Here is a 111,846-nt window from a genome sequence, read left to right as displayed (position 1 = left end):
GCTGCGTGTCCCCGTGGTCCCCGCCTACGCCGCGCCCACCGCGGCCTGCGCCCGTACCGTGCCGGAGGCGCTCGCGGCCCTGGCCGCGCAGGGCAGGACCCGGGCCGCCGTGGCCGCCTACTTCACCGCCCCCGGCCGTTTCGCCGCCCAGAGCGCGGGCGCGGCGCCCTGGATCGCGGCGGCTCCGCTCGGCGCCCACCCGGCCCTCGCCCGCCTCGTACTGCACCGTTACGACCAGGCGTGCGGCGCCCCGCCGGTGGCCGAACAGCGCCGCCTGACCGCCGTCTGACGACGGGCCAGAGCCCCCTTTGTCACTGCTTGCGTCTACTGTCGACGCATGGAAGGCACAGCACCGAACGCGCGAGACGACGCCTACGAGGCGTGCGACGAGTCCGCCTACGAGGCGTACGACGAGGCCGCCGTCGAGCGGTGGGCCGCCGAGCCCGACAAGCGTCCCGGGCGCACGGCCTTCCAGCGCGACCGCGCGCGCGTGCTGCACTCCTCCGCGCTGCGCCGCCTCGCGGGCAAGACCCAGGTCGTCACCCCCGGCACGCGCAACCAGGCCTGGGACGCCAGCGCCCGTACGCGTCTGACGCACTCCCTGGAGTGCGCGCAGGTCGGCCGCGAGCTGGGCGCCGCCCTGGGCAGCGACCCCGACCTGGTGGAGACCGCCTGCCTCTCGCACGACCTCGGCCACCCGCCCTTCGGGCACAACGGCGAGCAGGCGCTGAACGAGGTGGCGGCCGACTGCGGCGGCTTCGAGGGCAACGCCCAGTCGCTGCGGCTCCTCACCCGCATCGAGCCGAAGCGCTTCGTCCGCTCCGGGACCACCGGCGACCTCGTCAGCGTCGGTCTGAACCTCACCCGGGCCTCCCTCGACGCCGCCACCAAGTACCCCTGGCCGCGCGGCGGCCACCCCAGTGACCCGGACTCCTCGAAGTTCGGGGTCTATGAGGACGACCGCCCGGTCTTCGACTGGGTCCGCAAGGAGGCCCCGGGGCAGCGCGTCTGCTTCGAGGCGCAGATCATGGACTGGTCGGACGACGTGGCGTACTCGGTCCACGACTTCGAGGACGGCCTGCACGCGGGGCACATCGACCCGAACGCGCTGCACGCCGAGCCCGAGCGGCAGGACGTCTACGCCGTGGCGATCGGGCGGTACGTACCCGAGGACACCGACCCCGAAGAGCTCGCCCACGCCCTCGACCGCCTCCTGGAGCAGGAGTGGTGGCCGCACGGGTACGACGGGACGGCCGTCGCCCAGGGCCGCCTGAAGGACGCCACCAGCCAGCTCATCGGCCGCTTCTGCCTGGCCGCGGAGGCCGCCACGCGCGCGGCGTACGGCCGGGGGGCCCTCACGAGGTACGCCGCCGAGCTCGTCGTCCCCCGCGAGGCGCGGCACGAGTGCGCGGTGCTCAAGGCCGTCGCCGACCGCTACGTGATGCAGCGCCCCGCGCAGGAGCGGCTCCGCGCGGACCAGCGCATCGTGGTCGCCGAGCTGGCCGACGCGCTGATGACGCGCGCGCCCGACGGGCTCGACCCGCAGTTCCGCGCGCTGTACGAGACGGCGTCCGACGACCGCGCGGCGCAGCGCGTGGTGGTCGACCAGATCGCGTCCCTGACCGACGCGGCGGCCCGCGCGCTGCATGTCCGGATGACGTCGAGACACCTGCGCGGCCACGCTCAGTGATCAAGGAGTGACCACGGGGTGTGACGGAATGTGGCCACCAGGCTTCGCGCCCCCTTCCCCCATCACCCTCTGTGCGGGACGCTCCTCTGGCATGTCAGACAGCGTTCCGGCGTTCAGATTAGTTTTCACCGGGTACACCCCGGTCCCCCGGCGAGGAGGCATCAAGTGGTCGACGCGCATCAGACGTTCGTCATTGTGGGAGGAGGTCTGGCCGGCGCCAAGGCGGCCGAGACTCTCCGTTCCGAGGGTTTCACCGGCCGGGTGATCCTCGTCGGCGACGAGCGTGACCACCCCTACGAGCGCCCGCCCCTGTCCAAGGGCTACCTCCTCGGCAAGGAGGAGCGCGACAGCGTCTTCGTCCACGAACCGGGGTGGTACGCGCAGGCCGACGTCGAGCTGCACCTGGGGCAGCCCGTGGTCGCCGTCGACCGCGAGGCGAGGAGCGTGCGCCTGGGCGACGGCACGGTCATCCACTACGACAAGCTGCTGCTCGCCACCGGAGCCGAGCCGCGGCGCCTCGACGTCCCCGGCACGGGCCTCGCGGGCGTGCACCACCTGCGCCGCCTCGCCCACGCCGACCGCCTCCGGCAGGTCCTCACGGCCCTCGGCCGCGACAACGGCCACCTGGTGATCGCGGGGGCCGGCTGGATCGGCCTGGAGATCGCGGCGGCCGCCAGGGAGTACGGCGCCGAGGTGACCGTCGTCGAGCGCGAGGCCACGCCGCTGCACGCCGTCCTCGGCCCCGAGGTGGGCCAGATGTTCGCGGACCTGCACGCCGAGCACGGCGTCCGCTTCCACTTCGGCGCGAGCCTCACCGAGATCGTCGGCCAGGACGGCATGGTCCTCGCGGCCCGTACGGACGACGGCGAGGAGCACCCCGCGCACGACGTCCTCGCCGCGATCGGCGCGGCCCCGCGCACGGCCCTCGCCGAGGCCGCTGGCCTCGCCCTGGCCGGGCGCGCGGAGGGTGGCGGCATCGCGGTCGACGGCTCGTTCCGCACCTCCGACCCCGACATCTTCGCGGCCGGTGACGTGGCGGCCGCCGAGCACCCCCTCTTCGGCACGAGGCTGCGCGTGGAGCACTGGGCGAACGCCCTGAACGGCGGTCCCGCCGCGGCCCGCGCGATGCTCGGCAGGGACGTCGCGTACGACCGGGTGCCCTACTTCTTCTCCGACCAGTACGACGTGGGCCTGGAGTACTCGGGGTGGGCGCCCCCGGGCTCGTACGACCAGGTGGTGGTGCGCGGTGACGCCGGCAAGCGGGAGTTCATCGCCTTCTGGCTGCGCGAGGGCCGGGTGCTCGCCGGGATGAACGTCAATGTGTGGGACGTCACGGAGACCATCCAGAAGCTGATCCACTCCGGCGCACGGCCCGACCTGAACGCCCTCGCGGACCCCGGCACCTCCCTGGCGTCGCTGACCGCGTGACGGTCCGGGCGGGAGTGTCACAGGCGGGCCGTAGTATTCCTACGTGGCAGGCAGGATCAATGACGAGGACGTGAAGGCGGTTCGGGACGCGGTCCCGATCGACGCCGTGGTCTCCGACTATCTCCAGCTGCGCAACGCCGGCGGCGGAAACCTCAAGGGCCTGTGCCCCTTCCACGACGAGAAGTCCCCGTCCTTCCAGGTCAGCCCGAGCAAGGGTCTCTTCCACTGCTTCGGCTGCCAGGAAGGCGGCGACACGATCGCCTTCGTGATGAAGATCGACCACCTCACGTTCTCGGAGACGGTCGAGCGCCTCGCCGCCAAGGCGGGCATCACCCTGCGGTACGAGGAGGGCGGGTACAACCCCAGCCACCAGCGCGGCGAGCGCATCCGCCTGGTGGAGGCCCACAAGGTGGCCGCCCAGTTCTACGTGGAACAGCTGGAGAGCCCCGAGGCCGAGATCGGCCGGAAGTTCCTCGCCGAGCGCGGCTTCGACCAGGCCGCGGCGGCGCACTTCGGCGTGGGGTACAGCCCCGCGGGCTGGGACCACCTCACCCGCTTCCTGCGCGGCAAGGGCTTCACCGACAAGGAGCTGACCCTCTCCGGCATCTCCCAGGAAGGGCGCCGCGGCCCCATCGACCGCTTCCGCGGCCGTCTGATGTGGCCGATCCGCGACATCGGCGGCGAGGTCGTCGGCTTCGGCGCCCGTAAGCTGCGCGACGACGACAACGGCCCGAAGTACCTCAACACGCCCGAGACGCCGATCTACAAGAAGGGCCAGGTCCTGTACGGCGTCGACCTGGCCAAGAAGGAGATCGCGAAGACGTCCCGCGCGGTCGTCGTCGAGGGGTACACGGACGTCATGGCCTGCCACCTCGCGGGCGTCACGACCGCCATCGCGACCTGCGGCACGGCCTTCGGCGGCGACCACATCAAGATCCTCCGCCGCCTCCTGATGGACAACGGAAGCGCCCGGGTGATCTTCACCTTCGACGGTGACGCGGCGGGCCAGAAGGCCGCCCTGCGCGCCTTCGAGGACGACCAGAAGTTCGCCGCCGAGACCTACATCGCCATCGCGCCCGACGGCATGGACCCCTGCGACCTGCGCCTGGCCAAGGGCGACGAGGCGGTCGCCGACCTCGTCGAGCCGCGCACGCCGCTCTTCGAGTTCGCCCTGCGCCAGATCGTCGGGCGGTACGACCTGGAGACCCCGGCGGGCCGCGCCGCCGCCCTGGACGAGGCGGGGCCCGTCGTGGCCCGCATCAAGAACAGCGGCGCGCAGCACGAGGTGGCCGTCCAGCTCGCCGGCATGCTCGGCATCCTCGACACCCAGTTCGTCGTCAAGCGCGTGTCCCAGCTCGCCCGTTGGGCCCGCGACCGCGGCGGCAGGGGCCCCGCCCAGCCCCAGGGCAGGCCCCAGCAGACGTACGCACAGGGCCCGCCCGCGCCCAGCGGCCCCGCGCTCACCCTGCGCAGCCCCGCCCACCGCACGGAGCGTGAGCTGCTCAAGCTGGCGCTCCAGCGCCCGGAGCTGGTCTCCCCGGCCTTCGACGCGTACGGAGTGGACGAGTTCACCGCCCCGCCCTACGCCGCGGTGCGCCAGTGCGTCGAGGAGGCGGGCGGCGCCGAGGCGGGCATCGCCGAGCCGCAGGACTACCTCGCGCGGGTGCTCGACGCGGCCCCCGACGACACGGTGCGCCGCATGGTCACCGAGCTCGCCGTCGAGGCCATCATGCGCAAGACCGTCGACGAGAACTACGCGGGCGTGCAGCTCGTCCAGGTGCGGCTGCGCGCCGTCGACCGCCGCATCCGGGACGTCCAGGGCAGCCTCGCCCGGCTCGGCGCGGGCGGCGACCCCCAGCAACTGATCGCCGTGCAGAACGAATTGTGGGTCCTCCAGCAGTACGCCCAGGCGCTGCGCGACCGCGGAGCCGACGCACTTTAGAGGTGTGACCCCGGCTCACGGGTTACCCGTCCGGTAACCACGCGGTCACGGACCGGACTCAGAAAGTCCCCGCACGCCCCTCGTGGCGGCCGTGTGTCGTGCCCCACACTGGGTTCCGGTGCCTGAGTCCTCGGAGCGCGGCCGGCCCGCACACAGCGGGCCCGACACCCCCGCGGTTCCACACATCGTGTCCGGGACGGACAGCGGCAAGGCCGCCGTCCCTCTTCCGTTGCCGCACGCCTCAGCTGCGATCACCCTGGAGGTCGCCCCCGTGCAGACCCAGACCCTCACCCAGACCGACACCGCCGCGCGCACTGCCGCGGACGCGGACGTCCTGGAGGCGGTGCCCGCGCAGAAACGGGCCGCCGGGCACCCCGAATCCGCCCCGCCGCGCGACACGACCGAGACTCCCGAAGCGGCGGAGGCCGCCGAGGCACCGGACCCGCGGGACGCCCCCGACACCCCCGACGCCCTCGAACCCGAGACCGTCGACGTGCCCGTCCCCCGTGGCCGCGCCGACACGGGCGGTCCCTCGTCAGACCTGTTCCGCCAGTACCTGCGCGAGATCGGACGCATCCCGCTGCTCACCGCGGCGGAGGAGGTCGAGCTCGCCCGCGGTGTGGAGGCCGGCCTCTTCGCCGAGGAGAAGCTGATCAACGCCCCCGACCTGGACTCGCAGCTCGCCCTGGACCTCGACAAGCTGGTCGTCATGGGCCGCATGGCCAAGCGCCGCCTCATCGAGGCGAACCTGCGCCTGGTCGTCTCCGTCGCCAAGCGCTACGTGGGTCGCGGCCTGACCATGCTCGACCTCGTCCAGGAGGGCAACCTCGGCCTGATCAGGGCCGTCGAGAAGTTCGACTACGCCCGGGGGTACAAGTTCTCCACGTACGCCACCTGGTGGATCCGTCAGGCCATGTCCCGCGCGCTCGCGGACCAGGCCCGCACGATCCGGGTGCCCGTACACGTGGTGGAGCTCATCAACCGCGTCGTGCGCGTCCAGCGGCGGATGCTCCAGGAGCGCGGGTACGAACCCACGCCCGAGGAAGTGGCCGCCCAGCTCGACCTGCTGCCCGAGCGCGTCAGCGAGGTGCTCCGCCTCGCGCAGGAACCGGTCTCGCTGCACGCCCCGGTGGGGGAGGAGGACGACGTCGCGCTCGGTGACCTCATCGAGGACGGCGACGCGACGTCCCCCGTGGAGTCGGCGGCGTTCCTCCTGCTCAGGGAGCACCTGGAGGCCGTCCTCTCCACCCTCGGCGAACGCGAACGCAAGGTCGTCCAGCTCCGCTACGGCCTCGCGGACGGCAGGCCCCGCACCCTGGAGGAGATCGGCCGCATCTTCGGCGTGACACGCGAACGCATCCGCCAGATCGAGTCGAAGACCCTCAACAAGCTGCGGGACCACGCCTTCGCGGACCAGCTGCGGGGCTACCTGGACTGACCTCAGTCCACCTCCGCCACCGCCTGGGCGAACTGCGCCGCGTACAGCCGGGCGTACGCCCCGTCGGCGGCCAGGAGCACGTCGTGCGTGCCCTGCTCCACGATGGCCCCGTTCTCCATGACCAGGATCGTGTCCGCGTCACGGATCGTCGAGAGCCGGTGCGCGATGACGAAGGACGTGCGTCCGTGCGCGAGCCGGGCCATGGCCTTCTGGATCAGCACCTCCGTCCGGGTGTCGACGGAGCTGGTCGCCTCGTCGAGCACCAGGATCACCGGATCGGACAAGAACGCCCTGGCGATGGTGATGAGCTGCTTCTCGCCCGCGCTCACCCCCGTGCCGTCGTCGTCGATGACGGTGTCGTACCCCTCGGGCAGCGTCCGCACGAAACGGTCGGCGTGGGCGGCGCGCGCCGCCTCCTCTATCTGCTCGCGCGTGACGTCCTTCGCCGCGCCGTACGCGATGTTCTCCGCGATGGTGCCGCCGAACAGCCAGGTGTCCTGGAGCACCATGCCGACCCCGGAGCGCAGTTCGTCGCGCGACATCCTCGCGATGTCGACGCCGTCCAGGGTGATGCGCCCCCCGGTGACCTCGTAGAACCGCATGAGCAGGTTGACCAGCGTGGTCTTGCCCGCGCCCGTCGGGCCGACGATGGCGACCGTGTGGCCGGGCTCCACGGCCAGCGACAGGTCCTCGATGAGCGGCTTGTCCTTGTCGTAGCGGAAGGACACGTGCTCCATCCCGACCCGGCCGCGCAGTCGGTCGGGGCGCTCGCCCGGTACCGGGTCGGCCTCCTGCTCCTCGGCGTCGAGGATCTCGAAGACCCGCTCGGCCGACGCGACACCGGACTGCACGAGGTTCGCCATCGAGGCGACCTGGGTGAGCGGCATCGAGAACTGCCGCGAGTACTGGATGAACGCCTGCACGTCGCCGATGGACAGCGAGCCGGACGCGACCCTGAGGCCGCCGACCACGGCGACCATCACGTAGTTCAGGTTGGAGACGAAGAACATCAGCGGCTGCATGACACCGCTGTTGAACTGCGCCTTGAACCCGGCCTCGTACAGCTCGTCGTTCTGCTCGGCGAACGCCTTCGCGGACTCCTCCTGCCGGCCGAACACCTTCACCAGGGCGTGCCCGGTGTACATCTCCTCGATGTGCGCGTTCAGCTTGCCGGTGGTCTTCCACTGCTGCACGAACTGCGGCTGCGACCGCTTGCCGACCTTCGTCGCCACGAAGAACGACAGCGGCACGGTGATCAGCGCCACCAGCGCGAGCAGCGGCGACACCCAGAACATCATCACGAGTACGCCGATGACGGTCAGCAGCGAGTTGACGAGCTGGCCCATCGTCTGCTGGAGCGTCTGGTTGATGTTGTCGAGGTCGTTCGTGGCGCGGCTCAGGACCTCGCCGCGCTGCCGCTTGTCGAAGTACGACAGCGGGAGCCGCGACAGCTTCGCCTGAACGTCGCCGCGCATCCGGAAGACGGTCCTGTTGATGGCGAGGTTGGAGAGCCTCGTGCCGACGGTCATCAGCAGGCCCGCCACGAGGAACGTGCCGAGCGCGAGCAGCAGGACCTCGCCGACCGCGCCGAAGTCGATGCCCTCGCCCGGCGTGAAGTCGACGCCGGTGAGCATGTCGGCCACGCCGCCGTCACCCTTGTCGCGCATGCCCTCGATGGCCTGTTCCTTCGTCAGGTCGTCGGGCATGTCACGGCCGACGATGCCCGCGAAGAGCAGGTCGGTCGCCTTGCCGAGGATCTTCGGGCCGACCACGGAGAGCGCGACGCTCAGCACCACGGCCACGAGCATCCCGTACATCGTGGTGCGCTCCGGCTTGAACTGCGTGAGCAGCCGCTTGCCGGAGTTCTTGAAGTCCATGGACCGGGAGTCCGGCCCCATCATCGGTCCACCTATGCCAGGGGGCATTACGCGGCCTCCGCTTCCGTCAGCTGGGAGAGCACGATCTCCCGGTAGGTCTCGTTGCTCTCCATCAGCTCGTGGTGGCGGCCCGTGCCCACGACGCGGCCCTCGTCGAGGACCACGATGCGGTCGGCGTCCCTGATGGTGGAGACGCGCTGGGCGACGATGACGACGGTCGCCTCGGCCGTCTCCGCGGCCAGGGCGCCGCGCAGCGCCGCGTCGGTGGCGTAGTCGAGGGCAGAGAACGAGTCGTCGAAGAGATAGATCTCCGGGCGCTGCACCAGCGTGCGCGCGATGGACAGGCGCTGGCGCTGGCCCCCGGAGACATTGGTGCCGCCCTGCGAGATCGGCGCGTCGAGCCCCTCCTCCAGGCCTTGCACGAACTCCTTGGCCTGCGCGACCTCCAGGGCGTGCCAGAGCTCGTCGTCCGTGGCGTCCGGGTTGCCGTAGCGGAGGTTGGTGGCGACCGTACCCGCGAAGAGGTACGGCTTCTGCGGGACGAGGCTGACCGTCTTCGCGAGCAGCGCGGGCTCGACGGTGCCCACGTCCACGCCGCCGACGAGGACCTGCCCGTCGGTGGCGTCGATGAGCCGCGGCACGAGGCTGAGCAGCGTCGACTTGCCGCTGCCGGTCGAGCCGATCACGGCGGTGGTCTCGCCGGGCCGCGCCACGAGGTCGACGGCCTTCAGCACGGGTTCCTCGGCGCCCGGGTAGCGGAAGCCCGCGGACCGGAGCTCCAGATGGCCGTGGCTGCGCAGTTCGCGCACCGGGGCGGCCGGGGGCACCACGCTGCTCTCGGTGTCCAGGACCTCCTCGATGCGCTCGGCACAGACCTCCGCGCGGGGCACCATCATGAACATGAAGGTGGCCATCATCACGGACATCACGATCTGCATGAGATAGGCGAGGAACGCGGTGAGCGCGCCGATCTGCATGCCGCCGTCGTCGATGCGGTGGGCGCCGAACCACACCACCGCGATGGAGGAGATGTTCACGACGGTCATGACGATCGGGAACATCAGGGCGAGCAGCTTGCCGGTGCCGAGCGAGACCTCGGTCAGGTCGGCGTTGGCCCCGCGGAAGCGGTCCTTCTCGTAGGCGTCGCGGACGAAGGCGCGGATGACGCGGTTGCCGGTGATCTGCTCGCGCAGCACGCGGTTCACCGTGTCGAGCCGCTCCTGCATGGTGCGGAACAGCGGACGAAGGCGCCGCACGATCAGGCTGACGCTGATGCCGAGCACGGGTACGACGGCGACGAGGACGCCGGAGAGCGGCACGTCCTGGCCGAGCGCCATCACGATGCCGCCGACGCACATGATGGGCGCGGAGACCATCAGCGTGAACGACATCAGGGCCAGCATCTGCACCTGCTGGACGTCGTTGGTGGTCCGGGTGATCAGCGTCGGGGCGCCGAACGTGCCCATCTCGCGCGCGGAGAACGACTGCACGCGGTCGAACACGGCGGCCCGCACGTCGCGCCCGAGGGCGGCGGCGGTCCGCGCGCCGTAGAAGACGGCGCCGATGTTGCAGATCATCTGCACGACGGTGACGGCGATCATGACGCCGCCGAAGCCGAGGATGTAACCCGTGTCCCCCTGGACGACACCGTTGTCGATGATGTCGGCGTTGAGGGTGGGGAGGTAGAGCGAGGCGCAGGTCTGCAGGAACTGCAGGAGCACCAGCAAGGCGATCGGTTTCTTGTACGGACGCAGGTATGTCCGCAGGAGTCTTATGAGCACGCTCGGTCTCTCGACGGGTCGGGTGGCGGCAAGTTGGCGAGGTCGCCCCTATCCTGCGCCACCCGACCTGTCGGCGTGCAACCGATTAACCCATGACCGGGTCAAAAATCAGCCCGGGTAAAGAAGTGGGCCGAATGAAGGATGTTCCCCCGCGACCCGTCAGGCGGAGAACGCTCCGGGGTGGGTCTGTTCCCGTACGGTCGCGTACTGCTGTCGCACGGCCTGTCCCACGGCGAGCTCCTCGCCCGGCTCGAAGATCTGCGCCGCGGCGCCCTGCCAGTGCGGGAGCTGCCCGGAGAGCGCCCACGCGGCCTGGCGCGCGGCACCGATCGCGGCGTACTCCGCGGGCTGCGGCACGACGACCTGCGTGCCGAAGAGCATCGGGGCCGCCGCCTGCACGGCCGGCAGCTCGGCGGCGGCACCGAGCAGGAAGACCCGCCGGACCTCCACGCCGCGCCCCCGCAGCACGTCGAGCGCGTCACCGAGCCCGCAGAGCATGCCCTCGAAGGCGGCCCGCGCCAGGTGCTCGGGCTTCATCGACTCGCGCCGCAGCCCGGTCAGCGTCCCCGCGGCGTGCGGCAACTGGGGCGTGCGCTCGCCCTCCAGATACGGCAGGAGGACGAGCCCGTGGGCGCCCGGCGTCGACTTCAGGGCGAGCGAGGACAGCTCGTCCAGATCCGACACGCCGAGCATCTCGGCGGTGCCGCGCAGCACCCGTACGGCGTTCATCGTGTGGACCACCGGCAGATGCAGCCCGGTGGCGTCCGCGAGGGCGGTGATCATCCCGCTCGCGTCGGCCAGCGCCTCGTGGTGCACCGCCATCACCGACCCCGAGGCCCCGAGCGACACCACGGCGTCCCCCTGCCGCACCCCGAGCCCGAAGGCGGCGGCCATGGTCTCACCGGTCCCCGCCGAGATCAGCAGCCCCTCGGGCGTCGTCCCCGCGGGCTCGGCGGGGCCGATCACCTCGGGCAGCATCGCCTGGTGCCCGAGGGCCAGCTCGACGAGGTCGGGGCGGTACGAGCCGGTCGCCGCCGACCAGTAGCCGGTGCCGGAGGCCCCGCCGCGGTCGGTCGTACGCCGGGACGGCCTGCCCAGGAGCTGCCACACCAGCCAGTCGGGGGCCTGCATGAGGGCGGCCACGTGGCGCGCAGCCTCCGGCTCCGTCCGCGCCAGCCAGCGCAGCTTCGTCACCGGCTGCGCGGCCTGCGGCACGCACCCGACGGCCTGCGCCCAGGCCTCGCGGCCGCCGAGCCCGTCGATCAGGTCGACGGCGGCCACCTGCGCCCGCCGGTCGTTGCCGACGAGCGCGGGGCGCACGGTGTTGCCGTGGCCGTCGAGCGGCACGAGCGCGTTCTGCTGCGCGCAGACGCCGATCGCCTGCACGCCTTCGAGCAGCCCGCCGCCCGCGGCCTCGCCGAGGGAGAGCAGCCAGGCCTGCGGATCGATGTCGACCGGCCGCCCCCCGCCCTCGGGGCTCTCCTGCGGATGCCGGGCGTAGCCCTGCTTGAGTACGGCGCCCGTGTCCGTGTCACAGACCACGATGCGCGTGGAATCCGGCGAACTGTCCAACCCTGCGACTATCCCCATGCCTGGAATTCTGCCGCACCGCCGAACGGGACCCGACCCCAGCGGTCCCGCCGGGCGCTACGGCGGTCCCGCCGGGCGTTCCGGCGGTCCCGCCCGGTGCTAGGTGTTGCTCGTGCCCCAGTCGTCCTCGGCGCCCTGGTTCTTCTCGCGCAGGGACCGCACCCGCTCGGCCATCGAGTCGGGCATCCGGTCCCCGACCCGGTCGGAGACGGTGCTGAAGGCCTTGCCCGCCACCTCGCGGCCCTGCTGGGTCGCCGACTCGACCGTGTTGCGCACGGCCGGGTTCTGCGAGATCTCGCGGGCCGACTTCTTCAGTTGCTCGTAGCGCTCACGTCCGGCCCGGGTTCCGAGCACGTACCCGAGGGCCAGTCCCACCACGAATGTGAGCCGGTATCGCATGGCAGCCACCCTTTCCTTGCGTCGGCGTCGCATGTCTGTCGCACGTCTGTCGCGCGTCTGTCGCTGGCCCGTCGCCCGTCCGTCTCTCGTCCGCTGACGGGCCGAGGGATACCGATTGGCGGAGCACCCCCCTGCTTGCGCTAATGTATGTGTCGCAGCGGACGTCCGCCGCCCGGAGAGTTCCCAGGCCGGTGCGTTCGATGCACACGAGACGATCCCCTGTAGCTCAATTGGCAGAGCAGCCGGCTGTTAACCGGCAGGTTACTGGTTCGAGTCCAGTCGGGGGAGCTCGGTCTCCTGTAGCTCAATTGGCAGAGCAGCCGGCTGTTAACCGGCAGGTTACTGGTTCGAGTCCAGTCGGGAGAGCTGTACGGAAAGACCTCTGAGATACCCCTCAGGGGTCTTTTTCGTGCCTGGTGGAACCATGCGGGCGGCCCGGCGGTCCTCATGGTCGAGCTATGCCGACCATCCGAAGCAGGAGATCGTATGAGCGGCTATGCTGCGGCAGACGGCGCGCACAAATGTGCGCGACGCGCCGTTAGGGGCGGTAGCTCAGCCGGTTAGAGCAGCGGACTCATAATCCGTCGGCCGTGGGTTCGAGTCCCACCCGCCCCACCACAGCAGAAACGTCGTGACCTGCGAGAACGTAGGTTTCACGCTAGCGCGGGCGCTGCGTTCGCCACACAAACGCCACACCGAAGCCCCGTACGATTTCTCCATGGCGGCGAAGCGCTTCCGTGACCTGGGCAACGGTCACGGACAGCAATGGCCGCCGGGGTGGGTCAAGTGGGAGGGGTTCGTCGGGACCGGCTTCCGGTGGGGTGAGGTGACGGCACTACAGCCCCGGGACTTCACCTTCGCGTCGAAGCGGCCGACGCTCCGCGTGCCCTCGCGCGGCAGGCCATCGCGTGAACGGCCGGCGCGTTCCCGCCTGACCACTGACCGCGAGGTCTTCGTCTGCACCACGTGTGGAACAGACGAAGCCGTGCGGCAAGGCGCAGGAAAGCCGCTCCCTCAAGCACTTCTATGCCAAGGTGTCCGTCTTGCCTGCGCAAGCCATACAGATCATGCGGAGACGAGCCACGGCCGCCCGGTATGCCTGATCATTGGCTCCCCGCGACCGCTGGAGCTCCAGCACCAGTTTCTCCAGCTCCACGAGCGCCGCGCTCGGCAGCACGAAGACTCCCGAGATGCTGACCCCTGTGTCGACCCGGTTGGCGAGCGTCTGTCGGAGCGTCTTCCAAGCCCGTTGCACCGCGAACTTCTGCTTCGTCTTGTCCTCGTCCGGCAAGACGCGAAGTTCCTCCAGCACGGTCATCAACTCCGCCGCCTGCTTGTCCAGGTCTGTCCGCAGCCGGCGAGCGCGTGCCAACATTCGATGCGTGGCAGCGACGCCCGTCCCGCCGAGGGTGACCGTGGCGCCGAAGAGGGCAACCTTGTAGAGCTCCTGACCCCGTGCGTACTGAATCAGCCACAGCAGGCCAATGAGCGCGCACCACATGGTGAACACCCTCATGGGGGCGGCACGGAGCAGGCGGAAGCGAAGGTGCTCGTAAGGGAAGCGGGAGGGTTCGAGTCGGGTCCCGGTGAGTGCGTGATAGATCCAGACGAGGAATAGCAGCATCGCCGCCTGGCCGCGATCTTCCGCCCCGAGCAAGAGGGAACAAGTGGTGAAGAGTACGACGAGGCCGATGTAGCCCAGCACAGGCGCAAGGACGATCCGGCTTTGGGGCTTCCGTGGAAGCTCCTGGAAGTAGGGGAACAGCAGCCAGCCGGCGAGCAGTGCCGCGGGGCCACACAGCAAGGTTGAGATCATCCCGCCCGTCGGGCGGTCGAGCATCACCATCACGACGACCAGGATCGGCAGCGGAAACCCCACCAGAGTCCCGGCTGCGGCTTGCCAGGTGGACGAGTGGCCGCGTACCCACTGCTCAACGGGCAACGTCCACTGACGAAGCCACTTGGGCTCGGTCGAAGCAGCCGTATCCGTCACCTGGTACCCCCGTACCCTGCATGTTCTGTACCTCGATCGGTCCAGGCACCCTACGGGGTGAATCCCGGCAGGGGAGACCCCCAGCGCCGTTCACAGGTCCTCTGCCGACCGGCCCCACGAGGCCGAGGTGACTGTGTCGGCCGACGCGGAATTGTCAGTGGTTCCGACGGGGTAACCGCGGTGGCGCGGGCGAGGTGGTTGACCATGGGCCGGCCGAAGCCTCCGGTGCCGCCGTTGACCCTGCGGCGTCACCGTTCGAGGTTGGTTTCCTCACCGCCGAACGAACGAAAATCTATACTGACTGGGGTAGACATTGGGGTGCGATGTGCTTATGGTTTCTCTCGTAGCCAAGGAAGTCAGCAGGGCCCGGCAGAGATGAACTGCCGGGCAGCAGTACCAGCAGTTGCAGTTGGCAGGACGGTGCGGTGGCGGAGTTTCGAAGCCAGGGTTGTTGCAGGACGGCGACGGGACTGGCGACCGGACCGGGTGGCCCGCAGTGATCAGGGGCCGCCGTGAGCAGTACCGCAGTATCCGTAAGTGCAGGACGCGTTACCCAGCAGCGAAGTAGTCAGTGAGCAGCACCTCGGCGAAGGCGTCGGCTGCGGACGCGCGCACCGGGAAGTTCGGCAGTGGGGTTCTAAGCCAGAGCAGACGCAGGACAGGCGACGGGGCTGGCTGCCGAAGAGTGGCGCTTACTCAGGTCACCGAGCAGTTCGCATCACCAGCAGTAGGTAAGTGATCTCAGAGGGAAGAACGGAGGATCCAGACACCATCAGGATCGCCCGGGCGGAAGTCTTGAGCCCGGGTACCGCAGGACATCGATAGTGAGGTGGTCTCCGGTCAAGCAACCGCGATCCCTGCAAACCCGACGCCTTTCAGGTCGGGTCAGCGGAAACAGAAGGCCGACGCAGCATCAGGGTCGGCAGATGGTGTAGCAGTTCCTTCGGGGCCCGGGTGCCATATCGCACCCGGGCCCCTCCACGCGTTCCACAGAGAGGTGCAAATGACAGCAGACGACTCGTTCGACCGTCTCGATGACGACGACTACCCCGCCTACACGATGGGCCGGGCCGCCGAGATGCTCGGCACCACCCAGGGCTTCCTCCGCGCCATCGGCGAAGCCCGCCTCATCACCCCCTTGCGCTCCGCAGGCGGCCACCGCCGCTACTCCCGCTACCAACTGCGCATCGCCGCCCGCGCCCGGGAACTCGTCGACAACGGGACTCCCATTGAGGCCGCCTGCCGCATCATCATCCTCGAGGACCAGCTTGAGGAAGCACAGCGCATCAACGCTCAACACCGCCGCGCCGCCGAATCGGCGAACCCGCCGACCGCGGCCTGAGACGGCCAGGGCCTCTCCCAGAGCTTCGCTGCCATCGGGCAGCATGCTGCCCGGAACGCCGAGTGTTCCGGGCAGCCTCGTCTTCTGCGAATCTTGGACCGAGAGCGGTCGGCCGCGAAGAGGTCCTGGATGAGCTGGACCCGCTCGTCTCTGGCCACTGGCCGATTTCAGTTGCTCGGTGTCTCGCCTGCCTTGTCCACTATTCCGGTGCCGAGCAGCGCCACGTCGTCCGAGCCCAGGTAGGTGAGGGACTTCTTGTCGAAGACCCATGTACCGCGGTCGTCGCCGTTCTCGAAGCTCAGGCCGATCCCCGGACGGCCGGCGAAGTCCTTGGCCTTCTGAACCACCGTGATGCCCGGGATCTTCGCCGCAGCGCGGTAGAGCGCGGCGTCCAGCTCGGGGAGGAGCGTCGCGTCGTCGAGCATGTCACCGATCATTTCCAGCGCCGCGCCCCGGTTGATCGAGCCCTTGTCTTTCGTGTCGTCGTAGACCTGTTTGAGCAGGGCGTCCGGGTCGGTGGGCAGCGCCTCCAGCTCGCGGTAGGTAGTGATGTTCGGGTCGGCGGACAGCCTCATGTCCTCCGCGACGCCTCTGGGGGTCCGATGCCCGGGGAGGTTCGGGCCCGACAGCACGGTGATCCGGGCCAGTCCGGGGCGCTTGCCATTGACGGCGGTCCAGTTCGAGCGTCGGTGGACCTGGGTGCCGCTGTCCTCTACGTCCGTGATCTCCAGCGAGCCTTGGGTGTTGATGTAGATGTACTGGTCGTCGCGGACGGTTACGGACTTCTTCGCGGCGGCGACCGTGGCGATGCGGTTCAGGAGCTCGACCGCTTCCTGATCGGTCGTGGGAGTTCTCGGTTCAACGGTGCCGGCGACGACTGCCGCGGTGACTGCGGCGGCTGTGGCAAGGGGCACACCGATCATGGCAAACCGACGACGGCGGGCAGACTCTCGCGACCTGGGCGTCATCGCGGTCTCCCGGGTGCTCTGGGCCTTCTTGGTGAGCTCTCGCATCAGGTGGTCCTTCAACACGTCATGACGGTCGATCGTCAGGACCGGTTCACCCGGGGCCGGCAGCAGCCTGGCCAGTTCTTCGCGCTTCTCGGGGTTCATCGGTGCTCCTCCTGCGTCAGCCGGACCGCTTCAGAGCGGCCACCCGTTACCTGTCCGGGGCGAGGGATGGGGTGAGGGATGGGGCGAGGGAGGGGGCCACGGGAGAGTCTCGGCTTTTCTGGGCCGGGTGGGGTATCCACTGGTCCGATATCCACTGGCCCGGGGTCACCTGGCGCTCCCGGGCTCGACGGCGGCCGCTTGCCGGACGTACGCCGGGCCAGTTCCGCTTCCGACAGGTGCCGCAGGCGTTTCCTGGTCCGGGAGAGCCGGGACCGCACCGTGCTGGCCGGTACGCCCAGGGCCTCGCCGGCGGCCGCGTAACTCAGGCCCGACCAGACGCACAGGGCGAACACCTCGCGCTCGGAGCTGCGGAGCCGGCCGAGCGCCGTGCGGGCGGCAGCGAGCCGTTCGGAGTCCTCCATGCGGCCGACAAGTTCGTCCGCGAAGTCCAGTACGGTGTCGTGACCCTCCGGGCGGTTCGGGAGTCGGGCAAGCGCGGCGCTGTGCCGGCGGGCGGCTCGGCGGGTGTTGCGCATGACATTGGTGGCGATGCCGTAGAGCCAGGGCCGCAGGCCGTCCCCGCCCTCGCCCTCGGCGTCTCCTCCGGGGGCTGCGGCATCGGGCCTCAGCTTCTCCCGCAGCCGCCACGCCTCCAGGAAGGTCAAGGACACTATGTCCTCGGCCGCGCCCCGGTCTCCTGTCAGCCGTGCGGCATGGCTGTACACGGCCCGAGCATGCGCATCGAACAACTCACCGAAGGCGTCCGGGTCACCGGCCCTTATCTGATCACGTAGGGAAGGTTCCACAACCAGTCCTGTCCGCCCGGCATCCACCGTCTCTGTGACGGCCCTCACACCTGTGCGTGTTCGTTGGTGGCTGGGGGCCGTCAGCAGCCCTGATCCCTGGGTGCAACCGCCTGTGGCGGGGTGAACAGGGGCTGGAGGGTTCGGGTGGCTGTTTCGCGCAGCCAGGTGTGGGCGGGGTCATTGTCGTGGCGCTGGTGCCAGAGCAGGTGGAGGGGTACGGCGGGCAGTTCGAGCGGCAGTGGCAGTGTCGTCAGGCCGAGTTGGTGGCGGGAGGAGTGGGTGACCGCGTCCGGCAGGGTGACCACGAGGTCGGTGTCGCAGGCGAGTTGCAGTGCGGTGGCCGTGGTGGGGGCGGAGGCGACGACGCGGCGCTCGTGGCCGAGTGCGGCCAGTGCGTCGTCGATCCGGTCACGCAGGCGTCCACGGCGGGAGACGGTGAGGTGGTCGGCCGCCGCGTATCTCGCGGTGCTCACAGGCTGTTCGGTGAGCGGGTGGCCCGGCCGGACGGCGAGGACGAGCCGGTCGCGGCCGATGAGGCGGTGGCGTATGTCGGGCAGGGGCGACGGCCCGCTACTGGAGGCGATGTCGACCTCGCCGCGGCGCAGCTCGGGGGTGTCGTCACCGGGCTCGGCGGTGAGGCGTAGTTGCACCCCCGGGGCTTGACGGTGCACGGCGGCGATCAGGGCCGTCCCGCAGGTGGTGGTGAGGGCGTCGTGCCAGCGAACGGTGAACACCCGCTCCAGATTCGCCAGGTCGAGTTCCGTCTGGGCGGACAGCAGATGGTGCGCTTGCTGTACCAGGGCGTGAACCTCGGTGCGCATGGCCAGCGCGCGGGTCGTGGGGGTCATATGGCGCCCCGTGCGGACCAAGATCGGATCGCCGGTGACCTTGCGGATACGGCCCAGAGACCGGCTCATCGCGGGTGCGGTGACGTGGAGGCGGGCCGCGGCCCCGGTCACGCTGCCTTCCTCCAGCAGTGCGTCCAGGGCGGTGAGCAGATTCAAATCCAGTTGCATGGCAGTAACTGTACGAGTGTTCACCATGCACTTGTTGTTAATGGTGAGGGCTTCTACCTTCGAGGTGCGGGGCCGACGCGAGAACTCATCACTCCCCGCTTCCACCGAATCCAGGGAGTACGCGATGAGCACAGCCATGCCTTCCAGCCCTGACACCACGCTTCTGCCCGCGGTGACCGCCGTGGTGAAGGCCGCGGGAGTCATCCTGCGCAGGCGCTGCACGACCCATGCCCGGGGTATGAGCCTGGAGGAGGTCGTCGGCGAGATCCACGCCAATGACGACGCGGTCCTCGCCGTGATGCGGGAGCCGCTGCTGAAGGCCCTGCCGGGGTCGCGGTGGGTGGAGGACGAGTTGGCGGGAGGAGCGCTCCCGCCGGGCGAGTGGTGGGTCTGTGACCCGGCCGAGGGAAACATCAACCACGTCCACGGCATGCCCGACTGGGCCGTCACCGCCACCCTGGTGCGCGACAACCAGCCGGTGCTCACGGTCGTGCACCTCCCGCTGGCAGGTGACACCTACACCGCCACTGCCGGCGGCGGCGCCCACCTCAACGGCCGTTCTCTGACCGCGTCGGCCAAGGATGACCTGGGTGCCGCGCTGATCGGCACCGGACAGGCCCGGCCCGGCGAGAGCACCGACACCTTCCGCCGGATCGGTACGTCGGTCACCGCCATGCTCACCGCCGGCCTCGTTGTGCGTGTCTCCGTCCCGGCCACACTTCAGCTCATCCATGTGGCCGCCGGACGCATGGACGCCTTCTGGCAGTTCTCCGACGTCCGCTCCGGCCTGGCCGCCGGCGCCCTGCTGGTCACCGAGGCCGGAGGCACCGTCACCGACCTGGACGGCAAGCCCTGGACGGCGGGCAGCCGCGACTTCCTGGCCGCGGCCCCCCGCATCCACACCGCAGCGCTCGACGTCCTGTCCTCGATCTGACCACCCACCCCACCACCGCCCCAACTCCCCAGTTCACAAGGAGCACCTCAACATGGCCAGCATCGGCATCCTGGGCACCGGCCGCGTCGGCACCACCCTCGCCCGCGCTCTCGTCACCGCGGGACACCACGTCACCCTCGGCCACCGCCGGCTCGGCGAAGAGACAAGCCCCGCGTCAGCGGAAGGACTTGCCATCCGCTGTGCCGACCACGCCACCACCGCCCGCACTGCGGACATCGTGATCAACGCCACCCCCGGCGACAGCACCCTGGTGCGGCTCACCGCCTTGCAGGACGAACTCACCGACAAGATCCTCATCGACGTATCCAACGCCACTCACGACGCCGCCGACGGGCTCCCCGGCGACCTGTGTTACCCCGGCGGCAGCCTCGCCGAAGGACTCCAGGCCGCCCTGCCCGACACTCACGTCGTCAAGACCCTCAACACCATGCTGTTCACGGTCATGACCGCCCCCGGATCCCTGACCCAGCCGCCCACCGCCTACCTCTCCGGCAACAGCGAGCAGGCAAAGAAGACCGTCACGGGCCTTCTCGACGACCTGGGCTGGAAGCCCGACTGGATCGAGGACCTGGGCGACGTCACCACCGCCCGCTCCACCGAAGCCGTGATCCTCCTCGTCCCCCACGTCCTGCGCCGCAACGGCTTCGCCCCCTTCGCCGTCTCCCTCGCACGCTGACCCGAGCCGCGGGCAGTGGTGCCTCCGGCATGACAGCGCCGGGCCTACGGAATGTCCTCAGCCCTGCCCCCGGCCATACCGCAACCTCGCCGCCACCAGCACCACCAGCACCACCACACAGGGGACAAGGAACCGCACATGACCACCACAGTGCCAACAGACGTCGCCGAGCTCACCGAGATCAAGGCCTACGTCGACTTCGCGAACAGCGCTCCCGCATCCGTGCGGAAGGCCCTGGGCCTCGGCATCCTGAACGCAGCCCCGCCACACGCCATGGCCATCCGCGAGGACCCGAGCCACTTCTTCAACCGGGCCGGCGGCTTCGACACCGAGCGACCGATCACCGCCGAGGACCTGGCTCGGATAGGCGACTTCTACCGGGCCCAGGGGGTGACACAGGGCTCGATCATGATCGCCCCGCATCTGCTGCCGCCGGACTGGGCCGCCACCACCGCGAAGCTGGGTCTCACTGAGGGCAGCCGATTCGTCAAGCTGGGCCGCGACCTCGACGTCACGCCTGCCCTCGACGGTCTTCCCCCGCTGACCCCCGGCCGGCGCGTCGGAGTCGTCGAGGCCCAGCAGGCCCACGAGTGGGCCACCGTCATGCAGACCACCTTCGGGTTCACCGCACCCGACATGATCGAGATGGCCGCGTCCTTCGTGGGCAGGGCCAACTGGCGGCAGTACGCGGTCTGGGCCGGGGAGCGGATCGTCGCGGTCGGGAGCGTCTTCTTCAACGGCGAGTGCGCCCACATGTTCGCCGGGGCCACGGCCCCGGACGCGCGTGGCCGCGGGGCCCAGTCAGCCCTGCTCGCCGCCCGTCTCCGCGCGGCCGAGGCCGAGGGCTGCCGATGGATCGTCGCGGAGACCGGCGCTGAGGGCCCCGGCGAACACAACCCGTCCCTGCACAACATGCTGCGCGCCGGTTTCGAGCCGATGTACGACCGCACTCACTGGCAGTGGCACGCGTAGGAGCGAAAACCCCTCCGGAGGTAGCGAACGTAGTGGGGGATGCGTTCGCCCGGATGCCCCGCATCGCGGGCATTCCCCCACCCAGGGGTGGGCTCGTGTCCTGGCTCCGGAAGCCCACATTTCCGCTCAGGCAGCTTCCCCATACATCGCGCACTCGCAGACAAGGACAACCATGAGTACCCTCACCGCTCCTCGGCCTGCCCCACCGGCGCGAGTGAACCGAGTCCGCTGGCGTATCCCGGCTCGGCTGCGCAAGAGCATTCTGGTGACGCATGTCGTGTCGGCGGGAGCCTGGATCGGCATCAACGTCATCTCCGTAGTCCTGGTAGCGATCGGCTGGTTCCGCGCGGGCGACGACCGCACCGCTGTGGACCGCGCACTCGCCGACTTCTTCGTCGTCCCTCTCCTCCTGGCGGCTCTCGTGGCCGGGACGGTCTGCCTGGTCACCGGCATCCTGCTGGGGCCGGCCACCAAATGGGCACTCGTACGCTACTGGTGGGTCGCTGTGAAGCTGATCCTCAACGTCGTCGCCTGCGCGATGATGCTGGCATTCCTGGGCCCCATCACCGAACTCGCCTCGGGCGAGCAACCGTTGCAGGACATCTGGTTCGTCTCGTTCCTCGCCGCCACCGCCCTCGCTCTCCTGAGCTTCGCCACAGCGCTCTCGGTCTTCAAGCCATGGGGCCGGGTCCGAAAGTGAGCCCTTCCGACCGCGGCCAGGACGCGGGCGGGACCGGTGCGACGGGACGTGTCTATGCCGGTGCTCCCTCCGCCCGGGGATCGAAGAGGTCCGGCGCGGGGCCGGCCGCCCCCGTGTGGTGGGTGAAGCGGTGGCGGTATGACGTCGGTGTGGTCGCGTAGTGCGCGGTGAAGTTCTGCCGGAAGGTCACGGCGCTGGCGAATCCGCATGCCGCCGAGATGCGGGTGATGCTCCAGGTGGTCGTCTCCAGCAGTCTGCGGGCCTCGTCGAGCCTGCGGGTGAGGACCCACCTGGCCGGGCTCATGCCGGTCGTCTCGTAGAACCGGCGGGAGAAGTTACGGGTGCTCATGTGCGCGTGGGCGGCGAGTTCGGTGACGGACAGGCACTGGTCGAGGTTGGCCAGGGCCCAGGTGATCGTGTCACCGATGGGCCCCGCGGCGTCGTCGGGCACGGGCCGGTCGATGTACTGGGCCTGGTCGCCCTCCCGGTGGGGGGCGATGACGAGATGACGCGCGACGGTGGCGGCCGCCGCGGATCCCAGCCGGTTGCGGACGAGGTGGAGGCAGGCGTCGAGCCCGGAGGCCGTGCCGGCCGAGGTGAGCACGTCACCGTGGTCCAAGTACAGGGCATCCGCGTGCACGTCCACGGCGGGGTAGCGTTCGGCCAGTTGTTCCGCCAGGGCCCAGTGGGTGGCCGCGGTGCGGCCGTCGAGCACGCCGCTGCCCGCCACGGGGAACGCGCCGAGGCAGAGCCCGGTGATCCCCGCCCCGCGAGCGTGCGCGTCCCGGATCAGGGCGACGCACTCGCCGTCCGGTTCCGGGAGGTCGGTCGGCCAGGAAGGGAAGACGAGCAGGTCGGCCGATTCCGCCGCGGCGGGCCCGGCGAGGTCACCGATCAGGATCCCCTCCGAGGTGCGGACCGGGCGCGCGTCCGCGCTCCACACCGTGGTGGTCCAGCCCTGCGCCAGACCCTGCCGGGCCACCTCGCCGAACACGAGCAGGGGCGTGGCGAGATGGAAGGCGGTGATCCCGTCGAAGGCGTGAATGGCGATGCGCATGCCTGTCCTGATCTCATCGATTATCTGCTTTCCTGCCACTCACTGTAGTGCGCGCGGCCCGGTGAGGATGGGGTCCGCGGCGCCCTCCGCGCCGCATCCGCCCAGGAACAGGAGAGAACGTTGACCGCCCCACGCCGCGCCCTTGTCCTCATCGACGTGCAGCAGGAGTACTTCGACGGACCGCTGAGCATCCAGTACCCGCCCCGCGACGCGTCGCTGGCGAACATCCTGCGTGCCCTGGACATCGCCACGCGGGCGGACATGCCTGTGGTCGCCGTCCGGCACGAGGCCCCCGAAGGGTTCCCGGTCTTCGCGGCCGGCTCGCCCGGCTGGGAGCTCCACCCCGAGGTGGAGCGCCGCCTCGGCTCCACGGTCAAGCGAGTGACCAAGAACTTCTCCGACATCTTCACCTCCACCGGCCTCGCCGACTGGTTCCGGGAGAACGGGATCGACACGCTGACTCTGGTCGGCTACATGACGAACAACTGCGTCCTGTCCACCTCCGCCGCCGCCGAGCCCCTCGGTTTCACGGTCGAGGTCCTCTCCGACGCGACCGGCGCCGTCCACCTCTCCAACGAGGCCGGGACCGCCTCCGCGCAGCAGGTCCACGGAACCCTGATGACGCTGCTGCACTCGAACTGGGCGGCGGTCACCACCACCGACGCCTGGGCATCGGCCGTCACCGCCGCAGACCGACCCGCCAAGAGCGACCTCGTCACCTCGGCCTTGCAGGGCGGCGCCGCTCACTGACGGGTACACCGCCCTCCACGGTGTGAGAGCACCTCACGGGACGACGCCGTGGCGCTCTCACACCGGCGGGCCTCGCGGAGAACGGCGTCACCCCCGCCGCCCTGTCGGGTGGCACCGACCGGCACCGACCGGCACCCGGTCAGTTTCCCGCCCCGGTGTTCGTCTCCACAGACTCAGGCATGTCCTGTTCTGTGGCCGGGCGGGCGCTGAGGATGGTGAGAGCGAGAAGCCCGGCGGCGAGGAGGACGCCTACGGCGACGGTCAGGGCCGCGCCGTATCCGGCGACCAGCGCCTCGCCGGTGCCCAGCGCGGCCTTCTCCGGCTGCGCGGTGACGGTGGCGGCGACCCCGGCGAGTACGGCCAGGCCGAGAGCGACACCGATCTGCTGCGCGGAGTTGAGCAGGGCCGAGGCGATCCCGGCCTTGTCCGCGTCGACGCGGTAGACCGCTGCCTGGGTCAGGGCGAGGACGCCGAGACCGAAACCGAGCGCGAGGACGAACATCGCCGGCGCCAGGTGCGGCCAGTAGCCCGTGTCGACGGTGATCGCGGAGAACCAGAACGCGGCCAGGGCGCTCAGCAGCGCGCCGAGAGCGGCGACGGAGCGGGGGGCGATCTTCAGCAGGAGCTTCGGGGCGGCTCCGGCGCCGAGCACCAGTCCGGCGGCGAACGGCAGCCATGCCGCTCCCGTGCGAAGGGGGCTGAACTCCTGCACCTGCTGGAGGTAGAGGGTGACGACGTAGAACGTGCCCATCGGGCCGATGGCCAGCAGCAGCATGGTCAGGTAGGCGCCGGAGCGGTTGCGGTCCCTGAACAGGCTCAGCGGCACCAGGGGGTGGGCACTACGGGCCTGGGTGAGGACGAACGCGACGAGCAGTACGGCGGCCGCCGCCAGGAGGACCAGCGCGACCGGGTCGGTGAAGCCGTCCTCGCCGAACCTCGTGATCGCGTAGACGAGCGCGACCATTCCACCGGTGCCCAGCACCGCACCCACCGTGCCGACCCGGCCGGGGTGACGGGCGGCAGCGACCAGGCTGCGGCTGCCGAGGAGAACGAGCAGGCCGAACGGGACGTTGATGAAGAACACCCACCGCCAGTCGAGGAGGTCGGTCAGGACACCGCCGAGGAGCAGTCCGACGACGATCCCCAGCGCGGACATCGCCCCGTAGAGGGACAGCGCGAGGTCGCGCAGCTTGCGGTCGGGGAAGGTGGTCGTGATCAGGGCCAGCGCGTTCGGGGCGGTCAGCGCCGCTCCGACGCCCTGCACGGCACGGGCGACGATGAGCATGGTGACGTTCTGCCCCAGCCCGCCCGCCAGCGACGCGATCACGAAGACCGCGATACCGAGCTGCAGGGTGCGGCGGCGCCCCCACAGGTCGCCGATCCGGCCACCGAGCAGGAGCAGCGCGCCGAACGCGAGGATGTAGGCGTTGACCACCCAGGGCAGGTGCTCCGCCGTCACACCGAAGTCCCGCTGGATGCTCGGCAGCGCGATGTTCACGATCGAATCGTCGAGCACCAGCATCAGCTGGGCGGTCGCGATGACCAGCAGCGGGATCATCCCGGCCCGCTGCCTCGTCGCCTTTGTCACGTCGTCTCCTTCGCTCGGTGCCCGCAGGATCTCCAGCCGTCGGCACTGCTTCACGGGGCCTGACCGCCGTTGCGGTCGTCCACCGCGGACGGATACCCCCCCGCCGGTATATAACCATATACGGGTGGGGGGTATTTCCTCGGGGTGAGGCGGCGGAGAGATAATGAGGGCAGGAACGGCTACCGAGCGGACGGGACCGGCCGAGAACGGCACCGGCGGGGCGAACGGCTCCCGTCGCGGAGCCCGGGTACCTGTCGCGTGCGCCCTCGCTCGCGCGCGTCGACCGCGCCGTCCGCTCATTCCGCGGGCGTGGCCCGCGCCAGTGCCTCGATCCCCTCGGCGGTGAGGAGTTCCGTGATGGCCGCGCGGACCTGGGAGCTCGCGTCCGGGCCGTACCGTCGCGGATGTCCGCGTACCGCTCGCGGAAGTAGCCGTGCGCCGGGTGTTCGGGGGCGAATGCCTCGACCTTCTGGGTCGTGGCGAGTCTCGCCGGCGGCCGCCTCTCCGACGTGCTGCGACGGCGCAAGCCCTTCGTCCTGGCCGCTGCCGTCATCTACTCGATGGGGCTTGTGCTCGTCGCGTTCTCCGGGGAGATGACCCCGTTCCTGGTGGCCATGGCCGTCTCCGGGATCGGCATCGGCGTCTACTTCGCGATCGGCCTGGCCCTCGTGGCCGATGTCCTGCCCGACCCGCGCAACGCCGCGAAGGACCTGGGCGTCTTCAACATCGCGAGCGCCTTGCCGCAGTCGATCGCGTGCGGGGAGTGCGTTGAGGGGTGGGGTTGCCCGGTCGTGGGGCCCGCATGTGGTGGACGGCGTGCGGACCCCGGGGGGATTCAGGCGGGACGGGCCGCCGCGAGCACCGCGTCCGTGATCGACTCGGCGTACTCGTCGGTGAGCCGGTCGAAGTCGAAGAGCAGCGCGTACCACATGGGCCCATAGATCAGGTCGATGAGGACGTCGTCGTCGGGGCAGGTGACCTCGCCACGCTCGCGGGCGCGCGCGATGACCCGGCGGAAGAGGTCCCGGCGGGGGTTGATGACTGACTCGACGGCCAGCCGCGCGAAGTCCGGTCCCTGTGCGGCCTCCGCGGCGACGGCCTGGCTGAAGGCCTTGTCGCTGTAGCGATGCAGTTCGAACGCCGCCCGCACCATCGGCAGCAGATCGCTCCTGAGGCTGCCGGTGTCCGGCACCGGGAACACCTCACGTCCGACCGAGTCCAGGGCGTCGAGCAGCAGCTCGCCCTTCGAGGCGTAGCGGCGGTAGACGGCCTGCTTGGACACGCCGCTTCGGGCCGCGACGCCTTCCATGCTCATGCCCCGGTAGCCACGTTCCGTGACGATCTCCAGGGCCGCTTTGCGGATCGCCTCGTCGCGAGCCGGATCCCGTGGTCTTCCTTGCACGCCGATCAGCCTACGTGAGTTCCGTGACGGTGCGTGGGGGAATCCGGAGCGGTGCCGGACACGCCTGGGGTGCTCCACACACGGTGGTGTGGAGCACCTCGGGGCGGCCCGGCCGGGCGGGGTTCACGTCACTGTGCGCAACAGGACGCCGCCCCGTCCTCGAAGGCGCTCAGCCTGCAAAAACAGGAGGCCGCGACGGGGACGTCGGCCGAGGCGACGGCGATGTCGCGGGCCAGGGCGATCTGCCCGGCCTCCGCGTGCCGTCCCAGGAGGGTGAGGCACTCGTGGAGTCCGTGCAGGCTCCAGACGTTGTTGGGGTGGGTGCGGCGACGGGCGAGAGCGCGGTCCAGGTAGAGGTCCGCGCGGTAGATCGCAGCGGCCTCTTCGATCCGGCCCTGTTCCATGGAGAGCGCGCCGTAGGCATGGCGCACCGGCTGGAGCCAGGCGGGCGGATCGGTGTAGGGCAGCGCGTCCTCCGCCTCGATGGCACGCTCCAAGGCTGCGAAGGCTGCCTCGAAGTTGCCCTTGCGGTACTCGAGTTCGCCCTCCAGCATCCCGGCGGCGACCTTGAGGACGTCGACCTCCTTGGCGGGCACGGCGTTCCACCGGGTCCCGGGCACCGTGGTACGAGCTGCTGCGAACTGTTCTCGGGCCACCTCGGCCTCGGCGATGCGGCCGAGCGCGGAGAAGGCGATGCCGCGTGCGTAGTGGATCATCGCGGTGGTCGAGCAGAACAGCTCCTGGTCCGGCGGGAGTTCGAGATCGAGGATCTCCTGCCAGCGGCCGAAGCGGATCAGGACGTGCGGCAGGGTGGTGCGGTAGCTCTCCATCAGGTCGGCCATGGGCGGGCTGTCGATCCGCAGGAGTTCCGGCGTGACGAGTGCGTCGATGCGGCGGGCGGCGTCCAGCGCCTCGCGGGACCTTCCGGACATCATGGCGCCGTAGGCCAGGACGCACAGGTTGTGCGCGCGGTAGAGCGAGTACCAGTGCCGGCCGTCCTCGCGCGCGAAGAAGCGGTCGTCGGCCGCGACCGCGACGGCGTTGGACTCCACCACGCGGCGCCAGTCGCCGCAGGCGGCGTCGATGTGCGTGGACATGTGGGCCATGTGCCCACCGTCGGGGGCCAGGTTCCGCAGCCGGTCGGCCGCGGGGAGAGCGGTCTCCGGGAACGGGGACATCTCCATCAGGTGGATGTAGAGATGGTTGAGAGCCGGATGCCGGTCTCCGCCCGGCCGGGCGAAGGCGAGCTCGACGACCTCGCGGGCCTCCAGAGTGCCGTAGCCGACCGGCTCCCCCGTGTCCAGGTCCCACAGGGCGCGGGGGCTCACGCACAGCAGCGCGTCGGCGAACAGCGCCGCGGCGTCCAGGTCCTCCGGGTGAGCCCGGTGGACCTCGCGCATGGCGTCGGCGTACGCGCGGTCGAGGGCGGCGAACCCGTCCGGCCCCTCGGGGAGGCCGTGGCGCGGGAAGCGTGCCGCCATGGCCTCGATCAGGGCCCGCTCGAAGGGAGTGCACGAGGCGGAGGCGGCGCGCGCCCGCTCCAGGGCGTCGTTGGCCCGGTCGACGGAGGTCTTGAGGTCGGCGGCGTCGAAGAAGCGCCAGGCCTTGTTGTAGTTGGGGCCCTTGGCGAAGGCGATCCCCCAGTGGGCCATCGCACACTCGGGGTCCTCGACGACAGCCTTCTCGAAGCAGCTCACGGCCTCCTCGAAGTTGAAGCAGTACGCCCACAGCAGGCCACGGTCGAACCACACCTGCGCCTGCGGGGAGGACGTGGTGACGGTGCGGCGGTGGTCGCCGAGGTCGTAGTACGTGTCGGTCACGGTGTCGGTCACGGTGCTGACTCCGATCTCGGATGGTGGGCACGGCGGCGTACGGAGCGCCCCGGGGAGCAGAGGCCGGGTCGTTCCCGCGCGGTGCCGTGCGTATCCTCTATTCAATACGCACCGTACCGTATTGAAAAAAGGTCCTCATGCCTTCTCCCCGTTCACCGATGCCGGCCCTTCTCGCCCTGACCGTCGCCTACTTCGCCATGGTGGCCGCCGCGGTCGCCATCGTCGGGATCGGTCCGCTGATCACCGACGGTCTCGGCGTCGGTTCCGGTGCGGCCGGGGCGCTGAGCACCGTGTACACGGTGGTGTTCGCCCTGGGTGCCCCCGTCGCGGCGGTGATCCTGCGGCGTGTGGACCGCAAGAAAGTCCTGCTCGTCGGTCTGGTCCTCATGGTGCTGGGCGGCCTCGCCGGCGCCGTGGCACCGCGCCTTCCGCTGATGATCGCCGCCCGTGCGGTGCAGGGCGTCGGCGCGGCCGTCTTCGCCCCCACGGCGTCGGTCGTCGCGGCGATGATCGTCCCGCCGGAACGCCGTGCCCGCATGCTGTCACTGGTCGGGAGCGGCGCCATCGCGGCGATGGTGCTCGGCGCACCGCTGGCCTCCGCGGCGGGAGCCCTGATCGGCTGGCGCTGGACCCTCGCCGCCCTCGCCGTACTGATCCTCGCCGGTCTGCCCGTGCTGACGGCGCTGCTTCCGCCCCTGCCGCCGAAGACGGTCCTGCGGATGCGCGGCTTCGGATCGGTGGTGCGCTTTCCGGGGGCCCGGCCCCTCCTGTGGACGACCTTCCTGGCCCTCATCGGCCAGTACGTCGTGTACGGCAGCGTGGCCCTCTACCTGCCCCGGCGCTTCGGCGCCTCGGACACGATGTCGCTGGTCATCCTGCTGTCCTTCGGTGCCGTGGCACTGTGCGGCAATACGCTCGGCGCCGCCGCGTACCACCGGTTCGGCGGTGACCGAACCCTGGCGGGAGGCATCGCGGGCGTGGCGCTCACCTTCGTGTGTGCCGCACTCCTGCCCGCACATCCCGCGTCCGGCATCGCGACCTTCGCCCTGTGGGGGCTGTTCAACCCGGTCTTCATCTCACCCCAGCAGGTGCGCATCATCGACCTGTTCGCCGAGCGGAGCGACCTGCTCATCCCGCTCAACACCACGTGCGTCTACCTCGGCATGAGCCTGGGAGGCCTGCTCGGAGCGAGCCTGCTCCCGGCAGTGGGCCCACGGGCCCTGTCCGCCGTGGCCCTCGTGCCGCTCGCCGCGGCCGCCGTGGCGCACGGCGTCTCGATGCGGCGCCGCAGCCCTTCCCTGCTGCGGCCGTCCGGCGTGGCCGCCGCGGGCCGTTTCGGTGGAGAGCACGACAACGACGAGGAAGGGTGACTCAATGCATTCGCACCACGAGGAAGTGAAGTTCATGGCCGACATCAAGGAGGCCGCGCCGGAGATGGTCTCGGCGTTCTTCGGCTTCGACAAGGCCGTGTTCAGCAAGGACACCGGCAACCTGGACCTGGCCACCCGTGAACTGATCGCGGTCGGCGTCGCGGTGACGACGCAGTGCCCCTTCTGCATCGAGGACCACGCCAAACGTGCCGTGAAGGCCGGCGCATCCAAGGCCGATGTGGCCGAAGCGGTCATGGTCGCAGCCGCCCTGCGCGCCGGCGGCGGCGTCACGCACGGCTGGAAGGCGATGAAGAGCATCGCCGAGGACGAGTGAACCCACCAGCGCCGCGCGGGTAGTCCGCGTCCGAGTGATCCCAGTGGTCCGAATGCCCCGGTCATCGCGTGGCCGAAGGCGGTCGCGAGGACGTACATGAGCCTGCCGCGTGTAGTCGGCCAGATTCAAGTAGGTGTCCACGAGCGTCGCGCCGCCGCGCCGGGCCGTCGTCCGCAGTGCGATGCTCGCCTTGGCGGCAGGTTGACTGACGCATCTCAGTCCGGTGTCGTGCAAACTCAGGCGCCCGCGCGCCGAACTCACCGGCGGCGCAGCAGGGCCGCGGCGAGGTCATGGGGTCGGGCGGCGAACGGGCTGTGGCTGCCGGGGAGGGTTTGCACGGTGAACGGGTTGCCGGGCACGGCCCGGTCGGCTTCCGCGATCATCAGATCCTGCACGGCTGCCGGAAGCGCCCGGTCGTCCGCGCAGCGCAGGAAGGTCCGCGGGACGCGCCCCCACCGTTCCGCGGTCACGGTGACCGGCGTGGTGGGGATGGCCAGCGGCAGATCGGGGCTCAGCGCCGAGCGCCAGCGGCCGAAGCGGTCCGCGGGGATGTCGTGGTAGTAGGTCTGCCGCAACTCCTCGACGTAGGCGGGATCCTGGGAGAGCGGGTTGATGCGCACGGCGCCCAGGTCCCCGGAGTCGCCGAGATGGAGGCTCCCGCCCCGTGCCGAGGCGTTGGCGGGCGAGCCGAGGTAGTCGAAGAACCGGGGCCGCCCGGCGGGCACGAAGGCCGAGAGGTAGACGATCTCGTCGAGGAGTTCGGGTGCCTGCTCGGTGGCCAGCGACGCGGGGCCGCCGCCCACGCTGTGTGCGACGAGGACGACACGGTGGTGGCGGCGGGCCCGGCGCAGCGTGTCCAGCACGGACTCGGCGCTGTCGTCCATGGTCACGGTGGCGAGCGCGGACTTCTCGGTGGCCAGGCCGGGCTGGCCCGCCTTGAGGTATCCGCTGGGCAGCGGTGCGTCGAAGCCGTGCCCCGGCAGGTCGACGGCCATGCTCGCGGCGCCGTGCCCGGCGAGTGCGCGCTGCGTCGCCGCCCACTGCCCGGAGCTGTGCCAGGCCCCGTGCACGAGGACGAAGACGGTGTCCGCGGATGAGGTCGCGGCCGCGACCGCGGCCGCGGAGGAAGGATCGGTCATGACCGTATTCCACGGGCCTCGGCCCCGGTCATCCAGTGAGAGATCTGACAAGCTGGGTGACGATACTTACGGGATATGGCCGGGAGGCTGCTCATGGAGGCGCGGCACCTTCGGTACGCACTGGCCCTCGCCGAGCACGGACACTTCGGCCGGGCGGCCGGCGCCCTGGGTATCGCGCAGCCTCCGCTGTCCAAGCAGATCGCCGACCTCGAACGGGAGGTGGGCGCCCGGCTGTTCGACCGCACCCGCCAGGGGGTGTTCCCGACGGCTGCGGGCGCGGCCTTCCTCTCCCGGGCGCGCAGGGCGCTCGACGAGATCACGGCGGCCTCGGTCGACGCGGGCAGGGCGGCACGGGGCGAGACGGGCCGGCTGCGTCTGGGGTTCATCGCCTCGGCGCTGCTCGAACCCCTGCCGGGCGTCCTCGGCCGGTTCGGCCGCGAACGGCCCGACGTACGGCTGGAACTGCACGAGATGGCGACCAGCCGCGGCACGGCCGCGCTCGTCGCAGGCGACCTGGACGTGGCGATCGGCCTCGGCCGGCCACGAGGCGTCGGGGCCGAGCGGCTGGTGTCGGTGCCGATCGGCCGCGACCACCTGGTCGCGGTCGTCAGCAGCACGCATCCGTACGCGGGGCAGGCCACGGTGGACGTGGACCGGCTGCGGCGACAGCCGCTGATCGTGGCACCGGGCGAGGACGAGCCCGCCGTCGTCGCGGGGCTGCGGGACCTGCTGGGCAAGGACTCCCCGGCGCTCTCCGGCGCGACCGTCGCGAGGGACATCCACACCATCATCGGCCTCGCCGCCTGCGGTGTGGGCGTCGGCCTGGGGCCCTCCCGCATGCTGGCGGCCCCGCGCCGGGGCACGTGGTTCTGCGAGGTGACGCCGCGCACGCCTCTGCCCGACCTGGTCCTTTCCTTCGATGCCCGCGACCGTTCCCCTGTGCTGGACGCCTTCCTCGACGTCATCCGCGCGAACTGCCCCGATGTCGGCGCCGCGCTCGACCACGTCTCCGCGTAGGGCTCCTCGCCAAGGGGCCGGACGATTCTCCAGACGGATCTCCCGTACGGATCTCCAGGGAAGTCGTATCTGCCATGGAGAATCGCATCAGGTATTTCAGGTGCCAGGCAAATGGGCTTATCTTGTCGCACATGCAGTCCTACACGATTGGGCAGGCCGCGCGTCTGCTCGGGGTCAGTCCCGATACCGCCCGCCGCTGGGCGGACGCCGGACGGGTCGCCACGCATCGCGACGAGGGCGGGCGGCGGCTCATCGACGGGCGGGACCTGGCCGCCTTCTCCGTCGAGGTCGCGCAGAGCGGCGGCACGGGCGAGGACGACGTCTCGTACACCTCCGCCCGTAACGCCTTTCCCGGCATCGTCACCGCCGTGAAGCTCGGTGACGTGGCCGCCCAGGTGGAGATCCAGGCGGGTCCGCACCGCCTGGTCTCGCTGCTGACCCGCGAGGCGGTGGAGGAACTCGGCCTGGAGGTCGGGGTGCAGGCCACCGCCCGGGTCAAGTCCACCAGCGTCCACATCGACCGCGCCTGAGCACCACTCGAAACAGGAGCCCCGCCCCGTGATGTTCCCGAAGTACCCCGGTCCCGCCCGTCGCCGTGCCGCCGCCGCGGTCGTCATCGCCGCGCTGCTCGTGCCGCTCGCCGCCTGCGGCAGTGACGACGGCGGGAGCGCCACGGCCGGCGGCGACAAGGGCGTGAAGCTCACCGTCCTCGCCGCCTCCTCCCTCACCGACGTCTTCGCCACCGCCGAGAAGGCGTACGAGAAGGAGCACCCCGGCACCGACATCACCGTCTCCGCGGCCGGTTCCCAGGAGCTCGCCGCGCAGGTCGAGCAGGGCGCGCCCGCCGACGTTCTCGTCACCGCCGACACCAGGACGATGGACGGGCTGAAGTCGGACACCGGCGAGCCGACGGTCATCGCCAGGAACCGGCTCGTCATCGCCACCCGCGGCGGCAACCCGGACAAGGTCAAGGAGCTCAAGGACCTCGCCGACAGCGGGCTCAAGGTCGTTCTCGCCGATGACACCGTGCCGGTCGGGCGGTACGCCAAGCAGGTCCTCGACCGGCAGAACATCGACGTGAACCCCGTCTCGAAGGAGGCGAACGTCCGCTCCGTGCTCAGCAAGGTCGAGCTCGGCGAGGCCGACGCGGGCATCGTCTACAGGACGGACGCCGCCACCGCGCCCGACAAGGTCGACGCCGTCGAGATCCCGGACGCCCAGAACGCCGTGGCCTCCTACCCCGCCGCCACCCTCAAGGGCTCGGAGAACGCGGAGGCCGCCGCCGCGTTCGTGAAGTGGCTCAGCGGCCCCGAGGCGCAGAAGATCCTGCGGGACGGCGGTTTCCAGCAGCCGTAACCGGGCCATCAGCTTCCGGGCGCCCGATGCCTCCCCGCGACGGGCGCCCGGTCGACACCGCGTCACCTCCCGAACCAGGACCGCCGATGAGTCGCCTGAGCACCCGCACCCGCCCTCCGGGACGCACTCGCCTGCCGGGACGCACTCGTCCGCCGGGCCGCACCCACACCCCGGGCCGCACCCGGGCCCCGCTCGCCCTCGCGCTCCCCGCGCTGCTCGCCATCGCGTTCCTGCTGATGCCGCTCGTCGGCATCCTCGCCCGTACCGAGTGGGGCGACCTCGGCACGCATCTGTCCCGGCCCGGCGTCATCCAGGCCCTGAAGCTCTCCCTGCTCGTCTCCTTCTGGGCGCTCGGGCTCTCCCTGCTGCTCGGGGTGCCGCTGGCCTGGCTGCTCGCCCGCGTCGACTTCCCCGGCAAGGCGGTCGTGCGCTCCCTCGTACTCCTCCCGATGGTGCTGCCGCCGACCGTCGGCGGCGTCGCGCTCCTCCTCGGCTTCGGGCGGCGCGGACTGCTCGGCCCCTGGCTGGAGAACACCTTCGGGATCGTGCTGCCCTTCCACACCTCGGGAGCGGTGATCGCGGCGACGTTCGTGGCGATGCCGTTCCTGGTCATCAGCCTGGAGGGGGCGCTCGGCGGCCTCCGGCCCGGCTTCGAGGAGACGGCGGCGTCGCTCGGGGCCTCGCCGGTACGGGTGTTCTGCACCGTCACGATGCCGATGGTCGCCCCCGGGCTCGTCGCGGGGGCCGCGCTGACCTGGGCGCGGGCCCTCGGCGAGTTCGGCGCGACGATCACCTTCGCGGGCAACCTCCCCGGCACCACGCAGACGCTGCCGCTCCAGGTGTATCTGCTGCTCCAGGACTCTCCGGAGGCCGCGACCTCCCTCTCGCTGCTCCTGCTCGCCATCGCGATGACCGTGCTGATCGGGCTGCGGGGGCGGTGGTCGGCGGGGGCGGCGGTACGGGTGCGGCCGCCGCGCGCCGACGAGGTCCACGCTCCGGCCGACGAAGCCGCGCTGTCCGCGGACCGGGAGCCCGTACCCGTACCCGAGTCCGAGCAAGGGCCCGAGCCAGTGCCCGTACCCGAGCCCGAGCCCGCCGAGAAGTGGTCCCTGCACGCCGACGTCACCGGCCACAACGAGCTGACCCTCGACGCGGAACCCGGCACCACCATCGCCGTCGTCGGGCCCAACGGCGCCGGCAAGACCACGCTCCTGCGCGCCCTGCTCGGCCTCACGCCACGCGCGCACGCACGGCTGCGGCTCGGCGAACGCGATGTCAGCGCGCTGCCACCGCACCGCCGCCGCGTCGCCTGGGTACCGCAGGAAGGCGCGCTCTTCCCGCACCTGAACGCCCTGGGCAACACCGCGTACGGGCTGCGCGCCCAGGGTGTCCGGCGCGGCGAGGCCCGCCGTGACGCACGGCGGTGGCTCGACCGGCTCGGCGTCGGCGACCTCGCGCACCGCAGGCCCGCCCAGCTCTCCGGCGGCCAGGCCCAGCGCGTCGCGCTGGCCCGCGCGCTGGCGGCCCGGCCCCGGCTGCTGCTCCTCGACGAGCCGCTCGCCGCCCTCGACCAGACCACCCGCGCCCATGTGCGCCACACCCTGCGGCGCCACCTCGACGGCTTCGGCGGGGTCTGCCTCATCGTCACGCACGACCCCGTGGAGGCCGTGTCGCTGGCCGACCGGGTCCTCGTACTCGACGAAGGGCGTACGTTGCAGGACGCACCGCCGGCCGAGGTCACCCGGCATCCCCGCTCGCCCTGGGTGGCGCGGATGCTCGGCCGCAACGCCTGGCCGGGCACCGCCGACGAGGACGGCACGCTCGCCCTCGCGGGACGGGGACGCCTGGTCGTCGCCGATCCGCCGGCCGCGGGGACGCGGGCGCTCGCCGTCATCGCCCCCGAGGCGGTCTCCGTCCACCGCGAGCGGCCCGAGGGCAGCCCGCGCAACGTCTGGCACGGGACCGTACGGGAGATCACCACCGCCGGGAGCCGCCTGCGCGTCCTGGTCGCTTCGGGCGAGGCCCCCGACCTGGTCGCCGAGATCACCCCGCAGGCGGCGGTGGAACTGGGGCTCGTGGACGGGGCCGAGGTGTGGACGAGCGTGAAGGCGACGGAGGTGTCGGTGGTGACGCTCTGACGGGTGTTTCCTGACGGGGCGTCCGACGTGTGGGGTGCCACGCCGTCAGGTCAGGTTCAGCCCGCCGTCGAGCATGATGACCTCGCCCGTGAGGTAGGTGCTGGCCAGTACCGAGGCCACCAGGTCCGCCACGTCCGAGGGCTGGGCCGGGCGGTGCATGGGGGCCCGCTCCCGCCACAGCTCGTGGGCCTGTGCCCAGTCCTTCGTCATCGGTGTGTCCACGAGGCCCGGCGCCACCGCGTTGACCCGCACCTCGGGGCCGAGGGCGGCGGCGAGCAGCCGGGTCACGTGGTTCAGCGCGGCCTTGCTCGCCGCATACGGCACCGACGATCCCTTGGGGCGCACCCCGGCGTGGCTGGTGACGTTCACGATGCCGCCGCCCGCGGGGGACCGGCGCAGCGCGGGCAGGGCCGCCGTGCACAGCACCCAGGGCGCGATCAGGTTGACCTCCAGGAGCCGGCGCCAGTCGGCGGGCGTCGCCGCGGCCAGGTCGTCGTGGGGGATGGGCCAGCTGATGCCCGCGTTGTTCACCAGGACGTCGAGGCGCCCGTACCGTTCGAGCGCCGCCTCGACCAGGCCGCGGGCCTCGTCCTCCACCGCCAGGTCCGCCCGTACGTACGTGCCGCCGAGCTCCGCCGCGAGCGCCTCGCCCGCGTCCGTGCTGCGCCGCGAGTGCACCACGACCCGGGTGCCGTCCGCCGCCAGTCTGCGCGCGACGGCCTCGCCGATGCCGGACGTGGAGCCGGTGACCAGGGCGACAGGACGATCTGACGGTTCGTTGCTCATGCCGCCGGATCCTGCCACGGCGCTCCGGGGCCTCCTCACGGCACCCCTCAAAGAGGCCGCGGTCACCCCTCGGAGCGGTGCCCGCCGGTCAGAGCGGTGCCTGCCAGGTCACCGTGGTGCCCGCCGCCACGCCGTCCGCGTCCCCGTCGTCGTACACCGTCAGGCGTACGCACTCCCGCCCGTCGGGCAGCGTCGCCCGCGCGTCGACCGTCACGTCGACCCGCGTGACGCCGGTCCGGCGTGACGTGGCGGCCAGGGCGCGGCGCAGCGCGGCGAGGAGGTGGCCGGCCGCGGGCCGGGTGACCCGGGCGTCGACGGCCCCGCCGAAGTGCACCGACGGCTGGACGCCGAGGACCGCGGCGGCGCCCGCCGTCTCGCGCAGGACCTTGCCGCGGAAGGTGGTGGGCGCATCGGCGGGCGGCTGCTGGAGGGCGAAGATGGCCGTGCGGACCTCCTGGATGGTCGACTCCAGCTCGTCCACGGCGCGGTCGAGCGTGGACTCCACCGGGGTCGACGCGGCCCGGCGGCGGGTCGACTCCAGCATCATGCCGGTGGCGAAGAGCCGCTGGACGACGAGGTCGTGCAGGTCGCGAGCGATGCGGTCGCGGTCCTCGAAGACGGCGAGGCGCTGCCGGCCCTGCTGGGCGTCGGCGAGGACGAGGGCGAGGGCGGCCTGCGAGGCGAACTGGGTGGCGAGCAGCCGCTCGGCGGCGGTGTAGGCGGGCGCGCCGCGTCTGCGGGGGAGCGCGAGCGTGCCGATGAGCCGCCCGCCCGCCTGGAGCGGCAGCATCATGCTGGGTCCGAAGCGGACGCGTACGTGGGTCGTCATCCGGGGGTCGGTCGCGGAGTCGTCGATGAACACCGGTTCGCCGCCGAGCAGTTGGGTCAGGACCGCGCTGCCGGGTTCGATGGTGGTGCCGATGAGATCGTCGTGGCCGGCGTCGTGGTGCGGGGGGCGGCCCTGCGCGGGGCCGGTGGCCGGGGGTCCCGGGGGGCGTTCGCGGGCCGAGGCGCCCCAGCCGTGGGGTGCGCCGTCCGTGGAGGCCGCGACGATGCGCATGCCGCCCGCCTCCGTGGGCTGGAGGATCACGCCCGCCGCCGCGTCCGCGAGGATCCTCGCCCGGTCCGCGACCGTCATCAGCGCGTCGGCCGCCGCCTCGCCCGTGAGCAGCGCCGTGGTGACCGCCGCCGCGCCCTCGATCCAGCGTTCGCGCCGCCGGGCGGCCTCGAACAGCCGGGCATTGCCGATCGCGATGCCCGCCTGGCTCGCCAGGATCCTGAGGAGCTGCCGGTCCTCCTCGGTGAAAGGACCGTCCGCCTTGCCGGACAGCACGAGGTCGCCGAACGGCTCGTCGTGCACGTGGACCGGTACGCGGATGACGTCGCCCCCGGCCTCGTCCCGCACCGGCGGCACGCCACCGCCGGGCCCGCCCGCGACGAACAGCCCGGCCGGGTTCTCGTGCGCCGCCGGGCCGGTGGCGCCGAGGGTGGCGCCGACAGGGCCGAGGGTGGCGCCGACGGGGCCGAGGGTGGCGTGTGCCGCGCCGGTCAGCCGGGCCGCGCTGTCCACGACGTGCTGGAGCGTGGTGCGCAGTTCGAGGTCCGTGCCGACGCCGAGGACCGCGTCGAGCAGCGGCATCGAGGACAGTGGTGTGTCGGCTCCTTCGGGCATCCGCGTCACGTACTCCATCGAGAGGTGCGCCCGGTGCGGTCGGTGCGCCCAGTGCGCCCGCTGCGCGCGGGTCAGCCGGACAGCGGGTCCAGGACCAGCGGCTGGATCTTGCCCTCCAGCATCGCACCCAGACCCAGCACGGCGCAGGTGTCCGGCCGCTCCGCGATGCGTACGGGCATGCCCGTCGCTTCCCGCAGCATCGTGTCAAGGCCCGGCAGCAGCGCGCTGCCGCCGACCATCGTCATCCCGCGGTCCACCAGGTCGGCGACCAGCTCCGGCGGGCAGTCCCGCAGCACCTGGCCGATGCCGTCGAGCACGGCGATGAGCGGGGTGTGCAGGGCCTCGCGGACGGCGGCGGTGTCGACGTGGACCGAGCGGGCCAGGCCGGTCACGACGTCCCTGCCGTGGATCTCCGTGGACTCCGGGCCGTCCTGGGTGATGCCGTTGCCGCGCAGGGCGAGGTGGAGGGGGCGTACGGACTGCTGGGGCAGCATGAGCTGGTACTGCTGGCGCAGGTGCTGCACGATCGCGTTGTCGAGGGCCTCGCCGCCGACCGGCACGCGCTCGGCGGTAACGATCGCGCCGAGGGAGAGGACCGCGACCTGCGTCGAGGCGGCACCGCAGACGAGGATCATCGTCGCCTCGGGCTGCTCCACGGGCAGCCCGCAGCCGACCGCCGCCGCGATGAGGGTGTCCACCAGTTCGACCCGGCGGGCGCCGAGCCCGACCATCGTCTCGACCGCCGCGCGCCGGGACAGCGGGTCCGCGTCGTGCGGGGTGCAGACGGCGGCGCGCAGCCGGGGCTTGCGGCGCAGGGCGCGGCGGAGCTTCTCGCCGATCAGGTGGCGCAGCATCCGCTGGGCCATGTCGATGTCGACGACGGTGCCGCCGGACACGGGGCGGACCACGCGGATGTAATCGGGCGTGCGGCCCGTCATCTCCTCGGCGAAGCGGCCGACCGCGATGAGCGCGCCCGTCCGCGTGTTGACCGCGGCGGCGCTCGGCTCGTCGACGACGAGACCGGCACCCTTCACGTACACCCGGGTCCTCGCGGCCCCCATGTCGACGGCGACGTGGCAGCGGCGCAACTGCTCCAGACTGACGGTCATGGCAGATCCTCCCGAGAGCGCGGACCGTACGGGCCGCAGAACACGGGCCCTGTCTCGCATCGTGCGGTGCCCGTGGGAGGGGCGCGCGTCAAGATGAGCCGGGCGGGGTGCCGCCGGGCGGGTGAATCGCGCCCCCGGGGCCGCCCGGAGCCGCGGGTACGGGACAGGGCGGAAGGGCAGCCGTGCGAGACCGCGGCGAACCGCGGGCCGGGCTTTGCCGTCCTGCCGCCGTTGGCGGGTAGTCGCCCTGGCGGCTTTCCGCCACGTACCGTCAACTCCCCTGTCACGCAGGCTCCCTGACACTCTTCGCAGCACTCGGGCACCACCCCCGCCCGGGCAGACGAAGAGAGGCAGCCCCATGACCAGAGCCCCCGCACGGCGAAGAGCCGGGCGCGCGGCCGTCCTCGGTCTCGCGTTCGCCCTGCTTCCCGCCGGGCAGAGCGTCGCCGAAGGTCCCGCGGCCGACGCCCCGCCACAGCGCACGGCACGCGCCGCCCACACCGTCACCCTCGTCACCGGCGACCGGGTCACCGTCACCCCGCTGCCCGGCGGCAAACAGACCGTCACCGTCGAGCGGCCCGCCGGTGCGAGCGGAGCCGTGCGGAGCCGGATATCCGGCGGCCACGTCACCGTCGTACCGGACGAGGCGCGGCCGTACCTCCGCTCAGGAGCGCTGGACGAGCGGCTGTTCGACGTCACCGGGCTGATCCGGCAGGGGTACGCGGGGAAGGGCGGCGCCGCGGGGCCGCCGCTTCCGCTCATCGTGACCTATGGGAAGAAGGCGCGCGGGGCCCACGAGCTGCCGCGCGGCGCCGAGAAGGTGCGGGCCCTGCCGAGCGTCTCCGGGGTCGCCGTCACGGCCGAGCGGCCCGCCGCCCTGTGGCGGTCCGTGACCGACAAGGCGTCCGGCGTCGACAAGGTCTGGCTCGACGGACGCGTCGAGGCCGACATGGCGCAGAGCAACGAACAGATCGGCACCCCCGAGGCCTGGGAGGCGGGCCTCACGGGGAAGGGCGTGAAGGTCGCCGTCCTCGACACCGGGTACGACGCCGACCACCCCGACCTCAAGGGGCGCGTCGGTCTGAGCAAGAGCTTCATCGCGGGCGAAGGCGTCGCCGACCGCAACGGGCACGGCACCCACGTGGCCTCCACCGTCGGCGGCAGCGGCGCCGCGTCGGAGGGGGAGAAGGAGAAGGGCGTCGCGCCCGGCGCGGACCTCGCCGTCGGCAAGGTGCTCAGCGACGAGGGCTTCGGCAGTGAGTCGCAGATCGTCGCGGGGATGGAGTGGGCCGCGAAGGACGTCGGCGCCAAGATCGTGTCGATGAGCCTCGGCTCCGACGAGCCCAGCGACGGCACCGACCCCATGGCCGCCGCCGTGAACTCCCTCTCGAAGGAGACCGGCGCCCTCTTCGTCATCGCCGCGGGCAACACCGGGGCCCCCTCGTCCATCGGCTCGCCCGGCGCCGCCGACTCCGCGCTGACCATCGGCGCCGTCGACTCCGCCGACGAGGCCGCGTACTTCACGAGCCAGGGGCCGCGGGCCGGTGACCACGCCCTCAAGCCCGACCTCTCCGCGCCCGGCGTCGACATCCTCGCGGCCCGTTCCGGACTCACCGGCGGCGAGGGCTCCTACACCGAGATGAGCGGTACGTCGATGGCGACCCCGCACGTCGCGGGCGCCGCCGCCCTGCTGGCCGAGCGGCACCCCGACTGGACGGGCGGCCGGCTCAAGGACGCCCTGATGTCGGGCTCCGAGCGGCTCGACGCCTCCGTGTACGCGCTGGGGGCCGGACGCCTGAGCGTGCCCGGCGCCGTCGAGGCGGAGGTCACCGCGACCGGCAGCGTCGACTTCGGGTTCCACGAGTGGCCGTACGACGGCGACGAACCGGTCGGCCGGACCCTCACGTACACCAACTCCACCGGCAGGGACGTGGAGTTGGAGCTGGCCGCGCGCGGCGCCGCCGACGGTGTCGTCACGCTCGCCGACTCCACCCTCACGGTCCCCGCGCACGGCACCGCGTCGACCACCGCGACGGGGGACGGGTCGAAGGCGCCGGTCGGCGACACGAGCGGCGCGGTCGTCGCGAGCGCGGGCGGCAAGGAGGTCGCGCGTACCGCGTTCGGCCTGGTCAAGGAGGAGGAGCGGTACACGCTCACCGTCCATGTGAAGGACCGGGACGGTGCGGCGACCGCCGCCGACCTGGCGGTGCAGCAGCTCACCGAAGGCACGGACCCCGTGCCGGCGGCCGTCGGCGACTCCGGCACCCTGAAGCTGCGCCTGAAGCCGGGCACGTACGCCGTGACGTCCTTCCTCGACGTGCGCGGCGGCGCGGGCAAGGACTCGCTCGGCCTCGGCTTCCTCGCCGACCCGCAGATCAGCCTCGACCGGGACCGCGAGATCACCCTGGACGGGCGGAAGCTGCGCGAGATCAGGGCCGACGTCGGGCGGCGCACCGAGACCAGGCAGTTGCTGATGGAGTACGCCAGGAAGGCCGGCGGCGCCGACCTGATGGGCGCCGTCCAGGTGCCCGTGAAGTACGACAGTGTCTTCGCCGCGCCGACCGAGAAGGTCACCGAGGGCAGCTTCGAGTACCGCACCGTCTGGCGGCTCGGGAAGCCCGCCGTGGACGTGAAGGGCCTGCGCGAGGCCGTGGCGCAGCCCGGCGGGACCATCGCCGAGGGGCGGCACGCGTGGCGTCTCGTGGACGCGGGCGACGGGACCCCGGCCGCGTACGAGGGCAAGGACGTGCGCGGCAAGGCCGTCGTCGTCCGGCGCGGCGACGCGGTGTCCCCGGAGCGGTTGGGGCAGGCCGCGCAGGACGCGGGCGCGAAGGCGCTGTTCGTGACGGACGACCGGCCGGGGCGGCTCAACGCCTGGTTCGGCACGGACGACAACGCCGACCGGCCGCTTCAGATCGCCTCGGTCGACGCCGCCGACGGGGCGCGGCTCGTGGCTGCCGCCGAGGCGGGCCGGAGCGTCACGAGCACGGGCACCGTGCACACTCCCTACGTCTACGACCTCTCCGAGGGACATGAGGGAGCCGTCCCGAAGGATCTCGTGTACGAGCCGAAGAAGCGGGACATCGGGGTCCTCGACACCCGCTATCACGCGGTGAAGCCCGCCGAGGGCGGTGGGTTCCGGTACTCCGTCACCGACACCTTCCCCGTCGGCATCGGCTTCCAGGAGCGGATCTCCTACCCGGTCGAACGCACGGAGTACGTCTCCACCGGGGCGGGCCAGCTCTGGCACGAGTCGGTGTCCACCGGGCCCGGGGCGCTGGAGCAGCGGAGCGGCCTCGTCACCTACCGGGGCGGCGAGCGCGTCGGGCTCGACTGGTTCAAGCCGGTGCTGCACCCCTGGCTCGGCACCGGGCTCGGCTGGGGGCAGACCCGCAGGGGCAACGACCTGGAGTTCAACGTGCCCGGCTGGGGCGACTCCGGGCCCGACCACACCGGGTTCGGCGACGTGTGGAACGAGCCCTCCATGACGCAGACCAGCGAGGTGTTCGTGGACGGGGCCAGCGTCGACCGGCGGACGAGTTCGGGGGTGTACGTGCGGGACGCGGACCCCGGTGAGCGCACGTACAAGGTCGTGACGGACACGACGCTCGATCCCGCGCGGTGGGAGCTCGCGACCAAGGGGCACTCCGAGTGGACCTTCCGGTCCAAGGAGACCCCGGACGACCGGAAGACCTACCTGCCGCTGCTGAACCTCGGGTTCGACGTGGACACGGACCTCGCGGGCGAGGTGCGGGGCGGCCGGAGTGTTCCGGTCGGGATCTTCGCCGAGTACGTGAAGGGGGCGGCGGGGACCGGCACCATCGGCGGGGCCGAGCTGGCTGTCTCCTACGACGAGGGCAGGACCTGGCGGGACGTGGCACTGGACCGGGACGGCGGGAAGGCGTCCTGGGAGGCGAGGCTGAAGATCCCCGCCGATGCCGGGTCCGTCTCGCTGAGGGCTTCCGCCAGGGACGACCGGGGCGGGAGCGTGCGGCAGGAGATCGTACGGGCGGTGGGCGTGCGGTAACGGGACGGTCCGGGCAGACACGGGAGGGTCCCGGGCAGGTGCCGGACGGGCTGGAGTCCTCGGTCCGTCCGGCCCTTGTCGGGTCATCCCAATATCTGCTTATGATTCAGCGGTGTTCGATTCGCGGCACATCAAGACGTTCCACGAAGTGGTCAGGGCCGGGTCGTACTCGGCGGCCGCTCGCTCCCTCGGCTACACGCAGCCCGCGATCACCCAGCAGATGAAGGCCCTGGAGCGTTCCGTCGGCACGCCGCTGTTCACCCGGGTCGGCCGCCGCATGCGGCTGACGGAGGCGGGCGAGGCGCTCTCCAGGCATGCCGGGATCATCCTGGACGACATCTCCGCGGCCCAACAGCAGATGAACGCGATCACGCGGCTGCGCTCGGGACGGGTGCGGGTCTGCGCCTTCCCCAGCGCCAACGCGACCCTCATCCCGGAGGCCCTGGCCCGCCTCGCCTCCGGCCACCCCGGGGTGCGCGTCGAGCTCCTTGAGGACGAGCCGCCGGAGTCGCTGCGGCGCGTGGTGCGCGGCGAGTGCGACATCACCCTCGCCTTCACCTATCCCGGGCTGCACGAGGAAGTGCCGGACGAGCTGGTGGAGATCCCGCTCATGGAGGACCAGCTCACGGTGCTGCTGCCCACGGGGCACCCCATGGCGCGCCGGCGTTCGGTCAAGCTCGCCGAGCTGGCGGAGGAGCGGTGGATAGCCGGCTGCCCGCGCTGCCGCGCCAACTTCCTGCACGAGTGCGCCGAACTGGGCTTCGCGCCCGACATCGCCTTCACCACCGACGACAACCTCGTGGTGCAGAGCCTGGTCGCCGAGGGGCTCGGCGTCGCGATGATGCCCGGGCTCGTCCTGAACTTCCTCTGCCACCGCAAGGTGACCGGACGCGCCCTCGATCCCGCCTCGCGGCGCCAGGTCTCGGCGTACGTCCTCAAGGACCACCTCCGCATCCCCGCCACGGCCCTGGTCCTCGACGAACTGAGGACGGTGGCCGCCAACCGCGTCGGCTGCTGAAGCCCGCGGCCCGCTGCCCACCTGTCCCCTTCCGCGCCGGCGCGTCAGCCATAAGCGGAAGTTGCAGGGATGCCAAAGAACTGTCGTTGGACGTGATGGATCGGGTGGCGCGACGCTGCCCGTATGACCACTCCGACCGCGTACCGGGCCGCCCGGACCACAGAGCGCCTCGACACCCTCGTCGCCGACGTGCGCGAGGCGGTCGGGCGCGGCCTCCCTCCCGACCTGACCGCGTACCTGGTCGGTGAGCGGCTCGCCCCGCACCTCGGGGCGGCCGACCTGCTCACCGGCGAGCAGTGCGAGGGCGACCCCGAGCGCTACCGCCAGCACGTCCTGCACGCCGAGCACGACGGCAGCTTCTCCGTCGTGGCCCTGGTCTGGCTGCCGGGACAGCGGACCTCCGTCCACGACCACGTGTCGTGGTGCGTCACGGGCGTGCACGAGGGCGAGGAGCAGGAGCGGCGCTACCGCCTCGTGCCCGCCGCCGGGAACGGCAGCGGGGCCCGGCTCGTCGCCACCGAGGACGTCGTCAACCCGTTGGGTTCCGTCTGCGGCTTCGCACCGCCCGGCGACATCCACCGGGTGTGGAACGGCGGCGGCACGCGCGCGATATCGATCCACATCTACGGTGCCGACATCGCCCGCCTGGGCAGCAGCGTCCGCCGGGTGTACGAACTGCCGGCCGACCGGTAATGGCGCTGCTCGGCGAACGCGCCGCCAAGGCCCGTGCCGTGGCTCCCGCGGCCCCCGGCCGCCCGCACGGCAAGCTGCCGGGACTCGGGCTCGCCGCCCTCGGCGTGGCCGTCGCCTGGGGCGTGCACCGGCTCGTGCCCGGGGTCCCGATGCTCACCGTCGCCGTGGTCCTCGGCATCGTGGCCGCCCATCTGCCGGGCGCCGCGCACTCCTACGTACGCGGGCCCGGCAAGGCGGGGCTCACGTTCGCAGGGAAGCGGCTCATGCGGGTCGGCGTCGTGCTGCTCGGCCTGAAGCTGAGCCTCGACGACGTGCTGGGGCTCGGCTGGGCCTCGGTCGCGATGGTGCTGTGCGTGGTCGCCGTCACCTTCTGTGGCACCTGGTGGCTGGGGCGCCGCATGGGCCTGCGCGGCGACCAGCCGCTGCTGATCGCCACCGGCTACTCGATCTGCGGCGCCTCGGCGATCGGTGCCGTCAGCGAGGTCTCCGAGAGCGACGAGCGGGACACCGCCACCTCGGTGGCCCTGGTGACGCTCTGCGGGACGCTCGCCATAGCCGTACTGCCGCTGCTCCAGCAGCCCCTCGGCCTCAGCGACGCGGAGTTCGGGCGCTGGGTCGGGGCGAGCGTGCACGACGTGGGGCAGGTCGTGGCGACCGCGCAGACCGCGGGCGCGGGGGCGCTCGGTGACGCGGTCCTGGTCAAGCTGATGCGGGTGGCGCTGCTCGCGCCGCTCGTCGCGGCCCTCGCCCTGTCGGTGCGGGCACGGGCGCGCTCGGCGGCGAAGCCGGACGGGGAGGGCAAGGCGGCCAAGCGCCCGCCCCTCGTGCCGCTGTTCGTCGCCGGATTCCTCGCCATGGTCCTGCTGCGCACCACGGGGCTGCTGCCGGGCGGCGCGCTCGACGCCGCGCAGACCGCGCAGGAGCTGGTCCTCGCCGCCGCGCTCTTCGGCCTGGGCAGCGCGGTCGACCTGCCCTCCCTGAGCCGCACGGGCGGCCGGGTCGCCGCGCTGGGCCTCGTGTCGTGGGGCGTGATCGCGGGGGTCTCGTACGCGGGTGTGCTGCTGACGTGAGGCGCGGGGGCGCGTGACGTGAGGCGCGGGGGCGCGCGGGGCGCTTGTTAGCCTGCGGGGCGAACTCCCGTACGCACGAATGAGCGTACGGGTGTACCTGTCAGAGCTAGAGGAGTCCCCCGTGGCAAGCCCCCGCATCGCGCTCGTGACCCGACGCCCGCAGCCGGACCACGACCACGACCTGCCGGTCCTCGCGCGGGCCCTCGCCGAGGCGGACGCCGACGCCGATGTCCGCGTCGTCGCGTGGGACGACCCGGACGTCGACTGGGCCGGCTTCGACCTCGCGGTGATCAGGTCGACGTGGGACTACAGCTGGCGCACCGAGGAGTACGTGGCGTGGGCCGAGCGGTGCTCGAAGCTCACGCGGCTCGCCAACCCCGCCGAGGTCGTGCGGTGGAACACCGACAAGCGGTACCTGGGCGACCTGGCGGCGGCGGGCGTCCCCACCGTGCCGACGGCCTACTTCGCTCCGGGGGAGGACGCGGTACTGCCCTCCGGCGACGGCGAGTTCGTCGTCAAGCCGGCCTCCGGGGCCGGGGCGCGCTACGTCGGCCGTTACCGCGCCGATGAGCGCGAGGCCGCCCTCGCCCACATCGCCCGCATGCACGACGAGGGCTTCACCGCCATGGTGCAGCCCTTCGTACGGCGGATCGACGTCACCGGGGAGCGCGCCCTCGTCTTCATCGGCGGGGAGTTCCTGCACGCGATACGCAAGGGCGCGGTCCTCGCGCCCGGCACGGCCTACGACGCCGACAAGATGCCCCACCCCGACCTGCGCCCCTGGGAGCCGTCGGCCGCCGAGCTGGACGTCGCCGCGCGGGCGCTCGCGGCCGTGCCCGGCCTGCCCGAGCTGCTCTACGCGCGCGTGGACATCGTCGACGGGGACGGCCCCGAGGACGGCCCGCGGGTCATGGAGCTGGAGCTCGTCGAGCCCAACATCTTCCTCGGCCTGCACCCCGGTTCACTGCACCGCGTCGTGGAGGGCATCCTCAAGGCCGCGGTGTGAGTTCCGGGCCCCCGTCGGGGAACTCCACCCGCTGGAGCAGCCCCCACGTGAACTCCGCCACGCAGCGCCGCCGCGCCCCGTCCGTGCCCTGCGTCTCCGGCGCGGTGAAGGCCAGGCGCCACCGCGTCGGCGCCGTCCCCTCCATGGGCCGGGCGGGGGCGAAGGCGCGGGCCGCCTCGTCGACCGTGCAGGACCACGGCGTGAGGTCGGCGAGCGTACGGAGTGCGGGGCCCGCGGCCCCCGGCGCACGAACCAGCCACTCGTTCCACACCGCCCCGTTCGGCGCGAGCAGCACCTCGAAGCGCAGGTCCGGCCAGAGCGGCACCGGCCAGAGCAGGGCCTCGCACTCCAGGTCGCCGATCCGGCGCCGGGCGGTCGACTCGGGGGCGCCGAGGACCGAGCGGTAGCGGGAGCGGGCACCGCGCGCGCCGCCGCGCCCCCGGGACATCGCCTGCCAGCGGCGGTTGGCCTCGCGCATCTCCGCGAGGGAGACGCCGAGAGCGTGCCGTGCGCGCTCCACGAGGTCCGGGTTGTGGTCGGCCATGCGGCGCAGCAGGACGAGCTGGAAGTCCAGCGGCGTGAACGGGGCGGGCGGCGGCGTGGACCTAGCGGGCATGTGCCCCATCGTCGCGCACCGCGCGGGATCCCGGGCGGCGGCCTTCGGGGAGGAAGAGGACCGAGTTGACGTAGCGGGGGCGGCGCGGGGTGAGCACCCGGCGCAGCAGGCCCTGCGTCACCACGTACGACGTGTCCGACTGGTGGGCCTCCAGGTCGAAGGCGGCGAGCGGCAGCCAGGTGTCGTGCGGCAGGACCCAGCCCCGGTAGCCGTGCTCGCGGGTGAGCAGCTCCACGATCGGCCCGATCGGCTGGATGCGGGCCTCCAGCTCGATGAAGAGCGCCGGGCGGTCCCTGGCGATCAGCTCGCGCGCGCCCCGCAGCACCGGCAGCTCGTTGCCGTCCACGTCGATCTTGACGAAGTGCACGTCCCGCAGCCCGAGCCCGTCGAGCGTCAGGCACGGCACGTCGAGGGCGCGGGCGTGGATGTCCCGGCGGATCAGGGAGGACACGCCCCGCTCGCCCCGGTCACCGGCCGGCAGCCAGAGCCGTGCCGTGCCGGGTCGGTCCGTGGCCGCGCCCTGCACGACACGGACGTTGCGCGGGGTGCTCGCGGCGAGCAGCCGGGCAAGGCGCGGCACCGGCTCCACCGTCACCACCTGCCGCGCCCGCGAGGCCAGGCGGCCCGACCAGGGCCCGTACCAGCCGCCGACGTCCACGGCCGTGACGCAGTCCGGCGGGCAGAGGTCGCCGAGCCGGGCCAGTTCGGGCTCGAAGCGGGGGTAGACGAGCCGGGCCAGGCAGGCGATGAGCCGGTCGGGCACGAAGGGAGCCAGACGGGCGGCCAGCGTCATGAGAGGGACGTCCGCTTGAGGAGCTGCTCGTGCTCGTCCTCCGTGACCTGTTCGCCGGAGGAGGGCAGGAGCTGCGGTATGCCGTCGATGACCGGGTACCTGCGGCGCAGGCGCGGGTTGTAGAGCGCCTCCTGCGGCACGAGCGGCTCCTCCCGGGCGAGCAGGTGCAGCGGGCCCTTGTCCAGCGGACAGGCGAGGATCTTCAGCAGTGGGTCGTCGGGGTTCATCCGCTCGTCAGCTCCTTGGGGGGTGAGGGGTGGGAGGGGGTGCCGTCGTGCTTCGGCATGGCCAGCAGGACGGCCACCGCGAGCACCGTGCCCGCGATCCGCAGGCCGAGCCGCACCGGCTCGTCCGGCAGCGCCTCGCCGAACGCGAGCGTCCCGAGCACCGCCGTGAACAGCGCCGTCACCGTCGTGCAGACCGGGACGATCAGCGAGGCCCGGCAGCGCTGAAGCGCGGCCTGCGACATGATCAGGCCGAACGCCCCGGTGAACATGAGCAGATACGGGTACGGCGAGCGCAGCAGGTCGACGACGGCGCCGCCGAGCCCCTGCGTGGTCAGATGGCTGGAGACGCCCTTGATGGCCAGCGAGCTCACGCCGTATAGGAGTCCCACCGCGACGCCGTACTCCACGCCCGTCGTCGGCATGCGGTGGCGGTGCTTCGCCCGGCGCTCCGCCGAGCTGTAGAGCCACAGGCCCGCGGCGAGCGACGGCAGGCAGACGGTGAGGACCAGGGGCGTGGGTGCCCCGTCGCCGACCGTGTCGCTGTCCTCGCTCAGTGACAGGACGACCATGAGCAGCGCCAGGAGGATCGCCCCGACCGCGTACCGCTCGCGCCCCGACGTCTCCTCGCCGAGCAGGGCGGAGGACAGGAGCAGCAGCAGGACCAGGCCCGAGACGAAGATGCCCTGCGCGGCGGCGATCGGCAGCGTCCGGTACACGGCGAGCTGGGCGCCGAACCCCGCCGCGAGCGCCAGCGAGCCGCCGATCCACAGCGGGCTGCCGAGCACCTGCCTGAGCAGTCGGGCAGGGTTGCGGACGCTGACGGACGGCATGGCCGTCAGCGCCCGTTTCTCCAGGACGAACCCGGTGCTGTAGAGCACGTTCGCGAGCAGCGCCGCGGCCACACCCCACCACATGGGACTCAAGTCCTTCGGGCGTGCAGCAGCAGGATCGACGAGGCGCTCGGCACCGCGCAGGCCAGCCGGTCCAGGGCGCGCAGCGGGCGCGGCACGCCGTGGAAGGGCGCGCCGGAGAGACGGACCACCTCGAAGCCGCTCGCCGCGACGAACTCCCGCAGGGCGCGGGCGGTGTAGAGCCGCAGGTGACCCACGACCTCGGTGCCGGGGCGGCCGTGGATGCCGCGCAGGCTCACCTCGGAGAAGACCGGCTGTACGCCCGCGAGGAGCAGCCCGCGGTTGTACCAGGCGGCGAGGTTGGGGGTGGACAGCATCAGGTGCCCGCCCGGCCTGAGGACCCTGCGCAGTTCGTCGAGCGCGCTGTCGGGGTCCACCAGGTGCTCGATGACCTCGCTGAACAGGACGGCGTCGGCGGACCCGGACGCGAACGGCAGGCCGCCGCCCGTCAGTTCGCCCCGTACGACGTCGGGCAGGTGGGCGTGGGCGCGCTTCAGGGCGTCCTGGGACCAGTCGACGCCGATCACCCGGTGACCCGCGAGCAGCGGCGCGGCGGTCGCCGCGGCCGTGCCGTCGCCGCAGCCGACGTCGAGGACCGTGGCGGCGCCGGCCGTGGCGGGGCCGAGCGCGGCGGCGAGGATGCGGGCCTGGCGGAGGCTGCGGGCGTCGCCGGAGGCCACGGGGACGGCCGGGTCCTCGTAGAAGTCGCGCAGCCCGGCCGGGGGTTTGGTCGTCGCGGTGGTCACCAGTGCCTCCCGTTCCCGTCGGCCTCCGTGTGCTCCGTCGCATGGAGGTAGTGCTCGAACAGGTCCCGCAGATGCGCGCCGTCGCCGTGGCTGAGCAGCGTCTTCGACCAGCGCAGGGCGAGGTGCAGCCGGCCCGCGGTCGACGCGGTGGTCACCGTGAGCCCGCGCGGCAGCCGGGCGGGCGCGGAGAACCACACGGCGTGCGCCCGGCCCGCGTCACCGAAGTCCAGGGCGTACGGGACGCGGCCGATGTTGCTCAGGAGCGTCGTCGACGTCCAGGGCGCGGCGGCCCTGCGCAGCCCGCGCGTGAGGGCCGCCCGGAACGTGACCGGCAGCACGGGCGCGGTCAGCAGCGCGGCCCCGTGGCCCAGTTGCGGGCGCGCCATGGCCTTGAGCGCGCGGGTGCGCTCGGAGGTGCGGCACAGCAGATCGCGGATGGCCTCCGGGGTCCAGTCCCGCTTGGCCAGTTCGCCCGCGCCGAAGGGCACCTCGACCAGGCGGGTGCCGTTGCCGATCGGCATGCTCGCGTCGCGCGGCCGGTCGTCCACCGGCATGGTGATGCGCAGGGGCTTCGGCCGGGCCCCGTGCTCGCGGTTCCAGTGCGCGATCATCAGCGCGGTCGCCACCATGAGCTGGTCGTTCACGGTGAACGCGGAGCCCTTGGGCCTGCGCGGCACGGGCAGCTCGGCGATGAGCATGCCGTTGCCCGGCGACGGCTCGGGCGTGCCCTTGCTGACCCGGGCCGGTGGCGCCAGGGCCGATGGGGTGTCCGGCGGCGGCGCGGCGGCCGGGCCCGCGCTCTCCGGCCGCCGGACCGGGGGCGCGGCGGGGGAGTTGTCCCTGCCGCCGTAGATCTCGGCGGCCGTGGCGAGGACGCGGAGGCAGGCGGGGCCGTCGAGGGCGGTGTGGTTGATGGTGAGCAGGAGGACCGAGCCGCTGTCCGCGTCCGCTGCTCCGGCGGCGCCCCCCGCCGAGTCCCGCGAGGGCAGCACCTCCAGGCGGATCGGCGGCGAGGCCGTCAACGGCGGAGCTTCGGCGAGGGCCCGCTCACGGGCGTCCCGCAGGGCGTTCCGTCCGCCCGGCGGGAACGCCACCACCTCCATGTCCGCCTCCGCCGTCAGCTCCCACTCGTAGCGGCGGCGGTACCAGGGGCCGCGCGCCTCCCGCATCAGGATGCGGGGGTGGCGGCGCAGGGCCTCGTGGAACGCGGCCCTCAGCCGGGCCGGATCCGGGGTGCCCGGCAGGTGCACCTCGATGTGCACGGTCTCCGGCTCCTCCTCCTGGAGGCAGTGCCGGGAGACCTCGTCGACGACGGGGAACGGCACGCGTCGGGGCGGCCGTCCGGGCGGTCGTCCGGGCCCGTCGGCGCGCCGGGCCGGGTGTTCGAGGGCGGTCATCGCTGGGTGCCTCCCCCCGGGGTGTGCGGGCCTTCGGCCGGTGGTCCCGCGGCGGGGCCGCGGGCCGAGACCGTGGGGCCCGCCGCCGGGCCCGCCGGAGCCTGTGGATCGCCCGGACCGGACTTGCGGTGCGGCAGCGGGGGCGCCGTAGGCCGGCCGGGCGGCTGGGGCGCGGGACCCGCGTCGGGCCCGAACACCAGCGTGTCGTCGACGTCCGGCTGACGCGCCGCCCGCTCCCGTACGGAGACCAGGGCCGCGAACAGAGCGATCAGCGCGAGCAGTTGGGCCGTGTGGCCGAACGCGCCCTCGTCCGACGCGGCACCCGCCCCGCCCGCGCCCGTCGCCGCCACGATGCCCGCTCCCGCCATCGCGACGAACGCGATCGGCACGAGCAGCGCGTGCCGCCACCACGAGAGGAGCGCCAGCGCGGGCACGAGCAGGGCGAACGGGCCCGCGATGACCGCGGCCACCAGGGTGAGCGCCACCGTGCCGAGGATCAGGCCGGGGGCGGGCGGCGCGGGCGCCGCGGCGTCCAAGTCCCTCTCGCGGCGCCAGAGGACGGCGAGCCCGATCAGGAGGAGGACGCCGACACCGGCCAGGATGAGACCGATCTCGTAGACCGTCGACGGCTCGTAGGTGAGCTTCACCGTGCCGCCCTCGCCCTCGGGCACGAGCCAGCCCTGCTGCCAGCCGTCGAGCCGCAGCGAGGTGAGCTCCTTGCCGTTCAGGGTCGCCTTCCAGCCGTCGTTCACGTTCTCGTACGTGGTGAGGTACGAGGCCGCTCCCGCGCCGACCGCCAGCTCACGGCGGTCGCCGAGCCAGTCCTTGACCTTCAGCTCACGCTCGGCCTCGTCGACGCTGCCCGGCGTGCCCCGGGTGAGGGACGCGTCCATGACGGCGAGGGGACCGGCGTCGCCGGTCTCGACGCTGTGCGCACCGGCTTCCAGCTCGACCGTGGTGTCCTTCTCGCCGAGCCGGCAGAGGCTGATCTCGATCGGGCGGCGGTCGGTGAGGTCCCGGACCGTGCCCTTCGCGCTCGACTCGTACAGCTCGCCGTCGATCGACATGACCGGGCCCTGGCCGCAGGGGAGCGAGAAGCGCTCCGTCGGGTCGGGCTGCTTCGTGCGGTACTTGTCGAGCGCCGGGACGTAGACCTCGGTGAGCCCCACGGGGAGCTGGAGGTCGGTGTCGGCCACCGGGTTGTGGACGGTCAGGGGCGCCGTCTCCGTGATGGTGATGTCCATCTGGTCGGTGGTGATCGGGGTGAAGCGGGCGTTGCCGTTCTCATCGACGCCCGCGGTCGCCGCGCCGTCCGGCGAGCTGATCTCGATCTTCTGCGGCCGGGTGGACAGGCCGCCCGCCGCGGGCAGCACGATCTCGCCCACCGGCTGCTTGTCCGGCCACTTGAGGCGGATGACGGGCCGGTTCCCGTCGCCCGCCACCCAGGCCGTGGTCAGGTCGCCGTCGGTGAGGTTGCGCGGCGAGAGACCGCTGCCGAGCTTCGCGGTGGAGTCGGCGGTCGCGATGATCTGCTGTTCCTGCTCGGGCGCCACCTTGTAGAGCAGCTCGTCGAGCTCACGGCCGGGCACGGCCACCGCGCTCGCCTTCACCTCGTACGTGCCGTCGGCCGTCGTCGTGAACCGGCGGTGCAGGCCCGACTCGGTGTCCACCTGCGAGAAGGCGCCGGGGTCGGAGGTGCGGTGCAGGGAGTACGTGGTCGCCTTCGCGTCGGTGGTCTTCTCCGCGTCCGTGGGGAGCTGGAGGAGACGGGTGACCCGGACCCCCGGGATCGTGATCTCCGAGAAGCCCGCGCCCGTCAGGCCGGGGCGCGCCACCTGGGTGTCCAGGATCGTGATCTTGATGAAGTCCGAGTCGCCCGCCGGGGCCTTGACGCGCTGCGGCTCGCCGTTGGTCCTGAGCGGGCTGGTGACGCTGCCGTGCTCCGTCTCCACCCGGACGCGGGTGGGCGCGGCCCGCACGCCGTCCTGCGGCAGCGGGGTGACACGGAAGGAGGACGGTACGTCGATCTTCGCGTTGAACTCGGCCCTGATCCACTCGCCGTCCGCCGTGCCGGCGTTGCCCTCCGCCCAAGCGGTGGCCGGGTTCCCGTCGAAGGCGTTCACCGGGTCGTACTGCGGCAGGTGGAAGAGCCAGTTGCCGTAGCTGGACGCCGTGACCGACCTGGCGCCGCGCAGCTCCGCCGTCGTCTGGTGCTCGACGCCGTCACTGGGCAGGATCTGGTGCGGCTTCTCGCCGGGGTTCTGGTGGGCGTCCTCCGCGTTCTTCTCGTCGCGGCCGTAGGTGTACGAGGTGTTGGAGTTGACCAGGCCGAAGCGGGTGTCGGCGCGGCGCAGGCCGTCACCGACCGCTTGCAGGCCCGGCGTCCCGACGCCCGGGTGGTTGTCGCCGGTCAGCACGGCGGGACGGTCCCGCATCCCGGGGTCGGCGGAGAGCGGAAGCAGCGACTCGGGGCCGCCACTGACCACCGCGGTGTTGGAGACCGGCTTCAGGCCCGCCTGGCCGGGCCGCTCGGCGCCGGTGTCGGGGGCGTAGACCTCCACGGCGCGCTGGCGCGGGTAGAGGCCCTCCACCTGGATGGGTGTGTCGTTGGCGATGATGCCGCCGGTGGTCTGCGGGCCGAAGCCCGTGACGCGGCGGAAGCCGGACTCCTCCAGGGTGCGCTTGACCGTCGCGGTCGGCACGTTGCCGACCTGGTCGGGGTCGAGGTCGTTGCGTACGACGACGTAGTACAGGCCTGCCCGCGTCACGTAGTCGCGCAGCCCCGGCACCTCGGCGCCGGTCCGCAGCGCCTGCTCGACGGCGTCCATCGCGCGCCGGTTGCCCGGCGTGCCGAACGGCACGTAGTCGCGCTGGGCCCAGCGCGAGTCGGCGAGTACGTCGAGGGGCTGGTCGATGGGTGAGCCCCAGGTGTAGATGCCGTGCGCGGTCGCGGGGACGACCAGGGCGCGCGAGTCGGGCGAGTACTTCTCCAGCCAGTCGGCCGTCGCCTGCCAGTAGGTGGGCAGCTTCTGGAACGAACCGGGCTGGAGGATCGAGCCGTTGACGTAGGGCAGGGCGAGGCCGGGCAGGACGAGGACGGCCGCGATCAGCGGCGCGTACCGTCTGCCCCGCACCCGCCGGGCACCGCGCGCCTGCGCGGCAACGCCCACCAGGTGCGTCAGGCCGAGGGCCAGGGCGAGGGCGAGGCCCGTCTGGAACTTGTAGATGTTGCGGAAGGGGACGAGCCCGCCGTCGAGCCAGGACTGGACGGTGCCGTGGAAGGGGGCTCCGAACGCGCCGCCGTACCCGGCGAGGGTGACCAGGACGACCGAGAGGACCGTCAGGACCAGCCAGCGCCGCTCCGGCAGATCGCGCCGCGCGAGGCCCGCGAGGCCGACGGCGGCGGCCAGCGCCGAGCAGACGATGGCCACGACGGCGGTCGCCACCGTCCATCCGGCGGGCAGCCAGGCCTCGCCGAAGTGCAGGTAGGCCACCCAGTTGCCGGCGCCGCGCAGGGTCTCGGTCGCCGACATGGTGCCGGTGGTGGTGGCCGAGTCCTCCACGTAGGGCAGGAAGTTCTCGCCGTGGATGCCGAGCATGAGCAGCGGTACGACCCACCAGGCGGTGGCCAGGACGACGCCGGGCACCCACCAGGTGATCAGCTTTCGCTTGCGCGGCCCGTTCGGCCGGGAGAGCAGATAGAGGCCCACGGGCAGCAGCGACGCGAGCGTCGCCGCCGCGTTCACCCCGCCCATGAACGGGATGATCAGCACCGAACGGCACGCGGCCAGACGTGCGCTGATCCGCGGGTTCGTCAGCGGGAGCAGCACCCACGGCAGGAAGGCGCCGGGCAGCGCCGCCGCCGACGTGGAGCCGAGGACCACGGTGAACGTCGGCCACAGGGCGTACACCACCGCGCCGAGCAGCCGGCTCGGGCGGCTGCCGATGCCCAGGCGCTCGGCGAGCCGCAGCGCGCCCCAGAACGCGACCGCGAGGATCAGCGAGAACCAGAGCCGCTCCGCCACCCAGACCGGGAGCTGCACCAGCTTGGCCAGCCCGTAGAACGGCAGCATCGGGAACGCGTAGCCGACGTACTGGTCCTGGATGCCGCCGAAGCCGGCCCGGTCGTGCCAGAGCTGGCCCAGGTCGGAGAGGAACTGCCAGGGGTCGACGGTGACACCGAGCTTGGTGTCGAACGTCATGCGCCCGGGTTTCACCGCGAGCAGGAGTACGAACGCCACGGCCCAGAACCCGAGCAGCCAGTGCCGCGAGCGCGGCCCCCGCGAGGGTTCAGGGGCATCGGTCGTGGGCCGTACAGCCGCCGGGGGTGGGGCCTGGACCGTGGTCATGGACACCGCCTGAGGATGAGAAGGAGATTCCAGGTCGCGACCTCGCGCACACCCGGCACCTTGGTGATCGCCCCGGCCAGGAACGGCCAGTAGCGCGAGCGCGCCGTCACCACGTCCACGTCGTCGCGGGCCCGCACCTGACGCAGGGTCGCGCCGACGTGGTGTGCGAAGAGGTTCTCGCCGAGCTTGTGTTTCGCGGCTCTTCCCGTACGCCGTTCATAGCGGGCGCGGGCCCGGTCGGCGCCCAGGTAGTGCCAGGGCGCCCACTCGTGACCGCCCCAGGGGGAGAGCCAGTTGGTGAAGGAGACATAGATGAGACCGCCGGGCCGGGTGACCCTGACCATCTCGCTGAGGAACGTCTGCGGGTCGTCGACGTGCTCAAGCACATTGGAGGAGAACGTCACGTCGGCGACGCCGTCCGCGAGCGGCAGCAGATAGCCGTCGGCGAGGACCGAGCCCTCGGGCGGCCTGCTGCCCGCTGCCGTCATCTCCGTGAGGTCCGGCTCGAAGAGATGGCTCTGCGCGCCGCGCCGCCGGAACTCCTCGGTGAAGTAGCCGCCCCCGCCGCCGATGTCGACGACGACGCGGTCCTTCACGGGGCCGTACGCCTCGACCTGGTCGGCGGCGTCCCTGGCGAGGAGGGTGTAGCAGCGCTCGGGCTCCTGCTGCTCGCGCAGGAAGGCCCTGAAGAGCGTGGCGGAACGGCGCAGAGAGGGGTCTTTCACTCAGGGCCTCTGGGGTGACTCGGGTCCAGATGCGCGGCGACGGCCTCGGCCGCCACCGCCTGGAACTGGCGGACCGTGTTGCCCCAGCGGAACTGCGTGGCCCGCTCGCCCGCGGCCTTGCCGAGGGCTCTGCGGCGCTCCGCGCTGAGTGCGAGGGTGCACCAGGCGGCGGCGAAGGAGCTCTCGCCGCGGGCGAGGAGGCCGGTCACCCCGTCCTCTATGGAGTCGCGGACCCCGGGGACGTCGAAGCCGACCGAGGGGGTCGAACGGGTCGCGGCCTCGGTGATGACCAGGCCCCAGCCCTCCACGGCGGAGGGGTGGAGCAGCATCCAGGCCTCGCACAGCAGGCGGTGCTTCTCCGCCTCGGAGACGTGCCCCCTGAAGTCGACGCCGGGTCCGGCCATCCGCTCCAGGCGCGCGCGTTCGGGACCGTCGCCCACGATCACGAGCCGGCCGCCCGTGACGGGTCTGACGCGCTCCCACAGGCGGAGCAGCAGACCGATCCGCTTGTACTCGACGAGGCGTCCCATCGCCAGGAACAGCGGTTCGTCGGAGCGGGCGTGCAGCGGCCCCGGCTCCTCGACGCCGTTGTGCACGATGCGTATGCGGTCGCGCTCCACGCCGATGGCGTGCAGCGCGGTGGCCGTCGACGGGGAGACGGCCACCAGGAGATTGCCGCGCTGGGCGCCGGAGAGCGCCCAGTGCTCCAGTCTCCGGCCGAGCCGGGCCGCGGGGGCGAGCGCCCCCTGGAAGCGCATCCCCCAGAGGTCGGTGTGGACGTGGTTGACCAGGCACAGGGTCGGTCCCCTGTGCCACAGCGGTGCCAGGTACGGCATGCCGTTGCAGACCTCGACGAGCAGGTCGCAGTCGCCCACCTGCCGGGTGAACGCCGAGCGCGCCCGCAGGTAGTGACCGAGGTCGCCGCCCGCGGACACCACGCGGTAGTCGCGGTGGGCGGCGGGGCCGCCGCAGAGCAGCGTGACCTGGTGGCCCAGGCCGCTGAGCCCGTCGGCCAGCCGGTCGACGAGCAGTTCGGAGCCGCCCGCGGCCCGGTTGCCGAGGTCGCGGTGGGCGAGGAAGACGATCCGGCGCGGCTGTGGGGTAGGCGTCGGAAGGCGCTCCGCGCGGCGTGGGGCGGCCGCGCGGAGCGAGGACGGTACGTGCTGGGGCATGCGTGCTCCAACTCGTCTCAGGGTGGGGAACTGTGGGGGGTCCGGTCGGCGGAACGGTCCTGCTGGGTACTGCGGGGGTTCTACGGGGGTGCTGCGGGGTGGAGCGGCGGCCGGGCCGCGGGCGGTGGGGTCGTCCCGCGGACGTGCCGTGCCCGGCCTGTGCTCGGGTGGTGCGAGGGCTGTGCTCGGGTGGTGCGGGGACTGTGTTCGGGTGGTGCGGACTGTGTTCGGGTGAGGTGGTCAGTTTTCGCCGCCCGGTACCGCGCGGCTACTCACCGAAGTGACAATTTCGGGGCCATTCAGGGCTGACGTCTCATCACATCGTGGTGGACTGCAGGGGGCTTCGGGACGTAGCAGGATTCGGACTCCCCGGCTCCGCCGATCCGTCACCGCCGCCGGAGCCGTTCGCGCCGTCGTCCCTGCGCCCCCGGACGACCAGGACGATCCCGGCCACCGCGAGCACCGCGCCGAGCGCCCCGGCGGCCACCGGCAGCGTCCCGCCGACCAGCTTCAGCCGGTCGCTGTCGTCCTTGGCGAGCTTGACCTGCGCCTTCTGCGTGGCCGTGTCGAACGCGACGCGGTCGCTGTCGAGCAGGACCGTCGCGTCCTTGTCCGAGCCCGGCGCCCGCAGCGTCTTGCGCGGCCCGATGGCGGCGTAGATGATCCGGCCGGTCCGCTGGTCGGCGACGAGCTCGATGCCGTGGTTGGCGTAGTACTCGTCGGCGATCACCTGGCCCTTCTTCGGCTGCCCGACCAGCACGCCGGGCACCTGACGCGTGCCGGTCTTGGTGGCCTTCACCGTGGCCGTGAACCGGTAGCCCTCGTAGCCCTGGATCTTCTTCGTGCCCCGGTAGGTGAGCGGAACCGTCGCCCCCAGCGTGTTGTCCCACCAGCGGTAGGACCGCTTCTCCACGTCGAAGGGGAACTTCAGGTAGGCCTCGCCCTCGAAGTGCGGCTTCTCGCCGCAGCAGTGCACCGGCAGGTTCGTCTTCCGGTCGGTCACCCAGCGCTCCTGCGTCCACTGGAGCGAGTCGTGCGGGTCGGCGGCCGGCAGCGAACTGTCCGGGTCGACGGAGGTCACCACGTCCCAGATGGCGCGCCCGTGCTTCTCGCTGTCCGCGACGTCGCCGCGCACCTGCCGGGTGATGGTGAGGCCCTTGTCGCGGACCGTTTTGACCTTCTTGGTATCGAAATAGCTTCCGGTGCCCTTGAAGACGGTGGTCGTATCGATGTCGGTGGGGGTGCGCTTCGCGCGTGGCTCCACGTACCAGGCGAGCAACGGTGCCAGGACCAGAAGAAACGCGCCGATACCGAGAAGGATCAGTGAAAAGGGCGAGGTGGGGCGGCGCATGGGGCACTCCTGGGCTATGGGCGGGAGAAGTGTTACCGAGCCGTACGTATGGGCCGGGAACGTAAGCGCACCCTTGACTAGGTGTCAATGCGTACCAAACACTGAGCACCTGCCGGGCGGGGCCGGCAGGGACTGTGTGACCGGGACTTCACGGCCGAAGATGCACGGCCGTGGCCGTCCCGGGTGACCTGGGTGGGGACGACCTCCGACAGAGAGGCTGGCCCTCGTAATGCACCGACTGCTCGCCGCTTCGCTCACCGCCGCCGCCGGGGCGCTGCTCGCCGTGGGCGCCGCCCTCGGCATCGTCGCGCTCCTCGACGCCACCCCGGACCAGCCCAATACGCCGCTGGTGCACTACGAAACCCCTGAGCGGGGTCAGTGAGCCACCGTGGCCCCCACCGACACCCACCCCACTGACGTGGCCTCCAGACCCGCGCCCGCCCCCGGCGGCCAGGGCTCGTCGGGGTCGCGCTCCGCCTGGCGCGACGTGCCGCCCCGCCAGGTGCGGAGGTTCGCCGCCCTCGCCCTGGAGGAGGTGCCCGCGCTCGCCCAGGACATCCTGCGCGAGATCCGCGCCGAGTACCCCGGCCTCCCCGTCGTCCTCGACGACTCGGGCGAGCCGATGGCGCTGGTGGGCATCCGCCGCGCCCTGGAGGGCTTCGTCCAGCAACTGGCGTCGCAGGAGGGCAGACCGCGCTATCACCTGGAGGTCTTCCAGGAATTCGGCCGCGGCGAGGGCCTGCACGGCCGCAGCCTCGACTCGCTCCAGGCGATCTACCGCCTCGGCGTGCGGCTCGCCTGGCGCCGCCTGGCCGAGATCGGCCAGCAGATAGACATCCCGCCCCCCGCCATGTATGAACTCGCCGAGTCCGGCTTCGAGTACCTCGACGGCCTCGTCGACCAGTCCGTACGCGGCTACGCCGAGGCCGCGGCCCGCGAGGCGGGCGAACGGCTCCGGCTCCAGCGCAAGCTCATGGAGCTGCTGCTCTCGGAGCGGCGCCCAGAGGCCGGCGGCTCCGCGCCCTACGGCGACCGCGGCTCGGGACGCTCCTCCGGGCGGGGCGCCGCCACGCTCGGCAACGGCCTCGGCGAACGGGCCGCCCGCATCGGCTGGCAGCTTCCCGAACGCGTCGCGGTGGGTGTGCTGCTCCGCCCGGCCAGGGAGGCCGTCGCCCCGGCGGTCGGCGAGGGTGTCCTGCTCGACATGGAGGCCGAACAGCCCCGCATGGTCGTGCCCGACCCCGAGGCCGCGGGCCGCCCCGAGCTGCTGCGCCGCGCCATGACCGGCTGGGCGGGAGCCATCGGCCCGCCCGTGCCGCTCGCCGACGCCGCGAAGTCGCTGCGCTGGGCCGAGGCCGCCGTACGGCTCATGGAGCGGGGGCTGCTGCCCGCCGGGGAGGTCCTGCACTGCACGGAGCACACCGAAGCGCTGGTGCTGCTCCAGCCCGAGGAGCTCATCGAGGACCTGGCCCGCCGCTGCCTCGCGCCCCTGAACCACTGCGGGCCCGCCCACGGCCGCCGCCTCGCCGAGACCCTCCTCGCCTGGCTGGAGACGCGCGGCGGCGCCCCGGAGGTCGCGGCGAGGCTCGGCGTCCACCCCCAGACGGTCCGCTACCGCCTGCGCCAGATAAGGGAACTCTGGGGCGACGAGGTGGACGACCCGGACCGCCGCTTCGAACTCGAACTGGTGCTGCGGGCACGCAGGCTGAGGGGGCAGCTGGGGCGGGCCTAGGCCTCCTGGCCCCCTGGCCCCCGGCTGCTGGCGCCGCCCGTCAGCAGCACTGCCAGGTGAACATGGCCCGGTCGAAGCGGAGGTCGGCCAGGTCATCCCGGCGTATGAGCCAGTAGAGGCAGCCGCCGTCGCCCCACATCATGTCCGCCGTGTCGTCCGAGTCGAACTGGGCAAGGAGCACCCACTCCCGCATCTCCTCGACGAGCCGGGGGTCGTGCCAGTCCGTCCCCGGGCCGAGGGCGGCGCGGGCGACCTCCAGCTCGACGGGGCCCTGCACCGACTGCGGCGTGCCGCCGAGCTGGTGGGCCGTCTCGTCGTCGTAGCTCCACAGGGCGTCGACGAACTTCTCGTCGCACACCGGGTGTTCGTAGTCCTGGAAGGCCTCCGCGTCCGGCGCGAGGACCTCCTGGATCTGCGGATGCGTGGGCTCCGCCACCGTCAGCTCCACGCGCGCGGCGAGCGGCACGTGGGAGTAGGCCTCCAGCTCGGGCGGTGTGTCCAGGCGGGTGGTCGACGCTCCCGCAGGTACGTATATGACCCGGGCGCCCGCCCATGTCTCCGGATCGTCCACCTCCACGAAGGCTTCGTCGTCCTCGTCCAGTTGGCCGTCGTAGTAGAAGAAGGCGAGCGTGCCGGAGGCGGGGAACGGCACGTCGAGGGCGCCCGCGGGCAGTGCCGCGCAGTCCACCGAGGCGATGAACGACAGCGGGCCATGCCCTTCCCACTCCGGCCACTCCACGGCGTCCGGAAGCCGGGGCTCACCGCCCAACTGCCCCACCACGTCCTCGTCCCCGCCCGCCGCGGCGAGCCGGATGCCGGGCCGCAGCAGCCCGAGCCACCGCTCGGCCACGTCGGAGGGGAGGTGCTCGTGCGCGAGGGCGTACAGCTCGCCGGAGGAGTTCTGCGTCATGCCCTGAATCATGCCTCCTGCCACTGACAACGCCGTCGGCGATCACCCGGCGACCACCCGGCGGTCACCCGCCGGCCACCCGACGACTCCGCTACGCCGGAGTCGTCTCTTCCGCACACAACTTTCACAGTGGCGGCTACCGCTGCCACCCGGCGGCACCTAGCCTCCAATCCTCATGGACTACTGCCACCCGTGCCGCAGGCACCTCAACGGAGCCCTCGCCTGCCCGGGGTGCGGAGCGCCTCGCGACGGGGGCCGGACCGGAGGCCGTGCCCGCGGTCGCGCCGCACACCGGCGCAGGCGCCGCAAGCTCCTCCTCGTCACCGCGGGCCTCGCGCTCGCGGTCGGTGGCCTGAGCCTCGCCGAACTGGGCACGGAGGGCCCGTCGGAGCAGCCCACGTCCGCGCCCGCCCCGGACGACGACGCGAGGGAGAGCGCGTCGGCGACGGACGCGGTGGCCACGGGGACGGCCTCGGCGCCCGAGAGCGAACAGGCGAAGGACGCGGAGAAGAAGGACCGCGAGCCCGCCGAGGACGCCCCGGGCGACAACGGACCCGGCGACAACGAGCCCGGCGATAACGAGCCCGGGGGCGACGAGGCGGGAATCGACCCGCAGCCGGAGCGCCCCTCGACGACCGCGCCCCCGGCGGCGGACACCCCGGACACGCCACGGCCGACGGCGGCCCCGCCCGCCACGGAGGCCCCGAGGCCCACCCCGACCCCGGAGCCGCCCCCGACGAGGGAGTGCGACCGCTTCCTGTGGTGGTGCACCTGACCCGAGCGCTGCCGCACCACGCACGGCGCACAATTCCTGGCGGTCGAAGCGAGATTGGCTCAGTATCGGGCCCGCTACGCACGTGTCGCGGACGGCGCGCTCACCCCCGAGTCCTCGCGGGACCTCATCACCCGCATCATCCACGAACTGTGAAAGGTGCCACCGTGCCCAACGCCTTCAACTGGCAGAAGTCGACTTATTCCGGCGGAGGCGACGGCGACAACTGCGTCGAACTCGCCGTCACGGCAACAGCGATACACCTCCGCGAAAGCGACGCCCCCACCACTGCCCTCACCACAGGCGTACCGCAACTCCACGCCCTCCTGACCGCCCTCAAGAACGGTCACGCCACACCCACCCACCGGGCCCGCTGAGGGCTGCTGTCCCGGAGGGGGCGTTGTTCCAGCGGGTGGTGCCGGCCGCGAGTCAGCGTCCTGAAGGAGGCGTGAGGGCCTGTTCCAGCAGGGTCTTCGCGGCCGCGCGCGCGTGTCGGCCGTAGTCCGCCTGGTTCAGCACCATGGCACGGCTGGCTGCTCCGTCCGCGAGGGTCACCAGTTGCTCGGCGAGTGCGGTGGGTTCACCGCAGCCCAGTTCCGCCACCAGGTCGGTGACCAACTGCACCATGCGGAGCTTCTGTTCGCGGGCGTAGGCGTGGATCGGATTCTTCGGATCGGGGAACTCTGCCGCTGCGTCGATGAAGGGGCACCCTCGCACCGCGGACGTGTCCGGGGTGGGCTGATCGAACAGGCGGAGAATCCGCTCGCGAGGGCTGAGGTCCTCACGGATCAGCACACCCTCCATGGTGTTCCCCGACGAGACCAGCGCCTGAAGGTAGGCAATCGCCAGTTCTTCCCTGGAACGGAAGTGGGCGTAGAGCGTCCGCTTGGACACCGGTGCCGCCTCTGCGACCTGCTCCATGCCGGTCCCGGCGATCCCTTGATCCGCGAACAGTCGGGCGGCGGCTGCCAGGATGCGTTCCCTCGCGCCTCGCCCTCCTCGCCGTGTCGTGTCACCCATCGTGCCCATGCAGAAAGCATACGGCCGCGTTTACTTTGCTCGGGCGCGAGGGCTACTATCCCCCCTCAAGTAAACGGTCACGTTTACCTCGATGAGGAGGAGTCCCATGAGCTGGTCCGACCACACCGAGCTGAGCGGCCACGCGGAGAAGCTGATCCGTGCCCGACGTGCGACGCGGGCTTTCCGGCCCGAGCCCGTGCCCGAAGAGACGATGCGCGCGATGTTCTCGCTGGCTGGTGCGGCGCCGTCCAATTCCAACGCGCAGCCGTGGCGGGTGGAGGTCGTCAGTGGCGCGTCGCGCGACCGTCTGGCGGCGTCCCTTCGGGAGGCCCATGCCGCACGGCGCGTGTCGGTCGACTTCCCGTACAACGATGACCTTTACTCGCCGGTGCAGCAGGAGCGGCGGGTCGCCTTCGGCGGCCGGCTCTACGGGACACTGGGCATCGGCTTTGACGACCATGCGGCGCGCGCGGCATATGACGCCGAGAGCCTGGGGTTCTACGGCGCACCGCATGTCGCGTTCCTCTTCGTCGCCGAACAGGACAGCGCGCGGCTGGCTGCCGACGTCGGCGCCTACATGCAGACGCTGCTTCTGGCGATGACCGCGTATGGCGTGGCCAGCTGCCCGCAGGGACTGCTGAGCTTCTACGCCGACGAGGTACGCGCCGAACTCGGCGTCACCACAGGGAAACTGCTCGTCGGGATCTCGTTCGGATACGCCGACGACGCCGCACCGGTAAACCACATCACCACTGAGCGTGCCGCGCTGAGGGAGACCACGACATTCCACGGCTGACAGTGCTGACAGTGCTGACAGTGAGGAGCGACGGCTACAGGGTCACCTCCCGCCATGCGGTGACGGCGGCCTCGTCACGGTCGGCGGCGGGCCGGGCCGGAACCGGCGGCGGACGAGCGCGATCAGTGAAGGTCCTCCGCGGAAGCACCACAGGGCGATGACCGGATCACAGATGGCACATGCCAGAGACGCGTCGTGGTGGAACGGCAGGATCGGATTGCCCTTGAGGTGGTGGGCCATGTCCCAGGCCGTGTGGAGCAGCCAGCCGACGCCGATGAAGGCCCAGGAGTCCAGGCCGCGGTAGGCGACGTAGGCCATGAGAGCGACGAAGGGCAGCTCCCACGGGCCGAATCCGCCCCCGCTCAGATAGGCGGCGCCGGCTCCGCCCACCATGATCGCGTTGAAGTGGCGTCGGTGCGGTTCCTTGATCAGGGACATCAGCAGGCAGTAGATGATGCCGACGATCACTGGTGACACGAGGTTCATGAGGGGGATGACTTCTTCCTCTTGGGGCGGGCCGGATCGCCGCGGTCGAGCTGTCGCGGCGCGAGCACCGACGTCTCGGCCGGAGCGCGGTCCCGGGTGGTGGGCAGGATCAGGAGCGTCGGGCAGGATCAGGGGCGTCAGGCAGGGTCAGGGGCGTCGGTACGCCGGAGGGCCGTCGCGGGCAGCATCCGGGCGCTCAGAGAGCGGTGGGCGTTGGACCCTGCGCGCTCCAGGTCCAGGGCGCCGACGGCTCGCAGCGTCAGTCCTCCGATGCCGCTGACGACCTCACGAAGGCCCTCCGCGGTGACCGGCTCGACGGTCACCGCGCCGTCCGTCGCGGAGCCGCCGGCGTACAGGACCTCATAGGGGGCGATGGCGTCGAGCGGGTCGAAGCCATCGAACAGGACGACAGGACGACCTGGATGCGCATGGGTGGTGTTCCTTCGGCGTCGCTTTCCAGCGGGACGTTCCGAAGTCAACCGGCTTCCCGGGTGCTCGCCCAGTGGCACTAGTGACAGGTTGCAACGGGATAGTGCCAACACCTAGGTTCTGGCCATGCGTACGGTTGCCGTGCTCGCGTTGGACCAGGTGATCCCGTTCGACCTGTCCACCCCGATCGAGGTCTTCTCCCGGACCCGCCTGCCCGACGGACGGCCCGGCTACCAGGTCCGGGTATGCGCCGAGCGCGACGAGGTCGACGCCGGGGCCTTCACCTTGCGTGCCCCTTGGGGCCTGGAGGGTCTTCAGGGCGCGGACACGATCATCGTGCCAGGCGTCGCCGATCTCGCTGCCCCACTCCCTCCCGCCGTGCACGACGCGCTGCGGTCGGCCGCCGCTGACGGCACCCGGATCGCCTCCCTCTGCGTGGGCGCCTTCCCCCTGGCCGCCACCGGACTCCTCGACGGACTGCGCGTCACGACCCACTGGCGCGCGACCGGTCTGCTGGCCGCCGCCCACCCGAGCCTCGACGTCGACCCGGACGTCCTCTACGTCGACAACGGCCAGTTGCTCACCTCGGCCGGCGCCGCGGCGGGCATGGACCTGTGTCTGCACATGATCCGCCGTGACTACGGCTCGGCCGTCGCCGCCGACGCCGCCCGCCTGTCAGTGATGCCTCTCGAACGAGAGGGCGGACAGGCCCAATTCATCGTCTACGATCACGCACCCACACCGCAGGGCTCCGAGCTCGAGACGCTGCTCACCTGGCTACAGGAGAACCTGGCCCGCGACCTCGCCCTTGCCGACATCGCCGAGCGGGCCGGAACCAGCACCCGAACCCTGATCCGGCGCTTCCGCGACCAGACCGGCACCACGCCGCTCCAGTGGCTCCACCGGGCCCGCATCCGCCAGGCGCAGCACTTGCTGGAAACCACGGAGCACTCCGTGGAGCGCATCGGCCACCAGGTCGGCTTCGGCTCACCCACCACCTTCCGTGACCGCTTCAAACGCACCACCGGCGTCAGCCCGCAGACCTACCGGTGCACGTTCAGTTGAACAGCCGCACCAGGCCTCAGCCCTCCGCGCCCAGCATCCTCCGCAGCAGCCCCCGCAGGGTCTCCCGCTCCTCGTGGGAGAGGCGGCCCAGTGGCTCGCGGGCGAAGTTCAGGGAGTCGCGCAGGCCGCGCGCCACCACCCTGCCCTCGGCCGTGGGCGCCGCCAGCTTCACGCGGCGGTCGGCCGGGTCGGGGCGCCGCTCCACCAGGCCGCGCGCCTCAAGGCGGTCGACGATGCCCGTGATGTTCGACGGCTCGCACTTCAGCTTCTGGGCGATGCGGCGCATCGGCATGGGCTCCAGGGAGAGCAGCCCGAGGACCCGCGCCTGCGCCCCGGTCAGCGAGTGTCCGGCCGCGGCCTCCTCGTACTCCTCGTGGTAGCGCCCCACGACCGTGCCGATCAGCTCGACGACCTCAAGTGTCAGCGGGTCGGTGCGGGGGGACGGGGTACCCGGGCCGGTACCTGAGCTGCTCGACATGCTCATCAGGTTACCCGGTTACTTGACATCATGAAATATCCAGGAGCATGGTTGTTTCACCACCTGAAGTATCTGGTTCACCGCCATGAACCGCCGTGAACCCCGTCGCAGATCGAAGTCGTAGGAGGACACCCCCCTCATGTCCGTCACCCCTGACCAGCAGCTTCCGTCCGTCAGCCGCGAGTGGCACCTCGTGCGGCGCCCCGAGGGCTGGCCGGTCCCCGAGGACTTCGCGCTGCGCGAGGTCCCCGTCGAGGCGCCCGCCGAGGGCCGCGTCCTGGTCCGCAACCGCTACTTCTCCGTGGACCCGTACATGCGGGGCCGGATGAACGACGTGAAGTCCTACGTCCCGCCGTTCCAGCTCGACCGCCCCATGGAGGGCGGCGCGGTCGGCGAGGTCGTGGCCTCGAACGCCGAGGGCTTCGCGGTGGGCGACCATGTCCTGCACTTCGCCGGCTGGCGCGAGTACGCCTCCGTGCCCGCGCAGCACGCCACCAAGGTCGACCCCGAGGCCGCGCCGCTCTCCGCCTACCTCGGCGTCCTCGGCATGACGGGCCTGACCGCGTACGCGGGGCTGCTCGAAGTGGCCTCCTTCAAGGAGGGCGACGCCGTCTTCGTCTCCGGCGCGGCCGGTGCCGTCGGCGGCCAGGTCGGCCAGATCGCCAAGCTCAAGGGCGCCTCGCGCGTCATCGGCTCGGCGGGCTCCGACGAGAAGGTCAAGCTGCTCATGGAGGAGTACGGCTTCGACGCCGCCTTCAACTACAAGGACCCCAAGCCGGTCGCCGAGCAGCTCAAGGAGGCCGCCCCCGACGGCATCGACGTCTACTTCGACAACGTCGGCGGCGAGCACCTGGAGGCCGCCATCAGCCGCCTGAACGTGCACGGCCGCGTCACCATCTGCGGCATGATCGCGGGCTACAACGACACCGAGCCGACCCCGGCCCCCCGCAACCTCGCCCTGGTCATCGGCAAGCGCCTGCGCCTCACGGGCATGCTCGTGCAGGACCACAACGCGCTCCAGCCGGAGTTCGTCCGCGAGGTCGGCGGCTGGATCCGCTCCGGAGAGCTCAAGTACCGCGAGACGGTCGTCGAGGGCGTCGAGAACGGCGTGGAGGCCTTCCTCGGCATGCTCCGCGGCGAGAACACCGGAAAGATGATCGTCTCCCTCGCCTGAGACGGGGCCGGACTCGCCGGGACTCTTCCGGCATCCGATAACCTAATTCCGCAATCCGTGGTTGTGGGCGCGCGCCACGTCATATCTCAGGAGGAACCAGCAGCTATGTCCATCCAGAAGATCGACGTCAAGTACACCGCCGTGGCCACCGCGGAGAACGGCCGCGACGGCCGTGTGGCCAGCGACGACGGCAAGCTCGACGTCGTCGTGAACCCGCCGAAGGAGATGGGCGGCAGCGGCGCGGGCACCAACCCCGAGCAGCTCTTCGCGGCCGGCTACAGCGCCTGCTTCCAGGGCGCCCTCGGCGTGGTCGCCCGCAAGGAGAACGCCGACATCTCCGGCTCCACCGTGACCGCCAAGGTCGGCATCGGCCAGAACGAGTCCGGCGGCTTCGGCCTGGAGGTCGAGATCTCCGCCTCCATCCCGAACGTGGACGCGGCCACCGCGCAGTCCCTGATCGAGAAGGCCCACCAGGTGTGCCCCTACTCGAACGCCACGCGCGGCAACATCAAGGTCGAGCTCGCGGTCGCCTGATCGCAGGTCGGTCGTACGTAGGTGAGGTCCGCGGACCGTACGCCGTACGTACGTGAGGGCCGCGTCCCGTAGCCGGGGCGCGGCCCTCACGCGCGCGTGGGTCAGCCCGTGGCCAGCGCCGCCTCGTGGACCGCGCGGACCAGCCGCTCGTTCTCCGCGGCCGGGCCGCCGGGGAAGGCGAACCGGCGGCGCGTGTAGCCGTAGGCGAGTCCGCTGCGCGGATCGGCGAACGCCTGCGAGCCGCCCACGCCGCTGTGCCCGATGGTCCCCGCGCCCAGGAACGGATACACGGCCACCGCCTGCGCCTGGAAGCCGACCGCGAACGCCCTGAAGGCGTTGAGCGACAGGTCGTGCCCCACCGACTGCACCTGCCCGAACTCGGCGACCGTGTCCGCCTTCAGCAGCGCCTCCCGGCCGTCGACGCCGGTGACCGCCGCCGCGTACATCCCGGCGAGGCCCCGCGCGGACGCCACCCCGCCGACCGACGCGGGCCCCTTGGCGCGCACGGGACGGGAGTTGGGCAGCGCCTCCAGTTCGGTGGGCTCGGCGCCGTGGCGGTTGAAGGCGATGGAGCCGAGGCTCTGCGGCCGGGGCGGCAGCGAGGCGAGCCGCGCCGCCTCCTCGGGCGTGGGCGCCATCGGCAGCACGGAACGGAACCGCCCCTCGTGCTCCTCGGGCAGCCCCAGGAAGAAGCCGAGCCCGTACGGGGCGCGCACCCGCTCCTCGTACACCTCCTGGAGGGTTTGTCCGGTGGCCCGGAAGACCACCTCGCCGGAGAGTGCCCCCACGGTCAGGGCGTGGTAGCCGAAGGCGGCCCCGGGGCGCCAGAAGGGGCGCTGCGCGACCATGCGTGCGGCGATGGCCCGGTCGTCGGCGACCTCCGCGGGCGAGAAGCCGGAGTCGGCTCCCACGATGCCCGCCCGGTGCGCGAGCAGCTCCCGCAGGGTCACCGCGCCCTTGCCCCCGGCGGCGAACTCCGGCCAGTAGTGGGCGACGGCCCGGTCGAGGTCCAGCACCCCGTCCTGCACGAGCAGGGCCACGACGAGGTGGGCGGCGCCCTTGGTGGAGGAGTAGACGCCGTACAGGCTCTCGCCCGTGACCTCCGGGCCCGCCCACAGGTCGACGACCTTGCGTCCCCGTACGAACGCGGCGAGCTGCCCCTCGTACTCGGGCAGCTCGCCCGCCAGTACGGAGGCGAACTCCTCGCGCACCGCCTCGTACCCCTCGGCGACCGTTCCCCGCACGCGGATCTCACGGGTCATGACGACGCCTTGCCGACGCTCAGCAGCGCCCGCCCGACCTGCGGGAACATTCCCTTCGGGTGATCGCGGAAGAGCGGTTCGGTACCGAAGAGCACCACGTCCGCGCGCCCCGCCGACCCGCTGACGACCGAGGCGCGGCCCGCGGCGTCCGTGGGTCCGCCGGTGCCGTCCTCCATGGGCCTCCAGTGCCCGGAGACCAACGGGTTGCCGGTGCCGTACTTCTGCTCCGCGCGCACGCCGGGGCCGAGGTCGGTGAACCACGTCGGCGAGTAGACGAAGCTGTGACCGGGGGCACCGCCGGTGATCGTGCCGCCCGCGTTGGCCACGCGCACCACGCCGTTGGCGTCGCCGTTGCCCTCCACCGGTTCGGCGGCGAGCAGACCGGCGTCGGAGTTCAGCGCGGCGCCGGTCGCGCCACGGCCGACCAGGCCGCCGCCCTTGGCGAGGAACGCGTCGAGCGCGGACTTCGCCGCCGCGTTGAGCTTGGAGCGGTCGAGCCCGGCCGACACCATGAGCGCGTCCGCCCGCTTCCAGTCGAAGCCGGCGTTGAGCACGGCCGTGGAGACGGGCACCACGTCGAAGCCCATCTCCCGCAGCGCGAACAGTTCACCCGGCGTGACGGCCGCCGCCACCCGCGTGCGGTGCAGCGCGGCACGTCCCTCGGCCTTGGTGGCGTCGAACGCGACGCCGTACTTCTTCGCCGCGGTCATCGCCGCCCCGCGCGCGGACGACGGCAGGATCGCACCGCCCTTGCCGTCGTCCCGCGCGGGAACGCCCTTCGCGAGGAGCGAGTTGAGCGCCGCGACCTCGCGCGGGTCGTCGAGCCGCAGCCGCAGGGCGCCGCGCGGCGCCACCTGGCCGACCTCGGACGCGGAGCGCACCACGCGCGCGTGGACACCCTTCAGAGAGCCGCCCTCAAGACCGCCGTCCTTGACCGTGTCGACGCTCGCGCCCCAGAGCCGTCCGAGGCTCCATCCGGAGATGTCGTACATCGTCGACACCTTGTCGCTGATGTCACGCCCGTCGGCCAGCATCACGTTGGCCAGGCCACGCTTGGGCTGGTGCATGTCGACGACGTACGAGCCCTTCGCGTACGTCCGCCCGCCGAGCCGGAAGCCGTGGCTCGCGCGCTCCACCCGTACGTCGTTGGCCACCAGGTGGTCGACGAGCCGCGCCGCGGCCGTCGCCGAGCGCTGGCCGCGCCCCGCGGGGATCACGTACGCGTGCGGGAACTCGGTGGTGTACACGTCCTCCGGGCCGATCCCGGGCACCCCGGGCACCGTCTCCTCGGAGACCGGGACCTGCTCGGCGCCCGTCGCGCCGCGCCGGAAGACCTCGATCTGGTCGGCGATCACCGAAGTACGGTGCTTCTGGGTGTAGTCGAGGGTCGCGCGCATGGCCGCGCCCGCGATGTCCACGTTGATGGCGGCCCTGCGGCGCAGCTCGGCGACCGGCTGCGCGTCGTACTCCGCGTTGTTCACCTGCATCGGGAACTCGATGGTGTGCGTCGCGACCGCGCCGTGGAACGGCATGTACTGCGGGGTGAAGATCGGCGGCCAGTCGTCCCAGCCCTCCTCCTGGTCGCGGAAGGGAATGACCGCGGGCAGTACGCCGTCCTTCTCCTCGGTGTAGCCGAGGCCGTTGACGGCGGCCTCCATGCCGAGGGCGTTGGCGTAGGAGTTCTTCAGGAAGAGGTCGTACTCGTAGTTCTCGCCGTGCGGGGGAGTGGTCGGCTCGATCAGGGTGCCGTTCACATAGCCGTGCAGGTCGATCATGACCGCGGGCTGCTTGTCGACGGCGATCCGCCGGATCGCGCGGGCCTCGGGCTGCGAGGCGGTGATGAAGTCACGGTTGAGGTCGAAGCCGTTGGCATTGGAGCGGGTCCCCGCGATGCGGCCGTCGGGGTTGGTGGTGACGCTGAAGTAGAGCCGGTTGTGCGCGAGCAGGTCCCGGGTCTTGCCGTCCTTGGCCTTCGCCAGCTTCTCGATGAGCTTCAGGGCGGCGTCGGTGCCCTCCCACTCGTTGCCGTGGATGTTGTTGTTGATGAACACCGGCGTCTTGTACGAGGCCTTGATCGCCTTGTCCTTCGCGGCGGCCGACGGCGCGTTCTCGATGCGCTCGCGCATCCGCTCCTGCCGGGCCGTCTCGCGCGCCGACTCGGGGGCCGTCACGGTCACCAGGTAGAGCTCGTGCCCGCCGGCGGAACGGCCCGCGACCTCCACGCTCACGCGGTCGCCGACGCGCTGGAGGGCGTTCAGCTCGGGGGCTATGCCGTGGTACGGCGTGAGCCCCAGTTTTATCGACTTGTCGGCCGGATTCTCCGGAGGTGCGGTGAGCTTCCGCTCCCGCGGATATCCACGGCCCTCGCCGCTGCCGGACTCCGGGGCGCCCGTGTCACCGAGGGCCCGTTCGGCGGCCCGCGCCGGGGCCTTGGCCGCGCGGTCGGCGCCCAGCGGCGAGCCTTCGCGGACGACGGGGCGCGGCGTCGGGTCCGCGGTCGCGGTACCGGGGGCGAACGTGGTGAACAGCAGTGCGCCGGCCGTGGCGGCTGTGGTGACCAGAACAGGTCTTGTCGGCCGGGATATACCCATGCGTACCTCCGGTAGATCGATAACGTGGTCTTACCGGTTCAACTCGCAAGCAACAAGAGGGCCTCCCCTCACGGATGGCCTCTCCTGTGACAGTCCGGGCGGCGTCCGCTGTGACAGTCCTGGCACACGGCGCCGATCGAACCCCCGTTCAGCGGCGGCTAGGGTGTGCCGCATGCGCGATCTTGGTGTGGGTTTCGGTTACCTGATGAAGGGCCAGCGCTGGGTCGCCCAGCACGGCAAGCAGTACGGAATGGGGCTGTTGCCCGGCCTCATCACGCTCCTCCTCTATGCCGCGGCGCTCGTCTCGCTCGCGCTCTGGGGCGCCGACCTCGTGGGCTGGGCCACACCGTTCGCCGACGACTGGTCATCGCCCTGGCTCGGCCTCTTCCGCGGCTTCCTGACGGCCCTGCTCTTCGCCCTCGCGCTGCTGCTCTCCGTCCTCACCTTCACCGCCGTGACGCTCCTGATCGGGCAGCCCTTCTACGAGTCGCTGTCCGAGGCGGTCGACATCACCGAGTCGGGCCACGCCCCCGAGTCGGGTCTTCCGCTCTGGCGGGAGCTGTGGATCTCCGCGCGGGACAGCCTCCGTGTCGTCGTCCGCGCGGTGCTCTGGGGCGTCCTGCTCTTCGCCCTCGGCTTCATCCCGGTGATCGGCCAGACCGTGATCCCGGTGATCGGCTTCTGCGTGACCGGCTTCTTCCTCGTCGAGGAGCTCACCGCGGTCGCCCTCCAGCGCCGCGGCGTCGAACTCCGCGAGCGCCTGGCGCTGCTGCGCTCCCGCAAGCAACTGGCCTGGGGCTTCGGGACGCCGCTCGCCGTCGCCTTCCTGGTGCCGTTCGTCGCCGTCTTCCTGATGCCGGGCGCGGTCGCGGGCGCGACGCTGATGGCGCGGGACCTGCTGGGCGAGAACAACGGCGACAACGGCGGTCAGGGCGACGGAGAGGGCGCCCCCGGGCAGGGCGGCGGCTTCGGTTCCGGCCGCCCTGCCTGAGGCCTGACCGTCAGGACGCCGAGACGGCCGTCCGCAGGATGCTCCGCATCTGGGCGATGATGTCGAGCCGGTTCCGTACGAACTCGGGGTCGGTCACCGCGCCGGTCGCCGGGTCCGTGTTCCCCGCGCCGAACTGCAGCACGGGCGTGTGGACATGCCCGCCGGGCAGCCGGCCGCGCAGCCCGAGCCGGTCCCGCAGCAGCGTGGCCCGGTAGGCGATCTCGTTGGACAGATAGTCACCGCCGCCACCCGCGCGCGCGGCCGACCCCGCGGTCGGCCCGTCCGGCCGCACCACGGGCTGGGTACCGCCCGCCGGGATTTCGGTCACCGACGTGTTGTCGTACACCGGGAAGCGGCCGGTCTCCGCGTCGGCGATCGCCTTGTACGGGAGGGTCGTCGTCGTCCACTGGGGCTGCGAGGCGGGGTCGGTCACCGGAACCTGCTCGGTGCGCGAGGCGTTGTCATTGTCGGGGAAGCCGCCGCGCCAGGCCCCGTTGGTCCGCTCCACGTCGATGCGGCCCACGCGGCCCTGGCTGACGGTGGTGAAGAGATCGACGCGGGGCAGCACCGGCCGCAGTGCCCGCTCCACCGCGCCGTCGGTGAAGTCCTGCCAGCGGACGGGGAAGGTGACGGCCTCGATCCTGGCCGGTCCTTCGGCGGTCCGGATCGTCGTGCCGTCGAGGGCCAGCGCGGTCGCGCCCGACGGGTTGCTGATGCGGACGTCCCGGTCGAGGGTGAAGGGGTCGAAGCCGGTCACGAAGACACGCTTGACCTCCTTGCCGCCCTTGCCGTGGCGGCGCTCCGCGAACCGCACGTCGTCCTGCCCGCGTGACGTCGTCTCCAGGGAGTCCATGAGGCGCGCGCGCCGCTCGTCGCTCAGGGAGAACCGGTTCGGCTCCCACTGCCGCAGCTCCCGCGTCATCCCGAGCCGCGCCCAGTAGAGCGGCCGGTCGTCGTCCCTGCTCAGATCGCCTCCGGCCGGCCCGCGCCCCTGCGCGCGGTCGACGGCCCCGCGCCACAACGACCTGCCCTCCCGTACGACGAGCCGCCGCGCCTGCTCGTAGGAGCGCGCCTTGCCGAGCGCGCGCGCCAACTCCGGCGCCCGGGAGTCGAAGCCGCTGCGCCGCAGGATCTCCTGGGGCGCGGCCCGGTCGAGCCGTGCCTCCTCGACGGTGACCGCGCGGCCACCGGCATCCCCCGGGGCGGCGGAGGCGGGCGCCGAGACACCGAGCCCGGCCATCAGCACGGCGAGGCCGAGCGCGCCACCGATCCGGGAGCGGGAGCCGGTGAGCAGTGGGGGACGAGAGAGCACGCGAGGACGAGGGGACACGCGGATCCTTCCGTAAACGGTTCACCGTGACCGGTGAGGTGGCGGAAGTATCGCGGGACGCCTGGGCCGAGCGCTACGGGTCCAAGGTCCCGACCTCCCCGCCGATCTCCGTGCCCGCGTGAGCACGGTCCTGGTCGCGGGGCTGCCGGCCGCGGCGACCGCCGACGGCGCCTACGCCCTCGTCGCCCCGATCGGCTCCGTCAACCGTTGGGCGGGGCGCGTCAGTTGGGTGAGGACGTGGGGCGCTATGTGGGCCATCCTTGGGTTTGTCGCGTGGTAGTACGCGAGTTCGTCCAGGGCGATCGACAGGGCCCAGCCCGGCCCGCGCGCCCACATGGCGTCGTCGGCGGCGGGGCCCAGTGCCCAGGACGTTGCCCGGCTGTAGATCTCCGTGCGTCCAGACGGCGCCCCGCCGCTACGCCGGGGCCCGCAGGGCGGCGTCCCAGACGGCGGTCGCGGCCCGCTCGTCCACGGGGCCGCGCAGCCCGGCGATCACCTCGCGCGTACGGGCGTCGCGCCGCGCCAACGGCTCGCTCCGGTAGGCGGCCGGCGCCCCCGCCGGGCCGACCTCCCGCAGGGCGGTCAGGAACTCCGCGACGTCCTGGGCGAACAGCGCGGGAGCGGCGAGCGGAGCACCCGGTTCCGGCGTTGCGCCCTCCAGCCATCGGAAGACGCTCCACGGGCAGCGCGGCCCACGCGGGGAACTGGGCGGCCACGAGCCGGGTCCACATCGGCCCGTGGTGTGACGCCGACGAACTGATGGCCGAGACCGAGGTCACCGTACCGAGGTCACCGTACGGAGAAGGCGTACACCGTCCGCGACGCGTAGGTCTCGCCGGGCCGCAGGATTGTGGACGGGAACCCCGCCCGATTCGGGGAGTCGGGAAAGTGCTGGGTCTCCAGGGCGACGCCGTCCCCCGCGGCGAACGGCAGCTCCGCGTCGAAGTGGTCGGCGGTGTAGAGCTGAAGCCCCGGCTCGGTCGTCGAGATGGTGAGGTCCCGCCCGGTGGTGGGGTCATGGAGCCCCGCCACTTCGACCGGCCCGGCGGTGACGCCCTTGTCCAGGACGTAGTTGTGGTCGAAGCCGGGCCCCGCGGCCCGTGCCGTACGGAAGTCGAACCGCGTCCCCGCCACGTCCTCGTACGCCCCGGTCGGAATCAGCTCCCCGTCGACCGGGGTGATCCGGGAGGCGGCGATCCGCACCTCGTGCCCGTGCGCGCTGCCCGAGCCCGCCCCGGCGAGGTTCCAGTACGTGTGGTTGGTGAGGTTCACCACGGTCGGGGCATCGGTCGTCGCCTCGTAGGCGATGCTCAGCGCGCCCGCCGCGTCCAGCGCGTACGTCGCCGAGACCGCGAGCCGCCCGGGGTAGCCCTCCTCGCCGTCCGGGCTCACCCGCGCGAGCCGCACCGCGTGGTCGCCGTCCGGTTCCGCGTCCCAGACGCGCTTGTCGAAGCCGCGCTCACCGCCGTGCAGGGCGTTGGAGCCGTTGTTCCGCGCCAGCCGGTGGGTGTGCCCGTCGAGGGTGAAGGCGCCGCCCGCGATGCGGTTCGCGTACCGCCCCACCAGTGCGCCGAAGTAGGGGCTGGGGTGCTTCACGTACCCGTCGAGCCCATCGAACCCCAGCGCCACCTGCGCCACCCGCCCGGACCGGTCGGGAACTTCCGCCGTCTGAAGGATGCCGCCGTACGTCAGGACGCGCACCCGTACTCCGCCCCTTTCCAGGGTCCAGCGGTGGACAGGGGTGCCGTCGGGGAGTGTCCCGAAGAGTTCGCTGCGCATGATCGCGACCCTACGCCGCACCCTCTCGCTAGCCCACGGGCTCGCGCGAGGTGATCTGCCGGTGGGCGAGCGCGGCGAGGCGGGACTGGCCGTCCTTGCTGGGGTGGAACCAGTCCCAGTGGCTCAACTGGTCGCCGTCGAAGCGGTAGGAGTGGACGGCCCCGCCGTCGTACCGGCAGCGCCGGTCCTTCTCGCACACCTCTTCGAGTACGTCGTTGTACGCCACCACGCGGTCCCGCACCGAGTTCCGCCGCTGGGACGCCGCGGCGTCCAGGTCGTCGGGGTCGGCCAGCATCGAGGAGCAGATGCCCAGCTTCCACACCTGCTTGCCCAGCGGGTTGGTGCGCCCCTGGGACCAGAGCCGCTTGAGGTTCGGCACGGACGCCACGTACACCTGCGCCTTCGGCAGCGAGGCGCGCAGGGTGCGCATCGCGGCCGTGAAGTCGGCGCGGAAGTCACCGACCGGCGTCATCGACGCGGCCGACGGACGGCAGGCGTCGTTGGCGCCGATCATCACCGTCACCAGCTCGGGCCGCTCGGCGACGGCCTCCTCGACCTGGCCGGACAGATCCGCCATTCGGGCGCCGGTCTTGGCGAGGTTCCAGCTGTGCGAGGCGGCCCGCTCCTTCCCGAGGAGCCGCGTGGCGAGGCTGCGCACCTCCGCGTCCGTACCGGTCGCCCAGGACGCCTCGGGGCAGTCGGAGAGCACCGAGCAGGCGTCGAAGCCGCGGGTGATGGAGTCGCCGACGGCCGCGAGCGAGCGGGGCGTGGTGTCCCAGGAGGGCGTCGGTTTCGGGGACGGTTTGTCGAGTGCGGACGGGCCGCCGGGGGCACCGGAGTTGCCGCCCTGCGCGTCGCACGCGGTCAGCGTCGCGGTGCCGAGAAGAGCCGCCGTCGCGAGAGCGACGGCGGCACGTGAGCGGTGCCTGCGGTTCCGCATCCCTGGTCCCCTTCGTCGATCTGGGTGACGCCGTGCGCGTGCCCAGGGTTGCGCCCCGCCGGGTGAAAGGTCGGAGTTTCCCGGGCCACGGACCGACGGTACGTCACACTCCTTGCGCCGCCGCACGGTAGCCTCGGCCCCGTAGCCGCCTGGCCACTGCTCTCACGGCGGCGACAGGCGGGTGATCCACCCGGTGACGCCCCGCCGCTCTGGTTCCGCTAAATTACATCACGTCACATCTGTCCCCTTTTTTTCAGGTTTCTCTAGTATTTGGAGAAAACTGCTCGGCACGGGCGCGAGGCCGCCGGGACAGGCGAACCTCGACCCACACTGGAGGTCCCGGTGACGACACGTGGAGTTCTGTACGTGCACTCCGCTCCGCGCGCGCTGTGCCCACACGTCGAGTGGGCCGTCGCGGGCGTGCTCGGCGCGCGTGTGAGCCTCGACTGGATCAGGCAGCCCGCGGCGCCGGGCACCTGGAGATCCGAATTCTCCTGGCAGGGCTCGGTGGGCACCGCCTCCAAGCTCGCCTCCGCCCTGCGCGGCTGGCAGATGCTGCGCTTCGAGGTCACGGCGGAGCCCTGTCCGAGCGCCGAGGGCGAGCGGTACAGCGCCACGCCCGAGCTCGGCATCTTCCACGCCGTCACCGGGCTGCACGGCGACATCCTCATCCCCGAGGACCGGCTGCGCGCCGCCCTGGCCCGCTCCCAGCGCGGCGAGAGCGACCTGGCCGCCGAGCTCGCCAAGCTCCTCGGCAAGCCCTGGGACGACGAGCTCGAACCGTTCCGCTACGCGGGCGAGGGCGCGCCCGTGCGGTGGCTGCACCAGGTCGTGTGAGACCGCATACGTACGAAGAAGGCCGGCGTACGTACGAGCAAGGCCCGCCCGGAAGTCTCCGGGCGGGCCTTGCTCGTCAGTGGGTCGTCAGGGTCGTCAGGGTTGTCAGGCCCGTCAGTGGGCTCACACGCTCCTGAACGCCAGGACCACGTTGTGACCGCCGAAGCCGAACGAGTCGTTCAGCGCCGCGATCCTGCCCTCGGGCAGCGCGCGGGCCTTGTCGCGGATGACGTCCGCGTCGACCTCGGGGTCGAGGTTCTGGATGTTGATCGTCGGCGGGGCGATGCGGTTCTTCAGCGCGAGGACCGTGGCCACGGTCTCCACGCCGCCCGCGCCGCCGAGCAGATGACCGGTCATCGACTTGGTGCTGGCGATCGCCATGTGGTCCACGTCGTCACCGAACGCCTTGCGCAGCGCCTTGATCTCCGCGACGTCACCCTGCGGCGTCGAGGTGGCGTGCGCGTTCACGTGCACGACCTCGGCGGGCTTGAGGTCGGTGGTGTCGACCAGGTTCTGCAGGGCCGCGGCGATGCCGTTGCCGGACGGCTCGGGCTGCGTGATGTGGTGCGCGTCGGCCGAGATGCCCTGGCCGACGGCCTCCGCGTAGATCTTCGCGCCGCGGGCCTTGGCGTGCTCCTCGGACTCGAGGACGATCACACCGGCGCCCTCGCCGAGCACGAAGCCGTTGCGGTCCGCGTCGTAGGGGCGCGAGGCGCCCTGCGGGTCGTCGTTGTTCTTGGACATCGCCATCATGTTGCCGAACGCGACGATCGGCAGCGGGTGGATCGCCGCCTCCGTGCCGCCCGCGACGACGACGTCGGCACGGCCGGTGCGGATCATCTCGATCGCGTAGCCGATGGCCTCGGCGCCCGAGGCGCAGGCCGACACCGGGGTGTGGACGCCCGCGTGGGCACCCAGCTCGATGCCGACGTTGGCCGCCGGGGAGTTGGGCATCAGCATCGGCACGGTGTGCGGGGAGACGCGGCGTACGCCCTTCTCCTTCAGCACGTCGTACTGGTCCAGAAGAGTGGTCACGCCGCCGATGCCGGAGGCGATGACCGCGCCCAGACGGTGCGGGTCCACCGAGGCGTCCTCGCCCGCCTTGGCGGTGTAGCCGGCGTCCGCCCAGGCCTCCTTGGCCGCGATCAGCGCGAACTGCGCCGAACGGTCCAGCTTGCGGGCCTGCGGCCGGGGAATGATCTCGCCCGGCTCCACGGCGATCTGACCGGCGATACGGACGGGCAGCTCGGCCGCCCAGTCCTGCTCCAGAGCGCTGACGCCGGAGCGGCCCGCGAGCAGGCCCTCCCACGTCGACGCTGCGTCGCCACCCAGCGGTGTGGTTGCGCCGATACCGGTGACGACCACGGTGCGATTGGTCGAGTTCACAGGAAAATTCTCCACGGTGTTGAGGGGATCAGCGGCGCCACCGCCGGGTGGCGACTGAGCACGAGCTCGGTCAGTTCTGGTGCTCGAGGATGTACTTGGTCGCGTCGCCGACCGTCTTGAGGTTCTTGACGTCGTCGTCCGGGATCTTGACGTCGAAGCGCTCTTCGGCGGCGACGACGACCTCGACCATGGACAGCGAGTCGACGTCCAGGTCGTCGGTGAAGGACTTGTCCAGCTGGACGTCCTCGACCGGGATGCCGGCGATCTCGTTCACGATCTCGGCGAGACCGGCGACGATCTCTTCCTGAGTGGCGGCCATGTTGGCGCTCCTTCTTGTGTATCCAGAGGGTGTGGCGCCCGCCGCGGCAGCGGCAGGTTGGTTACGCCGTACGGATCGGATGATCCGGACGTGATGCCTAGGGGAGGGTAACGACCGTGGCGGCGTACACGAGACCCGCCCCGAAGCCGATGACGAGCGCGGTGTCGCCGCTCTTCGCCTCGCCGGTCGCCAGGAGCCGCTCCATCGCGAGCGGGATCGAGGCGGCCGAGGTGTTGCCGGTGGTGCGCACGTCACGGGCGACCGTCACGTGCTCCGGCAGCTTCAGAGTCTTCACCATCGAGTCGATGATCCGCTCGTTGGCCTGGTGCGGAATGAAGACATCCAGATCGTCCGGGGTAATTCCGGCCGCGTCCAGCGCCTGCTGAGCGACCTTCGCCATCTCGAACACGGCCCAGCGGAACACCGCCTGGCCCTCCTGCGTGATGGCGGGGAACTTCTCGGGAGAGCCCTCGCGGTACTCCTCCCAGGAGATCGTCTGCTTGATCGTCTCGGACTTGTCGCCCTCCGAGCCCCAGACCGTCGGGCCGATCTTCGGCTCCTTGGAGGGGCCGACGATCACGGCACCGGCGCCGTCACCGAAGAGGAAAGCCGTCGCGCGGTCGGTCAGGTCGGTGAGGTCGCTCAGCCGCTCCACGCCGATGACCAGCACGTGCTCGGCGGAACCGTCGGTGACCATGCCCCTGGCGAGCGTCAGCCCATAGCCGAACCCGGCGCAGCCCGCGGAGATGTCGAACGCGGCGGGCTTGCCCGCACCGATCTTGTCCGCGATCTCGGTGGCGATCGCCGGGGTCTGCTTGAAGTGCGAGACGGTGGAGACGATCACGCCGCCGATCTGCTCGGGCGTGATGCCCGCGTCGGCGATCGCCTTGCCCGCGGCCTCGACGGACATCGCGGACACGGTCTCCTCGTCGGAGGCCCAGTGCCGGGTCGCGATGCCCGAGCGGGAACGGATCCACTCGTCGGACGAGTCGATCGTCTCCAGGATCACCTCGTTCGGCACGACACGGGTGGGCCGGTAGCCGCCGACGCCCATGATCCGCGCGTACGGGGCGCCCTGACTGGGCTTGATCTTCGACATGCGCTACGGCTCCTTGTCAGTCGTCGGCTCAGGAATGCTCGGCGACGAGCGCGCGGGCCGCTTCGAGGTCGTCGGGGGTCTTGACCGCGAGCGTCTTGACGCCGGGCAGGGCGCGCTTGGCCAGGCCGGTGAGGGTGCCGCCGGGGCACACCTCGACGACGGCCGTGACGCCCAGCTCCTTGAACGTCTCCATGCACAGGTCCCAGCGGACCGGGTTGGCGACCTGACCGACCAGGCGGGAGATCACTTCGGCACCGGAGGCGACGGTCTTCCCGTCCCGGTTGGAGACGTAGACGATCTTCGGGTCGGCGGCGGTCACGCCCTGTGCGGCCTCTTCGAGCTGCGAGACGGCGGGGGCCATGTGGTGCGTGTGGAAGGCGCCCGCGACCTTGAGGGCGATGACCTTGCGGACGCCCTCGGGCTTGTCGGCCTCCAGGGCGGCGAGCTGCTCCTTGGTGCCCGCGGCCACGATCTGGCCCGCGCCGTTCACGTTCGCCGGCGTCAGGCCGAGCTTCTCCAGGTGCGCCGTGGTGACCTCGGGGTCACCGCCGAGCAGCGCCGCCATGCCGGTCTCGGTGACCGCGGCGGCCTCCGCCATGGCGAGACCGCGCTTGCGCACGAGCCGCAGGGCGTCGTCGTCGGAGAGCACACCCGCGTACGCCGCGGCGGTGATCTCGCCGATGCTGTGTCCCGCGACGGCGCCGGGCGCGATGTCACCCAGTGCCGAGGCGGAGAGCAGCCCCGCGGCCACGAGCAGCGGCTGCGCCACGGCGGTGTCGCGGATCTGGTCCGCGTCGCCCTGCGTGCCGTAGTGGGCGAGGTCGAGCCCGATGGCGTCCGACCAGGCGCCGAGACGGTCGGCGGCGCCTGGGAGGTCGAGCCAGGGGGTCAGGAAGCCGGGCGTCTGAGCGCCTTGGCCGGGAGCGACGAGTACGAGCACTCTCACACTCTCTCTTGTGGACGGCGTAACTGGCCGGTGGGGACAGGGACGAAGAACGGCTGACGGAATTGTAGGAGTCCAACAAAAGGCTGGGACTAGTGATCCCTGTCGGCCAGACGCCCCAGGATCAGCGCGATCCGCAGCGTGAACGCGGAGCGTACGTCCGAGGGTGACCAGCCGGTGACGTCAGTCACACGTCGGAGCCGGTAGCGCACGGTGTTGGGGTGGACGAAAAGCATCCGGGCAGCGCCTTCGAGGCTGCTCGCCTGCTCCAGATAGACACTCAGCGTCTCCAGGAGCGCGGAGCCCGCTTCCTCCAGCGGTCTGTAGATCTCCTCCACCAACTGGTCACGGGCCGCCGGATCACCGGCCATGGCGCGCTCGGGCAGCAGATCGTCCGCGAGAACGGGCCGCGGGGCGTCCTGCCAGGCGGCGGACGCCTTGAGCCCGGCGGCGGCGGCCTGCGCGGAACGCGTGGCGGCGAGCAGGTCGGGGACGATCGGACCCGCCACGACGGGGCCCGCCGCATACGGGCCGATCAGCGCCTTGGCCACGGCCAGCGGATTGTCGTTGCCGCCCGCGATGACGACGAGACGCGTGCCGAGGACACCGGTGAGGACCTGGAGCTTGGCGTGCCGGGCGGCGCGGCGGATCGCCTCGACGGTCAGCTCGCTGTCGCCGTCGGGGGCGGTGCCGAGGATCACGCAGACGTGGTCGGGGGAGTTCCAGCCGAGCGCCGCGGCCCGGCTCACCGCGCCCTCGTCGGCCTCGCCGGACAGCACCGCGTTGACGACGAGCGACTCCAGGCGCGCGTCCCAGGCACCGCGCGCCTCGGCGGCCTGCGCGTACACCTGAGCGGTGGCGAAGGCGATCTCACGGGCGTAGACGAGGAGGGCCTCGCGGAGGATGGACTCGTCCCCGGGGGCGGCGACCTCATCGATCGCCGACTCCATCACCTCGATCGTCGTACGCACCATCTCCACCGTCTGGCGCAGGGTGATCGCCCTGGTCAGCTCGCGGGGGGCGGTGCCGAAGACGTCGGTGGAGATGGCCTGGGGGGCGTCCGGACGCCGGAACCACTCGGTGAACGCGGCGATACCGGCCTGCGCCACCAGGCCGATCCATGAGCGGTTCTCCGGCGGCATCGCCCGGTACCAGGACAGCGTCTCGTCCATGCGTGCGATGGCCTGCGCCGCGAGACTCCCGGACGACTTCTCCAGGCGCTTCAGGGTCGCGGTATGGGCATGCGTCGCGGTATGGGCATGCGGGGTCCGGCCGTCCTGGCCGGCCCCCGGCTGGGACTCCTGCGGCACCCCTCGCGGGGACTCCGGCTTGGCTTCGTTCGCTGAGGGTTCGGGCACGGGACAAGACTGCCTTATCGGGGCGGGGGCGTGCGGGGGCGGGGGTTTGGCCGGGGGTTGGGTTGGGGGTTGGGGGTGAGGGTTGCGGTGCCGGCGGTCGGCTTCGGGGCCGGGGGCTGTCGTCACGGCGCCTGTCTTGGGGTGGGGCGTGTGGTTGGGGCGAGCTGGGCCGGCGGGGCTCGGCGGCTGAATTCGGGGCAGCCGTGGGCGGGCCGGGCGGTCGGCTTCGGGGGAGCTGTGGACGGTGCCGGCGGTCGGCTTCGGGGGAGCCGTGGGCGGGCCGGGCGGTCGGCTTCGGGGGAGCTGTGGACGGTGCCGGCGGTTGGCTTCGGGGGGAGCCGTGGGCGGGCCGGGCGGTCGGCTTCGGGGGAGCTGTGGACGGTGCCGGCGGTTGGATTCCGGGCAGCCGTGAGCGGGCCCGGCGGTCGGCTTCGGGGGAGCCGTGGGCCACTTCGCGGCTAACGTGGGGAAGGTGATTGAAGTACGGCGCTCCGGCGACCGGTACCGCGGCGGGGAGCCGGCGGCCGGAATCGAGTCCCTGCACGCCTTCTCCTTCGGGCCCCACTACGACCCCGACAACCTCCGCTTCGGCGCCATCCTCGCCTGCAACGAAGAGCGTCTGGCGCCCGGCGCGGGCTTCGACGAACACCCCCACAGCCACACGGAGATCGTGACGTGGGTCGTCGAGGGCGAGCTCACCCACCGGGACTCGACGGGCCACACCTCCCTGGTCCGCCCCGGCGACGTCCAGCACCTCTCCGCCGCGGGCGGCGTCCGCCACGTGGAGCGCAACGACGGCGACGCCCCTCTCGTCTTCGTCCAGATGTGGCTGGCCCCCCTCACTCCCGGCGGCGACCCGTCCTACGAGGTCGTGCGCGGCATAGCCGACTCGACCCCCTACGCGGTACCCGCCGCGGGCGCACTGCTCCACGTACGCAGACTCGCCCCCGGCGAACGAGCCGCCCTCCCCGACGCACCGCACCTCTACGTCCACGCGCTCCGCGGCGAGGCCGGCCTCGGCCAGGAACTGCTGGCCCCGGGGGACTCGGCCCGGGTCACGTCGGAGCCGGACCTCGCGGCGGCAGCCACGGGCGGCGGGGCGGCGGAGCTGCTGGTGTGGGAAATGACCACCGGCTGAGCACGGCCCCGCGCGGCCGGACGCAGCCGCCGGCCCCTCCTCACGGTCCAGCCCCTCCTGGCGGTCCGGTCGTCCCGGGGGCCGGTCACCCAGGCGGTCCGGTCGTCCCGGGGGCCGGTCACCCAGGGGGACGACCCCCGCGTCAGAGTTCCGCGAGCACCGCGTCGGTGAACGGGGGCCAGACCTCTGTGGCCCACGGCCCGAAGGGGCGATCGGTCAGCGCCACGCAGGCGGCCCCGGCATCGGGGTCGACCCACAGGAACGTCCCGGCCTGCCCGAAGTGCCCGAACGTCCGCGGCGACGACGTACTCCCCGTCCAGTGCGGCGACTTGGAGTCCCGGATCTCGAACCCGAGCCCCCAGTCGTTGGGATTCTGGTGTCCGTACCCCGGCAGCACACCCTTCAGCCCCGGATACGTCACCGTCATCGCCGCCGCCACCGTCCGCGCGTCGAGCAGCCGCGGCGCCTGCACCTCGGCCGCGAACCGCACCAGGTCGTCCACGGTCGAGACGCCGTCCTTCGCCGGCGAGCCGTCCCCTTCGAGCGAGGTGGCCGTCATCCCCAGCGGTTCGAGCACCGCCTGGCGCAGATACTCCCCGAAGGGGATGTCCGTCGCCTTGGCGATGTGATCACCGAGGACCTCGAAACCGGCGTTGGAATACAGCCGCCGCACTCCCGGCGCCGACGTCACCCGGTGCTCGTCGAAGGCGAGGCCGCTGGTGTGCGCGAGCAGGTGCCGTACCGTCGACCCCTCGGGCCCCGCAGGCTCGTCCAGCTCCACCGCGCCTTCCTCGTACGCCACGAGCGCCGCATAGGCCGCGAGCGGCTTCGTCACCGAGGCGAGGGCGAACCGCCGGTCGGTCGGTCCGTGCGCCCCGGCCACCGTCCCGTCCGCGCGTACGACGGCGGCGGCAGCGGTGGGGACCGGCCAGTTCTCGATCAACGCCAGGCTCTGCATGCGCCCGAGCCTAATTCCTCGTCGGGTTCCGGGTGCTCCCGGGTGCTGCCAGCCGGCGATTGGACGGCCGCCGGGCAACCATCCGACGACCCTCGGGCGGTCCTCGGGCGGTCCTCGGGCGACCAAGGGACGAGACGTCCCACCTTTTCCTCCGAATCCGCTTGCTTGGAGTGCACTCCAACGTTCTAGCGTGAGGGCCATGACGGTGATGGAGACCACGCCCGCACCACCCCCCACCGGGGCCAAAGCCCACAGCTGTGCCGCGGAGCCCGGACACCCGCGTCCGATCGGCCAGGACCACTACACGATCAGCGAGGTCGCCGCCTTCACCGGCCTGACCGCGTACACCCTGCGCTGGTACGAGCGGATCGGCCTGATGCCGCACATCGACCGTTCCCACACGGGGCAGCGCCGCTACCGCAACCGCGACCTGGACTGGCTCGCCTTCGTCGGCAAGCTCCGTCTCACCGGCATGCCCGTCGCCGACATGGTCCGCTATGCCGAACTCGTCCGCGAAGGCCAGCACACCTTCGCCGAGCGCCATGACCTCCTGGAACAGACCCGGCGCGACGTGCGCACCCGCATTGCCGAGCTGCAGGACACCCTCGCCGTCCTGGACCACAAGATCGATACTTACGCGGGCGCCCGCAAGGCGCCGGAGAGGCCCTGAACACTGATGACGCAGAACATCGCGAAAGCACGGCTCGGCAACGACGGCCCCGAGGTGGGCGTCCAAGGCCTCGGCTGCATGGGCATGAGCTTCGCCTACGGCCCCACCGACACCGACGAGGCCCGCGCCACCCTTGACCGCGCCCTCGAACTGGGCATCACCTTCTACGACACCGCCGACGTCTACGGCATGGGTGAGAACGAGAAATTCCTCGCCCCCTTCCTCAAGGCACACCGCGACGAGATAGTCCTCGCCACCAAGTTCGCCCTGGCCATCGACCCGGCCGAACCGACCAAGCGGCGCATCGACAACTCCCCCGACTACATCCGCGCCAGCGTCGACGCCAGCCTGCGCCGCCTGGGCACGGACGTCATCGACCTCTATTACATGCACCGCCGTGACCCACAGGCCCCCATCGAGGAGACGGTCGGCGTGATGGCCGAGCTCGTCACCGCGGGGAAGGTCAAGCACCTCGGCCTCAGCGAGGTCACAGGGCCCGAACTGCGTGCCGCTCATGCCGTCCATCCCATCGCCGCCGTTCAGTCGGAGTGGTCGCTCTTCAGTCGTGACATCGAGAAGGGCGTGGTCCCCGCCGCCGCCGATCTCGGCGTGGCCCTCGTCCCCTACTCCCCGCTCGGCCGCGGCTTCCTCACCGGTGCCTTCGTCCACGCCGACAAGGAACTGGGCAAGGACGACTTCCGCCGCCAGCACCCCCGCTTCACCGGTGACAACGCCGCCGCCAACGCGGCCCTGCTCGCCCCCGTCCGCACGGTCGCCGACGCCCACGGCGTGAGCCTCGGCCAGGTCGCCCTTGCCTGGGTCCAGCAGCAGAGCGCGGTCCACGGCCTGCCGGTCATCCCGATCCCCGGCACTCGCAAGCGCACCCGCGTCGAGGAGAACACGGCGGCCACCCGCATCACCCTCACCGACGACGAACTCGCCCTGCTGGCCCCGATCGCCGCCGGCGTCTCGGGCAACCGCTACGCCGACATGAGCTTCACCTCGGCGGGCCGCGAGTAACCGCGACGGTCCATAAGTGACCGCCATGGGCCTGTGACCGCCATCCCCACCGTGTGACCGCCATGGGCCAGGAGTGACCTCAACGGGCTGCTGCCGAGCCCTGCAGCTTCGTCCGCTCACGTCACGCCCGGTGCTCACGTCAGCCCTAGCGCGAAGACCGCGAAGCCGGCCGCCAGGAGGCCCGCCAGCGCGCGGCGGGTGTGGGACGCCCGCTGCCAGGGGGCCTCGAAGCCGCGGGCGTACCGGCCTATCAGCACAAGCAGTGCCGCGAGCACCGGCAGCCAGGCCACCCGCGCCGCTATCCAGCCGAGGGAGTCGGGGCCCGTGGTCAGCCCCGGTATCGCCCCCAGGAACGAGCCCGGCACGGCCGCCGCGAGCAGCGCTGTCTGGTGCCAGCACAGGATGGTCATCGCCGACAGGTTGATCACGACGACCGGTGCCCACAGGGCGGGCCGGCGCAGCAGCCCGCCGATGCGGTCCCGCAGCAGGATCGCGGCGCCGCTCTGCGCGGCGGCCAGGGCGAGGACCAGCAGCGACGGGGGATGTGAGTTCGTGCGGGCCTCTCCGGGGACACCGACCATCGACGTCGGGTAGCCGAAGGCGAGCAGCAGCGCGGCGAAGAGAGCGGTGCCGCCGAGGAGCAGCAGCCAGGCGCCCCGCCTGCCCAGCCTCCTCTCGCCCCAGGAGACGCCCAGTTGGTAGGCGAACATCCAGCCCGGCAGCAGATTGAGCAGGTTCAGCCAGGAGGGCATGGCGTCCGCGAACGGGCCGTAGCGCAGGAAGTCGACGAGGGCGACCGAGCCGAGAAGGGGCAGCGCGGCCCAGGCACCCAGCCGCTTCGTGGCGCGTATGCACCAAGGCGTGAGAGCCGTGATCACTGTGTAGACACCCACGAACCACAGGGGCTGAATGACCAGCGTGGACGCGGTGCGCAGGGTCGTGCCCGGCACTCCTGCCGCGTGCAGTACGGGGATCAGCGCGGCCCAGACCGCCGTCACCCCGAGCACCGGCCGGCCAAGCCGGGCCACACGTCCCCGCAGCCAGCCACCGGTCGACTCCCCGCGCGCGACCGCCCGCCGGTAGGACATCGCGGAGGCGTAGCCGCCCACGAGGAAGAAGATGCCCAGCATCTGCAGCACCCAGCTGAGCGGTGCGAAGAAGCCGAATGAGGACAGTGGGCTCGCGTTGTGCAGAGCGCCCCCGGAGTCGAGGGTGAATCCACCCAGGAGCCAGTGCCCTGTCGGCACGGCGAGGAGGGCGAGGGCACGCAGCCCGTCGATGGCCCGGTCGCGATGGGCGGGGGTCTTGGCGTCGATGGCGGCCGCGGCTTGGCGCACACCACGCAGCCCCGGCAGGTCACGCAGGCCGGACAGTGCGCGCTGTTCGCGCCGGCCGGGCTGTTCGCTGAGAACGGGAAGGCTCATGTCCGTGCTCCGATGCCTCGCGTGCTGATAGGGGTCTCACCGGCGGAGTCGCCTCCGTCGGCGATGCGGGCGAAGGCCCGCAGTGAGTCGGTGCCGGGGGCGAAGTAGCCGGTGTGGCCCTTCGCTCGCTCGGCGGGGACGCGCCGGGCGCCGAAGCCGGGGGCGGTCGGGTCCTCGCCGTGGCCGAGCCCGAACAGCTCGACGTTCGGCACCTTGCCGATCCAGTCGCTGTCGTCCTTGGCCGCCCAGACGCGGGCCCCGGTGTGCAGATCGGCCACGCTGTCCGCTCGCATACCGGGGGAGCCGAGCACCACCAGGTCCCTCGCGGGCAGCCGGGGCGCGGCGAGGCCGCAGACCACCGAGCCATAGCTGTGGCAGAAGAGGGCGGGCCGGGGGGTGCCTGCCGCCGTCAGGCCCTGGGCGAAGCGCGCCAGGCGGGGTGCGCCCGCCTCGGCGAGCCGGCCCGTGGCCGCGTCGGGGCCGACGCCGACCGGGGTGGTGTACCCCACCCAGGCCACCACGGCAGTGCGGTCACCGGCCGCCGAGCGTAGTGAGCGGGCCATTCCCGCGGGCGTGCCGTACGTGTCCTTGGCGCGGTCGAAGGTGTTCAGGTCGATGTCGGAGCCCGGCACCACGACGGAGACATGCCGTGCGCCCGCCAAGTCCCCGTACACCTCGGCGACCTGGCCCCGCCCGCGGGGGTCGAAGGCCAGTATCTGCCGCCCCGGGGCGAGCAACTCGTCGTACCGGACCACCGATGCGCGTGCGCGCTCGTGGTCCTGCGCGGTGAGGTCGGGGTCAGTGGAGCGGGACCGCTCGCGCGCACGCTCGGCGCGGAGCGAGAGGGTATTGGCCTTGTACCGAAGGGCTATGGGGGCACCGTCCAGGTTGCCCACCACCGACGGGTGCCGTGTCACCAGTCGCTCCCGCTGCCCGGCACTCAACGACGCGAAGAACGCGGCGACCCGAGCGGGGGAAGTGCTTGCGGGATCCGGGAGCCGGGAACCAGACGAATGGTCCGCGCGCCACGAACTCGTGCCCGGAGGCGGGCCCGTGAGCGGCTGCTGTTCGTTTCCGAGGGCCCAGCCGGCCGTGCCCGTCACCGCTGTCGTCGTCAGCGCGACGGCGACCAGTGCCCGCTTGCTCCGAGCTTTCCATGACCGAAGCCGCATGGCCGGTCTCCCTCCCCGATTTCGTGGCGCCAGTGGCCTGACGCTGCGAAAGGTAGGGAGACGGTGATCGGCGGCACGTCACACCGGGGAGCCAACTCGCGGGTGATACCGGAGTATTCGATGGCGCCCGGCAGTGCTACCTCAGTAGGGGGTGGGCTACTGCTCGCCGGGCGTGACCAGGCCCGATTCATAGGCGAAGATCACAGCCTGGGCGCGGTCCCGCAGGTCCAGCTTGTTGAGGACACGGCCGATGTGTGTCTTCACCGTCTGCTCGGCCAGCACCAGGCGCTCGGCGATCTGCTGGTTGGAGAGGCCGCGTGCGATCAGCACCAGTACCTCGGTCTCACGCGGTGTCAGGCCGTTGAGCCGCAGCGCCTCGCGCGGAGCGGGCCGCTGCTTGGCGAAGTCCGCGATCAGGCGCCGGGTCACCGACGGGGCGAGCAGCGCCTCGCCGGACGCCACCACGCGTACGGCAGAGATCAGGTCGGCGGGTGGCGCGTCCTTGAGGAGGAAGCCGGAGGCCCCGGCGCGCAGCGCCTCGTACACGTAGTCATCGACGTCGAAGGTGGTGAGCATGAGCACCTTGGGCACGTGCACCACTCCCGGCGGCGGGTCCAACAGGGCGCGGGCGGCGCTCAGTCCGTCCAGCTCCGGCATGCGGACGTCCATCAGGACCACGTCGGGGTGGGTGCTTCGGCTGACCTCGATGCCCTTCTGGCCGTTCGCCGCCTCGCCCACGACGTCGATGTCGCTCTGCGCGGCCAGCAGGGCGGCGAATCCCGCGCGCACCATGTTCTGGTCGTCGACGATGATCACGCGGATGGTCATGCGGTGCCGGAGCCCTTCGGGAGGAGGGGGAGCCGGGCGGCGACGCGGAAGCCGCCGTCGGGCAGTGGCCCGGCGTCGACCGTGCCGCCGACCAACCGTACGCGCTCGCGCATGCCGACGAGCCCGTGGCCCGTACCGCCGCCCTCCAGTGGGGCGGGCGGCCCATCCGAGGGGCCGTTGACGACGAGGATCAGAAGGTACTGGTCGTCCAAACTGACCGTGATCTTGGTGCGGGCGCCCGGCGCGTGGCGCATCACGTTCGACAGGGCTTCCTGCACGATCCGGTAGGCGGACAGGTCCACGGCAGGGGACACGTCGGCCAGATGCGTCAGGATCGCGAGTTCGGGGCGTGACATGTCGATCGGTATGCCGGCTCTCACCGTGGCCTCGACCAGGTGCGGCAACCGGTCGAGGCCGGGCTGTGGCGACCGCTCGCCGTTCGCGCCCTCGCTGCGCAGCACCGCGAGCAGCCGCCGCATCTCGGTGAGGGACTCCCGGGCGCTCGCCGCTATGCTGCCGAACTCCTCGCGGGCCGCGTGGGGGAGACCGTCCAGCCGGTAGGGCGCGGAGTCGGCCTGGACCGTGATCACCGACATGTGGTGGGCGACGACATCGTGCAACTCGCGGGCGATGCGCGCACGTTCCTCCAGAAGCGTGCGCTGGGCGCGCTCCGCCTCGCTGATGGTCTCCTGCTCGACGAGTCGGCGCCGGGCGTCGCCGCGCTCGCGCAGCAGCGTGCCGAGCAGCAGCACGGAGCCGCTCAGCACGATCAGCAGCACGCTGGTGTCCTGGCTCCCCTCGCCGCTGAACGCGCCGAGCACCAGCCCGGACACGACCGTGACCATCCAGATGCCCAGGAGTGTGCGGCGGCTCTCGCGCAGGGACAGCGCGCAGCACAGGACCACGTACCCCACGATGATCGCGGGGGTCCAGGGGGCCGGGCGGCCGGAGTCGGCGGACATCGTGACGATCGCACCGATGATGTCGGCCGTGATCACGATCCACCAGGCCGGGAGCGGCCGGGTCATCGCGAGGAGCAGCGGGGCGGACTGCGCCACGGCCAGGGCCCCCGCAAGACCGCCGCCCACGCCGTAGTCGTTCGCCAGCACTTGTACGGTGACCGGGATCAGGACGACGACGAAGCCGAGCGCGATCACCTGGGGCAGCAGCCGCACCCAGCGCTTGGGGGCGTCGGCGAGCAGCGGCTTGGTCGATACGGCCGGTGTCGAGAGCGAGACTCCCGCGGTCCGCAGACCGTCGAAGACCGCGGCCGCCGCACGTCGGACACCGGCCTCGCGGCTGTCCGGCTCCGGGACGGGACGGCGGGGCTTCTGGTCGTGAGGCGGTGTCGAGGATGCGCTGTTCATGGCCCGATCAGCGTAGGCGTCCCGCCCTTCTCGTGCCGTCATACCAGGGTGCTGGACCGCACCTCATACCCCGGTATCACCGCGGCTGTGCACCTGGCACTCGTGGCCGCGCGGATCACAGCTCCGCCAGAAGCTCGGCCTTCTTCGCCGTGAACTCCTCGTCCGTGAGCAGGCCCGCCTGGTGCAGTTCGCCGAGGTGGCGGATGCGGTCCGCGATGTCCGCCGGGTCGCGCCGGGTCACGGTCGCCGTGGCGGCGCCGACGCCGTCGGGAGGCAGGGCGGGACCGGACGTCCGTACCGCCGCGAGGACCGAGGCGGCGAACGGCAGCGACTCATGGACCGGGCCGTAGCCGAGGCCGAAGACGACGGCCGCGGGGTCCTGGTCGGCCTGCCCGGGCCGCACCGCCGAGGCGTCCCGGGGCAGCAGCCGCAGGTGTCCCTCGAAGAGCTCGGGGGAGCGCCATTCGATGCCGGTCAGGTCGCAGACGGCGAAGCTCTGGTCGCCGGCCTTCCACTTCGCCGACGAGGCGCCCGTCCAGAACCACCGGAAGGAGACCTGCTTGCCGTCGAAGGACGCCTTCCCGTCGTACGCCTTGAACTGTTGGGGCGCTTCGGGCGCGGCCACCAGATAGCGGTCGGCGGGCTCGCCGTCGTCGGGTCGGAGCTGGGCCCGCAGCTCGTCCGCGTAGTACTCGGCCAGCGTCTCCCGCTCGGCGGGCAGCACGAGGCGGTAGGGGTCGCAGCCGTCCTTGAGCTGGCCGGCCGCGGCTTCCATCAGTGGATCGGCGCCCGGTCTCGGCACGGCGTGCAGCACCACGGTCCCGCGTTTGCCGGGGGAGAGGGTCACCGCCGCGATCGCCTCATACGGGATACGCCGTTCACCGAGCGCCTGGAAGAGCTTCGGCGTGCGGATTCCCCGTTCGAAGCGGATGAGCATGGAGTCGGACCCGAACTCCCAGGCGGCATGAAATCCGGCCAGTACGTCACCCATGCGGCTCATCGTAGGCGGCACGCGCGCCTCCGTCCCTCCTGTGGCGGCCCGCTGTTCCATCGATTTCTACGCGCGTCAGGCCGCTGCCGCGCCGGGAATGCCTTCCCGGCAGGCGTCGTCCCGACTCGCGCACCGGACACTGTCATATGTTCCGGTGCCGATCTCGGCGAAATTGCGCAGGCTTTCCGTGCCCGGCTCGAAGTAGCCGGTGTGACCCTTCGCGCCGGTGGCGGACAGCACCCGCGCGCCGAAACCGCCCGACACCGGGTCGGCGCCGTGGCCGATCCCGCCGACCTCCATGTACGGCACATCCTGAATCCAGTCGTCGCTGTCCCGTGCGGCCCAGATCCGGGCCCCAGTGCCCAGCTCCGAAACCTTGTCGGCCCGCATGCCCGGGCTGCCCGCGACCGCGATGTCCGTCACCCGCGCGGGCAGGGTCCGCGCGGCCACACCGCACACCACGGAGCCGTAGCTGTGGCAGTACAGCGCGACCGGGGAGCGGCCGGGCAGGCCACGCACCATCGAGTCCAGGCGTGCGGCCCCGCTCTCGGCACGCATGGCCGTCGCCGCGTCCACGCCGATGCCGACAGGCGCGGTGTAGTCGGCCCAGGCGATCACGGCGGTACGCGCGCGTGGGCTCGTCGTGTGCTCCGCGCGGTAGAGCGCCTTGGCCATGCCCACCGGTGCCGAGTACTTGCGGAAGGTCCGCTCGAAGGTCAGCACGTTGGTGTCGACGCCTGGCACCACAACGGAGACGCGGCGGGCCTTGTCGAGGTCTCCGAAGACTTCCGCCATGCGGCCGGAGCCCATGGGGTCGAAGGCGAAGACCTGGCGCTCCGGGTGCATCATGACGCCGAACCGCTTCATGCGGCGCTCGGCCTCCTGCTTCCCCAGCGGGGAAAGGCGTTGGTCGTGCATGCGGTCCCGCTCCACCTCGCGGGCCTGCCCGAGTGCGATGCGGTTGGCGCGATATCGCAGTTGGACGGGCGCGCCGTTCATGTTGCCGACCGCCAAGGGGTAACGCGCGGCGAGCTGGTACCGCTGCCGCTTGTCGAGCGAGGCGAAGAAGTGGCTGAGCCGGGAGACGGGAGCATCGGCGTCGGGCAGGGCGCGCCCGCCGATTTTCCCGTGTTCCCACGCGGTGACCGCTGCTTCCAGAGGCGATGAGCTGCCTCTGTTGTTGCGCACCGCGGTCCAGCCCGTCGTCGCCAGCATGACGAACACGACCGCGAGCGCAAGGAGAGCGCGCCAGGCGTTGAGTTGGGGTGAGGAGTCGAAGGAAGTCACTGCCGAACACCCTAGGAGAATCGTGACGCATACCGGGCATCGCGTGAGGCAGATCACGTTTCCAGGTGCCTAATCGAGGCATAGTGGACGCACTTTGGCCCCGCTTGCTCACGCTCCGTACGCGCCTTCGAAGGCTGCCGCGCTGGAGGTTCGAGCGCCCGTGCGGACGGCCGCCGCCGGCTACCGCGCGTGCCAGTTCTCCGCCAACGCGGGTCCCAGATGATCGAGATACTCCCCCGTGAGCCGGCGGATCGACTCCAGGCTGGTGTCCTCGCCCGCGCCCCACAGCCTGCCGGTCGCGCGCATCACTCCGCTGAACGCCGCCACCGCCACCCGCGGTCGCGGATCGGTCTCCATGTCCAGCCCCTCGCGCTCGGCGATGACGCGGGTGACTTCGTCCTCGGTCTCGATGGAGCGGCGCATGTGGACGGCGAGCAGGGAGGGTGTCGACTCGATCATCTGGTACGTGCTCATGTGCAGCTCGACGGGGACGACCTCCTCGATCGACTGCCCCATCGCCTCCCAGGCGCCCAGCACGGCTTCGCGCAGCGCCACAAGGGGGGCCTCGTGGGCGGGGCGCTCACGCAGTGCCTCGACGAATCGCGCCTCGACCATCTCCTGGACGGCGAAAACGGCTTCCTGCTTGTTCGTGAAGTACCGGAAAAACGTGCGCTGGGACACGTCGACCGCCTCGGCGATCTCGTCGACGGTGGTCTCCTCGTACCCCTTGGTGGTGAAGAGTTCGAGCGCTGCGCGCAGGAGCGCGTTCCGGGTGCGCTGTTTCTTGCGCTCCCGCAGTCCCGGTCCGGAGTTCACACCTTGGTCCTCGTTTCGCCTCTTTGCGCGGCTCAGCCTACCTGTGAGCCACGTGACAGTTACCGACTAGTGAATTGGTTTGTCAACTGTCAGTCGCTGTCACTAATCTCGCCGTATGACTAGTCAGACCACCGTCGAACAGGCGGACAAGGCGCCGGAGCCCGCTTCCGCTCCGGCCCCGGCCAAGGGGCTCCGCGGCCACCCCTGGCTGACGCTCTTCTCCGTCGCCATCGGCGTGATGATGGTCGCCCTGGACGGCACCATCGTGGCGATCGCCAACCCGGCCATCCAGAAGGACCTCGGCGCCACCTTCGCGGAGGTCCAGTGGATCACCAATGGCTACTTCCTGGCGCTCGCCGTCGCGCTGATCACCGCGGGCAAGCTCGGTGACCGCTTCGGCCACCGCCAGACATTCCTGATCGGCGTGGTCGGCTTCGCCGCCGCATCAGCCGCCATCGGCCTCTCCGACAGCATCGCCCTGGTGGTCACCTTCCGCGTGCTCCAGGGTCTGTTCGGCGCCCTGCTGATGCCCGCGGCGCTCGGTCTGCTCCGTGCCACCTTCCCGGCCGAGAAGCTGAACATGGCCATCGGCATCTGGGGCATGGTGATCGGCGCCTCCACGGCGGGCGGCCCGATCCTCGGCGGTCTCCTGGTCCAGCACGTCAGCTGGCAGTCCGTCTTCTTCATCAACGTGCCGGTCGGTGTCCTCGCCCTGGTGCTCGGCCTGGTCATCCTCAAGGACCACCGGGCCGAGAACGCCCCCAAGTCCTTCGACGTCCTGGGCATCGTGCTGCTCTCGGCTGCCATGTTCTGCCTGGTCTGGGCGCTCATCAAGGCGCCCGAGTGGGGCTGGGGCGACGGCCTGACCTGGACGTTCATCGGTGTGTCCGTGCTGAGCTTCGTGTGCTTCGCGGTGTGGGAGTCGAAGGTCAAGGAACCGCTCATCCCGCTCGCCCTGTTCCGCTCGGTGGCGCTCTCCGCCGGTGTGGTCCTGATGGTGCTCATGGCCATCGCCTTCATGGGCGGCCTCTTCTTCGTCACCTTCTACTTGCAGAACGTGCATGGAATGAGCCCCGTCGACAGCGGTCTGCACCTGCTGCCGCTCACCTGCATGATGATCGTGGGCTCGCCGCTGGCCGGAGCCATGATCACCAAGGTGGGCCCGCGCATCCCGCTGGCCGGCGGCATGGCACTCACGGCCATCGCCATGTTCGGCATGTCCACGCTGGAGGCAGGGACCGGCAGCGGTCTCATGTCGCTCTGGTTCGCCCTCCTCGGCCTCGGCCTCGCCCCGGTCATGGTCGGCGCGACCGAGGTCATCGTGGGCAACGCGCCGATGGAGCTCTCCGGCGTGGCCGGCGGCCTCCAGCAGGCCGCGATGCAGATCGGCGGCAGCCTCGGCACGGCCGTCCTCGGTGCCGTCATGGCCTCCAAGGTCGACAGCGACCTGGCCGGAAACTGGGCCGATGCGAAGCTCCCGCCGCTCGGTGAGGCCGACCTCGACAAGGCCGCCGAGGCCGTCCAGGTGGGTCTGGCACCGGTGCCGCCGAAGGCGCCGCCGTCGGTCGTCGAGCAGATCACCTCGGTCGCGCACGACACCTTCATGTCGGGCATGGGTCTGGCCTGTCTCGTCGCCACCGGCGTCGCCGTCGTCGCGGTCTTCGTCGCGTTCCTCACCAAGCGTGGCGCCAACGCGGAGGCCGGCGCGGGCGTGGGCCACATCTAGCCCGACCGCCATCCGGCAGACCTCCACAGCATTCGACTGACCTCCACAGCCGTCCGGCCGCGGAGGTCAGGGAAAGCCCCTCAGGGAAAACCTGGGGGGCTTTCATGTATCAGGGTGACGCACCCCTTAAAGCCCTTCCGAAGCCCCGCTCGGCCGGTCCACAGTTCAGGCAGGCGATCCGCACGCCGCGGACGACCGAGCCACACCACGTGGCAGACCGGTCCACACCAACAGTGGGCAACCGAGCCCATCCACACGGGGGTTGAAGAAGATGCGTACGACCATTCCCGCCACCGCCACCGCCACCGTCACCGCCACTCTCACCACTGCCACTCTCACCACTGCCACTCTCACCGCCGCCGCCGTACTCGCCGCGGTGATCCTGACGCCCGCGAGCACCGCGACCGCCGCCGCGGCCGCTGCCCCACCCACGCTCCGGGACTGCGGAGCGGGCGAGCTCTGCCTCTGGGAGAAGGCGGGATTCGAAGGGACCCGGAAGACATACGAGTTGGCCGACATCGACATCGAGAGCTGCATCGCGCTGCCGGCGGGGAGCGGTGCCCAGGCCCTGGCCAACCGCACCGGCCGACCGGTCACCACCTACCAGTCCACGGAGTGCGCGGAGACGGGCGAGTTCGACACCTACCCGGGCGGCGGCACCTGGGTTCCCGACTCGCCTTACCGCGTCCGCGCCTTCAAAGTCTGGGAGAGCTGAATGCGGGTACTCGACGCACAGAGCCCGAAACGGCCGACGTCGGCCGACGCGAGGAACGATGATGACGGGCTTCGGACAGAAAACGCGCGTGCACCCTCGCTCACGAGACCGGACGTGGCCTCGGAGCGGGCCGGACCGCGCGACGCTCTGGACGGCGGCCGGGGCGGCCACCACGACCGGCCCGTCCTGAGAACGCCGGAGGGCGGCGGGCCCAACGCCCGCCACCCTCCGGCCAGGAAACGACTACGCGTCGCCGCCCGCCGCGCCCGGGTCGGCCGCCGCGACGTCGAGGAGCTGGTAGCGGTCGATCGCCTGCTTCAGTACGGAGCGGTCGAGCTTGCCGTCACGGGCCAGTTCGGTCAGCACGCCCACCACGATCGACTGGGCGTCGATGTGGAAGAAACGGCGGGCAGCGCCGCGCGTGTCGGCGAAGCCGAAGCCGTCCGCGCCGAGCGACTGGTACGTGCCGGGCACCCAGCGGGCGATCTGGTCGGGGACGCTCCGCATCCAGTCGGAGACGGCCACGAACGGGCCCTCGGCACCGGAGAGCTTCCGCGTCACGTACGGGACGCGCTGCTCCTCCTCCGGGTGCAGGAAATTGTGGCGCTCCACCTCCACGGCCTCGCGGCGCAGCTCGTTCCAGGAGGTCGCCGACCAGACGTCCGCCTTGACGTTCCACTCCGAGGCCAGGATCTGCTGGGCCTCGACCGCCCACGGCACGGCGACGCCGGACGCCAGGATCTGCGCGGGAATGGCGCCCTGCTCGCCGGACTTGAAGCGGTAGACGCCCTTGAGGATGCCGTCGACGTCCACGTCCGCCGGCTCGGCCGGGTGCTGGATGGGCTCGTTGTAGACGGTGAGGTAGTAGAAGACGTCCTCGCTGTCGGGGCCGTACATCCGGCGCAGACCGTCCTGGACGATGTGGGCGATCTCGTAGCCGAACGCCGGGTCGTAGGCGACGCAGCCGGGGTTGGTGGAGGCGAGTAGCTGTGAGTGGCCGTCCGCGTGCTGCAGGCCCTCGCCGGTCAGGGTGGTGCGTCCGGCCGTCGCACCGAGGACGAAGCCGCGGGCGAGCTGGTCGGCCATCTGCCAGAACTGGTCGCCGGTGCGCTGGAAACCGAACATCGAGTAGAAGACGTACACGGGAATGAGCGGTTCGCCGTGGGTGGCATAGGCCGAACCCGCGGCGATCAGAGAGGAGGTGCAGCCGGCTTCGGAGATGCCGTCGTGCAGCATCTGGCCCGTCGGGGACTCCTTGTAGGCGAGGAGCAGTTCGCGGTCCACGGCTTCGTACTGCTGGCCGAGCGGGTTGTAGATCTTCGCGCTCGGGAAGAAGGCGTCCATGCCGAAGGTGCGGTACTCGTCGGGGGCGATCAGCACGAAACGCTTGCCGATCTCCTTGTCCCGCATGAGTTCCTTCAGGATGCGGACGAACGCCATGGTGGTGGCGATCGACTGCTGGCCCGAACCCTTCTTCGCGACCGCGTACGTCTTGTCCTCGGGGAGGCGCAGGGGTTTGGCACGCACCACGCGGGTCGGGACATAGCCGCCGAGGCTCTTGCGGCGGTCGTGCATGTACTGGATCTCTTCCGAGTCCCGGCCGGGGTGGTAGTACGGAGGGGCGCCGTCCTCCAGCTGCTTGTCCGGGATCGGGATGTGCAGACGGTCGCGGAAGCCCTTGAGGTCGTCGGCCGTCAGCTTCTTCATCTGGTGCGTGGCGTTGCGGCCCTCGAAGTTCGGGCCGAGGGTCCAGCCCTTGACCGTCTGGGCGAGGATCACCGTCGGCTGACCCTTGTGGGCCTTGGCCGCCGCGTAGGCCGCGTAGACCTTCTTGTGGTCGTGGCCGCCGCGGCCGAGGTGCAGGATCTGCTCGTCGGACATGTTCTCGACCATGGCGCGCAGCCGCTGGTCGTCGCCGAAGAAGTGCTCTCGGATGTAGGCGCCGGTCTCGGTCGCGTACGTCTGGAACTGTCCGTCGGGGGTGGTGTTCAGCCGGTTGACCAGGATGCCGTCGCGGTCCTGGGCGAGCAGCGGGTCCCAGCTGCGGTCCCAGACGAGCTTGATGACGTTCCAGCCGGCGCCGCGGAACTGCGACTCCAGCTCCTGGATGATCTTTCCGTTGCCGCGCACCGGGCCGTCGAGCCGCTGGAGGTTGCAGTTGACGACGAAGGTGAGGTTGTCCAGGCCCTCGCGGGCGGCGATGGAGAGCTGGCCGAGGGACTCGGGCTCGTCCATCTCGCCGTCGCCGAGGTAGGCCCAGACGTGCGACTTGGAGGTGTCGGCGATGCCGCGGGCCTCCATGTAGCGGTTCATCCGGGCCTGGAAGATCGCGCCGAGCGGGCCGAGGCCCATGGAGACCGTCGGGAACTCCCAGAAGTCCGGCATGAGGCGGGGGTGCGGGTACGACGACAGGCCGTGCGGTGCCTTGGACTTCTCCTGACGGAACGCGTCGAGCTGCTGTTCGGAGAGCCGGTCGAGGAGGAAGGCGCGGGCGTAGATGCCGGGGGAGGCGTGCCCCTGGAAGAAGATCTGGTCGCCGCCGTCGCCCTCGTCCTTGCCGCGGAAGAAGTGGTTGAAGCCCACGTCGTACAGAGAAGCGGAGGAGGCGAACGTCGCGATGTGGCCGCCGACGCCGATGCCGGGGCGCTGGGCCCGCGACACCATGACCGCGGCGTTCCAGCGGGTCGCGTTCAGGACCTTGCGCTCGATCTCCTCGTTGCCGGGGAAGAAGGGCTCGTCCTTGGTGGCGATCGTGTTGACGTAGTCCGTGCTGCGCATCTCGGGAACCGCCACACGCTTCTCGCGTGCGCGTTCGATGAGCCGGAGCATCAGGTAGCGGGCCCGCTCGCGTCCGCGTTCGTCGACCGCGGCATCGAGGGAGTCAAGCCACTCCTGGGTCTCTTCGGGATCGAAGTCCGGGACCTGACTGGGCAGGCCGCCAATGATGATCGGGTTGCGATCGGATCCGGAAGCCACGCTGTTCCTTCGCTGTTGGGGCTCTCGCCTGGGTTCTGCCTGGCCTTGCACCGCTGTCCATCGTGTACCCGACGAACGCGAACGTCATCTCTACCGATAGGTAACCGAGTAGGTAACCGAGACGTTGAACCGGCGACCCTGCGGTAGGCTCGACCAAATCGCAACGATACGCCCATCCTGCCTAGCCGCTTCGCTGAGCCGTTCGGTCTCGTACGGATGAGGCGGCAGTTGCGGCGACACGACGGGGAACGTCACCGTTTCGGCGGTCTCGGCGGCCGGGTACTTGCGCGATCCGCCCCGCCCGTGTGGACTACGGCCAACGCCCCGCGCACGCGCGTGGCTGAAGGCATTCTCGAAAAACATGATCAGGAGGCAATCCGTGAGCGCGACCGCGGACCACGCGGAGACGAACCTTGCCGTAAGGCTTGGTTTCCAGCCCGACCAGGTGGTCCAGGAGATCGGCTACGACGACGACGTCGACCAGGAGCTCCGCGAGGCCATCGAGCAGGCCACGGGCACAGAGCTCGTCGACGAGGACTACGACGACGTGGCTGACGCCGTGGTGCTCTGGTTCCGTAAGGACGACGGGGACCTGACTGATGCGCTGGTGGATGCCATCGCGTACATGGAGGAGGGCGGCCAGATTCTGCTGCTGACTCCGAAGACCGGCCGCGACGGTTACGTCGAGCCGAGCGACATCGGTGAGGCCGCCACCACCGCGGGCCTGTCCCAGACGAAGAGCACGAACGCCGGCAAGGACTGGAGCGGTACCCGCCTGGTCACGCCCAAGGCGGCGGCCAAGAAGCGCTGACGACGCTCGCGCCGAGCCGCGCGCCTTCCAGGATCGCGCCGAGCTGCGACGATCCCACCAGATGACACCGTGAGGCCCTCACCGATGACTCCGTCGGTGAGGGCCTCACGCGCGCGTGGACGCCGCACAAGGCCCGCAGGCCCCCGCCACGGGGCACGCCCCCGCCACGGGGCACGTGTCCACCGCCACGGGCAGGCCCACCGCCCCGGAGGCGGCCGCCGAGGGCGCCGCGGCCGCCGAGGCCGGACCGCAGCCGTACCGCATGGGCGAAGATCGGCGGACGTAGGGTGGTATCACCCGAACAGCCCCGGCCGAGGGGCTCCATCGAAGGGATGCGTACTCATGGCGATCGAGGTCGGCACCAAGGCCCCGGAATTCGAGCTCAAGGACAACCACGGCCGGACCGTGAGGCTCGCCGACTTCCGCGGCGAGAAGAACGTGGTGCTGCTCTTCTACCCGTTCGCGTTCACCGGCGTCTGCACCGGCGAGCTCTGCGCGCTCCGCGACGAGCTGCCGAAGTTCGTCAACGACGACACCCAGCTCATCGCCGTCTCCAACGACTCCATCCACACCCTGCGCGTCTTCGCCGAGCAGGAGGGCCTGGAGTACCCGCTGGTCTCCGACTTCTGGCCGCACGGCGAGGTCAGCCGGGCCTACGGCGTCTTCGACGAGGAGAAGGGCTGCGCGGTCCGCGGCACCTTTGTCATCGACAAGGAGGGCGTCGTGCGGTGGAGTGTCGTCAACGGACTGCCCGACGCCCGTGACCTGAACGAGTACGTCAAGGCGCTCGAAACGCTCTGAGCAAGCCTCGTTTTCGCTCACGGCCGGGAACCGGTCACTAGGATCCACACGTTGATCCGATGACACGTAACGCTTGGGGCTCCCCGCCCCTGGACACCAATTGGGAGGACCCGTGGGAGTCAGCCTCAGCAAGGGCGGCAACGTATCGCTGAGCAAGGAGGCGCCCGGCCTGACCGCGGTTCTGGTCGGCCTCGGCTGGGACGTCCGCACCACCACCGGTACGGACTTCGACCTGGACGCCAGCGCGATCCTGACGAACGCGGAGGGCAAGGTCAGCAGTGACCAGAACTTCGTGTTCTTCAACAACCTGAAGAGCCCCGACGGCTCGGTCGAGCACACCGGTGACAACACCACCGGTGAGGGCGAGGGCGACGACGAGGCGATCAAGGTCGACCTCGCGGCGGTCCCCGCCGACGTCGAGAAGATCGTCTTCCCGGTCTCGATCTACGACGCCGAGACCCGCCAGCAGTCGTTCGGCCAGGTCCGCAACGCGTTCATCCGCGTCGTGAACCAGGCGGGCGGCGCCGAGATCGCGCGGTACGACCTCTCCGAGGACGCCTCGACGGAGACCGCCATGGTCTTCGGCGAGCTGTACCGCCACGGCGCGGAGTGGAAGTTCCGCGCGGTCGGCCAGGGTTACGCCTCGGGTCTGCGCGGCATCGCGCAGGACTTCGGCGTCAACGTCTGAGCCGATCCCGCCCTTCACCCAGGTCGTCCGGCGCCGCACCCAGACCAGTGCGGCGCCGGACGTGCTCGCCACCGCGTGCCCCGTCACCATTCACCATGAGGACACGCGTTCCTGTTCGAACCGGGGAGGACCAGCAGCATGGGCGTCACACTCGCCAAGGGAGGCAATGTCTCCCTCTCCAAGGCCGCACCGAATCTCACCCGAATCCTCGTCGGCCTCGGCTGGGACGCGCGCTCCACCACCGGCGCTCCCTTCGACCTCGACGCCAGCGCGCTGCTGTGCGACGCGGGCCGGGTCCTCGGTGACGAGTGGTTCATCTTCTACAACAACCTGAAGAGTCCGGACGGCTCCGTCGAGCACACCGGCGACAATCTCACCGGTGAGGGCGACGGCGACGACGAGTCGCTCCGGATCGACCTCTCCAAGGTGCCGGCGAACTGCGACAAGATCATCTTCCCTGTCTCGATCCATGAGGCGGACAACCGCGGGCAGGCGTTCGGCCAGGTCAGCAACGCTTTCATCCGGGTGGTGGACCAGGCGGACGGCCAGGAACTGGCCCGGTACGACCTGAGTGAGGACGCCTCGACGGAGACCGCGATGATTTTCGGTGAGGTGTACAGGTACGGCGGCGAGTGGAAGTTCCGTGCAGTCGGGCAGGGGTACGCGTCGGGTCTGCGAGGCATCGCTCTAGACTTCGGGGTCAACGTTTCGTAAAGCAGGGGACCGGCGCGGGGGAGACCGCTATACGGGAGCCCGTACACACACGATTGGGTAGCCAGTGCTTCTGAAAACCTTCGGCTGGTCGTTCGCGGTCACCGCGCTCGGCCTGGTGGCCGCGGTGCTTTATGGGGGGTGGACAGGTTTCGGCATCGTGGCAATCCTGTCCATCCTCGAGATCTCGCTGTCCTTCGACAACGCGGTGGTCAACGCCGGAATCCTGAAGAAGATGAGTGCCTTCTGGCAGAAGATCTTCCTCACCATCGGCGTGCTGATCGCGGTCTTCGGCATGCGCCTGGTCTTCCCGGTCGTGATCGTCGCCATCAGCGCGAAGACCGGCCCGATCGAGGCGGTCCGCCTCGCTCTCAACGACAAGGACCGGTATCAGCAGCTGGTCACCGACGCCCACCCGTCGATCGCGGCCTTCGGTGGCATGTTCCTGTTGATGATCTTCCTCGACTTCATCTTCGAGGACCGGGACATCAAGTGGCTCGGCTGGATCGAGCGCCCGCTCGCCAAGCTCGGCAAGGTCGACATGCTGTCGGTCTGCATCGCGCTGATCGTGCTCATGGTCACCGCGATGACCTTCGCCACCCACGCCCACCAGCACGGCGGCGCCCATGTGGACAAGGCGCAGACGGTTCTCATCTCCGGGGTCGCCGGCCTCATCACGTATCTGATCGTCGGCGGCCTCTCCGGATACTTCGAGAACAAACTCGAAGAGGAGGAGGAGCGGGAACACGAGGCCGAGGAACAGGCCGCCAAGACCGGCAAGAAGGTTCCTGCCGTCGTGATGGCGGGCAAGGCCGCGTTCTTCATGTTCCTCTACCTCGAGGTCCTCGACGCGTCCTTCTCCTTCGACGGCGTCATCGGCGCCTTCGCGGTCACGAACGACATCGTCCTGATGGCGCTCGGCCTCGGCATCGGCGCCATGTACGTCCGGTCGCTCACGGTCTACCTGGTCCGCCAGGGCACCCTCGACGACTACGTCTACCTGGAGCACGGCGCGCACTACGCCATCGGCGCCCTGGCCGTGATCCTGCTGATCACCATCCAGTACGAGATCCACGAGGTCATCACCGGTTCCGTCGGTGTCATCCTGATCGCCTGGTCCTTCATCTCCTCCGTTCTCCGCAACCGCAGGTTGGCGGCGGCCGAAGGGGCAGCCGGAGCAGGGGAGAAGACCGAGGTGTCGTCCGGCGTCTGACGCTGACCGAAACCCTCGCCGAGCTGTCCGATTCCGTGCTCCGGAGTGTGACGACAGTCAGGGTGAGGAACGCTCTGAGCGGGGCGGCCGACGAGGACATGTCCTCGTCGGCCGCCCCGTATCCGTATGAGGCACGAGGGCAATTGGGGGCGGCATGTCCTTCTGGGACGGACTGTGGCGCGGGCGTTCGATGGATTATGAATCGGGCAGCTCCGCGACCAACTCCATCGAACTGACCAAACGGCACCCGACGGTCTCGCTCAGCAAGCAGGGCGCCGCCACCGGAAATCTGCGCGTCAACCTGTCCTGGCAGATGCGGCCCTCGGACTTCATGGGCAAGCAGCGGTCCGGCGGCAGCCTGCTGCGGCATCCGTTCAAGATGTTCCAGCCCGACGTGGTGCAGGCCCACACCCAGGGCGTGGTCAACGTGGACCTGGACATCGGCTGTCTGTATGAGCTGATGGACGGCACCAAGGGGGTCGTGCAGCCGCTCGGCAGCTTCTTCGGTGACCTCAACGGGCCGCCGTACGTGAAGCTCAGCGGCGACGACCGGTTCGGCTCACCGTCCGGCGAGACGATCTACGTCAACCTCGACCACCGCGAGTCCATCAAGCGGCTCCTCGTCTTCGCGTACATCTACGACCAGACGCCCGCCTTCGACCGCACGCACGCCAAGGTGACGCTCTATCCCAGCAACGGGCCGCGGATCGAGATCGACCTGGACGAGCGACAGCCGCAGGCCCGCTCCTGCGCGGTGGTCTCCATCGAGAACGTCAAGAACGAGCTGATGGTCCGCCGCGAGGTGAAGTTCGTCTACGGCTTCCAGGCCGAACTCGACCGGCTCTACGGCTGGGGCCTCCAGTGGGGCCGCGGCTACAAGACCAAGGTCGGCTGAGTCTCGGCGCCCAGGCTCTCAGCGGGGCAGGAACTGCGGGCCCTGCGGCGGCAGCGTGAAGTTCGGGTCCGGCATCGCGGCCACCGGCTGCGGATAGCCGTACGAGGGCTGCGCGACCGGGGCGGGGCGGACGATCGGCGCGGGCTGCGTGGGCGCGGCGGGAGGGTAGCCGTACGAGGGCTGGGGCGCCGGGTGCCGGGGCGGCTCGGGCGGATAGCCGTACGAGGGCGGCGACTGCGGGGCGGGCTGGGCGAGCGACGGCTGCAGCTGGACCGCGGACGGCTGCGGAATGGGTTGCGCGGGCGGCAGCGGGAAGGACGTCGAGGGCCCCGGCACGGGGGGCATGGGCTCGGGCGGGGCGGACTCCGTGTCGTCCACGGAGATCCCGAAGTCGGAGGCGAGCCCTTCGAGGCCGTTGGAGTAGCCCTCGCCGAGCGCGCGGAACTTCCAGGTCTCGCCGCGGCGGTACAGCTCGCCGCAGATCAACGCCGTCTCCTCGCCGGTCTGCGGCGTGATGTCGAAATAGGCGAGCGGCTCGCCGTCGGCGACCATGGCGTCGTAGATCAGGATGCGCAGCGCCGGTACGTTCTCGAACGCGACGCCCTCCGCGGACGCGGCCAGGAGCACGCGGTTCACCGCCGGGTCCATGCCGGCGAGATCTGTCTGGATCGTGTCGGTCAGACCCTCGGCGACCCGCTTCTTGCCGAGCCGCCAGACCTTGCCGCCGGGGTGGCGGGGCTGGTTGTAGAAGACGAAGTCCTCGTCCGAGCGGACCCGGCCGTCACCGCCGAGGAGCAGTGCCGACGCGTCGACGTCGGGGACGCCTTGCCCGGGGGCCCAGCGCAGCACCGCGCGGACCGCCGAGGCCTCCAGAGGGACGTTCGACCCCTTCAACATCGCGTGCGTCATGCGGTCATCCTGCCTTCTTCCGCACGGGCGGTACAACGCGGGGCCGCGGGCCCGGCCGCGGGCGGCAGGCGCCTGACCTGCGAGCGGTCCGAGCGTGCGACGGTTGTGTGATGTGCGTGTGTGACATGGCCGGGTTACCTGAAGTTCATGCCCGATGGGAACCCCCGGCACCCGTTCCTACGTACTATTACCGGCCACATCACAACGGTCCATGCCGACGGAACAGATGACAACGTTCGACGGAACAGGCGATAACAGGGGAATCCCATGCGTCATTTCGGGCATATCGCCCCAGAGGTGCGAGAGCGTCTCTTCCATCGGGAGCCGTGTGCCTTCACCGCGGACTCCCCGCCCCATGTGCTCGCGTCCGCCCTCGGCGCCACGCTCTACAGCCCGGCCACCCGCCCCCGCCTCGCCGACGACGTCCTCAAGCAGGGCGGGCGCGGCGTGACCTCCATGGTGCTCTGCCTGGAGGACTCCATCGACGACGCCGAGGTGGGGGGCGCCGAGGAGAACCTGGTCCGGCAGTTCGCCGAGCTGGCTGAGCGGGGTGTGGAGCCCCCGCTGCTTTTCATCCGGGTCCGCGCCGCCGAGCAGATACCCGACCTGGTCCGCAGGCTCGGGCCGGACGTCCGGCTGCTGTCCGGATTCGTGCTGCCCAAATTCACCGAGGAGCGGGGCGTCCCGTTCCTGGAGGCGCTGACGGCCGCGGAGGCGGAGACCGCCCCCGGGCAGGACGCAGGCCGTCGGCTCTTCGCCATGCCCGTCCTGGAGTCCCCCGAGCTGCTGCACCTGGAGAGCCGCGCCGAGACGCTCGCGGGGATAGCCCGCACCGTCGACAAGTACCGCGACCGGGTGCTCGCGCTGCGCCTGGGCGTCACCGACTTCTGCTCGGCGTACGGACTGCGCAGGCCCCCGGACATGACCGCGTACGACGTGCAGATCGTCGCCTCGGTCATCGCCGACGTGGTGAACGTGCTCGGCAGGGCCGACGGCACGGGCCACATCGTGACCGGGCCCGTCTGGGAGTACTTCCGGGTCCAGGAGCGCATGTTCAAGCCGCAGCTGCGCCGCAGCCCCTTCCTGGAGGGCCGCGCCGACGAACTGCGGCAGGCCCTCATCGAGCACGACATGGACGGTCTGCTCCGCGAGATCGAGCTCGACCGCGCCAACGGCCTGCTCGGCAAGACCTGCATCCACCCCTCCCACGTCCTGCCCGTGCACGCCCTCTCCGTCGTCAGCCACGAGGAGTTCAGCGACGCGCAGGACATCCTGCGCCCCGAGCGCGGCGGCGGCGGGGTCCTGCGCTCCTCGTACACGAACAAGATGAACGAGGTGAAGCCGCACCGCGCGTGGGCCGAGCGGACCCTGCGGCGGGCCGAGGTCTTCGGCGTCGCCAAGGAGGACATCGGCTTCGTGGAGCTGCTCACGGCCGGCATCCCGGCCTCCTGACCCCCCGATCACCGGCCCTCGCGGCCGGCCGAACCTAAGGAACATGACGTACGTGACTGAAGACGCGGTGTGGTCGGGGAGCTGGGTCGCCGAGCGGCTCGGGGTCGGGCTCGACGGCGACGAGGCGCTGCCCGGACTACTCGGCCTCGCCCTGCGGCGCAACCCGAAGCGGGCCCACCTCCTGGTGTCGAACGTGCTCGGCAAGCACGTGCCGCAGCGCCCCTCGGTGGTGTACGCGGCCGGGCACGGCCTCGGCGTCCGGGTCCGGGAGCTGCTCGGCGACGACGAGGCGGGCACCGCCGTCGTCCTCGGCTACGCGGAGACCGCGACGGGCCTCGGCCACGCGGTCGCCGACGGCGTGGGCCTCGCGCCCTACCTGCACTCCACCCGGCGGCCTGTCGAGGGCGTCGAGCGCGCCGGCGGCTTCGAGGAGTCCCACTCGCACGCCACGTCGCACCTGCTGCTCCCGGAGGACCCCCACCTGCTCGCAGGGAAGGGACCGCTGGTCCTCGTCGACGACGAGTTCTCCACCGGCAACACGGTCCTGAACACCGTCCGCGCCCTGCACGAGCGCTTCCCGCGCGAGCGGTACGTGATCGTGGCCCTGGTCGACATGCGCTCGCCCGAGGACCGGGGGCGCCTCGCCGGCTTCGCCCGTGAGATCGGCGCGCGCGTCGACCTGATCGCGCAGGCCGCGGGGACCGTACGGCTGCCCGACGGGGTCCTGGAGAAGGGGCAGGCGCTGGTCGCGGAGCACGAGACGGCCGCCGTTCCCGGCCCCCGCGGGGAGCCGGGCCCGGTCGGCCGCGTCGAGCTCGGCTGGCCCGCGGGGGTGCCCGACGGCGGGCGGCACGGCTTCACCCCCGCCCACCGGGCCGGGCTCCGGCGGGCCCTGCCCGGCATGGCCGGGCGGATCGCCCGGGAGCTGCCGGCCGACGCGCGCCGCGTCCTCGTCCTCGGCTTCGAGGAGCTGATGTACGCACCGCTCGCGCTCGGCGTGGAGCTGGAGCGGCTCATCGGCGCCGACGTGCGGTTCTCCACCACGACCCGGTCGCCCGTGCTCGCGGTCGACGACCCCGGGTACGCGATCCGCACCCGCCTGGTCTTCCCCGCGCACGACGAGCCCGCCGACGGCCCTGGACCACGGTTCGCCTACAACGTCGCGGGCGGCGGCTTCGACGCGGTCGTCGCGGTCATGGACTCCGTGGCCGACACCGAGCGGCTGCACGCGCCCGACGGCCTCCTCGCGCAGCTCTCCGCGCACGTCCCGCGGGTCCTCCTGGCCGTCGTCCCCTCGTACGCCCCCACGCCGCACGCCCCCGCGCCTTCCCCGTCCGAAAGGTCCCCTTTGCTGCCCGAACCCCTCCGCGGCCCCGCCTTCTCCTCGTACGCGCCCGACGACGTCGGCTGGCTGCTCCAGGACCTCTCGGACGTGACGCTCGAAGCGCCCACCGAGGAGCGCGAGGAGGCGATCCAGAGCGGCGGCGCGCACTACGCCGAGTCGCTGCCGGTCGAGTACCAGCCGAGCGAGCGCTACCAGGAGCTGTTCCGCGCCGCGCTCGGCACCTCCGCCGCGCGCATCGCCCAGGCCGTCGGGACGGTCACGGAGACGGTGCTCGCGGAGAGGGCCTCCCGCCCGGTCCTGGTCTCCCTGGCCCGCGCGGGCACGCCCGTCGGGGTCCTGATGCGCCGCTGGGCCGCGCACCGCCACGGGCTCGACCTGCCGCACTACGCGGTCTCGATCGTGCGCGGCCGGGGCATCGACGCCAACGCGCTGCGCTGGCTCGCCGCCCACCACGACCCCGCCGACGTCGTCTTCGTCGACGGCTGGACGGGCAAGGGCGCGATCACCCGGGAACTGGCCGACGCGATACGGGCGTACGAGGCGTCCGGCGGCGCCGCGGGCTTCAGCCCCGAGATCGCCGTGCTCGCCGACCCCGGCTCGTGCGTCCGCACCTACGGCACCCGCGAGGACTTCCTCATCCCCTCCGCCTGCCTCAATTCCACGGTCTCCGGGCTGATATCGCGCACCGTGCTCCGCGCGGACCTGGTCGGACCCGACGACTTCCACGGCGCGAAGTTCTACCGAGAGCTCGCCGACGCCGACATGTCCGGCGACTTCGTCGACGCCGTCGCCGCCCGCTTCGACGAGGTCGCCGACGCCGTCGACGTACGGGTCAAGGAGCTCCTCGCCGCCGACCGCGCGCCGACCTGGGAGGGCTGGGCCGCCGTCGAGCGGATCAGCGAGGAGTACGGCATCCACGACGTGAACCTCGTCAAGCCGGGCGTCGGCGAGACGACCCGGGTGCTGCTCCGCCGCGTCCCCTGGAAGATCCTGGCCCGCGCGGGCGCGGGCGCCGACCTCGACCACGTACGGCTGCTCGCCGAGCAGCGCGGTGTGCCGGTCGAGGAGATCGACGAACTCCCGTACAGCTGCGTCGGGTTGATCCACCCCCGGTACACGCGCGGCGCGACGGGCGCGGACGGCAAGGCGGTGGTCTCCCCGTGACGAAGCTCGTCGCCAGCGACCTCGACCGCACGCTCATCTACTCCACCGCCGCGCTCGGCCTGACCATGCCCGACGCCGAGGCGCCGCGGCTGCTCTGCGTCGAGGTGTACGAGGGCAAGCCCCTGTCGTACGTCACCGAGACCGCCGCCGGGCTCCTCGCGGAGCTGGGCGGGGCGTCGGTCTTCGTGCCGACCACCACGCGGACGCGCGAGCAGTACCGGCGGGTGCACCTGCCCGGGCCCGCGCCGCGGTTCGCCATCTGCGCCAACGGCGGGCACATCCTCGTCGACGGCGTCTCCGACCGGGACTGGCAGGCGCGGGTCACGCGTCGCCTCGCCGACGAGTGCGCCTCCCTCGACGAGGTGCGCGCGCATCTCGTACGGAGCGCCGATCCGGCCTGGCTGCTCAAGGAGCGGGTGGCCGAGGACCTCTTCGCCTATCTCGTCGTCGAGCGCGCGCTGCTGCCGGACGCGTGGGTCAAGGAGCTCGGGGAGTGGGCCGGGGAGCGCGGCTGGACGGTCTCCTTGCAGGGCCGCAAGCTGTACGTCGTGCCGGCGCCGCTCACCAAGAGCGCCGCCGTGCGGGAGGTCGCGCGGCGGGTCGACGCCTCGGAGGTCCTCACCGCGGGGGATTCCCTGCTGGACGCCGACCTGCTCCTCGCCGGGGACCGGTCCTGGCGGCCCGGCCACGGGGAGCTGGCCGACACGGGCTTCGCCGCTCCCGGGCTCACGGTGCTCCCGGAGCGGGGGGTCGCCGCGGGGGAGGCGATTCTCCGGGCGTTCCTGGGAGCGGGGCCCGCGGGCTAGCCTGTGGTCATGCCTCGTTATGAATTCCGTTGCCGGTCCTGTGGGGACACGTTCGAAGTCAGCCGACCCATGGCGCGGTCCGCCGACCCCGCGGAGTGCCCTGCCGGGCATGGGGACACGGTGCGGCTGCTCTCCACCGTGGCGGTGGGGGGCCAGTCGTCGTCGGCCCCCGCGGGCCCGCAGGGCGGCGGGGGCGGCGGCTGTTGTGGTGGGGGCTGCTGTGGGTGACGGGGCGTAGGGGCTCGTCCGTCGGCCGCGCGCCGGTCGTGGCTGGTCGCGCAGTTCCCCGCGCCCCTTACGGGGGCGGCTGCGGTCAGCGGACCACCGTGCCCGGGGCCGTGCCCAGCAAGGGCAGTTCCGTTCG

Annotated in this window: 102 protein-coding genes, 3 tRNA genes and 2 pseudogenes (2 of these 107 only partly in view); 54 read left to right on the top strand and 53 right to left on the bottom strand. The window is 71.5% G+C overall.

Going from position 1 to position 111,846, the window contains the following annotated elements; genetic code table 11:
* The 5 genes from ACRAKF_RS13450 to ACRAKF_RS13430 all read left to right on the top strand — a co-directional run.
* Nucleotides 1-289 carry the 3' portion of a sirohydrochlorin chelatase gene (locus ACRAKF_RS13450; protein WP_447037280.1) on the top strand. It extends 659 nt beyond the left edge of the window, so the window shows 289 of its 948 coding nt (coding positions 660-948); its start codon lies beyond the left edge, outside the window; it ends in the stop codon at nt 287-289.
* Nucleotides 290-337: 48 nt separating this feature from the next.
* Nucleotides 338-1,690 (top strand): deoxyguanosinetriphosphate triphosphohydrolase, encoded by a 1,353-nt coding sequence (locus ACRAKF_RS13445; RefSeq protein WP_447037279.1) that lies wholly within the window; start codon nt 338-340, stop codon nt 1,688-1,690.
* A gap of 165 nt (nt 1,691-1,855) precedes the next feature.
* Nucleotides 1,856-3,118, top strand: a complete 1,263-nt coding sequence (locus ACRAKF_RS13440) for an NAD(P)/FAD-dependent oxidoreductase (RefSeq protein WP_447037278.1) — start codon at nt 1,856-1,858, stop codon at nt 3,116-3,118.
* 43 nt (nt 3,119-3,161) lie between these two features.
* Nucleotides 3,162-5,060, top strand: a complete 1,899-nt coding sequence (dnaG, locus tag ACRAKF_RS13435; protein WP_447037277.1) for a DNA primase — start codon at nt 3,162-3,164, stop codon at nt 5,058-5,060.
* 118 nt (nt 5,061-5,178) lie between these two features.
* Nucleotides 5,179-6,498, top strand: coding sequence for an RNA polymerase sigma factor (locus ACRAKF_RS13430; protein WP_447037276.1), 1,320 nt, complete (start codon nt 5,179-5,181; stop codon nt 6,496-6,498).
* A gap of 2 nt (nt 6,499-6,500) precedes the next feature.
* Here the strand turns inward: ACRAKF_RS13430 and ACRAKF_RS13425 are convergent, their stop codons facing one another.
* The 4 genes from ACRAKF_RS13425 to ACRAKF_RS13410 all read right to left on the bottom strand — a co-directional run bounded on the left by ACRAKF_RS13425 (nt 6,501) and on the right by ACRAKF_RS13410 (nt 12,145).
* Complete coding sequence (locus ACRAKF_RS13425) at nt 6,501-8,399, bottom strand: ABC transporter ATP-binding protein (RefSeq protein ID WP_447037274.1); 1,899 nt, start codon at nt 8,397-8,399, stop codon at nt 6,501-6,503.
* Nucleotides 8,400-8,422: 23 nt separating this feature from the next.
* The gene (locus tag ACRAKF_RS13420) at nt 8,423-10,156 is read right to left on the bottom strand and encodes an ABC transporter ATP-binding protein (RefSeq protein ID WP_447037273.1); all 1,734 of its coding nucleotides are present in this window, start codon (nt 10,154-10,156) and stop codon (nt 8,423-8,425) included.
* Nucleotides 10,157-10,315: 159 nt separating this feature from the next.
* A complete protein-coding gene (locus tag ACRAKF_RS13415; protein ID WP_447037272.1) occupies nt 10,316-11,746 on the bottom strand; it encodes an FGGY family carbohydrate kinase in 1,431 nt (476 codons plus the stop codon).
* Nucleotides 11,747-11,845: 99 nt separating this feature from the next.
* Nucleotides 11,846-12,145, bottom strand: a complete 300-nt coding sequence (locus tag ACRAKF_RS13410) for a YtxH domain-containing protein (RefSeq protein WP_447037271.1) — start codon at nt 12,143-12,145, stop codon at nt 11,846-11,848.
* Nucleotides 12,146-12,360: 215 nt separating this feature from the next.
* Here ACRAKF_RS13410 and ACRAKF_RS13405 point away from each other — a divergent pair.
* From ACRAKF_RS13405 to ACRAKF_RS13395, 3 genes are all read left to right on the top strand, one after another.
* A tRNA-Asn gene (locus tag ACRAKF_RS13405) sits at nt 12,361-12,433 on the top strand.
* 5 nt (nt 12,434-12,438) lie between these two features.
* Nucleotides 12,439-12,511 (top strand) — tRNA-Asn (locus ACRAKF_RS13400).
* A gap of 175 nt (nt 12,512-12,686) precedes the next feature.
* Nucleotides 12,687-12,763: transfer RNA gene (locus ACRAKF_RS13395), tRNA-Ile, on the top strand.
* 406 nt (nt 12,764-13,169) lie between these two features.
* On the opposite strand, the gene ACRAKF_RS13390 is transcribed toward ACRAKF_RS13395, so the two are convergent.
* Nucleotides 13,170-14,138, bottom strand: a complete 969-nt coding sequence (locus ACRAKF_RS13390) for a hypothetical protein (RefSeq protein ID WP_447037270.1) — start codon at nt 14,136-14,138, stop codon at nt 13,170-13,172.
* A gap of 1,003 nt (nt 14,139-15,141) precedes the next feature.
* On the opposite strand from ACRAKF_RS13390, the gene ACRAKF_RS13385 reads away from it, so the two are divergent.
* On the top strand, nt 15,142-15,480 hold the full coding sequence (locus ACRAKF_RS13385; RefSeq protein ID WP_447037269.1) for a MerR family transcriptional regulator: 339 nt from the start codon (nt 15,142-15,144) through the stop codon (nt 15,478-15,480).
* A 167-nt stretch (nt 15,481-15,647) separates the two neighbouring features.
* Here the strand turns inward: ACRAKF_RS13385 and ACRAKF_RS13380 are convergent, their stop codons facing one another.
* The 3 genes from ACRAKF_RS13380 to ACRAKF_RS13370 form a co-directional block, all read right to left on the bottom strand.
* Nucleotides 15,648-16,592 carry a CU044_5270 family protein gene (locus ACRAKF_RS13380; RefSeq protein WP_447037268.1) on the bottom strand — a complete coding sequence of 315 codons (945 nt, stop codon included), beginning with the start codon at nt 16,590-16,592 and terminating at the stop codon, nt 15,648-15,650.
* Nucleotides 16,589-17,398: an RNA polymerase sigma factor gene (locus ACRAKF_RS13375; RefSeq protein WP_447037267.1), complete on the bottom strand. Its 810-nt coding sequence runs from the start codon at nt 17,396-17,398 to the stop codon at nt 16,589-16,591. Before ACRAKF_RS13375 ends, ACRAKF_RS13380 begins: the two co-directional genes overlap by 4 nt.
* Nucleotides 17,399-17,478: 80 nt before the next feature.
* Nucleotides 17,479-18,414, bottom strand: a complete 936-nt coding sequence (locus ACRAKF_RS13370; RefSeq protein ID WP_447037266.1) for a LysR family transcriptional regulator — start codon at nt 18,412-18,414, stop codon at nt 17,479-17,481.
* A 124-nt stretch (nt 18,415-18,538) separates the two neighbouring features.
* Here ACRAKF_RS13370 and ACRAKF_RS13365 point away from each other — a divergent pair, with 124 nt between their 5' ends.
* The 4 genes from ACRAKF_RS13365 to ACRAKF_RS13350 all read left to right on the top strand — a co-directional run bounded on the left by ACRAKF_RS13365 (nt 18,539) and on the right by ACRAKF_RS13350 (nt 21,717).
* Entirely contained in the window at nt 18,539-19,348 is an 810-nt protein-coding gene (locus tag ACRAKF_RS13365; RefSeq protein ID WP_447037265.1) for an inositol monophosphatase family protein, read from the top strand.
* 52 nt (nt 19,349-19,400) lie between these two features.
* Entirely contained in the window at nt 19,401-20,045 is a 645-nt protein-coding gene (locus ACRAKF_RS13360) for an NADPH-dependent F420 reductase (protein ID WP_447037264.1), read from the top strand.
* Between the two features lie 138 nt (nt 20,046-20,183).
* Entirely contained in the window at nt 20,184-21,017 is an 834-nt protein-coding gene (locus ACRAKF_RS13355; RefSeq protein WP_447037263.1) for a GNAT family N-acetyltransferase, read from the top strand.
* A 265-nt stretch (nt 21,018-21,282) separates the two neighbouring features.
* On the top strand, nt 21,283-21,717 hold the full coding sequence (locus ACRAKF_RS13350; RefSeq protein ID WP_447037261.1) for a hypothetical protein: 435 nt from the start codon (nt 21,283-21,285) through the stop codon (nt 21,715-21,717).
* A gap of 52 nt (nt 21,718-21,769) precedes the next feature.
* On the opposite strand, the gene ACRAKF_RS13345 is transcribed toward ACRAKF_RS13350, so the two are convergent.
* A complete protein-coding gene (locus tag ACRAKF_RS13345; RefSeq protein ID WP_447037259.1) occupies nt 21,770-22,774 on the bottom strand; it encodes a GlxA family transcriptional regulator in 1,005 nt (334 codons plus the stop codon).
* A gap of 120 nt (nt 22,775-22,894) precedes the next feature.
* Between ACRAKF_RS13345 and ACRAKF_RS13340 the strand changes: the two genes are divergently transcribed.
* Complete coding sequence (locus tag ACRAKF_RS13340; protein WP_447037258.1) at nt 22,895-23,524, top strand: cysteine hydrolase family protein; 630 nt, start codon at nt 22,895-22,897, stop codon at nt 23,522-23,524.
* Nucleotides 23,525-23,663: 139 nt separating this feature from the next.
* Here the strand turns inward: ACRAKF_RS13340 and ACRAKF_RS13335 are convergent, their stop codons facing one another.
* The gene (locus tag ACRAKF_RS13335) at nt 23,664-25,112 is read right to left on the bottom strand and encodes an MFS transporter (protein ID WP_447037257.1); all 1,449 of its coding nucleotides are present in this window, start codon (nt 25,110-25,112) and stop codon (nt 23,664-23,666) included.
* 476 nt (nt 25,113-25,588) lie between these two features.
* Between ACRAKF_RS13335 and ACRAKF_RS13330 the strand changes: the two genes are divergently transcribed.
* On the top strand, nt 25,589-26,053 hold the full coding sequence (locus tag ACRAKF_RS13330; RefSeq protein ID WP_447037255.1) for an MFS transporter: 465 nt from the start codon (nt 25,589-25,591) through the stop codon (nt 26,051-26,053).
* Here ACRAKF_RS13330 and ACRAKF_RS13325 read toward each other — a convergent pair.
* Nucleotides 25,948-26,514: a TetR/AcrR family transcriptional regulator gene (locus ACRAKF_RS13325; protein ID WP_447037253.1), complete on the bottom strand. Its 567-nt coding sequence runs from the start codon at nt 26,512-26,514 to the stop codon at nt 25,948-25,950. The two genes, ACRAKF_RS13330 and ACRAKF_RS13325, sit on opposite strands and share 106 nt — an antisense overlap.
* Nucleotides 26,515-26,642: 128 nt before the next feature.
* Nucleotides 26,643-28,346: a hypothetical protein gene (locus ACRAKF_RS13320; protein WP_447037252.1), complete on the bottom strand. Its 1,704-nt coding sequence runs from the start codon at nt 28,344-28,346 to the stop codon at nt 26,643-26,645.
* Nucleotides 28,347-28,504: 158 nt separating this feature from the next.
* On the opposite strand from ACRAKF_RS13320, the gene ACRAKF_RS13315 reads away from it, so the two are divergent.
* Entirely contained in the window at nt 28,505-29,716 is a 1,212-nt protein-coding gene (locus tag ACRAKF_RS13315) for an MFS transporter (RefSeq protein ID WP_447037250.1), read from the top strand.
* A 4-nt stretch (nt 29,717-29,720) separates the two neighbouring features.
* Complete coding sequence (locus ACRAKF_RS13310; protein ID WP_447037249.1) at nt 29,721-30,050, top strand: carboxymuconolactone decarboxylase family protein; 330 nt, start codon at nt 29,721-29,723, stop codon at nt 30,048-30,050.
* A gap of 257 nt (nt 30,051-30,307) precedes the next feature.
* Here the strand turns inward: ACRAKF_RS13310 and ACRAKF_RS13305 are convergent, their stop codons facing one another.
* On the bottom strand, nt 30,308-31,189 hold the full coding sequence (locus ACRAKF_RS13305) for an alpha/beta hydrolase (RefSeq protein ID WP_447037248.1): 882 nt from the start codon (nt 31,187-31,189) through the stop codon (nt 30,308-30,310).
* Between the two features lie 93 nt (nt 31,190-31,282).
* Here ACRAKF_RS13305 and ACRAKF_RS13300 point away from each other — a divergent pair, with 93 nt between their 5' ends.
* The 4 genes from ACRAKF_RS13300 (at nt 31,283) to ACRAKF_RS13285 (ending at nt 35,700) form a co-directional block, all read left to right on the top strand.
* Entirely contained in the window at nt 31,283-32,206 is a 924-nt protein-coding gene (locus tag ACRAKF_RS13300) for a LysR family transcriptional regulator (RefSeq protein ID WP_447041963.1), read from the top strand.
* Between the two features lie 131 nt (nt 32,207-32,337).
* Nucleotides 32,338-32,736, top strand: a complete 399-nt coding sequence (locus tag ACRAKF_RS13295) for a TOBE domain-containing protein (RefSeq protein WP_447037246.1) — start codon at nt 32,338-32,340, stop codon at nt 32,734-32,736.
* Between the two features lie 31 nt (nt 32,737-32,767).
* Nucleotides 32,768-33,562 carry a molybdate ABC transporter substrate-binding protein gene (modA, locus tag ACRAKF_RS13290; protein ID WP_447041962.1) on the top strand — a complete coding sequence of 265 codons (795 nt, stop codon included), beginning with the start codon at nt 32,768-32,770 and terminating at the stop codon, nt 33,560-33,562.
* An 86-nt stretch (nt 33,563-33,648) separates the two neighbouring features.
* A complete protein-coding gene (locus ACRAKF_RS13285) occupies nt 33,649-35,700 on the top strand; it encodes an ABC transporter permease (protein WP_447037245.1) in 2,052 nt (683 codons plus the stop codon).
* Between the two features lie 45 nt (nt 35,701-35,745).
* Here the strand turns inward: ACRAKF_RS13285 and ACRAKF_RS13280 are convergent, their stop codons facing one another.
* From ACRAKF_RS13280 to mreB, 3 genes are all read right to left on the bottom strand, one after another.
* A complete protein-coding gene (locus ACRAKF_RS13280) occupies nt 35,746-36,486 on the bottom strand; it encodes an SDR family NAD(P)-dependent oxidoreductase (protein ID WP_447037244.1) in 741 nt (246 codons plus the stop codon).
* 88 nt (nt 36,487-36,574) lie between these two features.
* A complete protein-coding gene (locus ACRAKF_RS13275; RefSeq protein ID WP_447037243.1) occupies nt 36,575-38,158 on the bottom strand; it encodes a GAF domain-containing protein in 1,584 nt (527 codons plus the stop codon).
* Between the two features lie 71 nt (nt 38,159-38,229).
* Nucleotides 38,230-39,267: a rod shape-determining protein MreB gene (gene mreB / locus ACRAKF_RS13270; protein ID WP_447037242.1), complete on the bottom strand. Its 1,038-nt coding sequence runs from the start codon at nt 39,265-39,267 to the stop codon at nt 38,230-38,232.
* A 358-nt stretch (nt 39,268-39,625) separates the two neighbouring features.
* Between mreB and ACRAKF_RS13265 the strand changes: the two genes are divergently transcribed.
* The 5 genes from ACRAKF_RS13265 to ACRAKF_RS13245 all read left to right on the top strand — a co-directional run bounded on the left by ACRAKF_RS13265 (nt 39,626) and on the right by ACRAKF_RS13245 (nt 47,081).
* Nucleotides 39,626-43,294, top strand: coding sequence for a S8 family serine peptidase (locus tag ACRAKF_RS13265; RefSeq protein WP_447037241.1), 3,669 nt, complete (start codon nt 39,626-39,628; stop codon nt 43,292-43,294).
* 112 nt (nt 43,295-43,406) lie between these two features.
* Nucleotides 43,407-44,312: a LysR family transcriptional regulator gene (locus ACRAKF_RS13260; protein WP_447037240.1), complete on the top strand. Its 906-nt coding sequence runs from the start codon at nt 43,407-43,409 to the stop codon at nt 44,310-44,312.
* Nucleotides 44,313-44,435: 123 nt separating this feature from the next.
* Nucleotides 44,436-45,005 (top strand): cysteine dioxygenase, encoded by a 570-nt coding sequence (locus tag ACRAKF_RS13255; protein WP_447037238.1) that lies wholly within the window; start codon nt 44,436-44,438, stop codon nt 45,003-45,005.
* On the top strand, nt 45,005-46,075 hold the full coding sequence (locus ACRAKF_RS13250) for a YeiH family protein (RefSeq protein ID WP_447037237.1): 1,071 nt from the start codon (nt 45,005-45,007) through the stop codon (nt 46,073-46,075). The genes ACRAKF_RS13255 and ACRAKF_RS13250 overlap by 1 nt, the downstream gene beginning before the upstream one ends.
* A 79-nt stretch (nt 46,076-46,154) precedes the next feature.
* Nucleotides 46,155-47,081: an ATP-grasp domain-containing protein gene (locus tag ACRAKF_RS13245; protein WP_447037236.1), complete on the top strand. Its 927-nt coding sequence runs from the start codon at nt 46,155-46,157 to the stop codon at nt 47,079-47,081.
* On the opposite strand, the gene ACRAKF_RS13240 is transcribed toward ACRAKF_RS13245, so the two are convergent.
* The 10 genes from ACRAKF_RS13240 to ACRAKF_RS13195 all read right to left on the bottom strand — a co-directional run bounded on the left by ACRAKF_RS13240 (nt 47,065) and on the right by ACRAKF_RS13195 (nt 59,368).
* Complete coding sequence (locus ACRAKF_RS13240) at nt 47,065-47,706, bottom strand: hypothetical protein (RefSeq protein WP_447037235.1); 642 nt, start codon at nt 47,704-47,706, stop codon at nt 47,065-47,067. The two genes, ACRAKF_RS13245 and ACRAKF_RS13240, sit on opposite strands and share 17 nt — an antisense overlap.
* The gene (locus ACRAKF_RS13235; protein ID WP_447037234.1) at nt 47,687-48,490 is read right to left on the bottom strand and encodes an FkbM family methyltransferase; all 804 of its coding nucleotides are present in this window, start codon (nt 48,488-48,490) and stop codon (nt 47,687-47,689) included. The genes ACRAKF_RS13240 and ACRAKF_RS13235 overlap by 20 nt, the downstream gene beginning before the upstream one ends.
* Entirely contained in the window at nt 48,487-48,717 is a 231-nt protein-coding gene (locus ACRAKF_RS13230; protein ID WP_447037233.1) for a Trm112 family protein, read from the bottom strand. Before ACRAKF_RS13230 ends, ACRAKF_RS13235 begins: the two co-directional genes overlap by 4 nt.
* On the bottom strand, nt 48,714-49,619 hold the full coding sequence (locus ACRAKF_RS13225; protein WP_447041961.1) for a hypothetical protein: 906 nt from the start codon (nt 49,617-49,619) through the stop codon (nt 48,714-48,716). The genes ACRAKF_RS13230 and ACRAKF_RS13225 overlap by 4 nt, the downstream gene beginning before the upstream one ends.
* Before the next feature lie 17 nt (nt 49,620-49,636).
* The gene (locus ACRAKF_RS13220; protein WP_447037232.1) at nt 49,637-50,374 is read right to left on the bottom strand and encodes a class I SAM-dependent methyltransferase; all 738 of its coding nucleotides are present in this window, start codon (nt 50,372-50,374) and stop codon (nt 49,637-49,639) included.
* Nucleotides 50,371-51,771: a condensation protein gene (locus tag ACRAKF_RS13215; protein ID WP_447037231.1), complete on the bottom strand. Its 1,401-nt coding sequence runs from the start codon at nt 51,769-51,771 to the stop codon at nt 50,371-50,373. Before ACRAKF_RS13215 ends, ACRAKF_RS13220 begins: the two co-directional genes overlap by 4 nt.
* Nucleotides 51,768-56,120 (bottom strand): alpha-(1->3)-arabinofuranosyltransferase domain-containing protein, encoded by a 4,353-nt coding sequence (locus ACRAKF_RS13210; RefSeq protein WP_447037230.1) that lies wholly within the window; start codon nt 56,118-56,120, stop codon nt 51,768-51,770. Before ACRAKF_RS13210 ends, ACRAKF_RS13215 begins: the two co-directional genes overlap by 4 nt.
* On the bottom strand, nt 56,117-56,845 hold the full coding sequence (locus ACRAKF_RS13205; protein WP_447037229.1) for a class I SAM-dependent methyltransferase: 729 nt from the start codon (nt 56,843-56,845) through the stop codon (nt 56,117-56,119). Before ACRAKF_RS13205 ends, ACRAKF_RS13210 begins: the two co-directional genes overlap by 4 nt.
* Nucleotides 56,842-58,017: a glycosyltransferase family 4 protein gene (locus ACRAKF_RS13200; protein WP_447037227.1), complete on the bottom strand. Its 1,176-nt coding sequence runs from the start codon at nt 58,015-58,017 to the stop codon at nt 56,842-56,844. Before ACRAKF_RS13200 ends, ACRAKF_RS13205 begins: the two co-directional genes overlap by 4 nt.
* A 316-nt stretch (nt 58,018-58,333) precedes the next feature.
* The gene (locus ACRAKF_RS13195) at nt 58,334-59,368 is read right to left on the bottom strand and encodes a DUF3068 domain-containing protein (protein ID WP_447037226.1); all 1,035 of its coding nucleotides are present in this window, start codon (nt 59,366-59,368) and stop codon (nt 58,334-58,336) included.
* A 229-nt stretch (nt 59,369-59,597) separates the two neighbouring features.
* Here ACRAKF_RS13195 and ACRAKF_RS13190 point away from each other — a divergent pair, with 229 nt between their 5' ends.
* Together ACRAKF_RS13190 and ACRAKF_RS13185 are read left to right on the top strand one after the other, a co-directional pair.
* The gene (locus tag ACRAKF_RS13190; RefSeq protein ID WP_447037225.1) at nt 59,598-59,750 is read left to right on the top strand and encodes a hypothetical protein; all 153 of its coding nucleotides are present in this window, start codon (nt 59,598-59,600) and stop codon (nt 59,748-59,750) included.
* A 36-nt stretch (nt 59,751-59,786) separates the two neighbouring features.
* Nucleotides 59,787-61,100 carry a PucR family transcriptional regulator gene (locus ACRAKF_RS13185; protein ID WP_447041960.1) on the top strand — a complete coding sequence of 438 codons (1,314 nt, stop codon included), beginning with the start codon at nt 59,787-59,789 and terminating at the stop codon, nt 61,098-61,100.
* Nucleotides 61,101-61,140: 40 nt separating this feature from the next.
* On the opposite strand, the gene ACRAKF_RS13180 is transcribed toward ACRAKF_RS13185, so the two are convergent.
* Entirely contained in the window at nt 61,141-62,010 is an 870-nt protein-coding gene (locus ACRAKF_RS13180; RefSeq protein WP_447037224.1) for a YwqG family protein, read from the bottom strand.
* A gap of 175 nt (nt 62,011-62,185) precedes the next feature.
* Between ACRAKF_RS13180 and ACRAKF_RS13175 the strand changes: the two genes are divergently transcribed.
* The gene (locus ACRAKF_RS13175) at nt 62,186-62,785 is read left to right on the top strand and encodes a hypothetical protein (protein ID WP_447037222.1); all 600 of its coding nucleotides are present in this window, start codon (nt 62,186-62,188) and stop codon (nt 62,783-62,785) included.
* Nucleotides 62,786-62,949: 164 nt separating this feature from the next.
* Nucleotides 62,950-63,159 carry a DUF397 domain-containing protein gene (locus ACRAKF_RS13170; RefSeq protein WP_447037221.1) on the top strand — a complete coding sequence of 70 codons (210 nt, stop codon included), beginning with the start codon at nt 62,950-62,952 and terminating at the stop codon, nt 63,157-63,159.
* Nucleotides 63,160-63,211: 52 nt separating this feature from the next.
* Here ACRAKF_RS13170 and ACRAKF_RS13165 read toward each other — a convergent pair whose 3' ends face one another.
* Nucleotides 63,212-63,811 carry a TetR/AcrR family transcriptional regulator gene (locus ACRAKF_RS13165; RefSeq protein ID WP_447037219.1) on the bottom strand — a complete coding sequence of 200 codons (600 nt, stop codon included), beginning with the start codon at nt 63,809-63,811 and terminating at the stop codon, nt 63,212-63,214.
* Between the two features lie 97 nt (nt 63,812-63,908).
* Between ACRAKF_RS13165 and ACRAKF_RS13160 the strand changes: the two genes are divergently transcribed.
* The gene (locus ACRAKF_RS13160) at nt 63,909-64,598 is read left to right on the top strand and encodes a nitroreductase (protein WP_447037217.1); all 690 of its coding nucleotides are present in this window, start codon (nt 63,909-63,911) and stop codon (nt 64,596-64,598) included.
* 42 nt (nt 64,599-64,640) lie between these two features.
* Here the strand turns inward: ACRAKF_RS13160 and ACRAKF_RS13155 are convergent, their stop codons facing one another.
* A complete protein-coding gene (locus ACRAKF_RS13155; protein ID WP_447037215.1) occupies nt 64,641-65,084 on the bottom strand; it encodes a DUF6010 family protein in 444 nt (147 codons plus the stop codon).
* Between the two features lie 218 nt (nt 65,085-65,302).
* Nucleotides 65,303-65,488: pseudogene (locus ACRAKF_RS13150) on the bottom strand (DJ-1/PfpI family protein); the annotation flags it as partial.
* A 151-nt stretch (nt 65,489-65,639) separates the two neighbouring features.
* Here ACRAKF_RS13150 and ACRAKF_RS13145 point away from each other — a divergent pair.
* Nucleotides 65,640-66,578, top strand: coding sequence for a GlxA family transcriptional regulator (locus tag ACRAKF_RS13145; RefSeq protein WP_447037213.1), 939 nt, complete (start codon nt 65,640-65,642; stop codon nt 66,576-66,578).
* 16 nt (nt 66,579-66,594) lie between these two features.
* Here the strand turns inward: ACRAKF_RS13145 and ACRAKF_RS13140 are convergent, their stop codons facing one another.
* Nucleotides 66,595-67,056 carry a MarR family winged helix-turn-helix transcriptional regulator gene (locus tag ACRAKF_RS13140; RefSeq protein ID WP_447037212.1) on the bottom strand — a complete coding sequence of 154 codons (462 nt, stop codon included), beginning with the start codon at nt 67,054-67,056 and terminating at the stop codon, nt 66,595-66,597.
* Between the two features lie 139 nt (nt 67,057-67,195).
* On the opposite strand from ACRAKF_RS13140, the gene ACRAKF_RS13135 reads away from it, so the two are divergent.
* Both ACRAKF_RS13135 and ACRAKF_RS13130 read left to right on the top strand, forming a co-directional pair.
* Nucleotides 67,196-68,230 (top strand): NADP-dependent oxidoreductase, encoded by a 1,035-nt coding sequence (locus ACRAKF_RS13135; protein ID WP_447037211.1) that lies wholly within the window; start codon nt 67,196-67,198, stop codon nt 68,228-68,230.
* 105 nt (nt 68,231-68,335) lie between these two features.
* Nucleotides 68,336-68,764, top strand: a complete 429-nt coding sequence (locus ACRAKF_RS13130; RefSeq protein ID WP_447037209.1) for an organic hydroperoxide resistance protein — start codon at nt 68,336-68,338, stop codon at nt 68,762-68,764.
* Nucleotides 68,765-68,865: 101 nt separating this feature from the next.
* On the opposite strand, the gene ACRAKF_RS13125 is transcribed toward ACRAKF_RS13130, so the two are convergent.
* Together ACRAKF_RS13125 and ACRAKF_RS13120 are read right to left on the bottom strand one after the other, a co-directional pair.
* Nucleotides 68,866-70,026, bottom strand: a complete 1,161-nt coding sequence (locus tag ACRAKF_RS13125) for a serine hydrolase domain-containing protein (RefSeq protein WP_447037208.1) — start codon at nt 70,024-70,026, stop codon at nt 68,866-68,868.
* A complete protein-coding gene (locus ACRAKF_RS13120) occupies nt 70,023-72,617 on the bottom strand; it encodes a M14 family zinc carboxypeptidase (protein ID WP_447037207.1) in 2,595 nt (864 codons plus the stop codon). The genes ACRAKF_RS13125 and ACRAKF_RS13120 overlap by 4 nt, the downstream gene beginning before the upstream one ends.
* Before the next feature lie 172 nt (nt 72,618-72,789).
* Here ACRAKF_RS13120 and ACRAKF_RS13115 point away from each other — a divergent pair, with 172 nt between their 5' ends.
* A complete protein-coding gene (locus tag ACRAKF_RS13115; RefSeq protein WP_447037206.1) occupies nt 72,790-73,608 on the top strand; it encodes an EI24 domain-containing protein in 819 nt (272 codons plus the stop codon).
* Nucleotides 73,609-73,618: 10 nt separating this feature from the next.
* Here ACRAKF_RS13115 and ACRAKF_RS13110 read toward each other — a convergent pair whose 3' ends face one another.
* Nucleotides 73,619-74,848, bottom strand: a complete 1,230-nt coding sequence (locus ACRAKF_RS13110) for a pyroglutamyl-peptidase I family protein (RefSeq protein WP_447041959.1) — start codon at nt 74,846-74,848, stop codon at nt 73,619-73,621.
* A gap of 208 nt (nt 74,849-75,056) precedes the next feature.
* On the opposite strand from ACRAKF_RS13110, the gene ACRAKF_RS13105 reads away from it, so the two are divergent.
* Nucleotides 75,057-75,218: a hypothetical protein gene (locus ACRAKF_RS13105; RefSeq protein WP_447037204.1), complete on the top strand. Its 162-nt coding sequence runs from the start codon at nt 75,057-75,059 to the stop codon at nt 75,216-75,218.
* Nucleotides 75,219-75,353: 135 nt separating this feature from the next.
* On the opposite strand, the gene ACRAKF_RS13100 is transcribed toward ACRAKF_RS13105, so the two are convergent.
* From ACRAKF_RS13100 to ACRAKF_RS13090, 3 genes are all read right to left on the bottom strand, one after another.
* The gene (locus tag ACRAKF_RS13100) at nt 75,354-75,599 is read right to left on the bottom strand and encodes a hypothetical protein (RefSeq protein ID WP_447041958.1); all 246 of its coding nucleotides are present in this window, start codon (nt 75,597-75,599) and stop codon (nt 75,354-75,356) included.
* Between the two features lie 128 nt (nt 75,600-75,727).
* Nucleotides 75,728-76,717: an aldose epimerase family protein gene (locus tag ACRAKF_RS13095; RefSeq protein WP_447037203.1), complete on the bottom strand. Its 990-nt coding sequence runs from the start codon at nt 76,715-76,717 to the stop codon at nt 75,728-75,730.
* A 28-nt stretch (nt 76,718-76,745) separates the two neighbouring features.
* Nucleotides 76,746-77,657: an SGNH/GDSL hydrolase family protein gene (locus ACRAKF_RS13090; protein ID WP_447037201.1), complete on the bottom strand. Its 912-nt coding sequence runs from the start codon at nt 77,655-77,657 to the stop codon at nt 76,746-76,748.
* Between the two features lie 342 nt (nt 77,658-77,999).
* On the opposite strand from ACRAKF_RS13090, the gene ACRAKF_RS13085 reads away from it, so the two are divergent.
* Nucleotides 78,000-78,494: a DUF3145 domain-containing protein gene (locus ACRAKF_RS13085; protein WP_447037200.1), complete on the top strand. Its 495-nt coding sequence runs from the start codon at nt 78,000-78,002 to the stop codon at nt 78,492-78,494.
* 123 nt (nt 78,495-78,617) lie between these two features.
* On the opposite strand, the gene fabF is transcribed toward ACRAKF_RS13085, so the two are convergent.
* From fabF to ACRAKF_RS13060, 5 genes are all read right to left on the bottom strand, one after another.
* On the bottom strand, nt 78,618-79,880 hold the full coding sequence (gene fabF, locus ACRAKF_RS13080) for a beta-ketoacyl-ACP synthase II (protein ID WP_447037199.1): 1,263 nt from the start codon (nt 79,878-79,880) through the stop codon (nt 78,618-78,620).
* Between the two features lie 70 nt (nt 79,881-79,950).
* Nucleotides 79,951-80,199: an acyl carrier protein gene (locus ACRAKF_RS13075; RefSeq protein WP_030777934.1), complete on the bottom strand. Its 249-nt coding sequence runs from the start codon at nt 80,197-80,199 to the stop codon at nt 79,951-79,953.
* Between the two features lie 97 nt (nt 80,200-80,296).
* Nucleotides 80,297-81,298 carry a beta-ketoacyl-ACP synthase 3 gene (locus ACRAKF_RS13070; RefSeq protein ID WP_447037198.1) on the bottom strand — a complete coding sequence of 334 codons (1,002 nt, stop codon included), beginning with the start codon at nt 81,296-81,298 and terminating at the stop codon, nt 80,297-80,299.
* Nucleotides 81,299-81,326: 28 nt separating this feature from the next.
* Complete coding sequence (locus ACRAKF_RS13065; protein ID WP_447037197.1) at nt 81,327-82,238, bottom strand: ACP S-malonyltransferase; 912 nt, start codon at nt 82,236-82,238, stop codon at nt 81,327-81,329.
* A 95-nt stretch (nt 82,239-82,333) separates the two neighbouring features.
* A complete protein-coding gene (locus ACRAKF_RS13060; RefSeq protein WP_447041957.1) occupies nt 82,334-83,551 on the bottom strand; it encodes a PucR family transcriptional regulator in 1,218 nt (405 codons plus the stop codon).
* Nucleotides 83,552-84,071: 520 nt separating this feature from the next.
* Here ACRAKF_RS13060 and ACRAKF_RS13055 point away from each other — a divergent pair.
* Nucleotides 84,072-84,737, top strand: a complete 666-nt coding sequence (locus tag ACRAKF_RS13055) for a pirin family protein (protein WP_447037196.1) — start codon at nt 84,072-84,074, stop codon at nt 84,735-84,737.
* A gap of 142 nt (nt 84,738-84,879) precedes the next feature.
* Here ACRAKF_RS13055 and ACRAKF_RS13050 read toward each other — a convergent pair whose 3' ends face one another.
* A complete protein-coding gene (locus tag ACRAKF_RS13050; RefSeq protein ID WP_447037195.1) occupies nt 84,880-85,695 on the bottom strand; it encodes a serine hydrolase domain-containing protein in 816 nt (271 codons plus the stop codon).
* A 199-nt stretch (nt 85,696-85,894) separates the two neighbouring features.
* Here ACRAKF_RS13050 and ACRAKF_RS13045 point away from each other — a divergent pair, with 199 nt between their 5' ends.
* Together ACRAKF_RS13045 and ACRAKF_RS13040 are read left to right on the top strand one after the other, a co-directional pair.
* Nucleotides 85,895-86,365, top strand: coding sequence for a MerR family transcriptional regulator (locus ACRAKF_RS13045; protein ID WP_447037194.1), 471 nt, complete (start codon nt 85,895-85,897; stop codon nt 86,363-86,365).
* Nucleotides 86,366-86,371: 6 nt separating this feature from the next.
* Nucleotides 86,372-87,385, top strand: coding sequence for an aldo/keto reductase (locus tag ACRAKF_RS13040; protein ID WP_447037193.1), 1,014 nt, complete (start codon nt 86,372-86,374; stop codon nt 87,383-87,385).
* A 134-nt stretch (nt 87,386-87,519) separates the two neighbouring features.
* Here the strand turns inward: ACRAKF_RS13040 and ACRAKF_RS13035 are convergent, their stop codons facing one another.
* The 7 genes from ACRAKF_RS13035 to ACRAKF_RS13005 form a co-directional block, all read right to left on the bottom strand.
* Nucleotides 87,520-88,809, bottom strand: a complete 1,290-nt coding sequence (locus ACRAKF_RS13035) for an acyltransferase family protein (RefSeq protein WP_447037192.1) — start codon at nt 88,807-88,809, stop codon at nt 87,520-87,522.
* A complete protein-coding gene (locus ACRAKF_RS13030) occupies nt 88,806-89,981 on the bottom strand; it encodes an alpha/beta hydrolase (protein ID WP_447037191.1) in 1,176 nt (391 codons plus the stop codon). The genes ACRAKF_RS13035 and ACRAKF_RS13030 overlap by 4 nt, the downstream gene beginning before the upstream one ends.
* Nucleotides 89,982-90,137: 156 nt before the next feature.
* Nucleotides 90,138-90,809 carry a response regulator gene (locus ACRAKF_RS13025; protein WP_447037190.1) on the bottom strand — a complete coding sequence of 224 codons (672 nt, stop codon included), beginning with the start codon at nt 90,807-90,809 and terminating at the stop codon, nt 90,138-90,140.
* The gene (locus tag ACRAKF_RS13020) at nt 90,806-92,176 is read right to left on the bottom strand and encodes a sensor histidine kinase (RefSeq protein WP_447037189.1); all 1,371 of its coding nucleotides are present in this window, start codon (nt 92,174-92,176) and stop codon (nt 90,806-90,808) included. Before ACRAKF_RS13020 ends, ACRAKF_RS13025 begins: the two co-directional genes overlap by 4 nt.
* 115 nt (nt 92,177-92,291) lie before the next feature.
* Nucleotides 92,292-93,167 (bottom strand): DUF4429 domain-containing protein, encoded by an 876-nt coding sequence (locus ACRAKF_RS13015; protein WP_447037188.1) that lies wholly within the window; start codon nt 93,165-93,167, stop codon nt 92,292-92,294.
* 75 nt (nt 93,168-93,242) lie between these two features.
* Nucleotides 93,243-94,454 carry an alpha/beta hydrolase gene (locus ACRAKF_RS13010; protein ID WP_447037187.1) on the bottom strand — a complete coding sequence of 404 codons (1,212 nt, stop codon included), beginning with the start codon at nt 94,452-94,454 and terminating at the stop codon, nt 93,243-93,245.
* A 180-nt stretch (nt 94,455-94,634) separates the two neighbouring features.
* Nucleotides 94,635-95,270 carry a TetR family transcriptional regulator gene (locus ACRAKF_RS13005; protein ID WP_447037185.1) on the bottom strand — a complete coding sequence of 212 codons (636 nt, stop codon included), beginning with the start codon at nt 95,268-95,270 and terminating at the stop codon, nt 94,635-94,637.
* A 115-nt stretch (nt 95,271-95,385) separates the two neighbouring features.
* Here ACRAKF_RS13005 and ACRAKF_RS13000 point away from each other — a divergent pair, with 115 nt between their 5' ends.
* From ACRAKF_RS13000 to ACRAKF_RS12990, 3 genes and pseudogenes are all read left to right on the top strand, one after another.
* Nucleotides 95,386-96,996: an MFS transporter gene (locus ACRAKF_RS13000; protein ID WP_447037183.1), complete on the top strand. Its 1,611-nt coding sequence runs from the start codon at nt 95,386-95,388 to the stop codon at nt 96,994-96,996.
* A gap of 271 nt (nt 96,997-97,267) precedes the next feature.
* Nucleotides 97,268-97,711: a peptidase inhibitor family I36 protein gene (locus ACRAKF_RS12995; RefSeq protein WP_447037182.1), complete on the top strand. Its 444-nt coding sequence runs from the start codon at nt 97,268-97,270 to the stop codon at nt 97,709-97,711.
* A gap of 58 nt (nt 97,712-97,769) precedes the next feature.
* A pseudogene (locus tag ACRAKF_RS12990) lies at nt 97,770-97,859 on the top strand (small hydrophobic protein); the annotation flags it as partial.
* Nucleotides 97,860-97,954: 95 nt separating this feature from the next.
* On the opposite strand, the gene aceE reads toward ACRAKF_RS12990, so the two are convergent.
* Nucleotides 97,955-100,687: a pyruvate dehydrogenase (acetyl-transferring), homodimeric type gene (gene aceE, locus ACRAKF_RS12985; RefSeq protein WP_447037181.1), complete on the bottom strand. Its 2,733-nt coding sequence runs from the start codon at nt 100,685-100,687 to the stop codon at nt 97,955-97,957.
* A gap of 379 nt (nt 100,688-101,066) precedes the next feature.
* Here aceE and ACRAKF_RS12980 point away from each other — a divergent pair, with 379 nt between their 5' ends.
* From ACRAKF_RS12980 to ACRAKF_RS12950, 7 genes are all read left to right on the top strand, one after another.
* Nucleotides 101,067-101,498: a DUF3052 domain-containing protein gene (locus tag ACRAKF_RS12980; protein WP_447037180.1), complete on the top strand. Its 432-nt coding sequence runs from the start codon at nt 101,067-101,069 to the stop codon at nt 101,496-101,498.
* Between the two features lie 115 nt (nt 101,499-101,613).
* Entirely contained in the window at nt 101,614-101,784 is a 171-nt protein-coding gene (locus ACRAKF_RS12975) for a hypothetical protein (protein ID WP_447037179.1), read from the top strand.
* Nucleotides 101,785-101,840: 56 nt separating this feature from the next.
* Nucleotides 101,841-102,299, top strand: coding sequence for a peroxiredoxin (locus ACRAKF_RS12970; protein WP_447037177.1), 459 nt, complete (start codon nt 101,841-101,843; stop codon nt 102,297-102,299).
* Between the two features lie 112 nt (nt 102,300-102,411).
* Nucleotides 102,412-102,987, top strand: a complete 576-nt coding sequence (locus ACRAKF_RS12965; RefSeq protein WP_062781869.1) for a TerD family protein — start codon at nt 102,412-102,414, stop codon at nt 102,985-102,987.
* A gap of 138 nt (nt 102,988-103,125) precedes the next feature.
* Entirely contained in the window at nt 103,126-103,701 is a 576-nt protein-coding gene (locus ACRAKF_RS12960; RefSeq protein WP_447037176.1) for a TerD family protein, read from the top strand.
* A 64-nt stretch (nt 103,702-103,765) separates the two neighbouring features.
* Entirely contained in the window at nt 103,766-104,911 is a 1,146-nt protein-coding gene (locus tag ACRAKF_RS12955) for a DUF475 domain-containing protein (protein ID WP_447037175.1), read from the top strand.
* A 154-nt stretch (nt 104,912-105,065) separates the two neighbouring features.
* The gene (locus ACRAKF_RS12950; protein WP_447037173.1) at nt 105,066-105,806 is read left to right on the top strand and encodes a TerD family protein; all 741 of its coding nucleotides are present in this window, start codon (nt 105,066-105,068) and stop codon (nt 105,804-105,806) included.
* Nucleotides 105,807-105,824: 18 nt separating this feature from the next.
* Here ACRAKF_RS12950 and ACRAKF_RS12945 read toward each other — a convergent pair whose 3' ends face one another.
* On the bottom strand, nt 105,825-106,715 hold the full coding sequence (locus ACRAKF_RS12945) for a TerD family protein (RefSeq protein WP_447037172.1): 891 nt from the start codon (nt 106,713-106,715) through the stop codon (nt 105,825-105,827).
* Between the two features lie 267 nt (nt 106,716-106,982).
* Between ACRAKF_RS12945 and ACRAKF_RS12940 the strand changes: the two genes are divergently transcribed.
* The 4 genes from ACRAKF_RS12940 (at nt 106,983) to ACRAKF_RS12925 (ending at nt 111,710) form a co-directional block, all read left to right on the top strand.
* A complete protein-coding gene (locus tag ACRAKF_RS12940; RefSeq protein ID WP_447037171.1) occupies nt 106,983-108,167 on the top strand; it encodes an HpcH/HpaI aldolase/citrate lyase family protein in 1,185 nt (394 codons plus the stop codon).
* Nucleotides 108,168-108,210: 43 nt separating this feature from the next.
* On the top strand, nt 108,211-110,676 hold the full coding sequence (locus ACRAKF_RS12935) for a phosphoribosyltransferase (protein WP_447037170.1): 2,466 nt from the start codon (nt 108,211-108,213) through the stop codon (nt 110,674-110,676).
* 65 nt (nt 110,677-110,741) lie between these two features.
* Nucleotides 110,742-111,482, top strand: coding sequence for an HAD family hydrolase (locus tag ACRAKF_RS12930; RefSeq protein WP_447041956.1), 741 nt, complete (start codon nt 110,742-110,744; stop codon nt 111,480-111,482).
* Nucleotides 111,483-111,491: 9 nt separating this feature from the next.
* A complete protein-coding gene (locus ACRAKF_RS12925; RefSeq protein WP_447037168.1) occupies nt 111,492-111,710 on the top strand; it encodes an FmdB family zinc ribbon protein in 219 nt (72 codons plus the stop codon).
* A gap of 85 nt (nt 111,711-111,795) precedes the next feature.
* Here ACRAKF_RS12925 and ACRAKF_RS12920 read toward each other — a convergent pair whose 3' ends face one another.
* Nucleotides 111,796-111,846, bottom strand: partial view of a sugar kinase gene (locus ACRAKF_RS12920; RefSeq protein WP_447037167.1) — the final stretch only. 891 nt of this gene lie beyond the right edge of the window; only the last 51 of its 942 coding nucleotides appear in the window; the start codon falls outside the window, past its right edge; it ends in the stop codon at nt 111,796-111,798.

This window comes from Streptomyces sp. DSM 118878 (assembly GCF_052936595.1).
The sequence above is the reverse complement of the archived record's forward strand: the minus strand, read 5'-3'. Positions and strand labels throughout refer to the sequence as shown.

What these genes read in the sequence shown, in the direction of transcription:
- modA (WP_447041962.1), top strand. Translation starts at nt 32,768, where the DNA reads ATGTTCCCGAAGTACCCCGGTCCCGCCCGTCGCCGTGCCGCCGCCGCG.
- ACRAKF_RS13245 (WP_447037236.1), top strand. Translation starts at nt 46,155, where the DNA reads ATGAGCGTACGGGTGTACCTGTCAGAGCTAGAGGAGTCCCCCGTGGCA.
- ACRAKF_RS13070 (WP_447037198.1), bottom strand. Translation starts at nt 81,298, where the DNA reads ATGTCGAAGATCAAGCCCAGTCAGGGCGCCCCGTACGCGCGGATCATG.
- ACRAKF_RS12935 (WP_447037170.1), top strand. Translation starts at nt 108,211, where the DNA reads ATGACGTACGTGACTGAAGACGCGGTGTGGTCGGGGAGCTGGGTCGCC.
- ACRAKF_RS13025 (WP_447037190.1), bottom strand. Translation starts at nt 90,809, where the DNA reads ATGACCATCCGCGTGATCATCGTCGACGACCAGAACATGGTGCGCGCG.
- ACRAKF_RS13190 (WP_447037225.1), top strand. Translation starts at nt 59,598, where the DNA reads ATGCACCGACTGCTCGCCGCTTCGCTCACCGCCGCCGCCGGGGCGCTG.
- ACRAKF_RS12960 (WP_447037176.1), top strand. Translation starts at nt 103,126, where the DNA reads ATGGGCGTCACACTCGCCAAGGGAGGCAATGTCTCCCTCTCCAAGGCC.
- ACRAKF_RS13425 (WP_447037274.1), bottom strand. Translation starts at nt 8,399, where the DNA reads ATGATGGGGCCGGACTCCCGGTCCATGGACTTCAAGAACTCCGGCAAG.
- ACRAKF_RS13180 (WP_447037224.1), bottom strand. Translation starts at nt 62,010, where the DNA reads ATGACGCAGAACTCCTCCGGCGAGCTGTACGCCCTCGCGCACGAGCAC.
- ACRAKF_RS13115 (WP_447037206.1), top strand. Translation starts at nt 72,790, where the DNA reads ATGCGCGATCTTGGTGTGGGTTTCGGTTACCTGATGAAGGGCCAGCGC.
- ACRAKF_RS13310 (WP_447037249.1), top strand. Translation starts at nt 29,721, where the DNA reads ATGCATTCGCACCACGAGGAAGTGAAGTTCATGGCCGACATCAAGGAG.
- ACRAKF_RS13230 (WP_447037233.1), bottom strand. Translation starts at nt 48,717, where the DNA reads ATGAACCCCGACGACCCACTGCTGAAGATCCTCGCCTGTCCGCTGGAC.
- ACRAKF_RS13045 (WP_447037194.1), top strand. Translation starts at nt 85,895, where the DNA reads ATGACGGTGATGGAGACCACGCCCGCACCACCCCCCACCGGGGCCAAA.
- ACRAKF_RS13235 (WP_447037234.1), bottom strand. Translation starts at nt 48,490, where the DNA reads ATGACGCTGGCCGCCCGTCTGGCTCCCTTCGTGCCCGACCGGCTCATC.
- ACRAKF_RS13415 (WP_447037272.1), bottom strand. Translation starts at nt 11,746, where the DNA reads ATGGGGATAGTCGCAGGGTTGGACAGTTCGCCGGATTCCACGCGCATC.
- ACRAKF_RS13020 (WP_447037189.1), bottom strand. Translation starts at nt 92,176, where the DNA reads ATGAACAGCGCATCCTCGACACCGCCTCACGACCAGAAGCCCCGCCGT.
- ACRAKF_RS13370 (WP_447037266.1), bottom strand. Translation starts at nt 18,414, where the DNA reads ATGCAACTGGATTTGAATCTGCTCACCGCCCTGGACGCACTGCTGGAG.
- ACRAKF_RS13165 (WP_447037219.1), bottom strand. Translation starts at nt 63,811, where the DNA reads ATGGGCACGATGGGTGACACGACACGGCGAGGAGGGCGAGGCGCGAGG.
- ACRAKF_RS13075 (WP_030777934.1), bottom strand. Translation starts at nt 80,199, where the DNA reads ATGGCCGCCACTCAGGAAGAGATCGTCGCCGGTCTCGCCGAGATCGTG.
- ACRAKF_RS13295 (WP_447037246.1), top strand. Translation starts at nt 32,338, where the DNA reads ATGCAGTCCTACACGATTGGGCAGGCCGCGCGTCTGCTCGGGGTCAGT.
- ACRAKF_RS13305 (WP_447037248.1), bottom strand. Translation starts at nt 31,189, where the DNA reads ATGACCGATCCTTCCTCCGCGGCCGCGGTCGCGGCCGCGACCTCATCC.
- ACRAKF_RS13255 (WP_447037238.1), top strand. Translation starts at nt 44,436, where the DNA reads ATGACCACTCCGACCGCGTACCGGGCCGCCCGGACCACAGAGCGCCTC.
- ACRAKF_RS13095 (WP_447037203.1), bottom strand. Translation starts at nt 76,717, where the DNA reads ATGCGCAGCGAACTCTTCGGGACACTCCCCGACGGCACCCCTGTCCAC.
- ACRAKF_RS12925 (WP_447037168.1), top strand. Translation starts at nt 111,492, where the DNA reads ATGCCTCGTTATGAATTCCGTTGCCGGTCCTGTGGGGACACGTTCGAA.
- ACRAKF_RS12930 (WP_447041956.1), top strand. Translation starts at nt 110,742, where the DNA reads ATGCCCGACGCCGAGGCGCCGCGGCTGCTCTGCGTCGAGGTGTACGAG.
- ACRAKF_RS13385 (WP_447037269.1), top strand. Translation starts at nt 15,142, where the DNA reads ATGACAGCAGACGACTCGTTCGACCGTCTCGATGACGACGACTACCCC.
- ACRAKF_RS13355 (WP_447037263.1), top strand. Translation starts at nt 20,184, where the DNA reads ATGACCACCACAGTGCCAACAGACGTCGCCGAGCTCACCGAGATCAAG.
- ACRAKF_RS13215 (WP_447037231.1), bottom strand. Translation starts at nt 51,771, where the DNA reads ATGACCGCCCTCGAACACCCGGCCCGGCGCGCCGACGGGCCCGGACGA.
- ACRAKF_RS13015 (WP_447037188.1), bottom strand. Translation starts at nt 93,167, where the DNA reads ATGGGTGACGTACTGGCCGGATTTCATGCCGCCTGGGAGTTCGGGTCC.
- ACRAKF_RS13300 (WP_447041963.1), top strand. Translation starts at nt 31,283, where the DNA reads ATGGAGGCGCGGCACCTTCGGTACGCACTGGCCCTCGCCGAGCACGGA.
- ACRAKF_RS13410 (WP_447037271.1), bottom strand. Translation starts at nt 12,145, where the DNA reads ATGCGATACCGGCTCACATTCGTGGTGGGACTGGCCCTCGGGTACGTG.
- ACRAKF_RS13145 (WP_447037213.1), top strand. Translation starts at nt 65,640, where the DNA reads ATGCGTACGGTTGCCGTGCTCGCGTTGGACCAGGTGATCCCGTTCGAC.
- ACRAKF_RS13250 (WP_447037237.1), top strand. Translation starts at nt 45,005, where the DNA reads ATGGCGCTGCTCGGCGAACGCGCCGCCAAGGCCCGTGCCGTGGCTCCC.
- ACRAKF_RS13000 (WP_447037183.1), top strand. Translation starts at nt 95,386, where the DNA reads ATGACTAGTCAGACCACCGTCGAACAGGCGGACAAGGCGCCGGAGCCC.
- ACRAKF_RS13040 (WP_447037193.1), top strand. Translation starts at nt 86,372, where the DNA reads ATGACGCAGAACATCGCGAAAGCACGGCTCGGCAACGACGGCCCCGAG.
- ACRAKF_RS12950 (WP_447037173.1), top strand. Translation starts at nt 105,066, where the DNA reads ATGTCCTTCTGGGACGGACTGTGGCGCGGGCGTTCGATGGATTATGAA.
- ACRAKF_RS13050 (WP_447037195.1), bottom strand. Translation starts at nt 85,695, where the DNA reads ATGCAGAGCCTGGCGTTGATCGAGAACTGGCCGGTCCCCACCGCTGCC.
- ACRAKF_RS13090 (WP_447037201.1), bottom strand. Translation starts at nt 77,657, where the DNA reads ATGCGGAACCGCAGGCACCGCTCACGTGCCGCCGTCGCTCTCGCGACG.
- ACRAKF_RS13155 (WP_447037215.1), bottom strand. Translation starts at nt 65,084, where the DNA reads ATGAACCTCGTGTCACCAGTGATCGTCGGCATCATCTACTGCCTGCTG.
- ACRAKF_RS13030 (WP_447037191.1), bottom strand. Translation starts at nt 89,981, where the DNA reads ATGCGGCTTCGGTCATGGAAAGCTCGGAGCAAGCGGGCACTGGTCGCC.
- ACRAKF_RS13125 (WP_447037208.1), bottom strand. Translation starts at nt 70,026, where the DNA reads ATGACCCGTGAGATCCGCGTGCGGGGAACGGTCGCCGAGGGGTACGAG.
- ACRAKF_RS13140 (WP_447037212.1), bottom strand. Translation starts at nt 67,056, where the DNA reads ATGTCGAGCAGCTCAGGTACCGGCCCGGGTACCCCGTCCCCCCGCACC.
- ACRAKF_RS13345 (WP_447037259.1), bottom strand. Translation starts at nt 22,774, where the DNA reads ATGCGCATCGCCATTCACGCCTTCGACGGGATCACCGCCTTCCATCTC.
- ACRAKF_RS13445 (WP_447037279.1), top strand. Translation starts at nt 338, where the DNA reads ATGGAAGGCACAGCACCGAACGCGCGAGACGACGCCTACGAGGCGTGC.
- ACRAKF_RS13175 (WP_447037222.1), top strand. Translation starts at nt 62,186, where the DNA reads ATGGACTACTGCCACCCGTGCCGCAGGCACCTCAACGGAGCCCTCGCC.
- ACRAKF_RS13195 (WP_447037226.1), bottom strand. Translation starts at nt 59,368, where the DNA reads ATGCGCCGCCCCACCTCGCCCTTTTCACTGATCCTTCTCGGTATCGGC.
- ACRAKF_RS13280 (WP_447037244.1), bottom strand. Translation starts at nt 36,486, where the DNA reads ATGAGCAACGAACCGTCAGATCGTCCTGTCGCCCTGGTCACCGGCTCC.
- ACRAKF_RS12995 (WP_447037182.1), top strand. Translation starts at nt 97,268, where the DNA reads ATGCGTACGACCATTCCCGCCACCGCCACCGCCACCGTCACCGCCACT.
- ACRAKF_RS13265 (WP_447037241.1), top strand. Translation starts at nt 39,626, where the DNA reads ATGACCAGAGCCCCCGCACGGCGAAGAGCCGGGCGCGCGGCCGTCCTC.
- ACRAKF_RS13200 (WP_447037227.1), bottom strand. Translation starts at nt 58,017, where the DNA reads ATGCCCCAGCACGTACCGTCCTCGCTCCGCGCGGCCGCCCCACGCCGC.
- ACRAKF_RS13120 (WP_447037207.1), bottom strand. Translation starts at nt 72,617, where the DNA reads ATGGGTATATCCCGGCCGACAAGACCTGTTCTGGTCACCACAGCCGCC.
- ACRAKF_RS13130 (WP_447037209.1), top strand. Translation starts at nt 68,336, where the DNA reads ATGTCCATCCAGAAGATCGACGTCAAGTACACCGCCGTGGCCACCGCG.
- ACRAKF_RS13110 (WP_447041959.1), bottom strand. Translation starts at nt 74,848, where the DNA reads ATGGCCGGGCTCGGTGTCTCGGCGCCCGCCTCCGCCGCCCCGGGGGAT.
- ACRAKF_RS12945 (WP_447037172.1), bottom strand. Translation starts at nt 106,715, where the DNA reads ATGACGCACGCGATGTTGAAGGGGTCGAACGTCCCTCTGGAGGCCTCG.
- ACRAKF_RS13285 (WP_447037245.1), top strand. Translation starts at nt 33,649, where the DNA reads ATGAGTCGCCTGAGCACCCGCACCCGCCCTCCGGGACGCACTCGCCTG.
- ACRAKF_RS13315 (WP_447037250.1), top strand. Translation starts at nt 28,505, where the DNA reads ATGCCGGCCCTTCTCGCCCTGACCGTCGCCTACTTCGCCATGGTGGCC.
- ACRAKF_RS13275 (WP_447037243.1), bottom strand. Translation starts at nt 38,158, where the DNA reads ATGCCCGAAGGAGCCGACACACCACTGTCCTCGATGCCGCTGCTCGAC.
- ACRAKF_RS13035 (WP_447037192.1), bottom strand. Translation starts at nt 88,809, where the DNA reads ATGAGCCTTCCCGTTCTCAGCGAACAGCCCGGCCGGCGCGAACAGCGC.
- ACRAKF_RS12970 (WP_447037177.1), top strand. Translation starts at nt 101,841, where the DNA reads ATGGCGATCGAGGTCGGCACCAAGGCCCCGGAATTCGAGCTCAAGGAC.
- ACRAKF_RS13210 (WP_447037230.1), bottom strand. Translation starts at nt 56,120, where the DNA reads ATGACCACGGTCCAGGCCCCACCCCCGGCGGCTGTACGGCCCACGACC.
- ACRAKF_RS13380 (WP_447037268.1), bottom strand. Translation starts at nt 16,592, where the DNA reads ATGAACCCCGAGAAGCGCGAAGAACTGGCCAGGCTGCTGCCGGCCCCG.
- ACRAKF_RS12940 (WP_447037171.1), top strand. Translation starts at nt 106,983, where the DNA reads ATGCGTCATTTCGGGCATATCGCCCCAGAGGTGCGAGAGCGTCTCTTC.
- ACRAKF_RS13360 (WP_447037264.1), top strand. Translation starts at nt 19,401, where the DNA reads ATGGCCAGCATCGGCATCCTGGGCACCGGCCGCGTCGGCACCACCCTC.
- ACRAKF_RS13135 (WP_447037211.1), top strand. Translation starts at nt 67,196, where the DNA reads ATGTCCGTCACCCCTGACCAGCAGCTTCCGTCCGTCAGCCGCGAGTGG.
- ACRAKF_RS13160 (WP_447037217.1), top strand. Translation starts at nt 63,909, where the DNA reads ATGAGCTGGTCCGACCACACCGAGCTGAGCGGCCACGCGGAGAAGCTG.
- mreB (WP_447037242.1), bottom strand. Translation starts at nt 39,267, where the DNA reads ATGACCGTCAGTCTGGAGCAGTTGCGCCGCTGCCACGTCGCCGTCGAC.
- ACRAKF_RS13365 (WP_447037265.1), top strand. Translation starts at nt 18,539, where the DNA reads ATGAGCACAGCCATGCCTTCCAGCCCTGACACCACGCTTCTGCCCGCG.
- ACRAKF_RS13240 (WP_447037235.1), bottom strand. Translation starts at nt 47,706, where the DNA reads ATGGGGCACATGCCCGCTAGGTCCACGCCGCCGCCCGCCCCGTTCACG.